The organism is Stenotrophomonas sp. yr243, assembly GCF_900184195.1.
In the GTDB taxonomy this organism is placed as follows: domain Bacteria; phylum Pseudomonadota; class Gammaproteobacteria; order Xanthomonadales; family Xanthomonadaceae; genus Stenotrophomonas; species Stenotrophomonas lactitubi.
In genome coordinates, this window is sequence record NZ_FXWT01000004.1 from 340,240 (window position 1) to 452,372 (window position 112,133).

Sequence of the window (112,133 nt, forward strand, 5' to 3'; positions counted from 1 at the left end):
TCCGTGGCTGCGGGTGAAGCTGGCGGCCAGCCTGGATGGCCGTACCGCGATGGCCGACGGCAGCTCGAAGTGGATCACCGGCCCCGCCGCGCGCGAGGACGTGCAGCACTGGCGCGCTCGTGCCGGCGCGATCCTCACCGGTGCCGACACGGTGATCGCCGACGACCCGATGCTGACCGTACGCCTGTCTGACACCGAGGTGATGCCACCGCTGCGCGTGGTGCTGGATTCGCGCCTGCGCTCGCTGGAATGCAGCCGCGTGCGCGAAGGTGGAGCGCCGACGCTGTACCTGCACGATGCGATGGTCAGCCCGCCCGACGCAGCTGACGCGGCATTCGCCAGCGTCGCTGTCCGCCACGGTCGCCTTGATCTGGGCGCGGTGCTGGCACTGCTGGCCGAACGCGGCATCAACGAAGTGCATACCGAAGCCGGGGCGACGCTGGCCGGTGCGCTGCTGCGCGGTGGTTGGGTAGATGAGCTGCTGCTGTACCAGGCGCCGACGCTGCTGGGTGACAGCGGTCGCCCGCTGCTGGCCGGCCTTGGAATCGATGCGATGGACCAGCAGCGACGGCTGCGCGTGGTCGACCAGCGGCAGGTGGGCGAGGACCTGCGTCTGCTGCTGCGCCCCTGAAAAAGGGACGGAGGGGATCAAGTCGTTTATGCCACAAACGACTTGATCCCCTCCGTCCCTTTTTCAATTCGGCAGGTGCTCGTTCCACTCGAAGAACGGCAGGAACGCATCCGCCAGTCCGCTCATCAGCGGTGTTGGGTTCTGTACGTGCCAGGGGCCACCATCATGGTCGCGCTTGAACGACACCGTGATGATCCTTTCCCGGTCCGGTGCCACGGCCATCATCTGCGTATATGCCGTCGCCAGTTCCCTCGCCATCTGCGGTGGGTGTGGCCCGTTGAACGGCACGCTATGCTGCCGATATACGGGCAGCAGTGCCGACAGGTCGGGCAGGTAGCAGCGATAGTCGACGTAGGCGCTGTCGGCCTGCGCATGGCGCACGCTATCGATAGTGCAATGCACCGAGGTCTGCCGCTTGCGCAGCGCCGCAGCGGCCTTTGGCCAATCAGCCAGTTCGGGCGCCTCGTCCAGATGACTTGCACCCGCCAGCGCCGCCGCGAGGGCGGGGCCGTTGTCGGTATCGAGATAGCCGGCCAGCGTTGCCTGTGCCGCTGCATCGCCGTGCACGATCACCTGCGCGTACAGATCGAATGCCTGCACTGGCGTCAGTTCTGCTGCCGACGCCACTGCAGTGACAGGGGCCAGCAGCAGCGCTGCCAACCCCAATCGTTTCAGCGCGGTGACCTCACGCGCACTCATCAGTCCACATCATCTCGGCCATCGGACGCAGTGCCTTGCACTCCTGCGTCATCTCCTCGGCCGACATCACCTGCGTCTTGGCCTTCAGCTCTTCGGCCATCGCATCAACCCCGCTGATCTGGTCCGGCGCGATCTTCGCCACGCAGCTGCGGTGCTGTTGCAGCAGCAGGTCGCAGGCCGGTACGCCGGTCACCTTCGGTGCCTTGGCCGCTTCAACGTCCTGGATCCACTCTTCGAACGGCGCCAGTGCACCCAGCACTGGGCCCACCAGATCGTCGAAGTTGCTGCTGTACCAGTAGCCCTTGTCCTTGGCGGTGTACAGGGTGAGGGTGCCGGTCACTGCCTTGCGCGGGCCACTCTGCAGGGCCTTGGTATAGGCCTCGGTGAAGCGCGTGCGGGTAGCCTGCACATCACTGGTCAAGCTGGCGGTGAACAACGGATGCACGCTGGCCAGGTCGGCCAGCTGGCAGCTGAAATCGACCTTGGCGATCTTCTGGTCGTCCACGTACTCGTTGTCTTCCACCGTGCTGCGCGTGGCACGGCACTGCGAGGTGTTCAGCGCCTTGGCATACATCGCTTCCGCCGCTGCAGGATCACCTTTCACGCCGGCCACGGCCAACACCGTCTGCCACGGTTCGGCCAGGGCCTGGGCCATCATGCCCGGCATCGGCGTTACCGAGTCCTGGCCGTCGAAGGCGGGCTTCAGCGCGTCGTTGAGCGTGCGCGTGGCAGCGGCATCGTCTTCCAGCAATGCGCGTGCGTAGAGGTCGAAGGTCTGCTCCGGCGTCAGCTGCGCCGGTGCAGCGACGGCGAACAACGGGGCGCACAGCAGTGCGGTGGCCAGCAGGCCGCGGATCGGGGTCTTCATGACGGTGTTCCTGTTCCAGAGGGCGGCAAGCCTAGCGTAGTTGCCATGGTATTCGATGGCGTGCGACAGCCAAGCGTGTTGCGCGCGGTGGCCAACAAAAAACGGGCCCCTTGCGGGACCCGTTCGATCACCCGACGAGGATCGGGCAATCAGAAGCTGGCGCGCACGCCGGCCGAGTACTGGGTGACGTCGCGGTAGCCGGAGATCTCACCGACCAGACCCCAGGTACGGGTGAAGTTGATCTGGCCACCGAGGGTGCCGACCCAGGTGCCCTTGAACTCGTTGCCGCCGTCCATGTAACCGGCCTTGATCCAGGCTTCGGTCATGCGCGAAGGCTTGCCACGCAGGCCCATGGTGGCACGCACCAGGTTGGTGTGGTCCTTGCTGCTGAAGCGGCCGTAGTCCACATCCTTGACGGTGAGTTCGGCCTGCTGGCGGACCCAGGCGATGTCAGCGGTGTAGTCGACGCGGTCGCTGAAGGGCATGTGGTAACCGATGCCCAGCTCCGGCTGGTTCAACTTCAGCTTCATCGAGCCGTAGGTGTAGTCGTAGCTCTTGCTGGCGTAGTTCCAGCCGCCGAACACATGCACCTGCTCGGCCAGCGCGATCGAACCGCGCACATAGCCACCATCGACCTTCGGATCGTTGAATGCTTCGTCGTCGGTCTTGACCTGGGTCCAGCCGCCTTCGACATAGGTGTAGCTCAGGGCGTCGGCCGAGGCCGAGAACGGGGCGGCGGCCAGCAGGGCGGCCACGATCAGGATCTTGCGCATAGGAATTCCTGTGAATTTCAGTCCATTGGCGGTCCACCTGTGCGGCAGTCCGTGGCGACCTCATGTCGTCCGAGCGCCGATTTTAATGAAAGTTTTACGAAATGCGAGCGACGGCCGTCACAGCTGGGGTGCGGCGGGGTCGGATCCATTTCCCCACGGGAAACGGCTCTGACCCCAGTAGTAGGACAGGCGGGGTCAGAGCCCTTTCCTGCAGAAAGGGATCCGACCCCGGGGCATCCGACCCCGTTCAGCCCGGGCTGTTACACTGGGCGGGCCGGTTCGCCGGTACACAAACGTCTTCAGGGCGGGGTGCAATTCCCCACCGGCGGTAGGTGCGCAAGCACGAGCCCGCGAGCGCCCCGGCCTTACCGTCGGGGGTCAGCAGATCCGGTCCAATGCCGGAGCCGACGGTCATAGTCCGGATGAAAGAAGACGGTGCCACAGGGCCTATGCGGCCCTGCGCCCGCCTGTTTGCCTTGCGGCGTTTTTCGCTCACTTTTCGCGGAGAACGTTACTTGTTTACTGGAATCATCGAAGGCGTCGGCCGTCTGGCCGCTCGCGAATCCATCGGCGGCGATGTCCGCTTCACCTTCAATGTCGGCAACCTGCCGTTCGACAACGTGCAGATGGGCGAGAGCATCGCCATCAACGGTGTCTGCCTCACGGTCATCGCGTTCGACGCCAGCAGCTTCCAGGCCGATGCGTCCACCGAGACCCTGGGCCTGACCACGCTGGGCCAGCTGGCCGACGGTGCTGTGATCAACCTCGAACGTGCCATGCGCCCGACCGACCGCCTTGGCGGCCATCTGGTCAGCGGCCACGTCGACGGCCTCGGCCAGGTGCTGTCCATCCATGAAGACGCACGTGCCCAGCGCTGGCGCTTCGCCGCGCCGGCCGCGCTGCGCCGCTACATCGCCAAGAAGGGCTCGATCTGCGTGGACGGCGTCAGCCTCACCGTCAACGAAGTGGACGGCGAAGGCTTTGAAGTGGCGCTGATCCCGCACACCGTGGCCAATACCGCGTTCTCCGCCACCGGCGTGGGCAGCGCGATCAATCTTGAAATCGATCTGGTCGCCCGTTACGTCGAACGCCTGTTGGGCGAAGGAGCACGCGCATGAATTTCGCCCCGATTCCGGAAATCCTGGAAGACATCCGCCTCGGCCGCATGGTCGTCATCGTCGATGACGAAGACCGCGAGAACGAAGGCGACCTGATCATGGCCGCCGAGCTGGTCAAGGCCAGCGACATCAATTTCATGGTCACCCACGGCCGTGGCCTGGTGTGCCTGCCGCTGACCCGCACCCGCGCCGCCGACCTCGGCCTGGCGCCGATGGTGCAGGCCAATACCGCGCAGTTCCAGACCAACTTCACCGTCAGCATCGAAGCGGCCGAGGGCGTGACCACCGGCATTTCCGCCCACGACCGCGCGCACACCATCCGCACCGCGGTGAAGCCCAACGCCAAGCCGGCCGACCTGCACCAGCCGGGCCACATCTTCCCGCTGATCGCCCAGCCCGGTGGCGTGTTGACCCGCGCCGGGCATACCGAAGCCGGCGTGGACCTGGCCATGCTGGCCGGGCTGGAACCGGCCGGCGTGCTGGTGGAGATTCTCAACCCCGACGGCAGCATGGCGCGTCGCCCGGAGCTGGAGGTGTTCGCCCGCGAGCACGGCCTGAAGATGGGCTCGATTGCCGATCTGATCGCCTACCGCCTGGCCACCGAAAAGACCGTCGAGCGCGTCGATGAGCGCGAGATCGAGACCGAATTCGGTCCGTTCAAGCTGGTCACCTACCGCGACCGCATCGCCCACGACCTGCATTTCGCCCTGGTCCGTGGCACCCCGGATGCCGACACCCCGACCCTGGTGCGCGTGCAGGTGGAAAATCCGCTGGCCGACCTGCTGCACTGGCGGCGTGATGACTTCGGCGTGGCGGCGACCGATGCGCTGCGTGCCATCGATGCCGAAGGCAGTGGCGTGATGGTGGTGCTGCAGGCGCCGCGCGACGGCGAAGGCCTGCTGGCCCGCCTGCGCCAGCAGCCGGCGCCGGTGGTGCCGGGCAAGGACAAGGACGTGAGCCAGTGGCGCCGCAACGGTGCCGGTGCGCAGATCCTGTCCGACCTGGGCCTGGGCAAGCTGCGCGTGCTGGGTACCCCGCGCCGCCAGATCGGCCTGGCCGGGTACGGCCTGGAAGTGGTGGAGACGGTCACCCCGTAACGCGCCCGCTGCGCTCGCCGGGCATGGCCCGGCGCTACCCCGGCGCCCCGTAATCCGGTAGCGCCGGGCCATGCCCGGCGGGTTCCCCAGGCCCCCGCCAGCCACGGCCGGGGCCCATCCACGGTAGAATTACCCCTTAATCGAATCCCAAGCCGCATATGAGCCACTACGAAGGCGATCTTCGCACTCCCGAATCGGCGCGCTTCGCCATCCTGGCCAGCCGCTGGAATGCCCGCATCACCGACGTGCTGGTCGCTGGCGCCCGCCAGAGCCTGGCCGGCAACGGCATTGCCGAAGCCAGCATCGATGTGATCCGCGTGCCGGGTGCCTGGGAGCTGCCGCTGGTTGCCGCGCGCCTGGCCGCCGCCCACGAACACGCCGCCATCCTCACCCTGGGCTGCGTGATCCGCGGCGACACCCGCCACTACGAACACGTGGCCGACCGTTGTGCCGAAGGCCTGATGCGCGTGCAGCTGGACTTCGGCGTGCCGGTGCTGAACGGCGTGCTGGCAGTGGAACGTGTGGAAGATGCCGAGGCCCGCGCAGGCGGCAGCCACGGCAACAAGGGCGAGGAAGTCGCACTCGCCGCATTGGAAATGGTCAACCTTCTGGAGCAGCTGCCATGAACAAGAACACCCAGGGCAAGCCCTCCGGTAAACCCGTCCGCCGCGATGGCATCGATCCGGTGCTGCGCTCGCGCGCGCGCCGTCGTGCCGTGCAGGCCATCTACGCCTGGCAGATCTCCGGCGGCAACGGCCAGTCGCTGATCGCCCAGTTCGCCCACGAGCAGGCCCGCGAAATCGCCGACCTGGCGTACTTCGAAGCGCTGGTGCATGGCGTGCTCGACAATCGTCGTGACATCGACGAAGCCTTCGGCCCGTACCTGGACCGCAGCATCGACGAGGTGGACGCGATCGAACGTGCCGTGCTGCGCCTGGCCGGTTACGAGCTGCGTTACCGCCTGGACGTGCCGTACCGCGTGGTCATCAACGAAGCCATCGAATCGGCCAAGCGCTTCGGTTCCGAACATGGCCACACCTACGTCAACGGCGTGCTGGATCGTGCCGCCGTGGAATGGCGCAAGGTCGAATCGGGTCACTGACCCACCTTCTGTAGAGCCGAGCCATGCTCGGCTCACCGTGCAGCGCACGGTTGCGTCCGGCAGTGCGGCGCGTGATCGAACTGCAGCCGAGCATGGCTCGGCTCTACAGGAAAGCAGAACGCCCCATGTCCCTGGCCGAATTCACCCTCATCGACCGCATCCGCGCCCGCACCGTCGAGCGCGACGACATCGTGCTCGGCATCGGCGATGACGCTGCACTGCTGCAGCCGCGCCCGAACGAACAGTTGGTGGTCACCGCCGACACGCTCAACAGCGGCGTGCATTTCCCGGCAGAAACCCCGGCGTTCGACATCGGCTGGAAGACGCTGGCCGTCAACCTGTCCGACCTCGCCGCGATGGGCGCACGCCCGGCGTGGTGCACGCTGGCGCTGTCACTGCCCGAGGCCAGCGAGGACTGGATCGAGGCGTTCGCCGATGGTTTCTTCGCACTGGCCGACCAGCACGACATCGCGCTGATTGGTGGTGATACCACGCGTGGCCCGTTGTCGCTGTCGGTCACCGCAATGGGCCAGGTCTCACGTGGCCAGGCGCTGCGTCGTGATCGCGCACAGATTGGCGATGACATCTGGGTCAGCGGCACCCTCGGTGATGCTGCCGGAGCGCTGAGGCTGTGGCAGCAGGGTGCATTGAACGTGACCGCCGCCACGCTGCTGGCCGACTACGAAACCCTGCGCCTGCGCCTGCTGCGTCCCAGTCCGCGCGTCACCCTCGGCCTGCGCCTGCGTGCATTCGCGCATGCGGCCGTGGATGTCTCCGATGGGTTGCTGGCCGACCTTGGCCACATCGCTGCACGCAGCGGCGTGCGCGCCGAGGTCGATGCCGATGCGTTGCCGATGTCAGCGGAGCTGCGCGAGCTGCTGGGCCGCGATGCTGCCCGTGAGTGCGCGCTGCACGGTGGCGACGATTACGAACTGTGCTTCACCGCCGCCGCCGACCAGCGCGACGCGCTGCACTTCGTTGCCGAATCGCTGGATCTGCCGATCACCCGCATCGGCCGCATCATGGAAGGGCAGGGCGTGCATACCGAAGGCCATGACGGCCCGAGCGGCTACGAGCACTTCGCCTGAGCGATGACGCCGGGCATGGCCCGGCGCTACAACGGCGGCGCGCGCCTATCGCCCAACGCGCGCTTCGGCTTCGCGCGGCGTGCCGTAATCATCCAGCCACTTGAACGCCACCGTAGCTGGCATTGCGGCACCCTCCGGCAGCGCATAACGCACCTGTGTACCCGGCGCGATCATGTCCACGTCCACGCTGCGGCCATCGGCCAGGGTCAGCGCACTCAAGGTCACGTGGTACGCGCTCGGGTTGCGTACCTGCAGCGCATCGCCATCGGCAGACCACTGCAGCGTGGCTGCTGCGTCACGTGCACTGCCCGGCAGCCCGGCGGGTCGATGAAACAGTTTCACCCGCGTACGCACCGCGAACTGCAGCAGGTTCTTGCCGCTGGCATCGCTGGGCTTGGGCGGAATGTCCAGCAGATTGAAATAGAACACCGATTCGCGATCGGTCGGCAGCGGCGCCTCCGATGGGCGCGGTGCGTAGGTGACGCGATATGCCTGGCCCTGCTTCGGCTGCAGCAGGCGTGGCTCGGCCGGTGTCAGCCTGAAGGGAGTGCGCACGTTCTCCGGGCGCGACTGGCTGTCGCCGTCGTCGATCCACACCTGCGTCATCGCCGGCAACTCGCCCACGTTGCTGGCCTTGACCGTCACGTCGCGGCCCTTGCTGGCGTCGTGCACGATGCGCGTGCCCTGCAGTGTCACCGCAGCCGATGCCGGCAGCGCCACCGACACGGCCAGCAGCGCGCATATCCACGTCCTGGCGCGGAGTTTCATGGTCAACCTCATTGAAAGGTGCAGGCCAGCACAGCGTGGTGCTGGCCTGCCGGAAGCGGATTACTTGTAGAGCACCACGAAGTCGCCCGAAGCATTGGCGGTGCCAGCGGTAGCGTTGGTTGCCGGCGAGGCGTACCACGCGCTGTAGTCCAGCTGGCCGCTGCCACCGGCGGCGATGGTCACCCACACGGCCGGGTCCTCACCGATCTTCTGCTGGTTGCCGACGGCGTCGTACAACGCCACACCCACGTTGGTGGCGGTCGAGGCTGCGGTCAGTGCCAGGTTGCCGGTGCTGCCATCGGGCGTGCCGCCGAAGCGCACACCCACATCCTGCGATGCACCCGAGCCGGAGCAATCCAGCGCAATGGTGAAGTTCTTCTGGCCGGCACGGGCGCTGGCGTTTACCGAGGCCAGATCGACCTTGCCCATCGGCACGGTGATGGTGCCGCCGGTGGAGCCCACCGAGCAGGTGGAGGTCATCAGTTCGCCAGTGATTTCCAGCGTTTCGGCAGATACCGACGGCGCGACGACGGCGAGGGCGGAAAGCGACAGGAGGCGGAGTGTGAGTGGCATGACAGTTCTCTGTAGTGGAATGGAGGCACGCGGTGACCGCCCAAGGCAGTCAGCGCGGGTAGTTTCGATGCGCACGTCAGGCTGCGGTATGCAACAAGTTGTAAAAGCGCGTTGACGTTCGCGAACTGCAATTAATCCGATAGGAAGTGGCGGTGCCGCTGCCTAGACTGCGCGGCCTCGATTGGTTGCCGGAGGAATCGCCGTGCGGTTTCCATTGCAGTTCCGCGCTCTTCTGTCTGTCTGCACGCATGTGCCGCGTGGCGTGGCGCGTGCGCGGGTAGGTGCGATGGTCATCGCTTTCCTGTGCATTCTGGAGGCCGGGGCCAGCTGCGTGCGGCTTAGTCCGGGAGATCAAGATCTGAGCCTCACCCTGCGGGGGTTCAATCTGGATCGGCCGGATCAACGGCTGGGAACCAGCGCGGCGGGAGCAGTCGCCCTGGGGTTCGAGTGCGCTGCCGGGCAAACAGCCTTCGTCGTGGATGCGCCACTGACCGGTCTCACCTACGAGCGCGATGTCACCAACGGTGGCGTCACCTACAAGGCCTATAGCTTCAGTTCGCGCTCACCACTCATCGGCTTTGGCTACAGTGTGAGAGAGGGGGCTCCCTCGAATTATGGTGGTCCAGCCTTGGCTGTAGGAGCGATCAATCGACACCCCGGCATACCGATTGCAACTGCTGGACCGGTTACCGTCGCGGTTTATGTGATTGTGTTCTTCCGTGGGGGAGCCATGGAGCCGGTGCCGATGAGCTACTTGGGTACCATCACATCTTGGCCCGAGGGTGATCCGAGCCAGAGGATGCAGCACCACCTGTCGGTGGAGATCTCCATGCCCCCCGTCACCTGCACGCTCGCCAACGCCTCCCACACCCTCGACGACGTTCTCGCCAACGAACTCGCCGCCAGCGGCAGCAACGCGAAGGAATCCAGCTTCGACGTCGCGATGAACTGCCCGATGGACAACATCGACGTGCAGCTGTCGCTGGCAGACGCCAATGGCCCGGGCAGCAGCAATGGCCAACTGGCACCGGCTCCAGGTACCACAGCCGGTGGCGTACAAGTGCAGCTGCTGCGCGGAGGCCAGCCAGTGCAGTTCGGCCAGACGTGGTCGCACGGCTGGTCCAGCAAGGGCCAGCAGGCCATTCCGTTCAGTGCACGCTATCTGCGTACACCCGATGCGCTGTTACCCGGCGACGTCAAAGGCGAGGCGGTGCTGACCGCCGATTATCGATGATGGCCGTCAATCGTACCCGTGCCACCACGCGATCGCTCTGCGCCGCCATCGGTGCGGTGTTGTCGACGGGGCTGGCGTTCGATGCTGCCGCTGCGCCGGTCGAGTTCAGCGAAGGCTTCCTGATCGGCGGCGAAGCCATCGACATGGCGCGATACGCCAACGGCAATCCGTTGCCGGCTGGCGATTACGCGGTGGACGTGCATGTGAACGGCCAGTTCCTGCACAGCCAGGACATCCGCTTCGTCATCCAGGACGACCCGCAGATCGCGGTGCCATGCCTTTCTCCGATGCTGGTACGCGGGTTGCCATTGAAGCCTGCGTTTCTTGAGGCCCTGCCGTCCGAAGAGAACACCTGTGTGGATCTGCCCGCGCTGGTGGAGGGCGCCAGTACCACCTTTGACAGCGGCGAGTTGCAGTTGTCCCTGAGTATTCCGCAAGCGGCCCAGGCCATCGCCGCGCGTGGCTTCGTGGCACCGGAACTGCGCGACGACGGCATCACCGCCGCCTTCATCGACTACAGCGCCAACCACTACCGCAGCCAGGGCAGCGACAGCAGCTACCTCGGCCTTCAGGCGGGCCTGAACCTGGGCGCATGGCGCCTGCGCCACCGCGCGTCGTTCACCCATGGCAGCCAGGGTACCCGTCACCAGGTCATCAGCAGCCACCTGCAGCGCGACATTCCACGCTGGAACAGCCAGCTGCTGCTGGGCCAGGGCAACACCGGCGGTGAGCTGTTCGAAAGCGTGCCGTTCACCGGCGTGCGCGTGGCCAGCGACGAGCGCATGCTGCCCGACTCGCTGCGCGGTTATGCACCGGTGGTGCAGGGCATTGCCGAAGGCAATGCGGTGGTCACCATCCGCCAGAACGGCAGCATCATCCACGAAAGCAATGTGGCGCCCGGTCCATTCACCATCGAGGATCTTTATCCCACCAACTTCGGCGGTGACCTGGACGTCAGCGTCACCGAAGCCGATGGCCGCGTGCAGCGCTTCAGTGTCAATTTCTCCGCCGTGCCGCAGGCGTTGCGTGCCGGGTCGTCGCGCTTTGCGGTCACCGCGGGCGAGCTGCGCGACACCGGCAACACGCTGCAGGCGCTGCGCTTCACCGAGGGCACCTACGCGCGCGGCCTGAACAACCGGCTTACCGTGCTGGGTGGCGCGCAGCTGGGTGAGGATTATCGCGCGCTGCTCGCCGGTGCTGCGGTCAACACGGCCATCGGTGCATTCGGCGCCGATGTCACCCATTCGCGCGCCCGCCTGCGCGACAGCGAAACCGTCACCGGCAACAGCTTCCGCCTGAACTATCAGCGCTACGTGGCGCGCACTGGCACCAACTTCGGCCTGGCCGCGTACCGCTACAGCACGCGTGGCTTCCTCAGCCTCAACGATGTGGCACGTGCGCAGAACGACGACTGGGGCTACGGCCAACGTGCCAGACAGCGCTACCAGGTGAACTTCTCGCAGAAGGTGGGGCAACGCAGCAACCTCTATCTCAGCGGCGGCCACGTGGCGTACTGGGACAGTGCCCGACGCCGCAACGATTTCCAGGTGGGCTTCCAGAGCACGCTGGGGCGGGTCAACTATGGTGTGTCCGCGCTGCGCTTCCGCTTGGGCGATGGCCGCCAGGACACGCGCTATGCGTTCACCCTCAGCGTGCCGCTGGGCCGCAGTGCCAACGCACCGCGTGCCAGCACCCAGCTCAGCCAGGCCGACAGTGGACGGCAATCGCAGCTGGGCATCAGCGGCAGCCTGGGTGAGTCACGTGCGCTCAGCTACAGCCTGTCCGGCGCGCAGGGCAGTGGACAGAACAGCCACAGTGCCTATGCCGCGTGGCAGGGCAGCCGTGGCAACCTCAATGCCGGCTACAGCCGCAGTGGCGACTACCGCAGCCTGTCGCTGGGCGCATCGGGCAGCGTGGCGCTGCACAGCGGTGGCCTGAACCTCGGCGCTCCCGTGGGCGACGGCTTCGCGCTGGTGCAGGCGCCAGGTGCGCAGGGCGCACGCATCGGCAGCAGTACCGACCTGCGCGTGGCGCGCAATGGCTACGCGCTGCTGCCGCACATCAGCCCCTATCGCTGGAACACCATCGACCTGGACCCCTCCGGCCTGCCGATCGAGGTGGAGCTGCTGCAGACCTCGCAGCGTGTGGCGCCCACCGCCGGTGGCATCGTGCGCGTGCCGTTCCAGGTGCGCCGCGAGCGCACGCTGTTCATTGATGCCACCGATGCCCTGGGCCAGCCGCTGCCGTTTGCGGCCGTGGTGCAGAGCGAAGACGGCACGCCGGCCGGAGCAGTGGGGCAGGGCGGGGTGCTCCAGCTGCGCGGTGCACAGGACAGTGGCAGTTTGATCGTCGACCCCGATGGCAAGCGACGCTGCCGCATCGACTACCGCATGCCCGACGCGCCGGATGCCTACGGGCTGTCGTGGAGCCAGGCGGTGTGCGTGCCGCAGCCGCTACCACCGGAGAGCCTGCAGGTGGGCACACCGGAGCAGGAAGAGGGCACCGCCCCATGAGTTTCGTCTTTCCTTTCATCGTTCACAGGAGTTCAACCATGTCCCGTTCCCTTCTTCAGGTGATCGCGGTGCCGATGCTGTGCCTGATCACGTCGACCGCAGGCGCCCAGGCCACCCTCACCATCAGCGGCCGCGTGCTGCCGGGCACCTGCACGCTGGCAGCGCCCACCATCGCACTGGATCCGGTGAAGGCCGATGAGATGACGCCAGGTGCCGCCAACAGCGTGAAGGCCGGTGCACTGAACTTCACCGGCTGCGTGGGCGTCAGCCGCGCGCGCCTGTCCTTCGATGGCACGGCCGCCGACGGTGATCCGGAGCGCTGGAAGAACACCGCCGCCACCACGCCAGCAACCGGCGTGACGGTCGCGCTGCTGGCCGGCGCGAGCGGCAACACGTACCTGAAGAAAGGCGACGCCGACATTCCGGTGGCGGTTTCTGGTGCGACGGCGTCCTATCCGTTACGCGCGGGTTACTTCATTCCCAACACCAGTGGCATCAACGCCGGCAACATCTCCACCGAGATCGTGGTGACTGCTGCCTACGACTGATCGCCGATCCGGTCCTGTAGAGCCGAGCCATGCTCGGCTGCTCTTCGATCAGGCTCCAGGCAAGCCGAGCATGGGCTCGGCTCTACAAGTGCCGCTAGGCAGCCCGCAACTGCACATCCACATACTCGGCCAGCCCACGGCAGGCCAGCAGCAAACCCTCCCGCACGTCATCGCCCACCTGCTGCCCTTCGTCGCCATCCACGCGCACACGCTCGATGGCGTGCAGCAGTTCCAGCAGCAGTGTCAGCCCGGCGTTGGCGCGGTCGATGCGTGCCATCGCGATGCCATGGCCCTGATTGCGGCCTTTCCAGGGCCAAGGTCGCCCGTCGGCGGCCTCCACGTGGCGAATGCGCTGCAGACTGCCAAGCAGGGTGATGCCCTCGTCGGCATGGGCGCCCATCGTGCTGCCCAGGGTGGTTTCCAGTGCCTTTGCCAGGTCGTCCGGCAGGCGTTCGACGGCATCGCCCAGGGTGGCGAAGAGGTAGGGATAGAGCGAAGAAGTCATGGCGGCGTCCTTGAGTGCGAAGCAAGGGGCCGCCCTCGCGTTGGGCGAGGGCGGCGGACGGTGCGTGGTTGCAATACCGGTGGCAAAAGCGCGAAAACGCCGGCGGGCACGAGGCCCCCACGCACCGCCCGCCATAGGGCACGGACGGATTGCCTGCCGACGCCGCCCAACAAGGAGAGAGCGACGCCGACAGGCAAGCGTAAACAACGCCTTTGCCAAACGGGATTGCAAGCCCGTGCCACCCGTTGTCGGTGGCGCCACATGATTTGCATGGACAACCCGCGATTCCAATGAGAATGATTTCAAACTTCGAAGAAGTTGCATTCGCGGAACTTTCGCCGCATTCGCATCGGAATGCGCGGTAGTGAGCCAATGGCGTCACTTGGCGCGGTGCTGGACCCGCATTCGGCGCGACCGCACAGCAACGGATGGAGTGGATCTGAACGAGGCCCGCATCTGTCGTGATTGTCCGTTGAACGCGGGCGCCGACGGTGGCGATGCTGCGGGGTCGCTTGCCACCCGTCGTCCGCATGTCCACTTCCGAACGTTCCCACAACGCCGCCATCGATGGCCTGCGCGCGTTGGCAGTGCTTGTCGTCATCGTCTTTCATGCCAATGCCCGCTGGCTTCCCGGCGGCTTCACCGGCGTTGATCTGTTTTTCGTCGTCTCCGGCTTCGTGATCAGCCAGTCGCTGGCTTCACGTGCAGGCATGCCACTGGGCACGCTGCTGCTCGACTTCTACCGACGTCGCGTGCTGCGGTTGTTGCCGGCGCTGCTGGCGATGCTGATGGTCACCTTCGTGCTGTCGGCGCTGTTCATTCCCCGCGCGTGGCGCAATGAGCAGTTCGACCAGACCGGCTGGGCCGCGCTGGTCGGCTTCAGCAACGTCGTGCTGGCAGGCCAGCAGGACGATTACTTCTCGCCCGGCGCGGAACTCAATCCGTTCCTGCATACGTGGACGCTGGGCGTGGAAGAGCAGTTCTACCTGGTCTTCCCGCTGCTGTTCTTCGTGTGGCTGCGCGGGCAGGAGCGTTGGCCGTGGTCGCGTTGGCTGTTGCCGGTGCTCACCGTGCTGTCGCTGGCGTGGGCGGGTTGGCAGGCACAAACGGCACCGGCGGCAGCGTTCTATCTGCTGCCGGCGCGGTTCTGGGAGCTGGCCGCAGGCGCGCTGCTGTACCAGTGGATGCGTAGGCGTACGCCGGGCCAGAACGGTGACACGGTTGCAGCGGCCGGCTTGGCGCTGCTGGCCGCAGGTGTGCTGATCGCACCGCGGCTGGCGATGCCGGTTCCCGGCGTGCTGGCTACGGTGGCCGGTACCCTGCTGCTGTTGGCAAGCGTGTCGACGCCGGGTGCATCGCGTATCACCCGCGCGCTGGGCTGCGCACCGCTCGCCTACCTGGGGCGCCTGTCTTACTCGCTGTACCTGTGGCATTGGCCGCTGCTGGTGCTGCTGCGCTGGACCTACGGCCTGCACGGTGCCGCGCTATGGCTGTATCCGGTACTGCTGCTGGTGGTATCCGCTGCGTCGTATCAGTTCATCGAGCGTCCGCTGCGCAGTGCGGTGCCGCTGCTGCGCCTGGCACCGGCCAAGGTGCTGGCGATGGCGTTGCCGCTGGTGGCGCTGTGTGGCGCGGGTGCCTGGGCCACGGTGGAGTACCACGAGCAGGTCTCGCTGAGCGTAACCCGCGATGGCTATGCATGGCAGGCGCGCCGCTATCCGGCGTGGCGTCCGCTGGAGCCGGTGAGCGCGCCTGCCCTTGAAGGGCGCCGCCTGTTTGTTGTTGGCGACTCGCATGCGGCGGCCTACCGCACGATGACCAGCATGGTCGCGCGGCAGACCGGGATGGAGATCCGCCAGGAAGATCGTGGCGGCTGCAGCTTCGTCAATCTGCTGCAGGCCAGCCCGGCCGATTGCCAGGGCTTCATTCAGGGCAGCCTGTCGAACATCGAACGCGAGGCGCGCCCGGGTGACATCGTGTTGCTGGCGGCACTGCGTATGCCGGAGCTGCGTGGGTTCGATTGGCAGCGGGAGGACGAGCAGCAGATCTATCAGCGCTTGCTGGATGAGCGCACGCCGGCCAACGCACGGGCCGCGCGGGATGAGGCTGATCGCATTCTGGCGCGCCTGCAGGCGCTGGGCGTGCACGTGGTCATCGATGCACCGCTGCCATTGTTCAAGGCCGGGGCCTATCGCTGCTCGGACTGGTTCAATCGCCACAATCCGGCTTGTGCTGGTGGCCTGAGCATGCCGCGTGCGGATCTGGAAATGCTGCGCGTGCCGCAGATGGCACTGTTGGCTGACCTGGCGGCACGTTACCCGTCACTGACCTTGTGGGATCCGCTGCCGTTGCTGTGTGGGCCGCAGACCTGTTCGGCGGTGGAAGACGGCGAGCCGTTGTTCTTCGACAATGATCACCTGAGCGGGCATGGCAACCGCGTGCTGCTGCCCAGCTTCCGGCAGACCCTGATCAATATCGCGGGCGACACGCCGGTGTAGAACCGAGCCCGCGCTCGGCTTGCGCGCGCAGCGCGGGCTTCATCGTGATCGGGTCGAGGAGCAGCCGAGCATGGCTCGGCTCTACACGTGGGGGCGCGGTCTATGCCGGCGGCAGCACCTTGCCCGGGTTGAGAATGCCGTCCGGGTCAAGCGCGGCTTTGATCGCGCGCATCGTCGCCAGCGTAGCCGGTGTAAACGCCTGCGGCATGAAATCGCGCTTGGCCAGGCCGATGCCGTGTTCGCCCGACAACGTGCCGCCCAGTGCCAGTGTCAGCTCGAAGATCTTCGGCAGCGCGGCATGCGCGCGCGCGTTTTCGTCGGCATCCTCCGGGTGATAGAGGATGTTGACGTGCAGGTTGCCGTTGCCGGCGTGGCCGAAGGTGACGATGGTGAGCGCGTAGTCACGTGCCAGGGCCTGCACGCCGGCCACCAGTTCCGGAATGCGCGACACCGGAACCACCACGTCTTCATTGATCTTGCCCGGCGCGACGCTGCGCAGCGCAGGCGACAGCGCCTTGCGCGCCGCCCACAGCTGGTCGCGTGCACGGCCTTCCATCGCCACGTCCAGCTCGATCATGCCGTCGCCTTCGGCGGCGCTGGCCAATGCCTGCAACAGATAGGGCAGCGTGTCGTGGTCGCCATCGGCCTCGACCAGCAGCATCGCGCCTGCCTCCGGCACATCGGCACCATTCAACCGCAGCAGCTCCAGGCTGCGCGCATCCATGAATTCCAGGCGGGTGGGCACCACCGGCTGCGACATCAAACGCGACACGCCGGCCGCAGCAGCATCGGCATCGCGGTACAGCACGCGCAGGCCGGCCTGGCTGACCGGCAGCGGGGTCAGTTTCAGCGTGGCTTCCACGATCAGTGCCAGCGTGCCTTCGCTGCCCACCAGCAGATGGGTGAGGTCGTAGCCGGTGGCGTCCTTGGTGTAGGCGCCGCCGCAGCGGATCACCTCACCGGTGCCGGTCACCGCCACCAGGCCCAGCACGTTGTCGCGGCTGGTGCCGTACTTCACCGCGCGCGGGCCGCCGGCATTGCACGCGAGGTTGCCGCCGATGCTGCAGATCTCCGCGCTGGAAGGATCGGGCGCCCAGAACAGGCCGTGCGGCGCCAGCGCCTGCTGCAGCGTTCCATTGAGTACGCCTGGCTGCACCACCGCGCAGCGGTCACCGGCGCGGATCTCGAGGATGCGGTCCATGCGGGTGAACGACAGCACGATGCTGCCGGGCAATGGCACCGCCGCACCGGTGGTGCCGGTGCCGGCGCCACGTGCGACCAGTGCCACGCCATGCGTACGGCAGGCGCGCACCAGCGCCTGCACCTGTTCGACATCTGCCGGCAGTGCCACGGCTGCCGGGCGCTGGTGGCGCCAGGAGTTGTCCTGCGCGTTCGCTTCCAGTGCGCCGTCATCCATGCGCCAGCCACCGGCACCCAGCAGGGCGGACAGTTCGGCAACCAATGCGGCGGGCAGGGCAGTACTCATGACGGATCTCGTGGGGCAGCAGGGGCGGGTTGAATCAGTTTCCAGGCAACAACGGCGCCGGCCAGCGGCAGCCATACCCAGCGCAGTTCCGACAGCAACGTGGCCAGGCCGCGCGCGCTGAAGAACTGCGGGGCAAACGGGGAAACGCGGATCGGGCGCCAGGGCGCGAAGAAGCGGTGTTCGCTCCAGGGCCATGCCAGGGCGACGCCGAGGCCGCCGGAGGTCAGTGCATCCAGCAGTGGGTGGCTGGCGGCGCAGACGAAGACGAACACAGCGGCTTGTACGGTGGACGCCAACGTTGCGGCCTGTGTGGTGGGTGCCCACCTTGGTTGGCACGAAAGCGCCGACCACGGTCGGCGACTACCGGAGCTGTGCGGCGCCGACCAAGGTCGGCCTCTACCAAAGCTGTGCAACAACGCCGCCACCATGGCCAGCACGCAGGCGAACAACAACGAATGGCTGGCGCCGCGATGGCCGAACGCATCGGCATAGGGAATGTGCAGGGCGAAGGCCAATACATCGGCGTCCGGCAGCATCGCCGCGATCACGCCCGCGCCCAGCAGACGTGACGGAATGCGGCCGCGATTCGCGGCACACCACAGCGCCAGCGGCACAGCGGCATGGGTGATGATCGATGGCATCAGTCACGCACCGTGGTAGTGCCGGCCAGGCTGCGCGCTGGTAGGTGCCAACCTTGGTTGGCACAGAAGCGCCGACCAAGGTCGGTCTCTACCAAAGCGGACGGTACACATCAGCAATCATCCAAGCGGAACGCATCGCGCAGCCAGTTCAACTGTGGCGGTTCACCCGTGGCTTCCACCACATCGAAACGGCAGGGCGCATCGGCCAGCGCGGGATGGTCCTGCAGGTACAGCAACGCGGCATGCGCCAGACGTCGACACTTGCGCACATCCACCGAGGCAGCGCCGCCACCGAAATCGGATCGCGCGCGATAGCGCACTTCCACGAAGACCACGGTGCCAGCGTCATCCATCACCAGATCCAGCTCACCGCCGCGATAACGCACGTTGCGTGCACGCAGCTGCAAGCCGGCCTGCTGCAGATGCTGCTCGGCGGCGGTTTCCACCGCCGAGCCACGTTGCAGGTGCTCAGCGACCACCGGCGATCGGCATCGGCCGGCCACCGCTGAAGGTCGACCATGCCGGCTGGCGCAGGATGTTGCCGTTGCTGTCCAGGTACAGCGTGCCGGTGGCGCCGTCCAGGCCGCCTTCGGTGGCCAGCTTGTCCAGGTAGGAACTGATCTTCCACGCATCGGCGCCGAAGGCGAACAGTCGGCTGGCCGCGCCGCGCGCGCTGGGCAGGGTCTGGGCGACCTGGGCAGCGGACGGCACGCCGGACACGCTGCGCACGTTCCAGGCTTCGTTCGGGTAGATGATGCCGTCCAGCGCCACGTCTTCTTCGACCTTGCCGCTGCCGGTGGTCAGCTGCGAAGTGCCCACGCGGGTGGCACCACCGACACCGGCCAGCGCCAGCTGCGGCGCCAGCAGGCGGGCCTGCGGTGCACGTACGGCCAGGAACACGGCATCGACCGCGCCGGCGTTGCGCACCTGCGCGCTGACATCCCCCACCGTTTCGCTGACAGCGATGGTGGCGGCGACGCTGCCGCCGCGCTGGGCAAAGCGCTGTGCGAACGCTGCAGCGGCGCGGCGGCCGGTGTCGTCGCTGCTGTTGATCACCAGCGCCTTGCTGCGCTCGCGGCCACGCATGTATTCGGCGGCGACGATGCCGTCGTCTTCCGGCGCCAGCGAGAAACCGGCACTGCCGGCCGGCGGCGCATCCTTGCCGCGGTTCAGGCCCAGCACCGGCACCGGCAGCTGCTGGCGGCCATACACGGCATCCACTTCGTCGCGGCCGAGCGGGCCGACCACGAAGTCGGCGCCGGAGGCCACGGCCTTGTCATAGGCGGCCAGTGCACCGGCCGGGGTGCCGGCGGTGTCGAAGAAGTTGATCTCTGGACGACGGCGGGTTTCACCGTAGTACGCGCTGAGCAGACCATCGCGTACCGGCTGTGCGGCGGTGGCCAGGCGGCCGCTGAGCGGCAGCAGCACCGCCAGCTTGGCCGGCGGGCGGTAGCCATCGCTCATGGCCGGCGGGCGCTTGCTGGTGTCGAACTGGGCGGCGCCATCGCGATCGAACGGGCGCGGCAGCGGCAGGCCACGGGCGATCAGCGCGCGGCCGGCGAAGTTGTACAGCGGGTCATTGGCCGGCAATGCAGCTGCGCGGCTGCGCAGGGTGGCATCGTCGAGGGTGCCGAGCAGCCCGGAGATGGCAGCCTGGTTCTCGCTGCGCGCAGCGCCGGTCAGGCCGGCATGCGCACGGGCGCGTTCGGTGGCGGCGCCGAACGCATCGCCGGTGGCCTGCAGCGCATTGGCGCGGGCCAGGTACCAGCGCGTGCGCAGGCTCGGGTGCACGCTGTCGCCATGATCCTTCAGCAGGGCCAGTGCCTGCGCCGGCTGCTTGTCGGCCAGCGCCAGTTCGGCACTGGCCAGCTGGTAGCGCTGCAGGCTGGCGCCGTTCACCTGGCGGGCGGTCACCTGGCCCAGCAGGCTGCGCGCGCGGGCGCTGTCGCCGGCCAGATGCCAGGCCCAGGCCGCATCGGCCAGGGCGTTGCTGCGGGCACCACCACGCAGGGTGGCGGCCAGCGCTTCCAGTTGCAGGGCGGCGTCGCGCGGCTTGCCTTGTTCGATCAGCGCCAACGCCTGGCTCTGGGCCGGCGATTCGGGCGCGCTGACGAGGCTGGTGGTGGCACAACCGGCCAGCAGCATCAACGACAGCGACAGGGCAGAGATGCGTGCGGCGGGCTTGTTCATGATCGGGTCCATGCGATGAGGGCAGCGGCCTTGGCCAGGTACACGCTAGGATTCTACCCTTGCCCCGTGAGTACCGCTGAAATGAGTGTCCCAACCCTGTATGTCGTCGCCACGCCGATCGGCAACTTGGCCGATCTGAGCCCGCGCGCGCAGGAAGTGCTGCGTTCGGTGGCGGCCATCTGCGCCGAGGACACCCGCCGCAGCGGCCAGCTGCTGTCCCATTTCGGCATCCAGCAGCCGCTGGTGGCCCTGCACGAGCACAACGAAGAGGCGCTGGCCCAGCGCCTGGTGGCGCGCCTGCAGGCCGGCGAGTCGCTGGCGCTGGTCAGCGATGCCGGCACCCCGCTGGTCAGCGATCCGGGCTTCCGCCTGGTGCGCGCTGCGCGCGCGGCCGGCATCAAGGTCAGCCCGATTCCCGGCGCCTGCGCCGCCATTGCCGCGTTGAGCGTGGCCGGCCTGCCCAGTGATCGCTTCACCTTCGAGGGCTTCCTGCCGGCCAAGGCCAGCGGCCGCCGCGACCGCCTGCAGGGGCTGGCCGGCGAAGTGCGCACGATGGTGTTCTACGAATCCTCGCACCGCATCACCGAATCCCTGGCCGACATGGCGGCGATCTTTGGTGGCGAGCGCCCGGCCGTGCTGGCGCGTGAACTGACCAAGCTGTTCGAGACCGTGCTGGATGGCGACTTGGCCGGGCTGCTGGCGCAGGTGGAAGCGGATGACAACCAGCGCAAGGGCGAGTTCGTGGTGATGGTGCAAGGCGCTGGTGATGATGCCGAGGCGCAGCTGGCGCACGGCCGCCAGGTCTACGCCAAGCTGAGCGAGCACCTGCCGCCGTCGACCGCCGCCAAGCTGGCGGCCGAAATGACCGGTGCGCCGCGCAAGGCGTTGTACGGCAGTTGAGCGGCGTTGGGTGAATCGCAGCCACGCATGGCGTGGCTCTACTGCGGTGCGGATGGATCCATGCTATTGCGTGTGCACGGTAGATCCACGCCATGCGTGGATGGATGAACCGCGCGCCGTAATCAACCCGGCAGGGCAGGTCCACGTGCGGTAGAATGCGCGCGGCGGAGTCGGCCAGACAGTCGCGTCATCCCTTCGGGGGTGCCGAGGAAAGTCCGGGCTCCATAGGGCAAGGTGCCAGGTAACGCCTGGGCGGCGCAAGCCGACGGAAAGTGCAACAGAAAGATACCGCCTACGTCTTCTTCGGAAGGCCGGTAAGGGTGAAATGGTGCGGTAAGAGCGCACCGCGAGTCTGGCAACAGACCGGTACGGCAAACCCCACCTGGAGCAAGACCAAATAGGGATCCTTTGGCGCGGCCCGCGTTGGATCCGGGTAGGTTGCTTGAGCGTTGCGGCGACGTAACGCCTAGAGGAATGACTGTCCACGACAGAACCCGGCTTATCGGCCGGCTCCGCCCCTTCATTCCATCCACGCATGGCGTGGATCTACCAGGTAGTGCCGGCCGCTGGCCGGCACCCGGAATCCCCTGCAGGCCTCAGCCCGACTTTCGGTACTGCCCGGCGGAAATGAACTGCGAGAAGCGCTCGCACCACACCACCACGGTGGTGAACTCATCCACGTCCACATCGGCCGGCACATCCACCAGGAAGCGGTTGAAGGTCTTGACCTCGCCGATGCGCTGGGCCTTGTCCTTGATCTTCAGGAAGTCGGCTTTGTTGTCGACGAAGTCGCGGACCAGGTAGACCTTGTAGTCTGGACCCGGGCCCATCTTGCCGTCGAAGGCGACCTGGCGGGCGCTGACGCTGACCTTGCCTTCAGCCCAATGCACCGCGTCACTGCCTTTGAGGTCGCGACGGAAGGTGGTGCGGTAAGTAGCGTCGGCCATCGCGGTCTGTACCTGCTCGACCGGCGGATCGTCGGGGGCGATCAGGATGGGCAGGAAATACACGCCCAGGCCGAAGCCGAGGCCGAGGGTGAGTACGTGGGTGGCGACAAGAATGAGAAGGCGGCGCATCGATGACTCCCTATGGATCGAAAGCGCGCGGGGGACCGCGCAAGGTCATCGTGTTGCGGTAGCCGCGAGATTTATAGAGACAGGCGCGACAGAAAAAGGGCACAGAAGCAAACGGTGCGGCAGCAAACGGCTGCGGCGAGTGGTGTGCTGCGGCCGCTCGACAACGTTCAATTGTCGCAATCTACTCTCCAGGGTTCGCCTCATCGTCCTTCCTCAGGGCGCGTTCACAGTTGCGGCGATCGCAGTGAATGCCTGTGGTGCAAGCATCTGCAACGTGTGCCTGCCAATGGCGATGGCTTTCTCATGGAAAAAAACACCCGGTGCGCTTTACGGGTATGGCTGGCGAAGTAAAGGTGTGGTTGCTTTATCAGCTGTGTCTGATTGCTACGGGAGTAACACACCATGTCACTTGCCAATGTTCGCCTGCTTGTGGGTTACGCCGTGGCCATATGGTTCGGCTTTGCACTCGCCTTGTACCTGCTTCCCCTTATTGAGACGGGCAGCGACTTCTGCCGCCGCGGTGTGCACTGCGATCTCCCTCAGCTTCACTTGCACTCAACGGCATCCTTGGGCGAGGAGTCCAGCGCTGGAAGTGATGTTCCCGACCCGTTGGACCATGGCGCGCGCGGGCGTCTGCCTCTACTGCGCGCTTCAACTATCAGGGGATCCAGCCCGTTCCATCCATGCCGGATTCTGTATTGATGCAGTGCGGGTACCTGCGGAGCCGCGGCAGGATGTACCAAGCATGTTCTCTCGGTTTCAGCAGAGCAGTCAGAATGCGACGCTGCCATCGCCGACGGATACGCCTTGCGGTCCAAAGCGACGCTCATGGATTTCGCCGTGGCCGTTCGCGTCAATCAGCAGCACGGTGCTGGCGCGGGTGCCGTAATCGTCGCCACGGATGAAGGCGGGGCTGAGCCAGCGTTCGCGCTCCATGCCGATGCCGGTATCGGGCAGGTCGCTGTCGGCCGGGCGATGTTCGTCGGCCAGGGCGTTCCACAGTGGGGTCAGATCCCTTTCCCCTTGGGACAGGGATCTGACCCCGTCCTGTTCCAGCCAGGCCGATAGTGCGTCCATCAACCGCCGGGTCTTCGGCCAGGGCGCGTCGATGGCGCCATTGGACATGCCATGTACGCCCGGGCCAAGCGTCTGCCGCTCGGCTGGGTGGTTGCCCAGGTATTCCAGGCTGTTGCCATCGGCCAGCAGAAGGTTGAACGGGGCGTAGGCCGCGGAGATTCCGGCCAGACGTTCTATATGCGTACCCGCCGGATCGCGGCCACGCAGGTAGTCGGCCACCAGGGCGCCACGTGAAGGCCCGGTCTGGGCAGCCTGCGGATCGCGGACGTTGGTCACCACCGCCATCCTGCCGCCGGCACCGACGCCGGCCCAGCCGCCGCCGGAGCGCAGGTCGCGCCCGCCAATGACGGACGTCTCATCCTGCCAGGGGGCCAGGGCCGCAGTCGGGCGGGCGTGGAACTCATCACGGTTGCCGGCCATGACCAACCGCCAGCGCGGGTGGTGCAGCCAGCCAAGAGCAAGCAGGCACATGGGGCCATTGTGCCCGGTTTGCGCAGAGCGGCGTCGCTTTCGGCCCGTTCTGGATGAATGCGCAGGCCATGTTTCACGCGCCCTCCACACCCCTGAACTTCCGTTCAATCTCAAAAATTGAGACGGATCAGCAACTTGTGGATAAACCTTGAACAACTCTCTAAACATTGGCGCAAGCCATTGATGCGGCTGGCGATTTCCCTGCTGAAAAGTTGTTGACAACCCTTGGGCCGCTGCTAAGGTGGGCATCAGAGGGAAATCCGGGTGTTTTGTGGATTTTCGTGGTTCAATGTTTCACCGGGCGAAGGATAAGGTGCAGGCGTCGTGTTCCAGGGCGAGACGGCCATCACAGTTGACGACAAAGGACGCATGGCGGTTCCCACCGCTCACCGCGACCTCGTTGCGCGCGTCAGCAACAACCGTCTCGTGTTGACCTACAACCCCTTCGAATCGGGCTGCCTGTGGCTGTATGCCGAGTCGGAATGGGAGCGGGTACGCGACGACGTCATGTCCAAACCCAACACACAGCGCGTCGTACGTCTGCTGCAGCAGAAGCTGGTCGGTTCAGCCGCCCACCTGGAGCTGGACGGCAACGGTCGCATCAGCATTCCCGCCAGCCACCGCGGTGCGGTGGGCATTGAGAAGAAGGCGGTATTGCTCGGTATGGGCGACAAATTCGAATTGTGGAGCGAGCAGGCGCATCGGGCCCTGATCCAGCAGACGTTGTCTGATGAGGATCTGGGTGATGGGTTGCTCGACCTGAAGTTGTGAGCCGGGGTGCCCGGATGCGCCCAGAAGCGCAGACCGGTCACCTTCCGGTGTCGCAGTCGCCGGCGGTGCATCTGCCGGTCCTGTACACCCAGGTCCTGGAAGGCCTGAGGGTGATCGAAAACGGACGTTATCTGGATGGCACGTTCGGTCGTGGCGGTCATGCACGTGGCGTGCTCACCCAGCTCGGTCCCGAGGGACGCCTGCTGGTCATGGACAAGGATCCGGAAGCCATTGCCGTTGCCGAGCGCGATTTCGCGCCGGACCCGCGCGTGTCGATCTTCCGCGGCAGCTTCGCCCAGCTGCTGCAGTGGAACGAGACCGCCGAAGGCCTGGACGGCGTGCTGTTCGACCTTGGCGTGTCCTCGCCGCAGCTGGATGTCGCCGAGCGTGGTTTCAGCTTCGGCAAGGACGGCCCGCTGGACATGCGCATGGACCCGGACAGTGGCGAAAGCGCTGCGCAGTGGATCAACCGCGTGGAAGATCGTGAGATCGCCGACGTGCTCTGGACCTACGGCGAAGAGCGGCAGAGCCGGCGCATCGCCCGCGCCATCGTGGCCCGCCGCGAGAAGCAGCCGTTCACCCGTACCGCCGAACTGGCCGAGCTGATCGCCTCGGTGATGCCGCGTGGCAAGGACAAGATCCACCCGGCCACGCGCAGCTTCCAGGCCATCCGCATCCACATCAACCGCGAACTGGCAGACCTCGAGGCGGGCCTGGACGCGGCGGTGGAGCGCCTGAAGCCGGGTGGCCGGCTGGCGGTGATCAGCTTCCACTCGCTGGAAGACCGCATCGTCAAGCAGTACATGAACCGCCTGGCCAAGGCACCGCCGGCCAACCGCCGGCTGCCCGAAGCGCAGGCGTTCGTGCCGACGCTGGACCTGATCGGCGGCGCCATCAAGGCCACCGACGAAGAGCTGGCGATGAACCCGCGCGCCCGCAGCGCCGTGCTGCGTGTCGCCCAGAAGCGGGAGGCCGATGCATGAGCCGGCTGCTGCTGATCATCCTGTTGGCCTGCACCGTGGCCTCGGCGATCGGCGTCGTGTTCGTGCGTCACCGTCACCGGCAGACGTTCATCGAGCTGTCGCGCGCCGAGCGTGCGCGTGATGACCTGAACATCGAATTCGGCCGCCTGCAGCTGGAGCAGGCGACCCTGGCCGAAGCCAACCGCGTGGACAGCATCGCCCGCGAAAAGCTCGGCATGAAGTTCCCCGAGGCCGCCGACGTCGTGGTGGTGCGCCCATGAGCAAGACCGGCCGCAACCGTCCCCGCAACGCCTTCAACCTGCGCCAGCGCCTGCGCTGGGTGGCCCTGGCACTTGGCCTGTGCTCGGTGTCGCTGGTCGGTCGTGCCGCCTACGTGCAGATCATCAACAGCGACTTCTACCAGCGCCAGGGTGAAGCACGTTACCTGCGCGAACTGCCGATCAAGACCTCGCGCGGCATGATCACCGATCGCAACGGCGAGCCGTTGGCCGTGTCCACGCCGGTCGCTTCGATCTGGGTGAACCCGCAGGACCTGCTGCGTTCGCCCGAGCGCATCCCCGAGCTGGCACAGGCGGTGGGCATGTCGGTGGACGAGCTGAGCAGCCGCCTGTCGCAGAAGTCGGACAAGGAATTCATGTACCTGCGTCGCCGGATCAATCCGGACGAGGCAGAGCGCGTGGTCGCACTGAAGATTCCGGGCGTGGCGGCACAGCGCGAGTTCCGCCGCTTCTACCCGCAGGGTGAGGCGATGGCGCACGTGCTGGGCTTCACCAACATCGACGACCGCGGCCAGGAAGGTCTGGAGCTGGCCTTCGACGAATGGCTGCGCGGCAAGCCCGGCGGCAAGCGGGTGATCCGCAACCGCAAGGGCGAGACGGTCGAGAGCGATCTGCTGCGCGCCGCCGAGCCGGGCAAGGACCTCACCCTCAGCATCGACCGCCGCATCCAGTACCTGGCCTTCAAGGAACTGCGCAACGCGCTGGTTGCCAACAAGGCGGCAGGCGGTTCGATGGTGATCATGGACGTGACCACCGGCGAGATCCTGGCCATGGTCAACCTGCCGACCTACAACCCGAATTCGCTCAACGGCGCGGTGCCGGACACGCGCCGCAACCGTGCGGTGACCGATCTGGTCGAGCCGGGTTCGACGATGAAGCCGTTGACCATCGCCACCGCGCTGCAGTCCGGCGCGGTGACCAAGGACACCGTGATCGACACCAACCCGGGTTACATGCAGGTAGCCCGCTTCACCATCCGCGACGTGCCACGCAACAACGGCGTGCTGAACGTCACCGGCGTGATCACCCGCAGTTCCAACATCGGTGCAGCAAAGGTCGCCGCGAAGATGCCGGACCAGGTGTTCTACGATGGCGTGCGCCGCTTCGGCTACGGCTCGGTGCCGCACAGTGGCTTCCCGGGTGAATCCGGCGGCGTAGTGCGACGCCCGGCCAACTGGGACGGTGCCACCAAGACGACCATGTCCTACGGCTATGGCCTGAATGTCACGCCGCTGCAGATCGCCACCGCGTATTCGGCGCTGGCCAACGGCGGCAAGTTGATCGCGCCGACCTTCGTCAAGGGCCAGCGCAACGAGGCACATCAGATCATCGACGAGAACGTCGCCAAGCAGGTGGTGGCGATGATGGAAACGGTGGTCACCCAGGGCGGCGCCAAGCAGGCGGCCGTGCTGGGCTATCGCGTGGCCGGCAAGACCGGTACCGCGCGCAAGACCGGCCCTGGCGGTTACGAGCGTGGCCACTACAACGCGCTGTTCGCCGGCGTGGTGCCGGCCACCAATCCGCGGTTCGCCACCGTCATCGTCATCAACGACCCGCAGGGCGGCAAGTTCTACGGCGGCCTGGTGTCGGCGCCGGTCTATCACAACGTGATGGAAGGCACCCTGCGCCTGATGGACGTGCCGCTGGACGACCTGCAGTCGTGGTTGGCTGCCCAGCAGTCCGGAAAGATCGGGCATTCGGCCTCGGTGCTGCCGGTGCCGCCGGCCGAAGCCGCGCTGCCGGTGGATGCCGCCGCTGAATTCGATGCCGCGCTGCCCAGCGCGCAATCCCATGTGCCACCCGCTACGGGAGGCACGCAATGAGTCCTTCGATGTTGCTTTCGCAGTTGCTTCCGGACGTGGCCCTGGCGGGCCATGATCCCGTTCTGACCGGCCTGGTGCTGGACAGCCGTGCCGTGCGCCCCGGCAATGCCTTCGTCGCCATCGCCGGTTTCGGCGCGCATGGCCTGGGCTTTGTCGAGCAGGCGCGCGAAGCCGGTGCCGGCGCGATCCTGTTCGAAGCGCCGGCGCCCGCCGAACTGCCTGCACCGGCCGATGCCATCGCCGTGCCGGACCTGCGTGCGCGCTTGGGTGCGATGGCCGACCAGTTCCATGGCGCGCCTTCGCGGGCGATGACCATGGTTGGCGTGACCGGCACCAACGGCAAGACCTCCACCGTGCAGCTGCTGGCCCAGGCCTGGCACGTGCTCGGTACGCCCAGTGGCAGTATCGGCACGTTGGGCGCCGGACTTTATGGTGCGGTCGAGCCGACCGGTTTCACCACCCCGCTGGTGTTGCAGATGCATGCACTGCTGGCACAGCTGCGCGACGACGGCGCGCGTGCGGTGGCGATGGAAGTCAGCTCGCATGCGCTGGACCAGGGCCGCGTGGATGCCGTGCACTACGACGTGGCAGTGTTCACCAATCTCACCCGCGATCACCTCGATTACCACGGCGACATGGCCAGCTACGGCGCGGCCAAGGCACGGTTGTTCCATCGTCCGGGCCTGAAGGCGGCGGTGATCAATCTTGACGATGCGTTCGGTCGCCAGCTGTTCGCCGGCCTGCCGGCGGGTGTGCAGGCGATTGGCCTGAGCTCGCGCGGTGCCGACGGCGCCAACGTGCGCGCCGACGCGCTGCAGCTGGATGGCCGCGGCATCGGTTTCGAGCTGATCATCGACGGCCAGCGCGCTGCGGTGCAGTCGCCGCTGCTGGGCCGCTTCAACGTGGACAACCTGCTGGCCGTGGCCGGCAGCCTGCATGCGCTGGGGCATCCGCTGCCGCGCATCGCCGAGGTGCTGTCGGCGCTGCAGCCGATCCGTGGCCGCATGAACCGCCTCGGCGGCGAAGACGGCCTGCCGACCGTGGTGGTCGACTACGCACACACCCCCGACGCGCTGGAACAGGCGCTGGACAGCCTGCACGGCCACCTGCAGGGCACGCTGTTCTGCGTGTTCGGCTGCGGTGGCGAGCGCGATACCGGCAAGCGCCCGCAGATGGCTGCGATTGCCGAACGCCTGGCCAACCAGGTTATCGTCACCGACGACAACCCGCGTGGCGAAGATGGCGACGTGATCGTGGCCGACATCCTGGCCGGCTTCGCTGATGCCTCGGTCGTGACCGTGCAGCGCAACCGCGCGCGCGCGATCGGCCTGGCGGTGAAGCGCGCTGGTGACGGCGACATCATCCTGATCGCCGGCAAGGGCCACGAGCCGTACCAGGAAGTGAATGGCGTGCGCCATGACTTCGACGACACCGAAGTAGCCGCTGCTGCACTGGCCGCCAAGGTCGGTGTGCTGGCGGCGCAGGCCGGGGAGGGCGCGGCATGAAGCGCACCCTGCTTTCGCTGATCGCGCACTGGGCCGGTGGCGAGATCCACGGCGACGACGTGGCCATCGATGCCATCAGCAACGATACCCGCAGCCTTGGCCCGGGCAGCCTGTACGTGGCGCTGCGTGGCGAACGCTTCGACGGCCATGACTTCGCCGCTGACGCGCAGGCACGTGGCGCCAGCGCGCTGCTGGTCGAGCGCCTGCTGCCGCTGGATCTGCCGCAGGTGCTGGTGGCCGACAGCGAGCGCGCGCTGGCGAAGATCGCCGCCGGCATGCAGCGCGACCGTGCGACCGAACTGTTCGCCATCACCGGCAGCAACGGCAAGACCAGCGTGAAGAGCCTGCTGCTGGCGATCCTGCAGCAGGTGGCCCAGCACGCGCAAAAGGTCGTCTACGCCAACCCGGGCAACCGCAACAACGAGATCGGCCTGCCGCTGGCAGTGATCGACGCACCGGAAGATGCCGACTACGCCGTCTACGAGATGGGCGCCGGCAAGCCGGGCGACATCGCCTACCTGACCGACATCGCGCGCCCGCGCTATGCCCTGGTCAACAACATCGCCCCGGCCCACCTGGAGCGGATGGGCAGCCTGCTCGGCGTGGCCGTGACCAAGGGCGCGATCTACGCCGCACTGCCGGCCGATGGCGTGGCCGTGATCAATGTCGACGACGCCTACGGGCGCTGGTTCGAACAGCATTTCATCGGTACCCCGGCACGTTGCCGGGTGCTGCGCTATGGCCTGGAACACACCGCCGACGTCACCGCGCGCGACATCCGCGCCGGTGCGCAGGGCAGCCGCTTCACCCTGGTCACGCCGATGGGCGAGGCGGGTGTGGTGCTGGGCCTGCCGGGCCGCCACAACATCAGCAATGCACTGGCCGCTGCCAGCCTGGCGCTTGCCGCCGGCATCGAACTGTCACTGGTTGCCACCGGCCTGGCCGAGGCACAGCCGGTGCCGGGCCGCCAGATTGCCCATCAGCTGCACAACGGTGCGGTGCTGGTGGACGACAGCTACAACGCCAACCCCGGTTCGCTGGCCGCCGCCATCGACGCACTGGCCGCCGCTCCGGAAGAGGGCTGGCTGGTGCTGGGCGACATGCGCGAGCTTGGCCCCGATGCCGAGGCACTGCATGCACAGGCGGGTCTCCGCGCGCGTGCTGCCGGCCTCAAGCGCCTGTATGCATTGGGTCCGCTCAGTGCCGCCGCTGCCGCCGCGTTTGGCGAGGGCGGACGTCATTTCACCACCCATGACGCGCTGTCGCAGGCGCTGAAGGACGAGCTGCACGCCGGCGTGCGCTGCCTGGTCAAGGGTTCCCGTGGCAGCGCCATGGACACGATTGTCAAAGCGCTGCTGGCGCAAGGAGAGGAATCCCCGCATGTTGTATGAACTGGCTCGATGGTTGCAGCAGTTGGAGAGCCTGTTCGGGCTGTTCAACTACCAGACGTTCCGCGCCATCCTTGCCGCGTTGACGGCGCTGTTCCTGTCGCTGTGGCTCGGCCCGGCGATGATCCGCAAGCTTGCCCAGTTCAAGGGTGGCCAGCCGATCCGCAAGGACGGTCCGCAGACCCATTTCTCCAAGGCCGGTACGCCGACCATGGGCGGTTCGCTGATCCTGCTCACCGTCACCCTGTCGGTGCTGATGTGGGCTGACCTGCGCAACCGCTACGTGTGGCTGGTGCTGGCGGTGATGCTGTGCTTCGGCGCCATCGGCTGGTACGACGACTGGATCAAGATCGTCCGTCGCGACCCGAACGGCCTGAAGTCGCGCTGGAAGTACCTGCTGCAGTCGATCTTCGGCCTGGCTGCGGGCATCTTCCTGTTCCAGACCGCTGACGTGCCGGCGGCGCTGACCTTCTATATCCCCATGTTCAAGTCGGTGGCGCTGCCGCTGGCCGGCATCGGCTTCGTGGCCATCGCCTATTTCTGGATCGTCGGCTTCTCCAACGCGGTCAACCTGACCGACGGCCTGGATGGGCTGGCGATCATGCCGACGGTGCTGGTGGCCTGTGCGCTGGGCGTGTTCGCCTATGCCTCGGGCAACGCCGTGTTCGCCAACTACCTGCAGATCCCGCAGATTCCGGGCGCCGGTGAGCTGGTCATCATCTGCGCCGCGATTGCTGGTGCAGGGCTGGGCTTCCTCTGGTTCAACACCTATCCGGCCATGGTGTTCATGGGCGATATCGGCGCGTTGTCACTGGGCGCGGTGCTGGGCACCATCGCGGTGATCACCCGCCAGGAACTGGTGCTGGTGATCATGGGCGGCGTGTTCGTGATCGAAACGTTGTCGGTGATGATCCAGGTCGCCTCGTTCAAGCTGACCGGCAAGCGCGTGTTCCGCATGGCGCCGATCCATCACCACTTCGAGCTGAAGGGCTGGCCGGAGCCGCGCGTGATCGTGCGCTTCTGGATCATCTCCGTCGTGCTGGTGCTGATCGGCCTGGCCACGTTGAAGGTACGCTGATGAATGACCTGTCGCACCAGGCAACACGCCTTGAGGCCATCGGTGGCAGCTACGACAAGTGGCTGCTCGGCGCGATGATCGCGCTCACCGGGCTGGGCGTGGTGATGGTCGCGTCCAGTTCGATCGCGTTGATGAGCAGCCCGTTCTACTACCTCAACCGCCACCTGATCTTCCTGGCGGTCGGCATCGTGCTGGCCATCATGGCCGCGCGTACCGAGCTCAAGACCATCGAGCAGTACAACCAGATGCTGCTGCTGGGCTGCTTCGCGCTGCTGGTGGTGGTGTTCGTTCCCGGCCTGGGCAGCAGCGTCAACGGTGCCCGCCGCTGGATCAACCTGGGCATCTCCAAGTTCCAGACGGTCGAAGCGGTGAAGGTGCTCTACATCGTCTGGCTGTCCAGCTACCTGGTGCGTTTCCGCGACGAGGTCAATGCCACCTGGCCGGCGATGCTCAAGCCGCTGGGCGTGGCCGGTGCGCTGGTGGTACTGCTGCTGCTGCAGCCCGACTTCGGTTCGTCCACCCTGTTGCTGGCGATCACCGCCGGCATGCTGGTGCTGGGCGGGGTGAACATGCCGCGCATGTCGATGCCGGTGGTGATCGGCCTGGTCGGCATGAGCGCGCTGGCGATCATCGAGCCGTACCGCATGCGCCGCATCACCTCCTTCCTCGACCCGTGGGCCGACCAGCAGGGCGACGGCTACCAGCTGTCCAACGCGCTGATGGCCGTGGGCCGCGGCGAGTGGACCGGCGTCGGCCTGGGTAATTCGGTACAGAAGCTGTACTACCTGCCCGAGGCGCACACCGACTTCATCTTCTCGGTTACCGCCGAGGAATTCGGCTTCCTGGGCACCTGCACGATCGTGGCCCTGTACGCGCTGCTGGTCGGCCGCACGTTCTGGCTGGGCATGCGCTGCGTGGAAATGAAGCGCCACTTCTCCGGCTACATCGCCTTCGGCATCGGCCTGTGGATCAGCATGCAGACCTTCGTTTCGATCGGCGTGAACCTGGGCATCCTGCCGACCAAGGGCCTGACCCTGCCGCTGATTTCGTCGGGTGGTTCGTCGGTGCTGATGACCTGCGTGGCGATGGGACTGCTGCTGCGGGTGTCCTATGAATTGAAGCGTGCCGAACGCCGCCAGGCCGTGCGCATGGGCGCTGCCGACGAAGTGGCTGGCCCGGCTCCGGCCGATGCGCCGGCCGCGCCGGTGGCAAAGAACGTGCCGATGGCCGCCGAACCGGCTGCGGCCGAGCCGGCCGCCGTGCGCGGCACCAGCCGTCTGCAGTCGCGCGTCGAACCTACCTTCGGGAGGCTCGGATGAGCGCCGTCCAGAACAATGCTCGGCCGGTGATGATCCTGGCCGGTGGTACCGGCGGCCACATCTTCCCGGGCCTGGCTGTGGCCCGCGTGCTGCGCGCGCGTGGCGTGCCGGTCACCTGGATGGGCGCCGCTGGTGCGATGGAAACCCGTCTGGTTCCGCAGCACGACATCCACATCGATACGCTGGCCATCACCGGTCTGCGCGGCAAGGGCAAGCTGGCCCTGCTGGCCGCGCCGTGGCGCCTGATGCGCGCGCTGCGTGCCGCCGGCCTGATCATCCGTGATCGCCAGCCGCGTGCGGTGGTCGCCTTTGGTGGCTTCGCGTCCGGTCCCGGTGGCATGGCCGCGCGCCTGCACGGCCTGCCGCTGATCGTGCACGAACAGAACCGCGCGCCAGGCCTGACCAACCGCATCCTGTCGCGCTACGCGCGCCGCCTGCTGACCGGGTTCCCGGGCACCTTCGCTGCACGCGAGGAATTCGTGGGCAACCCGGTGCGCGCCGAAATTGCCGCGGTCGCGCCGCCGCAACAGCGGCTGGCCGATCGCAGCGGTCCGCTGCGCCTGCTGGTGCTGGGCGGCAGCCAGGGTGCTCGCGCACTCAACAGTGGTGTGCCGCAGGCACTGGCCGCGCTCGGTGCGCAGGTGCCGGTGGTGGTGCGTCACCAGAGCGGCGAGAAGCTGCATGCCGAAGCGGTCGAGGCCTATGCCAAGGCGGGCGTGCAGGGCGACGTGACGCCGTTCATCGCCGACATGGCCGAAGCCTTTGCCTGGGCCGACCTGGTGGTGTGCCGTTCCGGCGCGTCCACGCTGGCCGAACTCTGTGCGGTCGGCATTGGTAGCGTGCTGGTGCCATTCCCCGCTGCTGTCGACGATCACCAGACCCGCAATGCGGAGTATCTGGTCGAGCGCGACGCGGCCGTATTGCTGAAGCAGGACGAAACGCTGGCAGACGGCATTGCCGCGCTGCTGCGTGATCTGTCCGAAAATCCCGCCCGCCGCATGCAGATGGCGCAAGCCGCGCGTGCCCTGGCCAAGGTCGATGCCGCCGAGCGCATCGCCGATATCATTCTCGAGGAAGCTGTATGAAGAAGGCACGCTCCAGCGCCTGCCCTGCGCGAGGCCGCGCATGATCCGCCGCCTGCATGACACCAACGATCTGGTGCGCGCGTTCCCGCGCGTGCATTTCGTCGGCATCGGTGGCACCGGCATGAGCGGCATCGCCGAAGTGATGCTGACGCTGGGCTATGAAGTGTCCGGTTCGGACAACGCCGACAACGCTGCCACCCGCCGTCTGGCCGGCCTGGGCGCGCGCATCATGCGCGGCCATTCCGCCGCCAACGTGCTGGGCACGGACTGCGTGGTGGTCTCCAGCGCGATCCGCGAGGACAACCCGGAGCTGATGGAGGCGCGCAGCCAGCGCATTCCGATCATGCCGCGCGCGGCGATGCTGGCCGAACTGATGCGCTTCCGCCGCGGCATCGCCGTGGCCGGTACCCATGGCAAGACCACCACCACCAGCCTGACCGCGGCGGTGCTGAGCGAAGGCGGGCTGGACCCGACCTTCGTGATCGGTGGCCAGCTGCTGGCGGCTGGCGCCAACGCCAAGCTCGGCGGTGGCCAGTGGCTGGTGGCCGAGGCCGACGAGAGCGATGGCAGCTTCCTGCGCCTGAATCCGTTGATGTCGATCATCACCAACATCGATTCCGATCATCTGGAGAACTACGGCAACGACTTTGCCCGCGTGCAGGCGGCGTTCGCCGAGTTCCTGCAGCGCCTGCCGTTTTATGGCCTGGCAGTGCTGTGCATCGACGACCCGGAAGTGGCCGCACTGGCCGCCAAGACCCCGCGCCACGTGATGAGCTACGGCATGAGCCCGCAGGCCGACGTGCGCGCTGAGAACGTGGTGCAGGAAGGCTCGCGGATGCGCTTCACCCTGCGCCTGCCGCAGGGCACCAGCCAGGAAGTGGTGCTGGCGCTGCCGGGCAAGCACAACGTGCTCAACGCGCTGGCCGCTGCGGCGGTGGGTTGGCAGCTGGGTGTGTCTCCGGACACGATCGCGCGTGCGCTGGCCAGCTTCGCTGGCGTCGGCCGCCGCTTCAACGATCTGGGCGAAGTGACCACTGCCACTGGTGCAAAGGTCCGCATCATCGACGACTACGGTCACCATCCGAGCGAGCTGGAAGCGGTGTTCGCCGCTGCCCGTGGCGGCTGGGCCGACAAGCGCCTGGTGGTGGCCTTCCAGCCGCACCGCTACAGCCGTACCCGCGATCAGTTCGACAAGTTCGCCGCGGTGCTGTCGAGCGTCGATGCGCTGGTGCTGAGCGAGGTCTATCCGGCCGGTGAAGAGCCGATCGCCGGTGCCGATTCGCACGCGCTGGCCCGCGCCATCCGTGCGCGTGGCCGCAGCGAGCCGGTGGTGGTCGGCAAGGCGTCCGAGCTGGCAACCGTGCTGCCGGACGTACTGCAGGACGGCGATCTGCTGCTGATGATGGGTGCGGGCGACATCGGCGCCGTCGCCAGCCACATTGCAGTGGAAGGTTTCAAGGCGGAGGGCGAGGCGTGAGCACGCTGACCTTCCCGCCGCTGCGCAGCACCGACCCGGCCGTGTTCGGCCGCGTCGCCGTGCTGCTCGGTGGCAGCTCCAGTGAACGCGAAGTGTCGCTGGATTCGGGCCGCAACGTACTCGAAGCACTGCAGTCGCGTGGCGTCGATGCGGTCGCCATCGATGGCATTCCGGCGCTGGCCAAAGCGCTGGCGGCCGGCGGCATCGATCGCGTGTTCAACATCCTGCACGGCCACAACGGTGGTGGTGAGGATGGCATCGTGCAGGGCCTGATGGACGCGTTCGGCGTGCCCTACACCGGTTCCAACGTGCTGGGCTCGGCCTTGAGCATGGACAAGATCCGCACCAAGCAGGTGTGGCTGTCGCTGGGCCTGCCGACCCCGCAGTACCGGAAGGTCGATGCCTCCACGGTGCATGCGCTGGCGGCCGAGCTCGGCCTGCCGGTGGTGGTCAAGCCGGCCAACGAAGGCTCCAGCGTGGGCATCAGCCGGGTCACCGACGACGCCGGCCTGGACGAAGCGGTGGCCCTGGCCGCGCGCTACGACGGCCAGCTGCTGATGGAACAGATGGTGGTCGGCGACGAACTGACCGTGGCCATCCTGGGTGATGTCGCGCTGCCGTCGATCCGCATCGTGCCCAAGGGCCAGTGGTACGACTACAACGCCAAGTACATCGCCGAAGACACCCAGTACCTGTGCCCGGGCCTGGATGGCGATGACGAAGCAGAGATCCGCCGCATCGCGCTGGCGGCCTTCCGCGCCGCCGGTTGCCGTGGCTGGGGTCGCGTGGATGTGATGCGTGACCGCGCCAGCGGCCGCTTCTTCCTGCTGGAAGTAAACACCGCGCCGGGCATGACCAGCCATTCGCTGGTGCCCAAGGCGGCCGGGCAGGCCGGCATCAGCTTCGAGGAGCTGGTGTGGCGCGTGCTGGAACAGACCCTGGAGGCATCGCACGCATGAACGCGGTGCTGCGCATCTTCGTCTGGCTGTTGGCACTGTCGGTGGTTGCACTGCCGGTGGTGGCCGTAGTCAATGGCTGGGTCGGCGCCGAGCGCTGGCCGCTGGCGAAGCTGCGCGTGCACGGTGAGTTCAAGCGGGTGCCGCCGGAACAGCTGCAGCAGGTGCTGCTGCCGTATGCACATGCCGGTTTCTTCGCGGTGAAGCTGCAGGACGCGCAGGACGCGCTGGAAAAACTGCCGTGGGTGGAAAGCGCGCAGGTGCGCAAGCAGTGGCCCGACGTGCTGGAAGTGACGCTGGTCGAGCACAAGCCGTTCGCGCGCTGGGGCGAAGGTCGCCTGCTGTCCGAGCAGGGCAAGTTGTTCCCCACGCCGAAGAAGCTGGCCGACCTGCAGCTGCCCGAGCTGGATGGCCCGGACAGCCAGACCGAAGAAGTGGTCAAGCTGTACAACGATTCGCGCGCGCTGTTCGCGCCGGCTGGCGTCGATGTGCGCCGGCTGACCATGGACGCGCGCGGCAGTTGGTCGCTGCTGCTGAGCAACGGCACTGAAGTGGTGGTCGGCCGCGATGACGCGCGTTCGCGCCTGCAGCGCTTCGTGCGCGTGCTGCCGCAGCTGGCCAACCAGGCCGCGCCGATCGAGCGCGCCGACCTCCGATATACCAATGGTTTCACGCTGAGCTGGGGCACTCCGGCCGCCCCCGCCAATGCACCGGGCACCCCGGCACGAAGGACGCAGGAAAGAACATGAATCGCAAGGGTGACAAATCGCTGATCGTCGGCCTGGATATCGGCACCTCCAAGGTGGTGGCGCTGGTGGGCGAGTATTCGCCGGGCAACCCGATCGAAGTGATCGGCATCGGCTCCCATGAGTCGCGCGGCCTCAAGCGCGGCGTGGTGGTGGATATCGAATCGACCGTGCAGTCGATCCAGCGTGCGGTCGAAGAAGCCGAGCTGATGGCCGGCTGCGAGATCCGCTCGGTGTATGCCTCCATCTCCGGCAACCACGTGCAGTGCAAGAACTCGCCCGGCATCGTGCCGATCCGTGACGGCGAAGTGACCTGGGGCGACCTGGATCGCGTGCTTGATGCGGCCAAGGCCGTGGCGATTCCGGCCGACCAGAAGATCCTGCATGCGATCCCGCGCGAGTACGTGCTGGATGATTCGCAGGAAGGCATCCGCAACCCCGTCGGCATGACCGGCGTGCGCCTGGAGGTGCATGCGCACCTGGTGGTGTGCGCGCAGTCGGCCGCCGCCAACATCAGCAAGTGCGTGCAGCGCTGCGGCCTGCAGGTGGACGACCTGGTGCTGTCCTCGCTGGCGTCCAGCGTGGCGGTGCTGACCGCCGACGAGCGCGAGCTGGGCGTGGTGCTGGTCGACATGGGCGCCGGCACCACCGATATCGCGGTGTTCGTGCAGGGCGCGATCTGCCACACCGCCTCGCTGCCGATCGCAGGCGACCACGTGACCAACGACATCGCGCACATGCTGCGTACACCGACCCCGGAAGCCGAGCAGATCAAGGTGCGCTACGCGTGTGCCCTGGCCCAGCTGGCCACCGCCGAGGAGAGCATCCAGGTGCCGTCGGTCGGTGATCGTCCGCCGCGCCGCATGCCGCGCCACGCGCTGGCGCAGGCCGTGCAGGGCCGCTACGAAGAGATCTTCGAAATGGTGCAGGCCGAACTGCGCCGCTCCGGCTTCGAGGAACTGGTGCGCGCCGGCATGGTGCTGACCGGTGGTGCCTCGAAGATGGAAGGCGTGGTCGAACTGGCCGAGGAAATGCTGCAGATGCCGGTGCGCGTGGGCATTCCGCAGCACGTCACCGGTCTGGGCGAAGTGGTGGGCAACCCGGTGCATGCCACCGGCGTGGGCCTGCTGCTGATGGGCAGCCAGATCGAGCATCCGCGCCGGCCGTCGCTGCCGACTGGCCGCGCCGGAAGCATGTTCAAGAAACTCAAGACCTGGTTCCGCGGCGAATTCTGACGCGGAGCCTGCACTACCCGGGCTCGCCCGGTTGCAACACCGGCAACACGACGCAACACCGGCAACACATAACCCACACAGCCGCAACGACGGCATGCAGCACGAAGGCAGGACGCCCGAATGCCCATGCAATCGAAAGCGGATACAACGAGGACACGGACATGGCGCATTTTGAACTGATCGAAAAGATGGCACCCAATGCGGTGATCAAGGTTGTTGGCGTGGGCGGCGGCGGCGGCAATGCCGTGGCGCACATGGTCAACTCGGCAGTGGATGGCGTGGAATTCATCACCGCCAACACCGACTCGCAGGCCATCAAGAATTGTGGTGCCAAGCTGCAGCTGCAGCTGGGTACCAATGTCACCAAGGGCCTGGGCGCAGGCGCGAATCCGGAAGTCGGCCGCCAGGCTGCGCTGGAAGACCGTGAGCGCATCATGGACGCGCTGCAGGGTGCGGACATGGTGTTCATCACCGCTGGCATGGGCGGTGGCACCGGTACCGGCGCTGCGCCGGTGGTGGCACAGCTGGCCAAGGAAATGGGCATCCTGACCGTGGCCGTGGTCACCAAGCCGTTCCCGTTCGAAGGCCGTCGCCGCATGCAGGTCGCGCTGAAGGGCATCGAAGAACTGAGCCAGCACTGCGACTCGCTGATCACCATCCCCAACGAGAAGCTGATCACGGTGCTGGGTCGCAACGCGACCATGATCCAGGCCTTCCGTGCCGCCAACGACGTGCTGCAGGGCGCCGTGCAGGGCATCGCCGACCTGATCGTGCGTCCGGGCCTGATCAACGTCGACTTCGCCGACGTGCGCACCGTCATGTCCGAAATGGGCCTGGCGATGATGGGTACCGGTACCGCCCGCGGTGATGACCGCGCGCAGGCCGCGGCCGAGTCGGCCATCCAGAACCCGCTGCTGGACGATGTGAACCTGGCCGGTGCCAACGGCATCCTGGTCAACATCACCGCCGGTGCCGACTTCACCATGGCCGAGTTCGACGAGATCGGCCGCACCATCGATGGCTTCGCTTCGGAAGACGCGACCGTGGTGGTGGGTACCGTGCTCGATCCGGACATGCAGGACGAAGTGCGCGTGACCGTGGTCGCCACGGGCCTGAACCGCGTTTCGGCCAGCAAGACCCAGCGTCCGGGCGAGCGTGCACCGATCAAGCTGGTCCGCAACGCCACCACCGGCCAGCCGGAGTTCGGCGAGTTCGACAACGGCGGCGATGCGGTGTCCAAGGCTGTCGGCGGCATGGGCCTGGGCCTGCGTCGGGCCAGCAGCGACAGCGTCGCAGCTTCCACCCCGTCGGCTCCGGCCTCCTCGGCCCCGGCCGCGGCGGAACTGCCGAACGATTACCTGGACATCCCGGCGTTCCTGCGCCGCCAGGCGGACTGATCGACGCTGCCCGGGGCTTGTCCCCCCCGGGTTGCGCCACCATGTCCTGAAAACGCGGGCGCCGGGCCAGGATGGGCCCGGCCGCCCTGCTTCACGCGCGTCCTACCGGCGCGCCGGTGTGTCCTGCCGGCGTTTCAGTCGGGGTAGGGGACCCTGCGTGTTAATCTAATGTGTCACTTCCGGTCGTCCCCCCATGATCCAGCAACGCACCCTCAAGAACACGATCCGCGCCACCGGCGTAGGCCTGCACAGCGGCGACAAGGTCTACATGACCCTGCGTCCGGCGCCGGTCAACCATGGCATCGTGTTCCGGCGCGTGGACCTGGACCCGGTGGTGGAAGTGCCTGCCAAAGCCGAACTGGTCACCGAAGTGACCCTGTGCACCGGCCTGACCTGCAACGACGCCAAGATCCAGACCGTCGAACACCTGATGTCGGCCCTGGCCGGCCTGGGTGTGGACAACATCATCGTCGAACTGTCCTCGGCCGAGCTGCCGATCATGGACGGTTCGTCCGGCCCGTTCGTGTTCCTGCTGCAGTCGGCAGGCATCGTGGAACAGGATGCGCCCAAGCGCTTCATCCGCGTGCTGAAGACCGTGGAAGTGACCGAGGGCGACAAGGTGGCCCGCTTCACCCCGTATGAGGGGTACAAGCTGGGCTTCACCATCCAGTTCGACCACCCGATGATCCCGGCCAAGCAGTCGCGCCAGGAAATCGAGTTCTCGACGATGGCCTACACCAAGGAAATTTCCCGCGCGCGCACCTTCGGCTTCATGCGCGACCTGGAATACATGCGCGAGCGCAACCTCGGCCTGGGCGGCTCGATGGACAACGCCATCGTGCTTGATGAGTTCCGCGTGCTCAACGAAGACGGCCTGCGCTACGCCGACGAATTCGTGCGCCACAAGATCCTCGATGCGATCGGCGACCTCTATCTGGCCGGCGGCCAGGTGCTGGGCGCCTACGAAGGCTTCAAGTCCGGCCACGCGCTCAACAACAAGCTGGTACGGGCGCTGATGGCCGATGCCACTGCCTGGGAATGGGTCACTTACGACTCGCCGGCGGTGCCGGACCCGGTGGTATACGCCACGCCGGCCTATGCCTGATTGCACAAGTCGTTGAATTTGAATGCAAAAACGCCGCCTTCCAGGGCGGCGTTTGCGTTTCCGGCGTTCCTTGAGGCACTGGCGCAGTGGGTGACGCGACGGCCGGGACGAAGTCACGGTTTTGTGAACCTGTTGGATCGGAAGCCTGAATTTAACGTTGTTTTAACAGCAATCTAACGACTGCCCCACCGGGGCCAGCTAGGATGCGACCCGGCCCCCGAAATGTTTCACGCTGCGGTGACACGCGCGACGGGGAGTGGAGCAGGACGCTCCGCTGCTTTCAGGTTTCCTGCTTCGGTTTCGAAGGAAGGTCCTGCAGAGCTGCCAAGGCGTCGCGTAGCCCTTTGTGCGTGGCGGCTGAAACTGCGTGGGGTCCATTCCGGTTGTCGAGCGCTGGGGAGCGCGTGGGAGTGGGAGACGCAGTCTTGACGGTCACCTTGGTGGCCTTCAGCCCGATGGACCGGGCCGCGTCGAGCAACTGGGCTTCGGCAAGCCGCAACTTGGCATGCCAGACCGGGGACTCGACGAGAAAAACGAGGTGTTCCCCGTCCACATTGGCCAGCCGGCAACGGCTGCGCAGAGGTGGCGGCAACTGGGGGCGCAACTGACGGTCCAGCGCGTCGAGCCATAGGGCACGCCGCAGCGGGTTCCCGCTTTTGTCCGCCATCACTACATCCAGGGCCGGTTTCGGTCTGGATGCGGGACGAACGCTGGATTTCGGCTCAGACATGAAAACTCACTGATGGCATTCAAAAAGATCGTAATCAAAACGCGTGAAGGACAGGCCAAATCGGCGCTCACGCGTTTGCGGTTCTACTTCGAGGACCGCCCCCGAGCCCTGCTGGGCAGCGTGCTCGGCGCAGGTTGCATTATCGGCCTTGCCGGCGGCATTGGCGCCAGTGCGCTCAATGATTCGCGCCTGCAGGCCAAGGTCGACCGCCAGGAGGCCGAGCTGGCCAAGGTCCAGCGCGATGCGCAGACCCAGGTCAACGCGCTGGCCGCCCGCCTCGGCGAGCTGCAGGCACAGGCCACCCGCCTGAACGCCCTGGGCGAGCGACTGACCCAGATGGGCAAGCTGGAAGACGGCGAATTCGACTTCAACGAGACCCCCGGCCTCGGTGACGGCGATGCCGGCGGCCCGACCGCCGACATCCCGGTGAAGGACGTCAACGCCGACTTACAGATGCTGGAGCAGCGCTTCGCTGCTTCAGGCCGCCAGTTGTCGGTGATGGAATCGCTGATGTTCGACCACCAGCTGCAGCAGAACGCCGTGCCCTCGCGCATGCCGATCCGCAACAGCTATGTCACTTCCGGCTTCGGTACCCGCGCCGACCCGTTCGGTCGCGGTGCCGCCACCCACAAGGGCATGGACTTCCACGCCCGCGTCGGTGACCCGGTGATGTCGGTGGCCGACGGCGTGGTCAGCTTCTCCGGGGTCAAGGGCGGCTACGGCAACGTGGTCGATGTCGACCACGGTAATGGCTACGTCACCCGCTACGCGCACAATTCGCGCCTGGTGGTGAAGGTCGGCGACCTCGTCCGCGCCGGCCAGGAAGTGGCCAAGGCCGGTTCCACCGGTCGTTCGACCGGCGCCCACGTGCACTTCGAGGTGTGGGAGAACGGCAACGTGGTCAACCCGCGCAAGTTCCTCGGCGATGGCGGCAATACCCCGGTCGGGCGCATCACCCGCGGTTGATGCCAACGCCGGGCATGGCCCGGCGCTACCGGGACGCCGTCGGATCCCGGCGGTAGCGCGGGGCCATGCCCCGCGAGCGCGAAGCGCGGCCGCCAGGACCCCGGTCCCGGCCGCCTAGACGACCGCAAAGGGTTGAAACCCCTGCCGCCCATCCCAAGCTACAATGGGTGTTGCCATCGACAGGGCGCCAGGCGCCCTGTTTCGTTTGCGGCGGACGGATCCTCCCGGAGCCGTGCGGCATTCCCATCCAACCCGGTTCCTTCAATGATCAACAGCCTGCTTACCCGCGTATTTGGCAGTCGTAATGAACGACAGCTGCGCCAGCTCAACCGCATCGTCGCCAAGATCAATGCGCTGGAGCCGGAGATCGAGAAGCTTTCCGACGAGCAGCTGCAGGCCAAGACGCCGGAGTTCAAGCAGCGCATCGCCGGTGGTGAAGCCCTGGACAAGGTGTTGCCGGAAGCGTTCGCGGTCTGCCGCGAGGCCGGTCGCCGCGTGCTGGGCATGCGCCACTACGACGTGCAGCTGATCGGCGGCATGGTGCTTCACCTGGGCAAGATCGCAGAAATGCGCACCGGTGAAGGCAAGACCCTGGTGGCGACCCTGCCGGTGTACCTCAACGCGCTGGAAGGCAAGGGCGTGCACGTGGTCACCGTGAACGACTACCTGGCCCGCCGCGATGCCGCGCAGATGGGCAAGCTGTACAACTGGCTGGGCCTGAGCGTGGGCGTGGTCTACCCGGGCATGCCGCACAGCGACAAGCGCGAAGCCTATGGTTCGGACATCACCTACGGCACCAACAACGAATTCGGTTTCGACTACCTGCGCGACAACATGGCGCTGTCCAAGGCTGACCGCTACCAGCGCGGCCTGCACTACGCCATCGTCGACGAAGTCGACTCCATCCTGATCGACGAAGCGCGTACCCCGCTGATCATCTCCGGCCCGGCCGACGATTCACCGGAGCTGTACATCCGCGTAAACCGCATCGTGCCGAACCTGGTCAAGCAGGAAGCGGAAGACGGCGAAGGTGACTTCTGGGTCGATGAGAAGGGCAAGCAGGTGCACCTGTCCGAAGCGGGCATGGAGCACGCCGAGCAGCTGCTGGTCGATGCCGGCATCCTCGATGCCGAGACCGAAGGCCTGTACGCGGCGCAGAACCTGACCGTGGTCCACCACCTCAACGCCGCGCTGCGCGCGCACGCCATCTACCAGCGTGATGTGGACTACATCGTGCGCGATGGCGAAGTGGTCATCGTCGACGAATTCACCGGCCGTACCCTGGCCGGCCGCCGCTGGTCCGATGGCCTGCACCAGGCGGTGGAAGCGAAGGAAGGCGTGCCGGTCCAGCGCGAGAACCAGACGCTGGCGAGCATCACCTTCCAGAACCTGTTCCGCATGTACAAGAAGCTGTCCGGCATGACCGGTACGGCCGATACCGAAGCGTTCGAGTTCCAGAGCATCTACGGCCTGGAAGTGGTGGTGATCCCGACCAACCGTCCGACCATCCGCAAGGACAGCCCGGACCAGGTGTTCCTCAACCGCAAGGGCAAGTTCAATGCGGTGCTGGCCGACATCGAAGAGTGCGCCAAGCGCGGCCAACCGGTGCTGGTGGGTACCACCTCGATCGAAACCTCGGAAATGCTGTCCGAGCACCTGCGCAAGGCGGGTGTGAAGCACGAAGTGCTCAACGCCAAGCAGCATGACCGCGAAGCGACCATCGTCGCCAACGCCGGTCGTCCGGCCGCCGTGACCATCGCCACCAACATGGCCGGTCGCGGTACCGACATCGTGCTGGGCGGTTCGCTGGAAGCGGAAATCCACGAGCTGGGCGAAGGCGCGACCGACGAACAGAAGGCCGCGATCAAGGCCGAATGGCAGAAGCGCCATGACGCGGTCAAGGCGGCGGGCGGCCTGCACATCGTCGGCACCGAGCGCCACGAATCGCGTCGTATCGACAACCAGCTGCGTGGCCGTTCGGGCCGCCAGGGTGACCCGGGTTCGTCCCGCTTCTACCTGTCGCTGGAAGACAACCTGATGCGCATCTTCGCCTCCGACTGGGTGCAGAAGGCCATGCGCATGATGGGCATGAAGGAAGACGACGTCATCGAGGATCGCCTTGTCAGCCGCCAGATTGAAAAGGCGCAGCGCAAGGTCGAGGCCCATAACTTCGACATCCGCAAGAACCTGCTGGATTTCGACGACGTCAACAACGACCAGCGCAAGGTGATCTACGCCCAGCGCGACGAACTGCTTGACGCCGAGTCGGTGAAGGACAACGTCGATGGCATCCGCGACGACGTGATCTTCGACATCGTCGCCCGCTTCGTGCCGCCGAACTCGGTGGACGAGCAGTGGGACCTGCGTGGCCTGGAAGCCACCCTGCAGTCGGACTTCGGCGTGGACATGTCGTTGACCGATCTGGTCAAGTCGCATGAAGAACTGGACGCCGAAGGCATCACCGCCAAGGTGCAGGAACGCATCAACCAGCACTTCGCCGAGAAGGAAGCGGGTGTGGGCGAAGAGACCATGCGCGCACTGGAGAAGCACGTGATGCTGACCGTGCTCGACCAGAGCTGGAAGGAGCACCTGGCCCGCATGGATTACCTGCGCCAGGGCATCTACCTGCGCGGTTATGCGCAGAAGCAGCCGAAGCAGGAATACAAGAAGGAAGCCTTCGAGCTGTTCTCGGACATGCTGGAGAACGTCAAGCGCGAAGTGGTGACCCTGCTGGCCCGCGTGCGCATCCGCAGCGACGAGGAAGTGCAGGCACTGGAAGCGGCAGAACGGCAGCAGGTGGAAGCCCGCCTGAAGCAGTCGCAGTTCCAGCACCAGGACGCAGGCAGCTACAGCGCCGACGAAGAAGCGGCAGAAGTCGAGGCCGCCCAGCTGCAGCGTGACGAGCCGAAGATCGGTCGCAACGATCCGTGCCCGTGCGGCAGCGGCAAGAAGTACAAGCACTGCCACGGCCAGCTGAGCTGACCCCCGGAGAGCCCCGCGAAAGCGGGGCTTTCCTGTTCTGGGCCTTGAAGCGTTCGGCGATTGCGCCGGTGCCCCGGTTTTCGGCATGCTCCCCCCATGCCTTCCCCGAAACGATCGATCCACGTCGTAGCCGCCGTCATCACTGACGCCCGCGGCCGCATCCTGCTCAACCGCCGTACCGAAAGCCGCGACATGGCCGGCCTCTGGGAATTCCCGGGCGGCAAGCGCGAGCCCGGTGAGACCTCCGAGGAGGCGCTGGCGCGTGAACTGCACGAGGAGCTGGGCATCGAGGCCGAGGTGGGCGAGTGGATCATGGACGTGCCGCAGCGCTACCCGGACAAGGACCTGACCCTGGAAGTGCGGCACGTACGCAGCTGGAAGGGCACCCCGCGCGGACGCGAGGGCCAGGCCATCGCCTGGGTGGCGCCGGACAAGCTGGCCCGCTATTCCATGCCGCCGGCCGACCTGCCGGTGGTGGCCGTACTGCGCCAGCCGGACTGCTACCTGATCACGCCTGCGCCCGGCACCGATGAGGGCGGCCTGCAGCGTTGGCACGGCCAGCTGCAGCAGGCGGTCGCTTCGGGGCAGCAACGCATCCAGCTGCGCCTGCCCGCCGAGCATCCGCAGCGGCAGGGCATGATCGAGCAGGCCGTGCGCGCGCATCGACGTGGCGTGCAGTGGCTGCTCAACCGCGATATCGAGCTGGCGCGCACGCTGGGCGTCGGCGTGCACCTGGGAAGCGAGCAGCTGCAGTCATTGCAGGAACGGCCGCTGCCGGCCGGGCAGCTGGTGGCGGCCTCCTGCCACGACCTTGAGCAGCTGTTCGCCGCACAGCGGTTGGGCTGTGATTTCGCCGTGCTGGGACCGGTGCAGGCCACCGCCAGCCATCCCGATGCCGTGCCGTTGGGATGGGAGGCCTTCGCCGCGATGCGTGCGCAGGTCTCGCTGCCGATCTACGCGCTCGGCGGCATGACGCCGCAGAATGTGGCCGAGGCCCGCCGTCATGGCGGGCAGGGCATCGCCGCCATCCGCGGCCTGTGGCCGGCATAGCGCCATACAGGGGGGCGGATTCCCGCGACGCAGGGCTCTGACCTCCTCGCTCGAATCCTGGGTCGGAGCCCTTTCCGCTGGAAAGGGATCCGACCCCTCGCCGCAGGCAGTAGATCCACGCCATGCGTGGATGAGCAGACCCACGCCACGCAGGGACCAGTAGATCCACGCCATGCGTGGATGGCGCTCAGCTCAACCCATTCACAACGTAATCCAGAAGCACCCATATTGCCGCCGCAGCCCAAGCACGGTCGCCGCGCGCGTGGCGCTGCCCGGCAAGGTCTGCTCCAACCGTAACCCGACCGGATGGCGCCGCGCCGTCGGTTCCGATTCCAATTCCGGTACCTGCGCAGCAGTTCTCGCGCCTTCATCCAGATCCTGCCGCGGATACACCGGCACCACATCCACCAGCGGCCGCCGCACCACCGATTCCAGCTGGCCAAGAATCCGCTGTGCGCCCGCATCGGACACCGCGCCCCACAGGTACAGCGAAGAGAGCCGGTTCACATCACCGATGGCGACCGCCGTGTGTAGCGCCTGCACCAGTTCACTCAGCCGACGTGGGCAGCTGCTGCCGAGGCTGTCGCGCTGCAGGGTGTTGCCGGAAGGCGCCGGCGGCGGACGCCGGGACTGCGCACCCAGGCTGTCGCAGGGGCGGTCGGTGTAGACACTTTGCCCCTGCGGATCGGTGCAGCGGTTCAAGCGCGTGGGTTGCGCCTGTGCGACGGCGCAGATGCCGGGCAGCAGCAGGAGCAGCAGCAGGGAGAGGACGACCTTCATCGACGCAGCGTAGCGCCGATTGCGATAACGCAGCGTACTTTTCAGCCGCGCAGCAACGTCAGTACCGAGACCGTCGGCTTGGCCAGGTTCAACGTGTAGAAATGCAGGCCCGGTGCGCCCCCTTCGATCAGGCGTTGGCACAGCTTGGCTACCACTTCGGCGCCGAAGGCGCGCACCGATTCGGCATCGTCACCGTAGGCCTGCATCTTGCGGCTGATCCAGCGCGGAATTTCCGCACCGCACTGTTCGGAGAAGCGGCGCAGCTGGCTGAAGTTGGAGATCGGCATGATGCCCGGGGTGATCGGCACCTGCACGCCGAGCCGCTGCACTTCGTCGACGAAGTGGAAGTAGGCATCGGGGTTGAAGAAGTACTGGGTGATGGCCGCATCGGCACCGGCGTCGATCTTGGCCTTGAAGTGCTTCAGGTCGAGCAGTGCGTCCTGTGCCTGCGGGTGCGTTTCCGGATACGCGCCCACTTCGATGCGGAAGGCATCACCGTGTTCGGCGCGGATGAAGGCGATCAGTTCGGAGGCGTAACGCATGTCGCCGGGGAAGCCCATGCCGGAGGGCAGGTCACCGCGCAGCGCGACCAGGCGCCGACAGCCGATGGCGCGGTACAGCTTGAGCAGCTCGCGGATCTCCTGGCGGGTGCCGCCCACGCAGGACAGATGCGGGGCCGCCTCGAAGCCGTGGTGCTGGTTGAGATGGCGCACGGTCTCGGAGGTGTAGCTGAGGGTCGAGCCACCGGCGCCGAAGGTGCAGGACACGTACTCGGGGGCATACGCCTTCAGCTTGGCCGCGGCACGGTCCAGCTGGGTGCGCTGTTCGTCGGTCTTGGGCGGATAGAACTCGAAGCTGATGGCGGTCATGGCACGGGCGGCGGCGGCGGGTGCGGATCAGTATATCGCTTCATCAAGATGGATGTGCAATTGGCGCGTGAGATCGGCCGCGCAGGATCGCCCGCACGCCAAGGGCGTGTCGTTCGATCCGCAGCTGCAGGCCATGGTGATCGCACAGGCGACGCATGATCTCCAGGCCGAGACCGTTGCCCAGGCTGTCTTCGCCTTTTTCAAAAGGGCGTGGATCGGGCCAGTGGCCAAGGGATGCGTCGCTGCCGGTGCTGTTGTACACCGACAGTTCGTCTGCATCCATGCTGATGCGTACATGTCCCAGCGGTGTATGGGCGAAGGCATTGCCGATCAGATTGGCCAGCACCACGCGCAGCGCCGGTTCCGGCGCGCAGAGCGCCGCATCGTCGGTCAACGTCATCTGTACCTCCACCGGCCGTGCGCCAAGCAGGGGTGCCTGCTCAACAATGACCCGCTCCAGCAGCGGCACCAGACGCACCTGCGTGGCGGGTGCCGCCTCGTCCTCGCGGGCCAGGGCCAGCAGTGCCGCCACCGCCTGCTGCAGCTGCAGCGCGGACAGGCGGATATGCTGCAGGTGCTGCTGCCCGCGCTCGGACAGCCCGGGTTCGTGCAGCAACTGGCCGGCAGCGCTGGAAATCACCGCCAATGGTGTGCGCAGTTCGTGGCTGGCATCGCGGGTGAAGGCGTGTTCGCGGGCAACAAAGGCGGCTACCCGGGCAGACAGCCGGTCCACGGCACGCGCCAGCACACCGATCTCATCATCGTCGAAGTGAGCAGCCAGCACGGTGTCTTCCCGTGGTAGCAGTGGCAACGCTTCCACGTGCGCTACGAGCGTGTACAGAGGGCGAGTACCACGCCGTGCAAGCCATACGCCCAGCAGGATCGCCAGCAGCACCATCACCAGCGCGGTGCCGGCCAGCAGGGCCACCACGCCATCGCGGATCGGGCGTACTGCCAGTTGAGAGCTGACCTCGGCGATCAGCCAGGCAGGCCGTGACGGCGGTGGCGGATCCATGCGTCGAACGTGGTAGTGCCGGCCCTCGTTGCCGCTGAATTCAGAACGCCACGGCTCCTCGGTGAATGCGGTCTGCAGGTCGGCTGGGAACGTGCTGGTGTCCTGATAAAGGTGGATGGCTGCATCACCCGGCTCACGCCACCGTCCCGTAGCTGCATGGACGGCAAGCTGCGCCTTCGCTTCACGGGCCAGCTGTGCATTGAAAACGCTGTCTTCCACGGCGTACATGAAGACCAGCGAATACAACCCGAACACCGCAGCAATGAGCAGGGTGAAGGACGTAAACGCGACGACCAGGCGGCGGCGCAGGCGCTGGATCGGCCGCCACTTCATGGCGAAGCCTCCAGCCGGAAGCCGACGCCGTGCACGGTGCGTAGCATCTCGCCGTCGAATGGCCGGTCCAGTACCTGGCGCAGCAGATACAGATGCGAGCGCAGCGGATCGGAGGGGGGCGCTTCATCTCCCCACAGGCGTTGCACCAGTTCGCTGCGGGTAACGGTGCGCGGCCAGGCTTCGGCCAGCGCCAGCAGGATGCGCTGTGGAACCTGCTGCAGCTCCAGCGCCGTGCCCGCGCGCCAGGCCTGGCCACTGCGCCGGTCGATGCTCAACGCACCGATCTGCAGCAGGTTCGGTTGGCCCACGCGATGGCGCCGGGCGAGGGCAAGGCAACGGGCCAGCAGCTCTGCATCGTCGAACGGCTTGACCAGGTAGTCGTCCACGCCGGCAGCGAACCCCTGCAGCTTGTCGTCGATCGCATCGCGTGCAGTCAGCATCAACACCGGTACATGGCGGTCGCTGCATTCACGCAACCGCCGGCACAGGGTGATGCCGTCGATGCCTGGCAGTCCCACATCGAGCAGCAGCACGTCCGGCGGTGTTGCCAGTGCCAGCCGCAGGCCGACCTGGCCGTCGGCGGCGAAGTCGACCTGATGGCCCTGGGCCTGCAGCAGGTCGACGATGGCCGAGGCCAGCGGCAGGTTGTCTTCGATCAACAGCAGGCGCAGGCGCTCGGCGTCCATGATCAGGGCTGCATGCGGGCCAGGAGAGCCTTAGCTTCGTCCAGCTGCGGCTGCTTTTCCAGCAGTGCCAGCAACTGCTCGCGTGCCTGGATCGTCCTGCCGAGGCGCCAGTGCGCATCGGCGATGGCCACGTCCAGTCGCGGTTCCTGCATGTGCGGGCGGGCCAGTTGCATGATGGCCAGTGCATCGGACACCTGTGTGCCGTCGGCTGCGCCCTGCAGTTGCACGTACCCCAGCATGCCGATCAGCTCCACATGGAAATCGGTGCTGCGCTCTGCCAGCTGCCGCGCTGCGCTGTCATCGCGCCGCTGCAGGTGCTGCTCGACCAGGGCCATACTGCGTTCGTCACGCCAGGGCTCGCGCGCTGCAGGAGTGCGACCGCTGGCACGCACGAAGGCATCGGCGAGGGCCGCGGTCGAGAACGGGTTCTGCCCGGTCAGCAGCCGGCCATCGACCACCACCTTGGGCATCATCAGCGGTGCCTCCCGCCAGTGCGCCCCAAGTTCGCGCATGCGCGGCTCCAGCTGGAAGCTGAACTCCTTCGCCCAGCGCTTGCCGAACTGGGTTTCCTCTTCCTCGGTGAAACCGGTCATCGCCCGGCCCTGCACAAGCGGGCGTCCATTGCCCAGGCGTACTTCCGCCAATGCGGCGGGGCCGTGGCAGACGGCCGCAACGACGCCGCCCTGTTCCCAGATGCTGGCGATGGTCTTCTGCAGGGCGATATCGCCTGGCAGGTCGAACATCGCGCCCTTGCCGCCGATCACCAGCACGCCCTGATAGTCGGCGGCACGAAGCTGTTCTGTGGGAAGCGTGGCAGCCAGCTTGGCAACGGCCTGTTGATCGGCAAGCAGCGCGGCATTGAATGCGTCGGCGGGGTTGTACTTGTCTGCTTCCACGGCGCCGCCGCGGGGGCTTGCCACGTCGATGGCAAAGCCGTTGCGCTTGAGGATCAACCAGGCTTGGGCGAACTCGTCCATCTCGAAACCGGGACGGCTCTTGCCCTGGTCGCGGCCCTCGCTGCTGACCACCAGCAGCACGCGCGGCGGCTCTGGGGGAGCGGGGGCCGCAACAACGGCCAACGGCATCAGGACCAGCGCCAGCAGGTGGCTCGGGTTGAATCGGAACATGCTCGTCTCTCCTTGGGTGTGCGGCGCAGTCTGCGCGGCAGATGTGAAGCAGACTTCAAGCACGTCGGCGGTTAACCTGAGCCCCTGTTTCCGCATCACATCGCCATGTCCATCGTCCTCACCGATTTCGCCCGCCCCCGCCTGTTCCCCCGCGTGCCGCGCGGCAACACCATCCAGGACTGCAGCGCCGAGCAGTTCCAGGCGCATCTCAACGCGCATCCGCCGCTGAAGGTGCTCGATGGCTATGCACCGTTCTGCAAACTGTTCGTGTACGAGAACTGGACCAGCACGCGCTGCCTGACGGTGCCGATCACCGAGGCCAACCGCCACCAGCTGCGCAGCGGCTACGAAGCACGCAACCGCGAGGAACTGCCGGTGCTGGTGCGCTGGTTCGAGGGCGTGGAATCGCCGCGTGCCAACTACCTGGTGGTGATCCTGTACAGCGCCGAGCAGGTGGCCAAGGAGGGCTCGCCCATTGATGCGGAGTGGGGCATCGTCGGCTGCATCTACACCGCCGAACCGGAAGAAGTGCCGATGGCGCCGATCACCATGATGCGCAATGCGCTGGGTGTGGAGGAGGGTGGTTCGGGCGTGCCGCTGGATCGCGAGGCGTACCAGCGCGCGGTGGCATTCTGGGAGAGCAACGCCAACTGGCGTCCGTAACCGGTCGCTGTCATCCACGCATGGCGTGGATCTACAGACGGATCCAAGCCTGACATGCCGGTTCGCGCGGATGCCCTATGATCGGGCAGGCAAACGCACGGAGGGCGTGGCATGGGTATCGGGGCAAGGATTATTCCGCTGCTGCTGGCAGGCATGCTGCCGGCTACCGGGGTGCTGGCGGCAACGCCTTACACGCAGGCCGCGTGTTCGCCACTGCCCCCCACGTCCTGGCTGCGCGATGCGGGGGTGACCGCGTTGTCGATGCAGGTCCGCGAAGGCCGTTGCTTGGTGGAGGTGACGGCGGTCGATGGCAAGGCGCTGTTTCGCCAGCAGCAGATGCTGATGGTGCTTGCGCAGAAGGCCTGTGCCGCACCGGCGGAAGCAACCGTGGATGACACGCAGGTGTCACTGCAGCTGCGCCTGCCGAAGCGCTGCGCGGCGCGCAGCAGCCAGGATCTGTTCGCGGGCGACGAGACGGCCTGGATGCCACCCCGCGGTGTGTCACCGCGCTACCCGAGGGAGGCCATGCAGGAAGGGCTTTCCGGTCGCAGCCTGCTCAAGGCCGTGGTGGATGCGCAGGGAGCCGTCGCTGCAGTGGTTGTCGAAAGATCCAGTGGCCACGCGGTGCTGGATGAAGCGGCGGTTGAGGAACTGCGCGGCTGGCGCTTCACCCGCACCGACGCGAAGAGCGCAGTGCCGGAATTGAGCATCGTGCGCGTACCGATGCGCTATGAACTCTTGGAATAACGGCCATGCCGCCCGCGCATGGTATTGACCTGCGCGCTACCGCAGTAGAGCCACGCCATGCGTGGCTTCAATCATCGGTCACAACGATCCACTCCCACCACGGGTAGTGGTACTCGCGGTCAGTGGCGTCCCACTGCTGGCTGCAGCTGGTGCAGGCCACTCGACGCCGGTCACCCCAGCCGTCCTCGGCCACGCCCAGTTGCAGCAGCTGTACATGCCCCTGTTCAATCAGTCGGCGTGGGTCGAAGAACAGATAATCCGGATACAGCGCGCACAGGCAGCCGCTGCGTTCACGCCAATAGCGCAGGCGGCGCAGCGCGGCTTTCAGGTGCACATCGTTGCTGACCAGTGCACCGCCCAGCTGCACGCCATTGCAGGCGTGTTCGATGCGCTCGGCATGTGGCGCCAATGCGTCAAGCGTAGTGGTGCTGAACAACCGTGCCAGGCGGCTGCTGGCCGCATGGATGCGACTGGCATCGCGCGACAGCAGATCCTGCAGCAGCACGTCAGCCTGCGGATCATCCAGCCGCGGTGGCGGCGATGCGGACCATGGCCAGCGCATCAACGGGGCCTGCCGATCGCGGCATAATGGCCGCCGGTCAGGCGCAGCAGGTCGGCCGGTGCCAGCTCCACTTCCAGGCCGCGTCGCCCCGCGCTGACGTGCAGGGTTGGCAGCGACCGCGCGCTGTCATCAAGGAAACTGCGCAGGCGCTTCTTCTGCCCCAGCGGACTGATGCCGCCAACCAGATAGCCGGTTGCGCGCTGCGCGGCATCGACGGCGGCCATCTCGCATTTCTTGCAGCCGACGGCTTCGGCCAGTGCTTTCAGGTCGAGCTGGCCGGCCACCGGCACGATCGCTACCAGCAGTTCATGCGTTTCGGTGCTGGCCAGCAGCGTCTTGAATACCTGCGCCGGGTCCAGGCCCAGCTTTTCGACGGCTTCGCCGCCGTAGGATTCGGCATGGGCATCGTGCACGTAGCTGTGCACGGTATGGGCGATCTTCTCGCGCTTGAGCAGGTTGATGGCCGGGGTCATGGGGGAATCGTAGCGCGGCCTTTCACTGCTGACTTGACCGAGGCTACTGCTGCATCCGCTGGCGACACGCATCGGCTTCCCGGCATCCCGGGGCGGGAAGCTCATCACTTCCACGATGCCCTGCGGTAGATGGATCCACGCCATGCGTGGATCCACCCGATCCATCGCAGATCAGCGCGACATCGGCTGCTGCGCTTGTGCCTGTTCCTGCGCCTGCCGTTGTGTCTGTTCGGCGTTCAACGCTTCGCTCTGGCGTGTGCTGGACGGCAGGTCCTGGCCGACCGCCTGCGCAAGGTCGATGTAGGTGCGGTGCGCTGCAGGATCACCCAGCTGGCCCTGCACCGCGAACACGCCCTGTCCATCCGGGCGCGCCACCACGGTGTCCACCTGTGACATGCCGACGACCTTGGACTCGTAGGCGACCTGTCCAGCGGCATTTTCCAGCTGGCCGCGGTCATGGAACAGCGGCGAGAGCCCACCCTGGCTGCGCTGCTGTTCAAGCGCCTCCAGTTTCTCCACCACCTGCTGGTAGCGCGGATTGTCGGGGTGCCCGGGCGTGGCCATGCTCGGTGCTGCTGCGGGCGCCGCAGGTTCGGCCTGCTGCTGGCGCTGCTGGCTTGCCGCGTCCAGCGCACCCAGGGTGCCGTTGCCGGCTTTGCCGTCCACCGTCAGCTGATGATCGCGCTGGAACTGCTGGACTGCCTGCAGCGTGCCCGGGCCAAAGTGACCGTCGGCCACCAGCGGTGCACCGTCCTTGCCCGTGTAGCCGAGGTCGGCCAGCTTCTGCTGCATGGCCTGCACCTCATCACCCTTAGCGCCGTTTACCAGCACGCCACTACCAGCCTGCGCACCGGGTGTGGTGGGCGAGCCGTGCGAGGGGGCATGGGTCTGGGCGATGCCCAGCTGGCTCATGGCCGTGTCGAAACGTTCATCACGGCTGGTCACGGCCGCAGGCGATTGGATGCCGTACTTGGTTGCATCGACGAAGGTCTGTACGTCGGCCCGGGTGGGTGGATCGCCGGCCTGGATGGTACCGCCCTGCAGCTTTTCCGCATTGCCGGACAGATAGTTGATGAACTGCGGGCCCATGCTGCCGAACTGGTTGTCATAGTCGGCCATGGCCAGCTGCAGTTCCGGGTTTGCCACGATGGCATCGGCGGCGGCCGGGTTGGTCGCACGCACCTTGGCGATGGCTTCGTCGACGCGCCCGATGGCGCTGTCCAGCTTGGCGTTGGTGAGCTGATCGATGTTGGCCTGCGGAATGGCCTGCAGCTTGGCGTCGAGCGCGGCCAGCTGCTGCGTGCTCAGCCCCCCCTGCTGGGACAGCAGTTCGATGTCACCGTTGGTGAAGCCGTTGTCGCGCAGGAAGCGCCTGGCCTGGGGGTTGCCGCCGACGTCGAACTGCACCAGGCCGAACGAGTAGGTGCTGGTGCCTTCCTTGGCGTACGCGAAATGGTCCAGATGGCGGGTGTTGCCGCCCAGCTCGGTGTTGAGGAACAGCGTGGACAGCTGCTCGCGGGTGAGGGTGGAATCCGTTGCCATGATGATCGTCCTTCAATGAGGAAAAAGGAGCCGGGCCTGGCCGGCGGATATCAGCCGGCGCAGTGCTGCTGGGTGAAGCCGAGCAGCTGGCGGGTGGCCTCGGTGCCGTAGGCGGCCGGCGCCGGTTCGATGGCGAACTGGCCGACCATCTGGTTGCTGCACAGCTGCACGTTGCGCTTGCCGCTGGCTGTTTCCTGGGTGCAGTTGGCCGCAAGCTGGGCGTTCTGGCCGCCGCCGATGTTGGTAGCCGCCGTGCAGCCCAGCAGGCGGCCTTCCTGGCCGTTTTCACCCAGCAGGGTGTTGAAGGTCGCGAGCTGGCTGTTGGCGTCGCGCAGCACCAGCATGTCCACGCACTGCTGCTGGCCGTCGGGCACTTCGCAGGCGTCCTGGTCGACCAGGCCGTCGCGCGTGGCCGACAGCACCTTGAGGCGGTCGGCGAATACCTGTTGCAGGCAGTGCGCGTCGCTGCACAGATCGCGCGTGTGCTGGATCCAGCGCTGCTGCTCGGCCTGCAGCTTTGCCTTGCCGGCGGCATCGAGGGTCTGGCTTGCGGTGGCTTCGGCCTTGGCCAGCTCGCCTTCCTGCTTCAACAGGGCGGGGTCGTTGCAGATCAGGGTCTGCACCGGCGATGCCGAATCGGAGCAGGCGGTGCTGCTGCCGGCGGCCGCTGCCGCGGCGCTGGCCGCCTTGCCGTCGGTGTTGGCCTGTCCGCTGGCTGCTGCAGGCGCCGTGGTCTGGGCTTCACCGGAGGGCGGTGTGCAGGCGGCCAGCAGGGCCACGCAGCACAGGGTCATCAGGGGCTTGATGGTTCGGGTCATACGTTCACTGCTGCGCTGCATGTCTGTCCTTTGATGTCTGCGTCCTGGCGCATGGCCTGCGGGCGGCGGGGGCATGGGGCCGAAATCGTAGCAAGCGGCTTCTTAGGGCTCTGTGACAGGGCGCGCGGATCGGGCTGGCGGGTGCCGGAATGCAGAACGGGCGCCCGAAGGCGCCCGTTCCGTGTGCATCCGTTACTGGGGTCAGAGCCCTTTCCTGGGGAAAGGGATCCGACCCGCGCACGGCATCAGTAGCGGTAATGATCCGGCTTGAACGGACCTTCCACCGGCACGCCGATGTAGTCGGCCTGTTCCTGGCTCAGGGTGGTCAGCTTCACGCCGATCTTCTCCAGGTGCAGGCGGGCCACTTCTTCGTCCAGCTTCTTGGGCAGCAGGTACACCTTGTTCTCGTAGCTGCCCTTGTTGGCCCACAGGTCGATCTGGGCCAGGGTCTGGTTGGCGAACGAGTTGGACATCACGAAGCTCGGGTGGCCGGTGGCGCAGCCCAGGTTGACCAGGCGGCCTTCGGCCAGCAGGAAGATCGCGTTGCCGTTCGGGAAGATGTACTTGTCCACCTGCGGCTTGATGTTGACGTGCTTCACGCCCGGGAAGGCGACCAGCGCATCGACCTGGATCTCGTTGTCGAAGTGGCCGATGTTGCAGACGATGGCCTGGTCCTTCATCGCGCTCAGGTGCTCGATGCGGATGATGTCCTTGTTGCCGGTGGTGGTGACATACAGGTCGGCACGGCCCAGGGTCGACTCGATGGTGTTGACCTCGAAGCCTTCCATCGCCGCCTGCAGGGCGCAGATCGGGTCGATCTCGGTAACCACCACGCGCGCACCGTAGGCACGCAGCGAGGCGGCGCAGCCCTTGCCCACGTCACCGTAGCCGCAGACCACGGCGACCTTGCCGGCCAGCATCACGTCCATCGCGCGCTTGAGGCCATCGGCCAGCGACTCGCGGCAGCCGTACAGGTTGTCGAACTTGCTTTTGGTGACCGAGTCGTTGACGTTGATCGCCGGGATCAGCAGGGTGCCTGCCTGTGCCAGCTGGTACAGGCGGTGCACGCCGGTGGTGGTTTCTTCCGAAACGCCCTTCCAGTCCTTGACCACGCGGCCCCAGTAACCCGGGCGCTCCTTGGCCACGCGCTTGAGCAGGTTCTTGATGACCTGCTCTTCGTGCGAGGCGGCCTTTTCGTCCACCCAGGTGCTGCCGTTTTCCAGCTCGTAACCCTTGTGGATCAGCAGGGTCACGTCACCGCCGTCGTCGACCACCAGTTCCGGGCCGGTCAGGGTGCCGTCGGCCAGGGTGAAGGTCAGCGCGTCCAGGGTGCAGTCCCAGTACTCTTCCAGCGACTCGCCCTTCCAGGCGAACACGGGGGTGCCGGTGGCGGCGATCGCCGCAGCGGCGTGGTCCTGGGTCGAGAAGATGTTGCACGAGGCCCAGCGCACGTCGGCGCCGATGTCCTTCAGGGTCTCGATCAGCACCGCGGTCTGGATGGTCATGTGCAGCGAACCGGTCACGCGCACGCCCTTCAGCGGCAGGGTGGCGGCGTGCTTGCGACGGATCGACATCAGGCCCGGCATCTCGTGCTCGGCGATGTCCAGTTCCTTGCGGCCCCAGTCGGCCAGGGTGATGTCGCGGATCTTGTAATCACCTTCGGTGGAGAAGGTCTTGGCAACAGCATTCATGCAGTAGCTCCGGTTGTGGGCGAGCGGATGCTCGCATCTAGCCGGGCGCCGTTGTTGCAAAGCCACCTGGCCGAGCCTGGCCGGTCTCAGAGGATCCGGTCGCAGCGCCCCTCGGCAGGGGAGGATGCCCATTATATCGCGCCTCCGCTGTGACACAGCGATGACCCAACCATCGGCAGATGGGCGGATGTGCATGGCCTGTTAAGGTCGGGGGCTTCACGCAGCGAACAGGTGGAACAATGATGAGCATGCACGCACGCCGCAACCGGCGCTTGACTGGTCTGGTCCTGTCGATGGCCCTGCTGGCAGTGGTCCCGCAGGCCTGGGCTGCGGCCTCGCAGGCGGCACAGACCCAAGCGCAGGGTGTGACCGGCTACGAGCTGCCCTCGGCCGCACTGCAGGCGGTGGTCGACGCGCCGCGGGCGCCGTCGCTGTACCTGTCGCCACGCCGCGATGTGGCCGCGCTGATGCAGATGCCGTCGCTGCCGTCGATCCAGGTGGTGGCGCAGCCGGAGCTGAAGCTGGCCGGCCTGCGCATCAATCCGCGCACCTTCTCCGACAGCCGCTTCAGCTTCGGCCAGAAGCTGTGGCTGATGAACGTGGCCGACGGCAAGGAGCGGCAGATCAGCGGGCTGCCGGGCTCGTTGTCGATTGCCAGCCTGACGTGGTCGCCGGACCAGAAGTGGCTGGCCTTCAACCAGGTCGATGCCGCTACCGGCGCCAATGAGCTGTGGCTGGTGGACGTTGCCGGCGGCAGCGCCCGTCGTCTGGTCGCCGGCCTGAACACTGTCCTGGGCAGTGGCTACCAGTGGTTGCCGGACAGCCGTGGGCTGGTGGTGTTCACCCGCCCGGCCAACCTGGGCGCCGCGCCGGCCGCGGATGGCATTCCGACCGGCCCGGCCGTGCAGCAGACCAGCCAGGGCGGCGGCGTGGTCTCCATCCGCACCTACCAGGATCTGCTGAAGAACGAGGCCGACGCGCGCCAGTTCGATTACTACGCCACCACCCAGCCGGTGGAGGTCAGTCTGGACGGGCAGAGCCGTGCCATCGGTGCGGCCGGCATCTTCATGGGCTTTGCGGTGTCGCCCGATGGCCGCTTCGTGCTCAGCCAGCCGGTGCAGCGCCCGTACTCCTACGTGGTGCCGCTGGGCAGCTTCCCGCGCCGCATCGAAGTGCTCGACCGCAGCACCGGCAAGCTGGTTCACACCGTGGCGGTACGGCCGTTGGTGGAAGGTCTACCGACCGGCAATGACGCCGAAGTGACCGGCGTACGTGACATCAGCTGGCGCGGCGATGCCGATGCCACCCTGGTCTGGGCCGAAGCGCAGGACGGCGGCGACCCGAACAGGGAGGCCAAGGTGCGCGATGCGGTGTTCATGCAGGCCGCACCATTCGACACGCCGCCGGTGACCCTGGCACAGCTCGGCAGCCGTTACGCCGGCATCAGCTGGGGCCGCGGCGACCTGGCCCTGCTCAACGAATCGTGGTGGAAGACCCGCCGCAGCAAGACCTGGCTGATCGCACCGGACAACGCCAGCGCCGATGCCAGGCTGCTGTGGGACCGCGATGCGCAGGACCGTTATGCCGATCCGGGTCGTCCGCTGATGGCCAGCGATGACCGCGGCCGCTCGCTGCTGCAGACCACCGCCGATGGTGGCAGCCTGTATCTGGCCGGTGCCGGTGCATCGCCGGAAGGCGACCGTCCGTTCGTCGATCGCTTCGAGGTGGCCAGCGGCAAGGCGACCCGCCTGTTCCATTCGCAGGCACCGACCTACGCCGCGCCGGTGACGTTGCTGGATGCGCAGGCCAGTTCGCTGCTGATCAGCCGCGAAAGCCCGGATGAACCGACCAACTTCTACGTGCAGTCGCTGGCCGACACCCATGCCGCGCCGCGTGCGCTGACCCACTTCGCCCATCCGCTGCCGCAGTTGAAGGGTGTGCAGAAAGAGCAGATCCGCTACAAGCGCAAGGACGGCGTGGACCTGACCGCGACCCTGCTGCTGCCGCCGGGCTACGACCCCAAGCGCCATGGTCCGCGGCCGCTGCTGATGTGGGCCTACCCGGGTGAGTTCAAGAGCGCGGCGGCCGCCAGCCAGGTGACCGATTCGCCATACCGCTTCAACGCGATCAGCTACTGGGGCCCGCAGGCGTTCCTGGCCAAGGGCTACGTGGTGCTGGCCAGTCCGTCGATGCCGATCATCGGCGAAGGCGACAAGGAACCCAACGACACCTACATCGAACAGCTGGTGGCCAATGCGCAGGCTGCGGTGGACGAGGTGGTGCGTCGTGGCGTGACCGATCGCGAGCACATCGCCATCGGTGGCCATTCCTACGGTGCGTTCATGACCGCCAACCTGCTCGCGCACACCCGCCTGTTCAAGGCCGGCATCGCCCGCAGCGGCGCCTACAACCGCACGCTGACCCCGTTTGGTTTCCAGGCGGAAGAGCGCAACTACTGGCAGGCGCAGGACGTGTACCAGAAGATGGCACCGTTCAATTACGCCGACCGGATCAAGGATCCGATCCTCTTCATCCATGGCGTGGACGACAACAACTCGGGCACCTTCCCGCTGCAGAGCGAGCGCATGTTCGCTGCGGTGAAGGGCCTGGGCGGCACTGCCCGCCTGGTGATGCTGCCGAACGAATCGCATGGCTACCGTGCACGCGAATCGATCATGACCATGCTGGCCGAAAGCGAGCGCTGGCTGGAGCAGACGCTGGGTCCGGTGCAGCAGGGCAAGGCCAGGAAGAAGCGCTGACGCGCATGAGGGCGGTCCCCGCAACGGGGGCCGCCTGTGTGGCTGCGCGGCCACCCGAGCACGGGCTCGGGCGCTACAGGGTATGGCGCGTGATGACGTCTGTAGAGCCGAGCCCACGCTCGGCTGCTTCTGCTGCGGATACGTGCAGATGAAACCATTTCCGCATCGCAGCATCGTGCGTAATCTGGTTTAGGCTTGGGGTCTGGATCCGTTGACCGAGGCCTGTGCGTCGCCGATGAACGAGTACCGCAGCAGTATCGAATTCGCGTCCCCCGATCTTCCCCTGCGTGACGATGTGCGCCGTCTCGGTGCACTGGTCGGCGACCTGCTGGTCGAGCAGGTGTCGGCCGCTTTTCTCGATGACGTCGAGGACGTGCGTACGCGTGCGATCGCCCGCCGTGAGAACCAGGCGCCGCTGTCCGAACTGGCCGATGGCCTGGCCGGGCGTGCGCCGCAGCAGGCCGAGACCATGGTGCGTGCGTTCAGCACCTACTTCCAGGTGGTCAACATCGCCGAGCGCGTGCATCGCATCCGCCGACGCCGCGATTACCAGCGCGCCGTTGCCGCCGCACCGCAACCCGATGGCCTGCAGGACGCCCTGCAGCACCTTAAGGCGCAGGGCGTCGGCCTGGATGAACTGGCGCAGTGGCTGCCGCGCATCGATATCGAGCCGGTGTTCACCGCGCACCCGACCGAGGCCGTGCGCCGCGCGCTGCTGGAAAAAGAGCAGTTGATGGTGGCCAGCCTGGTCGACAACCTCGATGGCCAACGCACCCCCGGCGAAGCCGCCGCCGACGCCGCGCGCTTCCGCATGGCGTTGACCGCATCGTGGCAGACCACCGATTCCTCGCCGGTGCGTCCGACCGTGGACGACGAGCGCGAGCACGTCGGCTTCTATCTGGTGCAGGTGCTGTACCGGGTGATTCCGGTGCTGTACGAATCGCTGCAGCAGGCGTTGCGCGATACCTATGGCGAGGAACTGCCGCTGCCCCGCCTGCTGCGTTTCGGCACGTGGGTGGGCGGCGACATGGACGGCAATCCCAATGTGGATGCGCACACCATCCGCAACACGCTGGATGCACAGCGCGTTGCCGTGCTGGGCCAGTACCAGAAGGAACTGCTGCAGCTGGCCAGCCTGCTCAGCCAGTCCACCGAACGGGTGGGGGTGAGCGATGCACTGCAGGCGCGTGTCGTGCATTACCAGCAGTTGCTGCCGCAGGTGCAGTCGCGGCCACGCCATGCCGACATGCCGTACCGGTTGCTCAACGACCGCATGCGCGCGCGCCTGCAGGCCACGCTGGATGATGCCGACGGCGCTTATGCCGGCCCCGACGAGCTGATCGATGACCTGCAGCTGATCCTCGACAGCCTGCGCGCCAACCGTGGCGAGCATGCCGGCGGCTTCGCCGTGCAGCGCCTGCTGTGGCGGGTGAAGACCTTCGGCTTCCATCTGGCGCGGCTGGATGTGCGCCAGGAATCGAGCGTGCATGCGCGCGCGCTGGCGGCGGTGCTGGGCGGCGACGCAGCATGGGATGCGTTGGATGCAGCCGGTCGCGCACGCCTGCTGGCGCCCCATGCCAGTGGTGAAACACCCTTGCCCGTTGGCGATGATGAGGGCAACCAGCGCTTGGATGCGGTGTTCGCTTCATTGGCCGATGCGCGTGCGCGGCATGGTGGCGACGCGCTGGGCAGCTACATCATCTCGATGGCGCACGACCGTGGCGATGTGCTGGCGGTGCTGGCGCTGGCGCGTCGTGGTGGCCTGGTCGATGACGCCGGCGGCGTGCCGCTGGATATCGCGCCGCTGTTCGAAACCGTGGACGATCTCAAGCGCGGCACTGCAACGCTGCGCGACCTGCTGGCCGATCCGGTGTACCGCGCGCATCTGCGTGCCCGCGACGACGTGCAGATGGTGATGCTCGGTTATTCGGACAGCAGCAAGGACGGTGGCATTGCCGCCTCGCGCTGGGGCCTGCAACGCGCGCAGGTTGAGCTGCTGGAGGTGGCCGCCGAAGCGGGCCTGCGCCTGACCTTCTTCCATGGCCGCGGCGGTTCGATCAGCCGCGGTGGCGGCAAGACCACGCACGCGGTCGATGCTTCGCCCCGCGGCAGCATCGATGGCCGCCTGCGGGTGACCGAACAGGGCGAGGTGATCCACCGCAAGTACGGCATCCGCGCGCTGGCGCTGCGTTCGCTGGAGCAGGCCACCGGTGCGGTACTGCGCGCCAGCCTGCGCCCGCGCGCCGCCGAGCCGCGCGAGGAGGACTGGCGGCCGGTGATGGACGTGGTCGCCGGTTCCAGCAGCGAGGTCTATCGGGCGTTCGTCGGCCAGTCGCGTTTCATGGACTACTTCCGTACCGCTACGCCGATCGATGTGATCGAACGGATGACACTGGGGTCGCGGCCTTCGCGCCGGCTCGGCCAGGATGCGGCGTTGACCAACCTGCGTGCGATTCCGTGGGTGTTTGCCTGGAGCCAGGCGCGCGCGGTGATTCCGGGCTGGTATGGCGTCGGCAGCGGCCTGCAGGCGGCGGTGGACGCCGGCCATGAGGCCACGCTGCGCGAGATGGCGCGGGATTGGCCGTTCTTCCGCACCTTCCTGGATGACATCGCGATGGTGCTGTCCAAGGGCGATATCACCATCGCCGAACAGTTCTCGCGCCTGTCAGGCGAGCTGCACGATGCGTTCTTCCCGCAGGTTGAACGCGAACTGGAACTGACCCGGCACTGGCTGCTGGCGCTGATGGAGCAGCAGACCCTGTTGGACCACGACGCGCGGCTGGCGCTGTCGATCCGCCTGCGCAATCCCTATGTGGACCCGATCAGCGTGCTGCAGGTGGACCTGCTGCAGCGCTGGCGCGAAAGCGGGCGCGAGGACGATGACCTGCTGCGTGCGCTGGTGGCCTGCGTGAATGGTGTTTCGCAGGGCGTGCAGAACACCGGGTGAGCCGTATCCGCCGGGCATGGCCCGGCGCTACCGGCCTCGGTAGGTGCGGGGCTTGCCCCGCACGCTTTCATTCTTCCGGCGACGGCGGATTCGACGCCAGCAGTTCCAGGTGTCGCTGCTCCATTTCCTGCCGCAGCTGGCGGCGGATCAACGCGGCGGCCTGGCGGCGCTTCTCGTCCGAACTGGCCGGCTGCAATGACGGAACCGGCGTTGGCCGGCCTTCCTCGTCCACCGCCACCATGGTGAAGAAGCAGCTGTTGGCGTGGCGCACGCTGCGCTTGAGGATGTCCTCGGCCACCACCTTGACGCCGATTTCCATCGACGAGGTGCCGGTGTAGTTCACCGAGGCCAGGAAGGTGACCAGTTCACCCACCGCGATCGGCTGGCGGAACACCACCTGGTCCACCGACAGGGTGACCACGTAGCGGCCGGCATAGCGGCTGGCGCAGGCATAGGCGACCTGGTCGAGCAGGCGCAGGATGGCGCCGCCGTGGACCTTGCCGGAGAAATTGGCCATCTCCGGCGACATCAGCACGGTCATGGACAGCTGGTGGGATTTGAGTTCGGTCGACATGCAGCGATTGTATCGACGTGGCGTGGCTCGTGTAGAGCCGAGCCCATTGCTCGGCTGCTCGTGGCGCAGACAAAAAGAAAGCCGAGCATGGGCTCGGCTCTACAGGAAGCAGAAGGGCCGCTTTCGCGGCCCTTCGTCTGTCTTACTTCAGCTTCGCATCGGCGCGCAGGGCGGCGGCGCGATCGGTCTTCTCCCAGGAGAAGGCCGTGGCGTTGACGGTCTCGCCTTCGCCGTTGATGTAGCTGAACTCCTTCGGCTTGCGGCCGAAGTGGCCGTAGGCCGCGGTCTGCTGGTACATCGGGTGGATCAGGTCCAGCATCTTGATGATGCCGTACGGGCGCAGGTCGAAGTGCTTGCGGATCAGCTTCTCGATCTTGTCGTCGCTGATCTTGCCGGTGCCGAAGGTGGTGACCGAGATCGAGGTCGGCTCAGCCACGCCGATGGCGTAGGAGACCTGCACTTCGCAACGGTCGGCCAGGCCGGCGGCAACCACGTTCTTGGCGACGTAGCGGGCAGCGTAGGCAGCCGAACGGTCGACCTTGGACGGATCCTTGCCGGAGAACGCGCCACCACCGTGACGGGCCCAGCCGCCGTAGGTGTCGACGATGATCTTGCGACCGGTCAGACCGCAGTCGCCCACCGGGCCGCCGATCTCGAACTTGCCGGTCGGGTTGATGTGGAACTTGGTGCCCTTGTGCAGCCACTTGGCCGGCAGCACCGGCTTGATGATCTCTTCGCGGACGGCCTCGATGAGGTCCTTCTGCTTGATGCCCGGGGCGTGCTGGGTCGACAGGACCACCGCGTCGATGGCCGAGACCACGCCGTTTTCATAGCGCAGGGTGACCTGGCTCTTGGCATCCGGACGCAGCCAGGACAGCGGCGAGTTGCGCTTCTTGCGGATCTTGGCCTGCTGCTCGACCAGGCGGTGCGACAGGTGGATCGCCGCCGGCATGTAGCTGTCGGTTTCGTTGGTGGCATAGCCGAACATCAGGCCCTGGTCGCCAGCGCCCATTTCTTCCGGCTTCTTGCGGTCAACGCCCTGGGCGATGTGCGGGGACTGCTTGCCGATCAGGTTCAGCACGCCGCAGGTGGCGCCGTCGAAGCCGACTTCGGAGCTGTCATAGCCGATGTCCACGATGACCTTGCGGGTCAGCGCTTCCAGGTCGATCCAGGCGCTGGTGGTGATCTCGCCGGCAACGATGGCAACGCCGGTCTTGACCATGGTCTCGCAGGCCACACGGGCGCGCTGGTCCTGGGTCAGGATCGCGTCCAGCACCGCATCGGAGATCTGGTCGGCAACCTTGTCCGGATGGCCTTCAGAGACCGACTCGGAGGTGAAGAGGTAGCTGGACATCAGGCTTAATATCCTTTGATTCGGATGGAAAGATGGGCGCGAATGATACACGGGGTGCGCCGCCTGTGCATTGTGAACCCGTATGGGTTGCCGGTGGTTAAGGTGTTGTGCCCGGCAGGGCAAGGCCTGGCGGGCATTGCGGGGGCATCGTGCACAGGCAGTGTTCCACTGGCGTGACCATTGCCGCCCCCGCCGGGCCCGGATGGGCCGGTGCAGGCGCCGTCATCATTCTGCCGCCAAACCGCCATCTGGCTGCCGCGTCCTGGGCGCAGGCTCTCGGCCAACCCGGCCGCCGGGCAGGAGTGGACCCGCCATGCAGGAACTCGAACAGCGTCTGCAGCAACGCTATCCCGACTGGTTCCATGGCCGTCGCGGCCAACTGGCCCGGCCCCTGCTGCGCAGCGTCGGACGCTGGTCCCGGCTGGACCGGATCGAGGAGTTCCTGCGCCGCAATGCCAACGTGCGCGGTTTCGACTTTGTCGCCGCCGGATTGGATTTCATCGAGGGCCGCTACCACGTGGACTCCGCCGCACTGGCGCGGATTCCGGCCACCGGCCGCCTGTTGATCGTGGCCAACCATCCTTCCGGCGCGCTGGATGCCTTGGCCCTGCTGGATGCAGTCGGCCGCATCCGCCGCGACGTACGCATCGTGGCCAACGATCTGCTGGGCGCGATCGGGCCACTGCAGGACCTGCTGCTGCCGGTGCGCATCCTCGGTGGCAAGGTCCAGCGCACCAGCCTGCAGGCGGTGGAGCAGGCGCTGGCGGCCGAGCAGTGCGTGATCGTGTTCCCGGCCGGCGAGGTCTCGCGGTTGTCGCTGCTCGGCATCCGCGATGGTCGCTGGCAGCGGGGTTTTGTCCGCTTTGCCCGTGCCGCCGCCGCACCGGTGCTGCCGGTGCGGGTGGAAGCGCGCAACTCTGCGCTGTTCTACGGCGCCTCGACGCTGTTCAAGCCGGCCGGCACGGCACTGCTGGCACGCGAGATGTTCGCCCGCCGTGGCCGGCCGCTGCGGCTGCGCATCGGCGAACCGATGCAGTTGGGGCAGGGTGACCCCGGCGCACAGCTGCTGGCGGTGCGCCGCGCGGTGTACGCGCTGGGGCGCACTACGCCGGTTGCCGAAGGCTGCCCTGCAGGGCCCGAGCCGCTGGCCGCGCCGGTGCCGCCTGCACAGGTCGCCGCTGGCATTGCCGCTGCCACCGTGCTGGGGCAGACCGCCGATGGCAAACAGATCCTGCTGGCCAGCTGCGCTGCTGATTCTCCGTTGCTGCACGAGCTGGGGCGGCTGCGCGAACTGACCTTCCGCCAGGTGGGCGAGGGCACGGGGCGCAGTCGCGACCTGGACGACTTCGACCTGCACTACCAGCACATCGTGATCTGGGACGGCACCGCCCAGCGCATCGCCGGTGCCTACCGGATCATGCGTGGCGCGCAGGCGTTGGCGCGTCGGGGCCTGGCCGGACTCTACAGTGCCTCCCTGTTCCGCTATTCCGACGATGCCATTCCACGCATTGCCGAAGGCCTGGAACTGGGCCGCAGCTTCGTGGTGCCCGATTACTGGGGCAGCCGCAGCCTGGATTACCTGTGGCAGGGCATTGGCGCTTATCTGCAATGCCAGCCCGGCATCCGCTATCTGTTCGGTGCGGTGTCGATCAGCGCCGCCTTGCCGCGCGATGCACGCGAGCAGCTGGTGGCCTATTACCAGCGCTACTACGGCGCGGCCGATGGCCGGGTGCAATCGAACCGGCCGTTCCAGTACTTCGCCGCGCCTCCGTGCTTCGGCGAACTGGATGCGGCGGCCGCCTTCGACGTGCTCAAAGCCAACCTCGCCGCGCTCGGCACCGGCGTGCCCACCTTGTACCGGCAGTACACCGACCTGTGCGAACCCGGCGGTGCACGGTTCCTGGCGTTCGGCGTCGACCCGGATTTCAGCGACTCGATCGATGGCCTGATCGAAGTCGACCTGCACGCGATCCGGCCACACAAGCGCAAACGCTACCTGCGCGATGCGGGGATGCCGGCATGAGCACGCTGGCGAACCTGGCACCGCATCGTCGCGCCGTGTTCGTCTCCGATGTGCATCTCGGGTCGCGGCATTGCCACGCCACCGAGTTGGCGCGTTTTCTCGGCACGCTGCGCTGCGAGCGCCTGTACCTGGTCGGCGACATCATCGACCTGTGGTGGATGGCACACCGGCGCGCCAACTGGCGGCAGTCGCACAGCGACGTCATTCTGGCCCTGCACGCGCTGCGGCGCGCCGGTACCGAGATCATCTACATCCCCGGCAACCACGACGCTTCGCTGCGCCAGGTGTGCGGCCTGATGCTGCCGGCGATGCAGGTGCGCCGCCGCGCGATCCACACCACGGCCGATGGCCGCCGGCTGCTGGTGGCGCATGGCGACGACTATGACGGTGTCACCCACTTCGGTGGACTGCAGGAGCGGTTTGGTGACTGGCTGTACTACCGCATCCTCACCGGCAACCATCTGTTGAACGCGGTGCGGCGCCGGCTCGGAATGCGCTACTGGTCGCTGTCCGAATTCCTGAAACGGCAGAGCAGTGCGGCCGAACGCTACATCGAGCGCTTCGTGCAGGCCGGTCTGGATGATGTGCGCCGGCGTGGCCTGGATGGCATCGTCTGCGGACACATCCACCGCGCCGCGCTGATCGAGCGTGACGGTCTGGTCTATGCCAATGACGGTGACTGGGTGGAGAGCCTGACCGCCCTGGCCGAGGACCACGACGGCGCGTTGCGGCTGCTGGACCACAACGGGCAGACACTGGTCGAGCTGCCCGGGGCGCGGTTGTCCCAAGCAGCGTAAACCGCTCCTGTAGCGTCGAGCCATGCTCGATGGGCGTGCAAGGTGGTCCCCCCTGTAGAGCCGAGCCCATGCTCGGCTGTCGTGGCGCCGAACGAAGAGCAGCCGAGCATGGGCTCGGCTCTACATACACCGCGCGCAACCCGCTAGCATCGGCCGATGGACTCATTGACCCAGATCGTTCTCGGCGGCGCTGTCGCTGCCGCCATCGCCCCGCCCGGACACCGCCGTGCCGCTCTGCTGGCCGGTGCCGCGCTCGGTACCCTGCCGGACCTGGACGCCCTGTGGCTGGGCTTTGCCGCCGCCGACCCGGTGGCGAACATGACCGACCACCGCAGTTTCAGCCATTCGCTGCTGGTGCTGCCGTGGGTAGCCGCGTTGATCTGGTGGTTGTTCAAGCGCTTCGGCAAGGGCAGGGTGGCGCAATCACCGGTGCGCTGGTTCTGGGCGATCCAGCTGGCCTTGGTCACCCACCCCGTGCTGGATGCGTTCACCGTCTACGGCACGCAGTTGTGGTGGCCGTTGCAGCCACATCCCGCGATGGGCTCGAGTGTCTTCATCATCGATCCCGGCTACACGGTGTGGCTGCTGCTGGGCTGCGTGCTGGCCTGGTTCGGTCGGGCGCGGCCATGGGCGGGCAAGGTGCTTGGTGTTGCGCTGCTGCTCAGCAGTGCGTACCTGGGCTGGGGGTTGATCGCCAAGGCACAGGTCGACCGTGCCGCGCAGCAGAGCCTGGCCGCGATGGGCCTGGGCGACGCGCCGCGGTTCTCGGTGCCGATGCCGTTCAATACCCTGCTGTGGCGGGTGGTGGCGATGACCCCGAACGGCTACGTGGTCGGTGACCGCTCGCTGGTGGCCGACCACGCGCCGATGCGTTTTGACGGGCATCCGTCCAACGTGCAGGCATTGCGTGAAGCCGCGGGAATTCCGGCGGTACAGCGCCTGCAGTGGTTCAACCGTGGTTTCATGCGCGCACAGGTGGTGGAGGGCAGGCTGGTGCTGAGCGACCTGCGCATGGGCCTGGAGCCGGACTACACCTTCAACTTCGCGGTGGCCGAGCAGGTTGACGGCCAGTGGCGCGCGATCGTGCCCGAGCAGCTGCGGGTGGACTACAGCAGTCCGGCCGCGCGTGCCGATGCCGGTCGCCGGTTGTCGGCCATGTGGCAGCGTATCTGGCACGAACCCGAACAGTAGATCCACGCCACGCGTGGATGGGGTGTGCCTCGGCGGCGGCAGCCACGCATGGCGTGGCTCTACTGCCTCAATCGTTAGTGCCGGGGCCGCTCAATACACCGTTGCGCGGCCCTGCACGAACGAATAGAAGAACACCGCGTTCGGATCGTTCTGCACAAGCCGGAACTCGCGACGCATGCCCTCCACCGTCTCTTCGTCCACCGTGCCGGCCTGCAGCAGCTGGTCGGCCGCCGACAGCAGCAGCTGTTCCCAGAACGCGATCATCGTCTTGCGACGTGCCGGTTCCCGGTTGTCCAGGTGGATGGTCTTGATCTCGGTGTGCACATCGCGGAAGCCGCCGGCCAGCAGCAGATTGCCCAGCTTGGCGCCGACGAACGGGTCACCGCCATGGTCGTACTGGAAATCGTTGAAGGCCATCCAGTAGCGCCAGATGTGCGGCGAATACGGATCAAGCAGGAACGAGGCATTCATCACCTCGGTGATGTACACCGGCGAGCCCGGGGCCAGAACGCGACGGACCTCACTCAGCACGCGCGCGGGCGAGGGCACGTGTTCCAGCACCCAGCACAGGAAGGCCGCATCGAAGGTACGCGCCTCGAATGGCAGTTCGCCGGCATCGGCCTGCTGCAGCGTGTAACGGTCGCTGCACCACGGCGTGCGCGCCAGATTTTCGCGTGCGGTTTCCAGCTGGGTCTCGCTCAGGTCCACGCCGGTCACGTGCAGCTCGGGGAAGCGGCGCAGCAGGATCTCGGTCTGTGCACCCACGCCGCTGCCGACTTCCAGCAGACGCTTTGCGCCGCTGTAATCGATCTGGCCGAAGATGCTCGATTCCAGCAGGCGCGCCTGGGTCATCAGGCGCTGCTGCTCGGTGCCGGAGAACCCGTGCAGGTAGGTCGGGGAAGAAATCGGCGGGGTCATGATGGCGGGCTCAGGCAGCAGAAGACATCGCCGGTTCCCCGGCGATCAGGCGGTCGAAATAGTCGGTGGTCAGCGCGATCTGGCTGGCCGGATCCTCGGCGCGGTTGACCACCGCGCGGAACGCGGCATTCTCCGGCCGGTCCTTGGCGTACCAGCCCAGGTGCTTGCGTGCGATGCGCACGCCCTGCGGTTCACCATAGAAATCGTGCAGTGCGTGCAGGTGGCCGAGCAGGATGTCGCGCACTTCGGCCAGCGACGGCGGCGGCAGTTCCTCGCCGGTGGCCAGGTAATGCGCCACCTCGCGGAAGATCCACGGCCGGCCCTGTGCGGAGCGGCCGATCATCACCGCGTCCACGCCGGTCTGCTGCAGTACGAAGGCGGCCTTCTGCGGCGAATCGATATCGCCGTTGGCGATCACCGGGATGCGCAACGCGGCCTTGATCTCGCCGATCGTGGCGTACTCGGCCTGGCCGGTGTAGTGCTGGTCGCGGGTACGGCCGTGCACGGCCAGGGCGGCGATGCCACTGGCCTCGGCGATGCGGGCGATGATCGGGCCGTTGCGGTGGTCGCAGTCCCAGCCGGTGCGGATCTTCAGCGTCACCGGTACGTCCACCGCGTTGACCACGGCTTCCAGGATGCGCGCGACCAGCTGCTCGTCGCGCATCAGCGCAGAGCCCGCCCAGGCGTTGCACACCTTCTTGGCCGGGCAGCCCATGTTGATGTCGATGATCTGCGCGCCATGGTCGACGTTGTAACGCGCCGCCTCGGCCAGCTGCTGCGGCTCGGTACCGGCGATCTGCACGCTGATCGGCGCCGGTTCACCGGCATGGTCCATGCGGTGGATCGACTTGCGCGTGTTCCAGAAGCGCGGGTCGCTGATGGTCATTTCCGAGGCGGCCAGACCCGCGCCCAGCCGTTTGCACAGCAGGCGGAAGGGCTTGTCGGTGACGCCGGCCATGGGCGCAAGCACGACGTTGGGGGCAATGGAGTACGGGCCGATCTGCATGCGCCCATTGTAGGGCGCGGCCGGCGCCCCGGCGGGGTTGCCGGCCTGCCGGTTCAGGCCCATCCGGACCGACCTCATGCCGCACGGGCATCAACAGATGCTTGACGGTTGCTTCCGTCGCCCCCAAGGGCAGGCGATGGTGGTCGGCTGGGTGAACCGGCAACGCGCATCCACGCATGGCGTGGATCTACTACGGGCCCGACCCGCGCGGATGGGGCCTTCGCGCCCCGCGTCCCGGTAGATCCACGCCATGCGTGGATGGGGCCTTGCCCACGAATGTGAAAAGGCCCGGGCATCTGCATGCCCGGGCCCGATCATCATCCCCGCGGGGATGTGGCGTTATTTCACTTCGGCGTCGGCCGGGGTGAAGCGCGGCATTGCCGCGGCCGCGCCTTCCTTCTCGGTCGAACGACCGGCGAACTGGTTGGCGAAGCGCACGTGGCGGGCGAACGGAGCGTCCGGCACCTGGGCGATCGAGGCCACCAGCGCACCGTTGAAGGCGTCGCCGGCACCGGTGGTGTCGATCGCCTGCACCTGTTCGGCACCCACGCGGTAATACGGCTGGGTGTCACCACGCAGGTGCTCGTCGGCATGCGACACAAACACGCCCACCGAACCCAGGGTCACCACCACCGTGCCGTTGCCGACCAGCTTGCGGCACAGCGCATGCAGGCTGGCGCCGTCCAGCGCGGCAACGTCGTTGGCATCCACGCGCTCGCCGACATGACGGCCGAGCAGGGCGGCGAACTCGGTTTCGTTCGGGGTGATCACATCGGCCAGCTTGAGCAGGCCGATGCTCGACGGGGCATCAGCCGGGGCGGCGTTGAGAACGGTGGTGACACCCGCCTCACGGGCCACGGCCAGTGCCGCTTCGATGGTCTGCACCGGCGATTCCAGCTGCACCAGCACCACCTTGGCGCTGGTCAGCAGGGCCTGCTGTTGCTGCACGAAGTCGGTGCTCAGCGCCGCGTTGGCACCCGGGCCGATGACGATGGTGTTGCGGCCACGGGCATCGACATAGATGCCGGCGGTGCCGGTCGGCTCGCTGCTGGCTTCGGCGATCAGTGCGAAACCATCCTGCGCGGCCAGGTCACGGGCGGTGGCACCACCCGCATCGTCGCCCAGCGCACACAGGAAGCTGGTGTCAGCGCCGGCACGGCAGGCGGCAACGGCCTGGTTGAAGCCCTTGCCACCCGGACCGGTGCTGTAGCGGCCGGCAATGGTCGCACCCGGTGCCGGCAGCGACTCGCACCGCCACACGTGATCGACATTGAAGGAACCGACGACAACGACACTGCTGCTCATAGGGAATCTTTTCTCAAACAAGGGTTCAGCTGAAATGCGTCAGCACGCCGGCGATGGTAGCCGTCATGAAGGTTGCGATGGTACCGCCCAGCACCGCGCGCAGGCCGAACTTGGCCAGGTCGTGGCGACGTTCCGGTGCCAACCCGCCGATGCCGCCGATCTGGATCGCGATCGAACTGAAATTGGCGAAGCCGCACAGGGCGTAGGTGGCGATCAGGCGACCTTCTTCGGACAGGCTCATGCCCGGCACCTGGCCATTCACGATCTTCGACAGTTCGGTGTAGGCGACGAACTCGTTGATCACGACCTTCTGGCCGATCAGCGAACCCACGGTAGTGGCATCGGCCCACGGAGTGCCGATCACCCAGGCGATCGGTGCCAGCACGTAGCCGAAGATGGTCGACAGGTCGGTCGGCTTGCCGATCGCAGCCGCCAGGCCGGTAACTTCACCGAGCCAGGTCAGCGGCGCATTGAGCAGCGCGATCAGGGCGATGAAGGCCAGCAGCATCGCACCGATGTTCAGTGCCAGCTTCAGGCCGTCACCGGCGCCGGCCGCAGCCGCGTCGATGATGTTGCTGGAGGTCTTCTCCACTTCCATCTTGACCGTGCCGCGGGTCAGCGGGGTGCCGGTTTCCGGAATCAGCAGCTTGGCCACGACCAGGGTGGCCGGGGCCGCCATGATGCTGGCCGCCAGCAGATGCTTGGCGTAGAACGCCTGCTGCACCGGATCGCCACCGCCCAGCATGCCCACGTACGCGGCAAGCACGCCGCCGGCGATATGGGCCATGCCGCCGATCATCATCGTCAGCAGCTCGGACTGGGTCATCTTGGCGATGTACGGACGCACCGTCAGCGGGGCCTCGGTCTGGCCGATGAACACGCTGGCGCAGACGCTGGTGGTTTCCGCACCGGACACGCGCATCACCTTGGTGATCGACCAGGCCATCACCCGCACGATCGCCTGCATGACATTGAGGTGGTACATGACCCCCATCAGCGCCGAGAAGAAGATGATCGTCGGCAGCACCTGGAAGGCGAAGATGAAACCGTAGTTCTTGACGTCCATCAACGAGCCGAAGATGAACTTCGAACCTTCGTTGACGAAGCTCAGCACTTTCACGAAGCCCTGGCCCAGCGCATCGAATACGTCGCGCCCGCCCGGTACCAGGATCACCAGTGCCGCAAATGCGATCTGCAGGGAGATGCCGGTGGCGACCAGCTTCCAGTCCACCGCGCGCTTGTTGTTGGAAAACAGCCAGGTGATGCCGATCAGCACCGCCAAACCGAACAGGCCGAAGCCGATCCTGCCCAAACCTTCGACCATCTGAGTGACTCCCCTGGGGCGTCGCGAAAAACGGGAAGCCTAGTGCAGGGCAGGGGCCGGAGCAAGGAAAAGCGGTCTGCGCGCGGCCATCGGCTCCGATCAGGCCAGCAACAGCAAGGGGTTGCGCCTGCCGGGACAGGTAGAATGGTGGCTTGATCCCGGCCCGTATGCGGGCCCGCAGCAGGAGAATCGCATGCTCTACCGTCGCCTTGGCTCCACCGGCCTGCCGATTTCCGCCCTGTCCTTCGGCGCCTGGGTGACCTTCGGTGACCAGGTGCCGCGCGATGAGGCACGCAACCTGGTGGCGGCGGCCTGGGACCATGGCATCAACTTCTTCGACAACGCCGAGGGCTATGCCAACGGCCGCGCCGAGCAGGTGATGGGCGATGTGATGGCCGACCTGCGCCTGCCGCGCGATGGTTTCTGCGTCTCCAGCAAGGTGTTCTTCGGCAGTGCCCAGGACCCGCGGCCGACCCAGCGCGGCCTGTCGCGCAAGCATGTGACCGACGCCTGCCATGCTGCGCTCAAGCGCCTGCGGGTGGAGTACCTGGACCTTTATTACTGTCATCGTCCGGATCCGGACGCCCCGATCGCTGAAACGGTGCATGCCATGGACACCCTGGTCCGACAGGGCAAGGTGCTGTACTGGGGCACGTCGGAATGGTCGGCCAACCAGATCCAGGAAGCAGTGGACATCGCCGCGCGCCACAACCTGCAGGCACCGTCGATGGAGCAGCCGCAGTACAACCTGCTGCATCGTGAGCGGGTGGAAGTGGAGTACGCGCCGCTGTATGCCACTGCCGGGCTGGGCACCACGATCTTCTCGCCGCTGGCCTCGGGCCTGCTGAGCGGCAAGTACGACGACGGCGTCCCGGCCGATGCGCGTCTGGGCCGCGAAGGCATGGGCTGGCTGCAGGACCTGGTGCTGGGCGACAACGCCGATGCGCGCCTGGCCCGGGTGCGTCGCTTCAGTGCAGTGGCGCGCGACCTGGGCCACGCCCCGGCCAGCCTGGCGATCGCCTGGTGCCTGCGCAATCCGAACGTCTCCAGTGTGATCCTCGGCGCCAGCCGGGTCAGCCAGCTGCTGCAGAACCTGCAGGCACTGGACGTGCTGGCGCAGGTGGACGACGCCGGCTGGGCACAGGTGGAAGCCGTATTCGCCTGAGGGCCGAGGACAGGTTGTAGGGCCGAGCCCACGCTCGGGCGACCTTACCGCGCCCAATTGCGCTTATTGCAATAGACAAAGACTATCGAAATTCAAATTTCGATCATTAATTCCATCAATTAAGTTGAGAATGATTGTTGATTGTCAACTGAGAATCATTATCATTTAACTCGTCCCTCGCACGAGTCCAGATGCTCATGAATGCTCAACCTGTACTGCTGCGCCCCGAAACGCTGACCCTCCGCGACCGCCCGGTTCGTGTCGTGCCGCCGGAAGAGGTCATCGACAGCGAAGCCCTGCTCAAGGGCCGTCGTGAAATCCTGATCCAGCACGGTGACCGTTTCTACCGTCTGCGTCATACCAGCAACGACAAGCTGATCCTGACCAAGTAACGCGGTCTGGTCGCCCGCCTCCCTCCCTCCTGCCGGCAGCGCCGACAGGGTGGGCGACCCGTCCGCTCCTGCTCTCTCCCCCTCGGTCTACCGTTCATGCCTGCTTGGTGTGGCGGTGGCCGGGGGTTCCCCTGCCTGACCGAATGATGCCGATGACCCGCCCGACCGCCCTTTCCATTGCCCTGTGGATGGCCCTGCCGCTGTCCGCCCATGCTGCTGCCGATGCCGCGCCCGACGCGCGCGAGTTCGATCGGGTGCAGGTCACCGCCACCCGCACCGAGCGGGCAGTGAGCGATGTCGCGGCCACCGTCGATGTGATCGACCGCGAGCAGATGGACCGGCAGCTGGTGCAGGACATCAAGGATCTGGTGCGCTACGAGCCGGGCTTGTCGGTCACCCGCAATGCCACCCGCTTTGGCCTCGACGGTTTCCGCATCCGTGGCCTGGACGGCAACCGCGTGCGCATCCAGACCGACGGCATCGTGATGCCGACCCGCTTCGACATCGGCGCGTTCTCCAGCGCCAATCGCAACTTCACCGACCTCGACACGCTCAAGCGCGTGGAGATCGTGCGCGGACCGGCCAGCTCGCTGTACGGCTCGGACGCGCTCGGTGGCGTGGTCGCGTTCGTCACCAAGGATCCGGCCGATTACCTGAAGGACGGCAAGGACAGCTACTTCGGCTTGAAATTCGGCTACGACGGTGAGTGGAAGGGCCTGCTTGGCGGTGCCACTGCTGCCTTTGGTGGCGAGCACTGGAGCGGCCTGGTCAACGTCAACCACCACCAAGGCCAGGAAACGGACAACAAGGGCACGGTGCGCAGCGACGACCGCACCCGCACTGCCGCCAACCCGCAGGACCGCGACGGTCGCAGTCTGCTCAGCAAGCTGGTCTACGCGCCGAGCGCGGACCAGCGCTTCCGCTTGACGGTGGAAGGCAACGAAGACACCACCGACACCAACGTACTGTCATCGGTCGGCCTCAACTCGGCCACCGGCATGAAGGCGCACGACACGCAGAAGCGGGGTCGTGTGTCGTTCGCCCACGAGATGGATGCGCTGGACCAGCCGTTCGCCGACAGCATGCACTGGCAGGTGTACGCGCAGAACAGCGAAACCCGGCAGCAGACCGACGAGACCCGCACCGACGGCAGCCGCCGCCACCGCGTTTTCTCCTTCGACCAGCATGCCTATGGCCTGCAGGCGCAGTTCAACAAGGCCTTCAGCACCGGCGCGGTCGAGCACGCGCTGACGTACGGCCTCGAAGGCACCCGTACCGAAATCCGCCAGAAGCGCGACGGCTACCAGGTCAGCAAGGCCGGCGTGGTCAGCAAGGCCATCGTCCCCGATGTGTTCCCGGTGCGTGACTTCCCGATCAGCAAGACCACCGAACTGGGTCTGTACGCCCAGGACGAGATGCGCTTTGCCGATGGCCGGCTGTCGCTGGTGCCGGGCGTGCGCGTCGATCGCTACGAGCTGAAGCCGGAAGTGGACAGCATCTTTGCCGAGGACAATCCAACCACGGCCGTGGCGCAGCTGAAGAAGACCAGCGTGTCGCCAAAGCTGGGCATGGTCTGGCGCTTCGACGACCAGTGGTCGCTGTTTGCCGGCTACGCACGTGGCTTCCGCTCGCCGCCGTACAACGACGTCAACATCGGCCTGACCAACGTCGCCTTCGGTTACACCGCCATCGCCAACCCGGACCTCAAGCCGGAAACCAGCGATGGCTACGAACTGGGCCTGCGCTTCATCGCACCGGCGGCCTACGTCAGCGTCAGCGGCTACTACAACGACTACAAGAACTTCATCGAATCCAACATCAACACCGGCCGCAATGCACAGGGTCTGATGGTGTTCCAGTCGCAGAACATCGCCGACGCCCGCATCTACGGTGCCGAAATGAAGGCCGGCATCGAGTTCGGCGAACTCAGCCCGGCGCTGAAGGGCTGGGCACTGCGCAGCGCGCTGGCGTGGTCGCGAGGTGACAACAAGACCGACGACGAACCACTGGCCTCGGTCGACCCGCTGCGCGGCACGCTGGGCCTGATGTACGACACCGACAGCTGGGGCGTCGAACTGGCTGGTACCTTCGTGCAGCGCAAGAAGCGCCTGCCGCCGCCCGCCGCGCAGACCAACCCGAACGCACCAGCGCCGTTCGTCTACCAGCCGGCAGGTTATGGCGTGCTGGACCTGATGGCGCACTGGAACTTCGCACCGGGCGCGACCTTCAACGTCGGCGTGTTCAACCTGGCCGACAAGCGCTACATCGAATGGTCCTCGATCACCCCGAGCCTGATCACCGACCGCGCGCTGAGCGATCGCTTCAGCAGCCCCGGCCGCACCTTCTCCGCCAGCCTCGCCGTTTCCTGGTGACCTCATGAGCCGAGCACTGTCCGCACGCAGGAATGACTCCACCGCCGCGCCACACAGCGCGGCCTGGCCGACCCCGGCACAGCTGGCCACGCTCGGCACCGTGTTGTGCCTGTACCACGCCGACGGCAACGAGCTGGGCGGCTGGCGCCAGGCAGTGCGCGTGCATGCCTGCCAGGGCGTGGACAGCGAGGGCCTGCGCGAAAGCCTGTGCTTCCTCGATGCACGTGGCCGCTGCGTGTGGCGCCTGTACCTGTTGCCGGACAGTGATTTCCTGGCCTGGGACCGGCTGGTGGCGACGCTGCCGCCAGGCCCGGAACACGACAGCGACGCCAGCGTCGGCGAGCGACTGTGGCGGCGCCTGGCCGGCCACCTCGGCGGCCAGCGCTGGCGCCTGTGCACGCTGCGCCTGCACGCTGCCGACGAGGGCCGGACCCTGGCCGCCAGCCTGTCCACGTTGTCGTCGCTCGGCGCGGCCACCGCGCGACGCATCGCCCGCCTGGAAGGCGCCGAAGGCGAACTGGCGATCGACGACTGTTGTTGTGCCGATGCCGCACGCCGCCCTGCCGCGCGCGCTCCCGGCGACCTGCCGCTGGTTCGCCTGTGACCTGATTGCGATGGATCGACTGCTGGCCAGGATGGCCTTTCCACGAAACCTGCAACCCCGAAGGAAGACCCGATGAAGTTCCAGACAGCCAGCGTGATGGTGCTGCTCGCCGCCAGTGGCGCCGCCAGCGCGCAGCCCTCCGACATCGCCCGCGACCATGACAGCATCCTGGCCATGCAGGGTGAGTACACGGTGGATTTCGCCTTCGATGAGACCGTGCTGCTGAAGCCGGGTTACGAGCGCGCACCGGCCATGCGCAGCGGCGGCAACGAAGTGGTGATCGTGGTCGAGGACAGCCCGAAGCGCATCGTTCTGCAGCACCTGCTGGTGGACAGCAAGAGCGGCCACGTGACCAAGCACTGGCGCCAGGACTGGGTGTACGAGGCGCCGAACCGCTTCGAGTTCAGCGCCGACCAGACCTGGCAGGTACGCACAATCGCGGCCGCGACCAACAAGGGGGCCTGGACCCAGTGTGTGTACGAAGTCAGCGATGCACCGCGCTACTGCGGCACCGGCACGTGGTCCTATGGCAACAACGTGCCGACCTGGACCAGCGACATCAGCTGGCGGCCGCTGCCACGCCGCGAATACACCAAGCGCAGCGATTACAACGCGCTGGCCGTGGTCAACCGCCACACCCTGACCCCGAACGGCTGGACCCACGAGCAGTTCAACACCAAGGTGCAGCGCAACGCGGATGGCAGCCAGATCGAAATCGCCCGCGAATTCGGCTTCAACGATTACATCAGGACCACCGAGGTCGACTTCACTCCGGCGCGCGATTACTGGAAGGCCACTGCCGGTTACTGGAGCAAGGTGCGCCAGCGTTGGGACGGCTTCCTGGCCCAGGCCCCGGGCGTGCACCTGAAGACCAAGCTCGACGGCATGGCGATGATCATCCCGTTGTTCACCCAGGCCGAGGACGTGCAGGCCGGCAAGAAGGTGAAGGACAAGCAGATCGACGAAGTCTTCGCCAAGTACGTGGAAAAGGCGCCGAAGGAAGGTTGATCACTGCGGCCGGTGTCGGACGTGCACTGCTCTGGTGGGTGCCGAGCTTGCTCGGCACGCTCTCCGGTGGTGATTGCACCCGGCATCCGCGCATGGCGTGGATCTACCGGGATCATCGGCACTGCATCCACGCATGGCGTGGATCTACTTGAGCTGTCGGCACTGCATCCACGCTTGGCGTGGATCTACTGGAGCTGTCGGCACTGCATCCACGCATGGCGTGGATCTACTGGCATGCGCAGCGTGGATCTACTGGGGCTATCGCTGGTAGATCCACGCCATGCGTGGATGCCTTTGCTTTCACAACGGCGTCAGGCCTCGCGCAATGCCAATGCCGGCGGCGTGTGCAGGATCCGCCGGGTGCCCAACCAGCCGGCCAGCAGGCTCAGCGCGATGCCGAGCAGGCCGCCCAACACCAGACCCGGCCACGGCGGCAGCAGCGGCAGTTCGAACACCTTCTGCGACACCGCCACGCCGATCACCGCTGCCGCGCCCACCGCCAGCAGCGCAGCCAACGCGCCCAGCGCACCGAACTCGACCAGCACCGCGCCACGCAGCTGGCGCCGCGTTGCACCCAGCGTACGCAGCACCGCGCTGTCATAGCGGCGCTCGCCAGCCGTCGCCTGCAGTGCCGCCAGCAGCACCAGCACGCCAGCCAGCAGGCTGAACACCATCACCAGCTGCACCGCCTGCGCTACCCGTTCCATCACATCGCGCACCTGCGAGATCACTGCATCCACGTCCAGCAGCGACAGGTTCGGCTGCGCACGCACCAGTGCCCCGAGACCCGCGGCCTGTCCCGCCGGCAGATGGAACGCCGACAGCAGGTTGTGCGGTGTATCGCCCACTGCGTTCGGGTTCAGCAGCACGAAGAAGTTCGGCCGGAAGGTGTTCCAGTCGGCCTTGCGCACGCTGGTGACGTTGAACTCGCGCTCCTGCTCGCCCACCGCAATGGTGATGCGATCACCCGGGTACACGCCGTAGCGCTTGGCCCAGCCGATCTCCACGGAGGCCTCGGCAGCGGTGCTGTCCGGCTTCCAGAACGTGCCGTTGACCAGCGTATTGGCCGGCGGGAACGTGCTGCGCCAGCTGAAGTTCAACGGACGGTTCTCGTCATCGTCGTCGCGCTGTCCTTCGCCCTGCGGCTGACTGTCGTCGGCCGGCGTGCGGTCCACCCGCAGCGGTGGTTTGCCGTTGATTGCGATCAGGCGGCCGGTGGCCATCGGTTCGATGCTGGCATCATCCGCACCCAGGCCTTGCAATGCGGCCAGCACGCTGTCGCGCTGCTCGGGCTGGATGTTGATCAGGAAGTAGTTCGGCGTGTCCGCGGGCAGGCGCTCGCGCCACTGCTGCAGCAGGCCGGGGCCGATCACCGCCAGCAGCAGCAGGGCGCACAGCGACAGTGACAGCCCCACCAGCTGCATCACTGCCAGCATCCGCCGCCGCGTCAGCGCGGCCAGGCCCAATCGCCAGTTGCCGTGCAGACGATGCTGCAGGCCACGCAGCAGCTGCAGCAGCAGGAACCCAACCACGCCTGCGGCGACCGCCAGCCCGGCCAGGCCACCCAGCACCCACAGGGCCAGCTTCAGGTCGCCGGTGACCTGCACCGCCAGTACCAGGCTGGCCGCCAGTGCGGCCACATAGGCCAGCAGCGAAGCCGGCGGCAAGGCGGCGAACGAGCGGTTGAGCACACGCATGGGCGGCACGCCACGCAGGCGCAGCAGCGGCGGCAGTCCGAAGCCGAACAGCAGCAACAGGCCGATCCCCGCGCCGGTCAGCGCAGGCATCGCTTCGGGCAACGGCAGGCGTTGCGGCACCAGGCTGCCCAGTACCTGCACCAGTCCTTCCTGCGCCGCCATGCCCAGGCCGATGCCGATCGCACAGGCCGGCACGGCCAGCATCAGCAGCTGCAGGGCCAGGCCAGCGAGGATGTCGCGCTGGCGTGCGCCCAGGCAGCGCAGGATCGCCACCTGGTCGATGCGACGCAGGGCGAACCGGTTGGCCGCCAGTGCGGTGGCCACGCCGGCCAGCAGTACCGCCAGCAGTGCGCTCAGGCCGAGGAAACGACCGGCCAGGTCGAAGGCCTGGCGCACCCCGCGCTGGGTATCGTTCACGCTGAGCAGGCGCATGCCTTTTACCTGCGGCAGCAACCATTGCCGGAAGGCCGCGATATCGGTGGCGGTGCCCGCGAACATCAGCCGGTAGTTGATGCGGCTGCCGGGGCCGAGCAGGCCGGTGCCTTCCACATCGGCGCGGTTGACCAGCAGGGTCGGCGACAGCGTCAGCAGGTCGCCACCGGCATCCGGTTCCGATTCGATGATGCCGGCGATGCGCAGCGTGCCCGCACCGAATTCCAGATCGTCGCCGGCCTTCAGGCCCAGCGCCTGCAGCAGGCGTGGATCGGCATAGGCCTGGCCCTTGGCCGGCATGCCGGCATCGGCGATCAGCGTGCCGCCCGGCGTGGCGCGCACGCGCAGCGCGCCACGCAGCGGGTAGCCTGCTTCCACCGCCTTGATGCTGGCCATCTGGCTGGCGTCGCCCTGGAACAGCACGCTGCCGAAGCTGGCCAGCCGCGTGTGCGCCAGGCCGCGTCGCTGCGCCTCGTCGGCGAACGCGGCAGGCGGGTCGTCGCGCCCGGCCACGCCGAGGTCGCCGCCGAGCATTTCCGCCGCGCTGCCGGTCAGTGCCAGGTTGACCCGGTTGACCAGCGTGCCCACCGCCGTCATCACCGCCACGCCCAGTACCAGGGCGGCGAAGACGGTCAGCAGGTCACCGGCCAGGGCTTCGCGGCGCAGCGCGCGCCACGCATGCCGCAGCAGGTTCATGCGTCCACTCCATGTTCCACCGGCTGCAGGCGGCCGTTGTCGATGCGATGGATGTACTGGCAGCGCTGCGCCAGGCGCAGGTCGTGGGTGACCAGCACCAGGGTGGTACCGCTGCCGGCATTGAGTTCGAACAGCAGATCGCTGATGTGCTGGCCGGTAGCCTGGTCCAGCGAGCCGGTGGGCTCATCGGCGAACAGGATGCGCGGGCGGCTGACGAAGGCACGGGCGAGGGCGACACGCTGCTGCTCGCCGCCGGACAACTGCCGCGGATAGTGGCGGGCGCGATGCGAGAGTCCGACCGCAGCCAGCACCTCATCCACCCGCGTGCGGTCCTCGCGACCCGCCAGTTCCAGTGGCAGCGCGATGTTCTCGGCCGCCGTCAGCGCCGGCAGCAGGTGAAAGCTCTGGAACACGAAGCCGACGTCGCGGGCGCGCAGCTGTGCCCGCGCTTCTTCATCCAACGCCGTCAGATCCTGGCCCGCCAGCGCGATGCGGCCGCGGCTGGGCAGGTCCAGCCCGGCCAGCAGGCCGAGCAGGGTGGTCTTGCCGGAACCGGAGGCGCCGACGATGGCCACGCTGGTGCCTTCATGGACGGTCAGGGTGATGTTGTCCAGTATGTGGACTTCACCCTCCGGGCCATGCACGGATTTGCCGACCTGGTCGACGGCGATGGCGACGGGCGCGCTGCGGGGGGACAGGCTGTCGATGAGGAGACTCCAATGCACAAGACGGGATGGAGCCGGCAAGCCGGCGCAATGATGGTGCTGTTGCTAGGGTTGCTGCTGTTGCCGGCACTGGCGTGTGCCAAAGGTCCGGCCACCGGTACCGTGCTGGTGCTCGGTGACAGCCTCAGTGCCGCCCACAATATCCCGGCCGATGCAGGCTGGGTCAGCCTGCTGCAGCAGCGGGTCAGGCAGCAGTCGAAAACCCCGCCGCGCATCGTCAACGCCAGCATGAGCGGGGAAACCACTGCCGGCGCGCTGACCCGCCTGCCAGGCCTGCTCGGCCGCGAGAAGCCTACGGTGGTGGTGATCGCCCTCGGGGGCAACGATGCGCTGCGCGGCCTGACTCCGGCGCAGGTGCAGGGCAACCTGGAAAAAATGGTGCAGGCCAGCCAGAAGGCCGGTGCCAAGGTGCTGCTGCTGGGCATCGACGTACCGCCCAACTATGGGCCGGGCTACCGCCAGCGCTTGGCGGCGGCGTACCGGACACTGGCTACACAGTACAAGGTGCCGTTGCTGCCGTTCCTGCTGGAAGGCGTGGCCCTGCAGCCGGGCTTGATGCAGGCCGATGGCCTGCACCCCACCGCGCAGGCGCAGCCGAAAGTGCTGGACAACGTATGGCCGCTGCTGAAACCACTGCTGTGAGCACGCCATCTTCTTTTCATTGACGCAACTTCACATCGCGTGCACCGTCGATCGGGCATGTTTCACAAAGCTGAAGAAAGAGGGATTCTCATGCGTCAGACGAAGGAGACTTCCGGCTTGGTGCTGGTGGTCGAAGACAACCGCAATATCTCCGAGATGATCGGTGAATACCTGGAAGGCCGTGGCTTCGAGGTGGACTATGCGCAGGATGGCCTGGACGGCTACCGTCTGGCTGCCGAGAACAGCTACGACGTGGTCGTGCTGGACCTGATGCTGCCGCGGCTGGATGGCATCGAAGTGTGCCGCCGGCTGCGCAACGATGCGCGCAAGTCGACCCCGGTGCTGATGCTGACCGCGCGCGACACGCTGGATGACAAGCTCACCGGCCTCGGTTTCGGTGCCGACGATTACCTGACCAAGCCGTTCGCGATCCAGGAACTGGAAGCCCGCCTGCGCGCGCTGATCCGCCGTGAACGTCGCCAGGTCGGTTCGGAAGTGCTCAAGGTCGCAGACCTGGTGCTCGATCCGGTCAGCATGCGTGCCACGCGTGCCGGCACCGAGCTGCAGCTGTCGCCGATCGGCCTGCGCCTGTTGACCATCCTGATGCGCGAATCGCCGCGTGTGGTCACCCGCCAGGAAATCGAGCGCGAAATCTGGGGCAACGGCCTGCCTGATTCGGACACGTTGCGCAGCCACCTGTACAACCTGCGCAAGATCATCGACAAGCCGTTCGACCGGCCGCTGCTGCACACCGTGCAGAGCGCGGGCTATCGCATTGCCGATATCGCCCAGCCGATGGCCTGATCGACGTCGTGCCGGTGGTGCAGCAGAACCGGCACGGCCGTGGTCGGCAGGGAAAAGGTGAACGTTCCGGATGCCCGGTCGTCATCGTCCATGCACGATCACGGCACAGCGCGCTGCCTATAATCGCAGCGCTCTGACCGGGACACCGCAATGCCGCACGGCCTGCCGCGCAAGATCCGTATCGCCTTCATCCTGCAAGCCGTGCTGGCCAGCCTGGGTATCCTGCTGGGTGCCTGGCTGGTTTCGCTGGTGATCAAGCACAGCCTGGTCGGTGCAGCCCTGCGCGAAGAAGCGGCGTACTACTGGACGCTGCACGAGGCGTCGCCCGTGCAGCCGCCGCCCAATACCCAGAACATCCGTGGCTACCTGCTGGAACGCGGGCAGTCCAGCCTGTCACTGCCCGCCAACCTGCGCACGTTGGAACCGGGTTTCCACGAACTGCCCGACGATGATCAGCTGGTGCTGGTCGACGCCCGCGAAGAGGGCCGCCTGTACCTGGTGTTCCTGCGCTCGCGCGCGGAGATGCTGGCGTTCTGGTTCGGCATCGTGCCGGTGCTGCTGACCCTGCTGGCGGTGTATGGCGCCTCCTGGATCACCTACCGTGCCTCCAAACGCCTGGTATCACCGGTGAACTGGCTGGCGCGCCGCGTCTCGCGCTGGGATCCGGGTCATCCGGAAGCGGCCGATCTGGAGCCGAACAAGCTGCCCGCGGACATGCAGGGCGAGACCCGGCAACTGGCAGCGGCGCTGCATTCGCTGGCCAACCGGGTCACTGCGCACGTGGCCCGCGAGCGCAACTTCACCCGTGATGCCAGCCATGAACTGCGCACGCCGCTGACCGTCATCCGGGTGGCCAGCGACATGGCGCTGGGCGATGAAAGCCTGGAGCCGCGCCTGCGCCGCAGCCTGCAGCGCATCCAGCGTGCCGGGCGGGACATGGAAGCGGTGATCGATGCGTTCCTGATCCTGGCCCGCGAGGCCGACGTCGAGCCGCAGGTGGAACTGTTCGACGTCAACGACATCGTCCGCTACGAAGTGGACAACGCCAATGAGCTGCTGGTGGGCCGGCCGCTCGCGGTGCACCTGCACAGCGATGCGGCCGTGCAGCTGCACGCACCGCCGAGGGTGCTGCAGGTAGTGGTCAGCAACCTGGTGCGCAATGCCTGCAGTTATACCGACGAAGGTCGCATCGACGTGCACGTGCACAACGACCGGGTGGTGGTAAGCGATACCGGCATCGGCATGTCGGCAGACGCGCTGTCGCGTGCGTTCGAGCCGTTCTATCGCGCTGATCCCAGCCGACCGCAGGGTACGGGCCTGGGGTTGTCGATCGTGCGTCGCCTGTGTGACCGCTTTGGCTGGAAGGTCACCTTGGCCAGCGAGCTGGGCAAGGGCACCGAGGCGACGGTGGTTTTCCGCTGAGGGCCGGGCGGCGCCCGGCACCCGCGGTAGTGCCGGCCGCTGGCCGGCAACCTCAACAGCAACAGCGACAGCGGGCGTTCCGTGGGATGGCGGGGCGCTGTGGGTGTGCGGGGCCGCCGTGAACCCCCAGGCCGGCCCAGCCGCTGGCGGCTGGGCGTTCGGGCGCTTGCGAAGCAGTGCTTCGCAAGCAAAGCGCCCTCACCCATGGGGGCTTGGTCGCCGCATCCATGCGGCTCACACCCCGCAAACCCACAGCGCCCCGCCTTCGACAGGTTCCCGCTGCTGTTGGTAGGTGTCGACCTTGGTCGACACGTAGATCCTCGCCATGCGTGGATGAAGCGTCCCCGGTAGTGCCGGCCGCTGGCGGGCAACCCCAGCATCACTCAGTTGCAGTTGACCTTCGGCGCCAGCGCCTTGGTCCAGATCGCATAGCCGGCCGGGGTCATGTGCAGCATGTCCTCGCGGAACAACGCGGCATCGGGCTGCCCATCGGCCCCGAGCATCGGTGTGTAGATGTCGGTGTAGCCGGTGTTGGGCAGCTTCGCCAGCGCAGCCTTGATCTTCGCGTTGGCGTCGTTGATCGCCGGCAGCAGGTGCGCCCGCGACGGGCTGGGCTTGATGGAGACGTATTCCACCTTCGTCTTCGGCAGGTCGCGATGCACGCGCTGCACGAAGGCCACCACATCGTCGCGTACCTGGGTCGCGCTGCGGCCGCTGTTGAGGTCGTTGTCGCCGGCGTAGAAGAACACCTTGCACGGCGCGTACGGCACGATGGCCTGGCCGGCATACCAGGTGCTGTCGCGTACTTCCGAACCACCGAAGCCGCGGTTGAACACCGGCTGCCCCGGGAAGTCCTGGGCCAGGCTGTCCCACATGCGGAAGGATGAGCTGCCAATGAATTCGATGCCGCCGCGCGGCGGCGGATTGGTCCGGTCGGCACTGGCGAAGGACGCCATGTCGGCGGCCCAGGCCACGTTGGAGACCTGCGCGGGTACCTGCGGCGGCGCCGGCGGGCTCAGGGCCTGGGCCAGCGGCACGGCCAGCAGGCCAAGCAGGATCAGGCAGGTGCGGGGACGGGTCATCAGGCACTCCGGCAGGGCAGGGGGCATCCATCATAGAAGCTGGTCGGGCCCCGCGCTTGGCCGCGCAGGGCCGTTCGCGGGGCCTCGCGGCGGCGCGTCCGGAGTGCCCTTGCCGCCCTTGTGGCAAAATGGGGGCTGTCTGCCTATCCCTGTGCACCCATGATTCCCTGCCGTGCGTCTGAGCGGTCGCTGCGCCGCGCCCCTGTTGCTGGATCCTTCACCCGTGGCTGATCAGTTCGGCCACATGCCCCGCGGCCCGCGCCGTATCTTCCAGGCCGCCCGCTGGTCCTGGCAGGGTCTGCGAGCCGCCTGGCTGCATGAGTCCTCGTTCCGGCTGGAGGTCTACCTGCTGGTGCTGCTGACGCCGCTGGCGATCTGGTTGGGCCAGACACCGGTGGAGCGCGCGCTGATGATCGGCTCGATGCTGCTGGTGCTGGCGATGGAGCTGGCCAACTCGGCCATCGAGGCGGTGATCGAGCGCTATGGCGCGGAAATCCACGAACTGGCCGGCCGCGCCAAGGACATGGGCTCGGCGGCAGTGTTCGTGCTGATGATGAACGTGCTGCTGTGCTGGGCCCTGGTGCTGGTGCCGCGATTGTTCCCGGCCAGCGTCGGCTGATCCTTCTTCCTCCCCCCTTGTTGAAGACTTCCCATGTCCCTTGAGCTTCTCGCCGATCCGAATGTCTGGTTGACCCTGTTCACCTTGAGCGCGCTGGAAATCGTGCTCGGCATCGACAACCTGGTGTTCATCTCCATCGCCGTCAGCAAGCTGCCCGAAGAGCGCCGTCCGTTCGCGCGCCGCCTCGGCATCGCCGTGGCGTGCATCACCCGTATCGGCCTGCTGGTATCGCTGGCGTACCTGGCGCACATGCAGGCGAACCTGTTCACCGTGGCCGGCATGGGTATCTCCATCCGCGACCTGGTGCTGATCGTCGGTGGCCTGTTCCTGATCATCAAGGGCTGGATGGAGATCAAGGAAATGATCTCCGGTGGCGAGGACGAGGATCCGAGCACCACCAAGACCTCGGCCGTGTTCGGCTACGTGATCGCGCAGATCGCGATCATCGACATCGTGTTCTCGCTGGACTCGGTGATCACCGCTGTCGGCATCGCCGACCATGTGCCGGTGATGGTCGCTGCGATCCTGCTGTCGGTGGCGGTGATGCTGCTGGCGGCCAACCCGCTGGGCCGTTTCATCGATGCCAACCCGACCGTGAAGATGCTGGCCCTGGCCTTCATCCTGCTGATCGGTGCAGTGCTGATCCTGGATGGCCTGGACGTGCACGTGCCCAAGCCCTACATCTACGCCGCGATGGGCTTCTCGGTGCTGGTGGAGTGGCTGAACCTGCTGATGCGCCGCCGCGCACGCGAACACCACGTGCCGGGCGCCGGCGACTGGTAAGCACGACCCCGAACCCCCGGCCAGCGCCGGGGGTTCTTCGTTCTGCCTTGTAGAGCCGAGCCCATGCTCGGCTTCGCTTGCCGCCGCCAGCCGAGCGTGGGCTCGGCTCTACAGAAGCGGCAATTGCACTACTTGTGAACCTGGATCAACACTGTTTTCCCGGGGCGAGGCTTAATCCCGCGTTGCAATGCGCGCAGGCTACGCACTCCCGATTTCCTCCCCCGGATCCCATGAATTCCAGAGCCGCCCTGCTGGCACTCGCCGTCGGCGCCTTCGCCATTGGCACCACCGAGTTCACCCCGATGGGCTTGCTGCCGGTCATCGCCAGCGGCGTCGGGGTCAGCATCCCCACCGCCGGCATGCTGATCACCGCCTACGCGGTGGGGGTGATGCTGGGCGCACCGGTGATGACCCTGCTGATGGGACGCTTCGGCAAGCGCACCGCGCTGATGCTGCTGATGTCGATCTTCGTGGTCGGCAACGTGCTGTCGGCGCTGGCCCCGAACTACGGCCTGCTGTTGCTGTCGCGGCTGGTGGCCAGCCTCAATCACGGCGCGTTCTTCGGCATTGGCGCGGTGGTCGCCGCCAGCCTGGTGCCCAAGGAGAAGCAGGCGGCGGCGGTGGCAACGATGTTCATGGGCCTGACCATCGCCAACATCGGTGGCGTGCCGCTGGCGACCTGGGTCGGCCAGCAGCTGGGATGGCGCCTGGCCTTTGCCGGCACTGCCGTACTCGGCGTGGTGGCGATCACCGCCTTGGCCATGGCACTGCCGGCTTCCGCAGCGGGTGCACGCCCGGATGTCCGACGTGAACTGAAATCGATCATGCAGCCGCAGGTACTGCTGGCGATGGCGACCACGGTGCTGGGCGCAGGTGCGATGTTCACCCTCTACACCTACGTGGCGCCGGTGTTGACCGAGCTGACCGGCGCGTCGAACGCTTTCATCGCGTTGTCGCTGGCGCTGATCGGTATTGGTTTCACCGTTGGCAACGGCATCGGCGGACGCATGGCCGACTGGTCGCTGGACGGTTCGACCCGCATCCTGCTGGCGGTACTGGCGGCGCTGATGTTCGTGCTGCCACTGGCCTTCATGAGCCACGCGACCGCAGCGCTTGGCATGTTGCTGTTCGGCGCGGCGACCTTCGCCATCGTGCCGCCGCTGCAGATCCGGGTGATGCAGGCGGCGAGCGAGGCGCCTGGACTGGCGTCGTCGATCAACGTCGGTGCGTTCAACCTCGGCAATGCACTGGGCGCGGCGCTGGGTGGTGCGGTGATCAGCCTTGGGCTGGGCTACGCGGCGATTCCGGTGGCCGGTGGCCTGCTGGCGGCATCGGCACTGCTGCTGGCGTGGCTGGGGCGTGCGCGCGTGCCGGCGGCTGAGGCTTGCTGAGAGATGTGTTCCGGCAGGGCTGCGCCCTGCACCCGCAGGCCGGAGCAACAGCCAGAGCAACGTCAAAAGCGGGTTTGCTGTGGGACGGCGGGGTGGGTCAGCTTGCGGGGGACGCTGCAAGTGCGTCCCTGTAAGCTCGGTCGCGCCATCCATGGCGCTCACGCCCCCGCAAGCTGACCCACCCCGCCTTCGACAGATTTCCGCGACCTGTCGGGACGGCGTTCTGTGCTGTTGGTAGGTGTCGACCTTGGTCGACACAAATGTCTGAAGAATCGGTTTTCGCTTTTGATTTTTTTCTTTTGATCTTCCCGCGGTGCGCAGGAAATTGTCCGTGGCCGGGAGGGTGGGTTGGCTGGGGGCGTAAGCGCCAAGGATGGCGCGCCCGAGCCTACAAGGACGTATTCACGGCGTCCCCCAGCCAACCCACCCTCCCGGCCGCCACCCGATAGCCAGCCACGAACCACCGCGGAGGGGGCGGCGCCCGATGGCCGACGATGGTCGACACTCTCCACACGCCCGTTAACACCGACCATGGCATGCTCGGCGCTCAGTCCACCCGGAGCCTTGGCCATGCGCCTGCTGACCCGCCTCATTCCCCTGTTGCTGCTGGCCTCCCTGCTGTCCGGCTGCGGCTACAACGCCATCCAGCAGAAGGACGAAGCGGTCAAGGCCAGCTGGTCCGAAGTGCTCAACCAGTACAAGCGCCGCGCCGACCTGGTGCCGAACCTGGTGCAGACCGTGAAGGGTTTCGCCAGCCAGGAAGAGCGCGTGCTGACCGAAGTCACCAACGCCCGCTCGCGCGTTGGCCAGATCAACGTCAACGCCGACGATGAAGCCTCGCTCAAGCAGTTCCAGCAGGCCCAGGGTGAACTCGGCAGCGCGCTGTCACGCCTGCTGGTGGTCACCGAGAACTACCCGGTGCTGAAGTCCGACCAGAACTTCCGCGATCTGCAGGCGCAGCTGGAAGGTACCGAGAACCGCATCACCGTCGCCCGTGGCCGCTACATCCAGCAGGTGCAGGATTACAACACCTACATCCGCTCGTTCCCGCAGCTGATCACCGCCAAGATCTTCGGCTATCAGCCCAAGCCGAACTTCACCGTGGAAAACGAAGCGCAGATCTCCAACGCGCCGGCGGTTGATTTCGGCAACGCGCCGCAGCAGCAGCCCGCCCCGGCCCCGGGCCACTGACCGATGCGCCTGGCTGCCACACTGCTGGCCCTGCTGTTGTGGCTGCCGTTGGGCGTGCAGGCGCAGACGCTGGCGCCGATCCCGGCACTGGATTCGCCGGTGGTCGATACCACCGGCACCCTGGACGCCGCGCAGAAGCAGGCGCTGGTGCAGCAGGCGTTGGACCTGCAGCAGCGCAAGGGCAGCCAGATGCAGGTGCTGGTGGTGCCGACCACGCAGCCGGAAGATATCGCCCAGTACACCACCCGCGTGTTCGACCAGTGGCAGATCGGTCGCAAGGGCGTGGATGACGGCGTGCTGCTGGTGGTGGCCAAGGAGGATCGGCGGGTGCGCATCGAACCGGGCTATGGCCTGGAGGGCGCGATTCCCGATGCGATCGCCAACCGGGTGATCCAGGAGTACCTGGTGCCACGCTTCCGCGCCAATGACTATGCCGGTGGCATCACCGACGCGACGGCGATGCTGGTGAAGATCATCGACGGCGAGCCGCTGCCGGCGCCGGTCAGCAGCCAGCAGGGACGCGCCCCCAACGGCGGCGGCGATACCTGGTTCCTGGCGTTGTTCATCGGCGTGTTCGCCGGCAGCATCCTGCGTGGCGTGTTCTCACGCGTGCCGCGCCCGCTGCGCGGCCTGCTGGGTGGTGCTGGTGCGGCCGTTGCTGCCTTCCTGTTCACCTCCACACTGCTGGCCAGTGGCCTGGCCGGCGTGGTTGGCCTGGTGGTGGCGATGCTGTCCGGCCATCCGGGGCGTTTCGCTGGCGGTGGCGGCTGGGGTGGAGGCAGCTGGGGCGGTGGCGGCTTCGGCGGCGGTGGTGGATTTGGCGGTGGCGGCGGCTGGGGCGGTGGTGGTGGCCGTTCCGGCGGCGGCGGCGCGTCGGGGGGCTGGTGATGATCCAGCGTCTCTGCAGGCATCTGTTTTCGCCATCGGTACGCCGCGCGTTCCCGCCGGCCACGCTGCAGGCGATCACCGAGGCAATCGCCGCAGGCGAGCAGCGCCATGGCGGCCAGGTGATGTTCGCCGTCGAGGCCGATCTGCCGCTGCACGCGCTGTGGCACAAGGTGACCCCGCGGCAGGCGGCCGAGCATGCCTTCGCTCGCCTGCGCACCTGGGATACCGCCCACAATAACGGCGTGCTGATCTACCTGCTGCTGGCCGATCATGCCATCGAGATCGTCGCCGACCGCGGCCTGCAGGGGCGGGTCGCGCCCGAGCAATGGCAGCGGGTCTGCACCCACCTGCGTGAGGGCCTGCGCGCCTCCCAGCCGGTGGCGGCGCTGCGCGATGCCATCGATGAGGTTTCCACCCTGCTGGAAGGGCACTTTCCGGCCTCGGCGCGGTCCGATCAGGACGGCCTGCCGGACACGCCGCAGATCCTGGGCTGAAGCCCGGCAATCGCGTGAGCGGGGCCGCCGCGAGGCCGCTCCCGGGCGGCGCTAGAATATCGGCATCCCTGCAAGGCGCCCTTCATGATCTATTTCCACGACATCGACCCCATCGCCCTCTCGCTGGGACCGATCAAGGTGCATTGGTACGGCATCATGTACCTGCTCGGCTTCACCGCCGCCTGGCTGCTGGGGCGCAAGCGGATCGCCGACGGGCGCCTGCCGGGCGTCGATGCCAACGGCTTCTCCGACCTGCTGTTCTACGCCATGCTCGGCGTGGTGCTGGGCGGCCGCATCGGCTACATGCTGTTCTACGCGCTGGGCGATTTCCTGCACAACCCGCTGCTGCTGTTCAAGGTGTGGGACGGCGGCATGAGCTTCCACGGTGGCCTGCTGGGCGTGATCGCCGCCTGCTGGTGGTGGTCGCGCAAGCATGCGCTGCACTTCTTCGACACCATGGATTTCATGGCGCCGCTGGTGCCGCTGGGCCTGGGCTTTGGCCGCGTCGGCAACTTCATCGGTGCCGAACTGTGGGGCAAGTACACCGACGGCAGCTGGGGCGTGGTCTTCCCGTCCGGCCTGCCGGCGCCGCTGAACCAGCTCGACCACGCCACCCTGCAGTCGCAGTTCGCCAGCGGTGCGCTGAATCAGTTCGCCCGCCATCCGTCGCAGTTGTATGAAGCACTGCTGGAAGGGCTGGTGATGTTCGTGGTGTTGTGGACGGTGTCGGCCAAGCCGCGCCATCGCTATCTCATCGGCGGCCTGTTCGCGCTGCTGTATGGCATCTTCCGCTTCGCCGTGGAGTTCGTGCGCATGCCCGACAACGGCGTCTACGTGGCCTTCGGCTGGCTGACCAAGGGCCAGATCCTGTGTGTGCCGCTGATCGCCTTCGGCCTGGTGCTGCTGGTGATGTCGCGCCGCGCGCCGGTGCTGCAGCCGCAGCCGCTGGTAGTGGCGGAGGGCAAGGCATGAAGGCCTACCTGGACCTGCTCTCGCACGTGCTCGAACACGGCGCGGAGAAGAGCGACCGCACCGGCACCGGCACCCGCAGCGTGTTCGGCTGGCAGATGCGCTTCAACCTCAACGACGGCTTTCCGCTGGTCACCACCAAGAAGCTGCACCTGCGCTCGATCATCCACGAGCTGCTGTGGTTCCTGAAGGGTGATACCAACATCGGTTACCTCAAGGACAACCAGGTGCGCATCTGGGACGAGTGGGCCGATGACAACGGCGACCTCGGCCCGGTGTACGGCAAGCAGTGGCGCAGCTGGGCCACTGCCGACGGCGGCAGCATCGACCAGATGCAGTGGCTGGTGGACGAGATCAAGCGCAACCCGGATTCGCGTCGGCTGGTGGTCAGTGCCTGGAACGTGGGCGAGCTCTCGCAGATGGCGCTGATGCCGTGCCACAACCTGTTCCAGTTCTACGTGGTCGACGGCAAGCTCAGCTGCCAGTTGTACCAGCGCAGTGGTGACATCTTCCTCGGCGTGCCGTTCAACATCGCCAGCTACGCGCTGCTGACCCACATGGTGGCGCAGGCCACCGGCCTGGGTGTCGGCGATTTCGTGCATACGCTGGGCGATGCGCACCTGTATTCGAACCACTTCGAGCAGGCCCGCGAGCAGCTGTCGCGTGCGCCGCGCGCGCTGCCGACGCTGTGGTTGAACCCGGAGGTGACCGATCTGTTCGGCTTCCAGTTCGACGACATCCGCATCGACGGCTACGATCCGCATCCGACGATCAAGGCGCCGGTGGCGGTGTGAGTGCGCGCCCACGCGTTGCGGCGCTGCTGGCGTTGGCTGGCCTGGCGCCGCTGAGCCTGGTGCAGGCGGCGCCTGCAGACACCCTCGCATTGGCCCGGCAGGTCAACGAGCAGATCGTGCACAAGCACATGCGCGAGGAATTGCAGTCCTTCGTCCGTACGCTCGATAGCAGCGCCCTACTGCCCAGCGACATGCCGGCTGGCTGCCAGGCGCAGGTGCGCGAGGCGGTGACCGGCATGTACGCGGCGATGGCCGAGCACCTGAAGGCTGGCATCGAAGAGCCCGCCTACCAGCATGAGCTCGAGCAGCGCCTGGCGGTGGTCTATTCCAGCAAGGATCTGCAGGGATTCCTGGCGCGCAGCGGCAGCACGGACGTTGCCACGCTGTCCAGCGACATCCTGTCGGGACCGGGGCTGAAGGAGATCGAGGACGCGCAGATGAAGAGGATCCTCGAAGGCCTGGACGAGAATTCCACGTCGAACCCCGCGCTGGCTGCGGCGCTGCGCGCGGCCAGTACCGCCAACGAGGCCTGTACACGCCTGCAGATCGACGCCGGCTGAGGAGGCCGCACCATGAAACTTTCGATGATCGTTGCACTGGATCGCAATCGTGGCATCGGCCAGGGCAATGCCATGCCCTGGCACCTGCCGGACGACTTCAAGCACTTCAAGGCATTGACCCTGGGCAAACCGATCCTGATGGGGCGCAAGACCGCCGAATCGATCGGCCGCGTGCTGCCGGGCCGGACCAACCTGGTGCTGACCCGAAGCGGCCAGGTGCCGTTCGAGGGGATGCGTGCGGTGGCTTCGCTGGACGAGGCCAAAGCGATTGCAGAAGGCGAGGGCGCCAGCGAGCTGTGCATCATTGGTGGTGGCGAGATCTTCCGCCAGCTGCTGGACCAGGCCAGTGATCTGTACCTGACCTGGGTGGATGCCGAAGTACCGGCCGATACCCATTTCCCCGAAGTGGACGCGCAGGACTGGCAGGAAGTGAGCAGCGAGCCGCATGCGGCGGACGAACGCCATGCCTACGCCTTCCGCTTCGTGCACTACGTGCGTCGCTGAGCACGGAGTCCTGTAGAGCCGAGCCATGCTCGGCTGCTTTTGGCGGACACAAATCGCAGCCGAGCATGGCTCGGCTCTACAGCACCGCCTCACTCACGGCATCCGGTAGTGGCCGATGATCGCGTGCTGGAACAGCAGGTTCTCTTCCCGCGTGCCACGCGCGATGTTGTGCAGCACCAGCGGCGTGCCGTCGGCCAGGCGCCGGTCGGAGACGATGCCCACGTGCAGCAGGCCGTTGCCGTTGAGCTTCCAGGCAACGATGTCGCCGGCAGCGAAGTCGCTGGCGCGCGCACCGATCGGCTGCTGCCAGCCCTGGCGATCAAACCAGCGCATCAGGTTGGGCACGCGCCGATGGTCGATGTTCCGATCCGGTCGCGACAGGCCCCAGAGCGCTGGATAGGCGCCGAAATCAGCGCGCATGTCTTCGTTCACCCGGACCTGCAGGTCCAGCCCCTGCGTACGCAGGGCGCGGACCACCACGTCGGTGCATACGCCGCGATCGGCGGGCACGTCGCCACCGGGGTAGGCCAGCACCTGATAGGCAGGGTCGTAGCGGGTGGTGACGCCGATCTGCGTGCGGGCGGCAGCGACCAGCGGTGGTGAGGGTGCCGTTGTTGAAGCAGGGACGGCGGCCTTGTCGGCGCCGGCGGTCGCTGGCGACGACGAGGGCTGGCAGCCGCTGGCCAGGGCCAGCGTCAGCAGCAGCACCGTCCATGGTGCGCGGTTGCCTGGCTTCATGCCGAAGGAGGCGTGCCGTTGTTGTTGCCGCCACCACCACCACCACCGCCACCGCCACCGCCACCACGGCGGCGGCGCCGACGCGGACCACGGTTGCCGGGCGCACCAGCCGTTGCAGCGTTGCCGTTGCCCTGGCTGTTGTCCTTGCCTTGCCCTGCCGCGCGCTCATGTGCAGGCCGTGCAGGCGGCCGCGCGTTGGCGACCGGTGCCGGCACGTCACGTCCCGGGACCTGCACCACGCGCAGCTCGTCGGTGTCGAGCTGGATTGCGGTGAGCTTGCCACCCCACACCGCGCCGGTATCGATCGCGTGGATGCCCTGGGTGATGGTCAGGCCCAGCGCGGACCAGTGGCCGCAGACCACCTTCAGGTCGCGCTCGACCCGGCCCGGTACCTCGAACCAGGGATACAGCCCCTGCTCCTGGGTGCCCGGCGTGCCCTTATCCTCGATGCCGATGCGGCCACGCGAGGTGCAGTAGCGCATGCGCGTCAGCACGTTGATGATCGCCCGCGAGCGCTCGTAGCCGGTCAGGTTCGGCGCCCAGCTGGGCTTGTCGCCGTACATGTTGCGGAACAGCTTGCGGTAGCCGGCGCCGTGCAGCTGCACTTCCACTTCGGCCGCATGCTTCTCTGCCATCTGCGTGGTCCACTTCGGCGCCAGGCCGGCATGCACCATCATCCAGCCCAGTTCGCGGTCCACGTGCACCAGTTTCTGCAGGCGCAGCCAGTCCAGCAGCACATCACGGTCTTCGGCCTGGACGATGCGCAGCAGATCCGGGTTGACCTTGCGCTGTTCCTCTTCGGTGCGCGCACCGACGGCCAGCAGGGAAAGGTCGTGGTTGCCGAGCACCACCACGCTGTGTTCGCGTAGCGAATGCACCAGCCGCAGCGTTTCCAGCGACTGTCCGCCGCGGTTGACCAGGTCGCCACAGAACCACAGGGTGTCCTGCGCCGGATCGAAGCGGATCTTTTCCAGCAGGCGCTGGGTTACGTCATAGCAGCCTTGCAGGTCGCCGATCGCCCATACACTCATCGTTCGGCCTCCGTGTCAGTGCAGGGTGCGCGGGATGGCCAGCACGAAGGGTGCGACCGGCGCGGCGAATTCGGTGCCATCGTCGGCCACCATGTCGTAATGGCCCTGCATCGTGCCGTGCTCGGTGCCGAGCATGACACCTGAGGTGTAATGGAAGTCTTCACCCGGACGCAGTCGCGGCTGTTCGCCGATCACGCCATCGCCATCGACATGCTCGACGCGGCCGTTGGCATCGGTGATGCGCCAATGGCGTGCGACCAGGCGCGCGGCAACGCGGCCCTGGTTGTGGATGCGGATCGTATAGGCGAACGCATAGCGACCGTCTTCCGGTGCGGATTGGTCGTCGAGGAAGCGCGGCGCGACTTCGACGGAGATGGCGTAAACGTCAGCGTCTTCCATACCAGCAGTGTAATCAGGAGGCATTGGCCAAAGCGATGAATTCAGCCACGTCCAGCTGTTCGGCGCGGGCATCGGGACGCACGCCGGCGGCCACGAACTGCTCGGCGCTGACCACGTTGTTCAGGGCATTGCGCAGGGTCTTGCGGCGTTGGCCGAAGGCGGCCCTGACCACGTCGGCGAAGCGCTTGTGGTCCTTGATGTTGATGGTGGCCGGGTCGCGCGGTATCAGACGCACCACGGCCGAATCGACCTTCGGCGGCGGCCTGAACGCACCCGGCGGCACCACGAACAGCGAGGTCACCTCGCAGTAGGCCTGCAGCATCACGCTGAGGCGGCCGAACACCTTGCTGCCGGGACCGGCGGCCATGCGATCGACCACTTCCTTCTGCAGCATGAAGTGCATGTCGGAAATCACCGCAGCGTGTTCCAGCGCATGGAACAGGATCGGCGAGGAAATGTTGTAAGGCAGGTTGCCGACCAGGCGGATCGGCTGGCCATCGGCAAGCTCGGTGAAGTCTACCCGCAGCACGTCGCGGTTGACGATGGTCAGTTCACCCAGCGGTTCGGCGGCGGCGGTCAACGGCGCGATCAGGTCGCGGTCGAACTCGATCACCGTCATCTTCGGGTGCACGCGCAGCAGCGGCAGGGTGATCGCACCCTGGCCCGGGCCGATCTCGACCAGGCGGTCGCCGTCCCTGGGATTGACCGCCATCACGATCTTGTCGATGTAGTAGCGGTCGGCAAGGAAGTGCTGGCCGAGCTGCTTCTTGGCCGGGGCGGAAAACACCGGGCCGGAGGGGGAATGCGGGGAAGTCATGTGCTCAGTGTACGTTGCCGCGCCAGCCGCGCACACAGCGTCGTGGCGGCCTGCAGGCTGGAAGGATCGGCAATGCCGCGGCCGGCAAGATCCAGCGCGGTGCCGTGGTCCACCGCCACGCGCGGGTAGGGCAGGCCAAGGGTCAGGTTCACCGCCTGCTCGAAGCCGGAGTACTTCAGCACCGGCAGGCCCTGGTCGTGGTACATGGCCAGCACGGTGTCGAAGCCGGCCAGCTTGGCCGGCAGGAACGCGGTATCCGCCGGCAGCGGACCGATCAGGTCCATGCCCTCGCTGCGCAGGCGCTGCAGCAAGGGGATGACCAGATCCAGTTCCTCGCGACCGAGGTGGCCGTCTTCGCCGGCATGCGGATTCAGGCCAAGCACGGCGATGCGCGGTGCGGCCAGGCCGAACTCGCGGCGCAGCGCGGCATGCACGGTGCGCAGCGTGTGTTCCAGACCGGGGGCGGTGATCGCATCGGCGACCTCGCGCAGCGGCAGATGGGTCGTGGCCAGGGCAACGCGGACGATGTCGTTGGCCAGCATCATCACCACCTTCACCCCGGCCTGGTCGGCCAGCAGTTCGGTGGTGCCGCTGTAGGCGATACCGCCCTGGTTGATCACCGCCTTGTGCACCGGGCCGGTCACCACGCCGTGCAGTTCGCCGGACAGGCAGGCCTGGCCGGCACCCAGCAGGGCCGCAATCACTGCGCCTGCGTTGGCAGGGTCGGCATGGCCGAAACGGCTGGGGGTGCTGTTGGCGACGGCGCGCAGGCGCAGATCGCCGGGGACGCGGGCATGCGCGTCCTCGGGCAGCAGTTGCAGGGGCAGGTTCAGCGCGGCAGCGGCCGCGCGCAGGGCGTCCGGATCGGCGAATGCGAGCAGCCGGCAATCATCGCGCGGCTGCTGGACCAGTCGGACACACAGCTCCGGGCCGATCCCGGCGGGCTCGCCCGGTACCAGAGCGAGCTCGGGGAGCATGGCTCAGGACTGCGGCGGCGTGGCGGTATTTTCCGCCCGGTCACCGCTGCGGAAGCTGACGAAGGCTTCGCCACGCAGCTCCTGCAGGAAGCGGTTGTACTCGTCTTCCAGCTTGCGGCGACCGATGGTCTCGCGGACCTGGGCGCGCTGGTTGTCACTGCCGACGTCGGTCTGGCGGGTGCCCACGCGCTGCACGATGTGCCAGCCCGCATCGGTGCGGAACGGCTGGCTGACGCCGCCGTCCTGGATGCCTGCCACCTGCTGGCCGAAGGCCGGGCCGAATGCGTCGGCCGGGAACCAGCCCAGATCGCCGCCCTGGCCCTTGCTGTTGGTGTCCTCGGACGATTCCTTGGCTACCTGCTGGAAGTCGGCACCGCCGGCAATGCGAGCGCGCAGGGTATCGATCTTGGCCTTGGCGGCCGCGTCGGACTGTGCGTCGTCCACGCGCACCAGGATGTGGCGGCCGTGGTACTCGGTGACGGTGTGGGTGCCTGCCGCCGCGCTGGCGTCACGCACTTCCACCAGCTTCAGCAGCTGGAAGCCGCTCGGGCCGCGGATCGGACCGACCACTTCGCCAGCCTTCATCTGCTGCATCGTCTGTGCGAACGCCGCCGGGATTTCGTCCAGGGTGCGCCAGCCGAGGTCGCCGCCTTCCAGTGCATTGGGGCTGTCGGAATAGCGCACGGCCGCCGCATTGAAGTCCAGTTCGCCCTTGTCCAGCAGCGCCTTCACGCCGTCGGCCTTCTTCTGGCCGGTGGCGATCTGCTCGGCGGTGGCGCCGTCGGGCAGGGCGACCAGGATGTGCGCCAGATGGAACTGATTGCCGGCATCGGCCTGCTGCTTCAGGGCAGCATCGACCTCGCCTTCGCTGACGCTGATGCGGCTCTGCGCAAAGCTCTGGCGCAGGCGCTGCACGGTGATCTCGTCACGCACCGAGGCGCGGAAATCGTTGAAATCGATGCCGTCATGGGCCAGGCGCTGACGCAGGGCGTCCAGGGTCGAACCGTTCTGCTGGGCGATGGCATTCATCGCCTGCGTCAGTTCCTGGTCACCGACATGGATACCGCTGCCCTGCGCACGGGCCACCTGCAGCTTGACCAGCACCAGGCGCTCGAGCACCTGACGGCTGAGCACGTCATCAGGGGGCAGCTGGGCCTCGCGGCCGGCGTACTGCGCCTTGATGTTGGCGATCGCACGCTGGAGCTCGCTCTGCAGGATCACGTCCTCATCGACGACAGCAGCGATGCGATCCAACGGCTGGGCCTCCTGCGCAAGAACCTGCAGGGGGGCGGACACGCTGGACACCGCCAGAAGCGATGCGAGGAGAACGGGGAAGCTCTTGGTCATGGGATCAGATTCGGATCGTAGTCATCGCGGGCCGCTCCGGTGTTGCTGGGCGGCACGAGATAGAGGTCATCACGGTTGTAGCCGAGGATAGCACGGCGCAAAGTGCGGTCCGTGTCCTGGCCAAGAGAGCTCAAGCCCTTGAGCACGAACTCAAGCTGGATGGAGTTGTTCATTTCGCCTTCGCGGTTGCGCACGTAGCGGCGGGCCACGGCGCGCACGGCCAGGCAGCAGCTGTCCCACTGTACGCCACCGATGATCTCCAGCGGTTCCTTGTCCTGGATCGAGTAGTAGTAGCGGCCCACCAGGCTCCAGCGCTCGTTCAGCGGGTACAGGAACGACAGGTCGGCCTGTTCCAGCAGGGTACGGTCGTGCTTGTTGGCATTGGCCGGGGCGCCGGAATTGATGCGGTAACGGTAGGTCAGGTTGACCACACCGTCGTTGGACATCAGGTAGCGGGCACGCACGCTGGCCAGGTCTTCACGCTTGTACTTGGGATCCCACTGGTAGGTGGCGCCCAGCGTCCAGCGGTCGTTGATCATGTAGTTGCCGTCGGCGATCCAGGCCGACTTGCCCTTTTCCACCGGCGCGCCGCCGGGGGTCACGGTCACCCGCGATTCGTCGAAGTACTGGATCTGGCCGATGGAGGCCGAGAAGCGTTCCTTGCCGGTGGTCTGGTCGATGAAGCGGGTGCTCAGCGCCATGGTCAGCTGGTTGGCATCGTTCTGGCGATCGGCGCCGGTGTAGCGCGAATCGCGGAACAGCTGGCCCCAGCTGAAGGTGAAGTCGCGGGTATCGAAGATCGGCAGCTCGTCCTGATCGCGGTAGGGCGTGCGCAGGTAGAACAGGCGCGGCTCCAGGGTCTGCAGGAACGACTTGCCACCGATCTTCGTCTCACGATCGAAGAACAGACCGGCATCAAGGCTGGCGATCGGCAGGCTGCGGCTGGGCGAGGTATTGCCGCGCAGCTGTTCGGGGGTGGCGGTGGCCGGGTCGATTCCCTGCGAGCGCAGGATCTGGCCGCGGATGCCGTTCACGCCATCAACCAGGCCACGGTCCAGCTGGTAACCGGTATAGCGGTAGGCCAGCGTCGGCGTGACATACCAGGCCGCGCCGCTGATCGGGAACGACACGTAGGGTTTCAGGTCCAGTCGCGAGCCGCCGCTGACACCGATGCCGTCGGTCTGCCGGCTGCCATTGCGGGTGTACTGCAGGTCGGGCCCCGCATCGGCGCCGTACTTGAAATTGATGTCGTCGTGGGTGAAGCGCACGGCCTCGGCGTAGACACCAGTCTCCAGCCACGGCAGCAGCGGTTTGTCCCAGTTGAAGTACAGGCGCGGCTGGCGGTTGTAGGCCAGCGCACTCTCGTTGAGGGTGTAGTCGGTCAGCTGCCAGCGATCGGCCATGATGCCGGCCGTCCAGTTCTTGCCGGTGCCATACAGGCCGACGGTGCTCTGCAGGTTCGACGCGGTGACGCCCACCAGGCGGTTGGCGAAGTCTTCCACGTAGCGCTCGTCGCTGACCCAGGCCAGGTTGGCGCGCGCCTGCCAATGATCGTCGAGGTTGTGGTAGCCGCCGAACATCACCCGGCCGCGGTCGCGGTCGCGCAGCTTGTCGTTGGGCATGAACGCGGTCAGCAGTTCGCCGCGGCCGCCTTCGTAGAGGTAGCGGAACTCGTTGTCGAGCATCAGGCCGCGCTGGCTCATGTAGCGCGGGGTCAACGTGTCGTCGTAGTTCGGCGCCAGGTTGAAGTAGATCGGCTGTGCATAATCGAAACCGTTGCGCCCGGACATGCCCAGCTGCGGGAACAGCAGGCCGGTCTTGCGCCGGTCATCGATCGGGAACTTGAAGTAGGGTGCCCACAGGATCGGCACCTTGCCGATCCGCAGCACCGCGTTGCGGGCGGTACCGAAGCCTTCGTCGTTGTCGACTTCGATCTCCGGCGCCGTCAGCCGCCACACCGGCTGCGACGGGTCGCAGGTGGTGTAGGTGGAGCGGTGCATCTGCCCGACCGCGCCCTGCAGGTCGACCGATTCGGCTTCGCCATTGCCGCGGCGGGACACCAGCTGGTACTGGATGTCGGTGATCTTGTGGGTGTCGCTTTCCTGGTTGCCCTCGGCGCGCTTGGCGACCATCCGGATCGAGGCATCTTGGTAACGGACGTTGCCATCGGCGACGTAGTTGCCGCTTTCGGTATCGAAGCTGAGCTTGTCGGTGCCGACGAACTGGTCACCCCGGCGCAGCGCCACATTGCCCTGGTACTGCGGCACGGTGGTGGTGCCCAGCAGCTGGTCGCCCTCGATGTCGGTGGGCTGCTGCTCGCGCGCAGCGCTGGCGGCAGCCTTGTCCTGGCCGGGCACCGGCGTCGGTGCGTCGGTGAACGCAGGGATCACGTCCGTGGCCGGGCAAAGGCCCCAGTTGAGCGGCTTGTCATCAGCCCATGCCGGAAGGCAAACGGCGATGCTCAGGGGCAGGGGAAGCAGGCGGAGGGCTCGGCGCACGCGGTTCGGATTCGGGCGAAAACGGACGGTAGCTTGCCCCATCCCTTGCATAGGGGCAATGAAGGCCTCCCCGGATTGCCGGTTCGGGTTCATCCAGGCCCGCTGCCGGAAGGCGTCGTCGTCAGTGCCTGCAGGTGGGCCACGCTGCACTCGGCCAGGGCCTGCAGGTCGTATCCCCCCTCCAGCATCGACACCACCCGACCGGCGGCATGGCGGCGTGCCAGCGCGTGCAGTTCGCGGGTGATCCAGGCGAAATCGTCGGTCTCCAGCATCAGGTCGGCCTGCGGATCACGCAGGTGGGCATCGAAGCCCGCCGAGATCAGCAGCAGCTGGGGGCGGAAGTCGTCGATCGCCGGCAGCATCTCGTCGGCCCATACATTGCGGAAGCGGAAGCCACCACTGCCCGGTGGCAGCAGGATGTTCATCAGGTTGCCGGCGCCGCGGTCACGGCGCAGGCCGGACTCGGGGAACAGGCCTGCCTGGTGGGTGCTGTAGTAGGACACCCGGGCGTCGTGCTGGAAGATGTCCTGGGTGCCGTTGCCATGGTGGACATCGAAGTCGACCACCGCGATCCGCTCCAGACCGTGGCGGTCGCGGGCGTAGGCGGCGGCGATGGCGATGTTGTTGAGCAGGCAGAAGCCCATCGCGGTACTGCTGGTGGCGTGGTGACCGGGCGGGCGTACCGCGCAGAAGGCCAGCGGGTCTTCACCCAGCATCACCGCATCGACGGCGGCGACACCTGCGCCGGCGGCATGCACCGCGGCGCTGGCCGAGCCCGGCGAGGTCCAGGTGTCCATGTCCAGCTGCCGCAGCGGTGCGGTCTGCGGTTGCAGTACCAGATCCAGCAGCGCGCTGTCGTGGACCCGGGTCAGTTCACCGAACTTGGCTGGCGGCGCTTCGCGCCACTCCAGTTGGCCAGGGAAGGCCTCATGCAGCGCGTCGAGCACCACCTGCAGGCGTTGCGGGCATTCAGGATGGCCAGGGCCGGGATCGTGCAGCAGGCAGGCGGGATGGGTGAAGACCAGCATGGCGGCTCAGCGCTGGCGATGCTGTGGTTGCCACAGCGCTTCGCCGTGGCCATCGGCCCGTGCCAGCACCCGGGCCAGCACGAACAGCAGGTCTGACAGCCGGTTGAGGTACTGCAGCGCTTCGCTGCGTACCGGTTCCACCCGGGCCAGGGCCACCGTGTCGCGCTCGGCACGGCGGACCACGGTACGGGCCAGGTGGCAGCGCGCAGCGGCCTCGCCACCGGCCGGCAGGATGAACTCCTTCAGCATCGGCAGGTCGGCGTTGTAGTGGTCCAGCTGCTGTTCCAGGGCGGATACGTCGGCGGCGTGGATCGCGGCATGACCGGGAACGCACAGTTCGGCGCCCAGATCGAACAGCTGGTGCTGCAGGTGCACGACCAGCGCGCGGACGTCCTCCGGCAGCGGCACGGCCAGCAACAGGCCGAGCGTGGCGTTGGCTTCGTCGACGGTGCCATAGGAGGCAACACGCAGATCATCCTTGCCGACCCGGCTGCCGTCACCCAGACCGGTGCTGCCGTCGTCGCCGGTGCGGGTGTAGATGCGCGAGAGGCGATGACCCATGGCGCGGCTCAGTGATGAATGTCGCGGCGGGCCTGCAGGAGCTTGAGCACCTGTTCCACGGCCAGCTGCAGTGCGGCGGCCAGGGCCACGTAGATCGCGGTGGTGCGCAGATAGGGGCCGAACCACTGTGCGTAGTTCTGCGCCCAGCCGGCCACGGTCGGCTCGGCCACGTTCTGGCTGGTCCAGTAGAAACCACCCTGTGCCAGCAGGTGGCACAGCGCCACCGACGCCACCAGCAGCAACGCACCCTTGCCCAGCACCGACCACTGCGCACCGCGGTAGTTGCGGCCCAGCAGCATGCCGCCGGCCCACATGGCGAAGTACGCAGGCAACAGCAGCCAGTAGCCCGGCGACACGCAGTAGTGCTGCCAGAAATCGAGGCCGCTGCTGCGGATCACGATCCAGTCGACCAGCACCGCGAACACCATCAGCAGCGGGAACGCCCAGCGGGTCCAGCGGGTGAGGTAGAAGCCGCCGATGAAGAACACGGCCCAGGAGGCGTCCGGGATTGCCGCGAAGTGATTGACGCGGGTCGCCGCCATCAACAGCACGAGCACTGACAGGACGAAGGCGCGGGGTGCGGAGTCGGACATGGCGGTGGGGGCCGGAGCGGATTCAGGTTTCATTCTAGCCCGGCGCGACGCTGGGCGCAGGCGGGGCCGTGCCGGGCATGCAGGCGCGGCGAGCGCGTATCATGCGCCCATGAGTGAACGACATGACGTGCTGATCGTCGGTGGTGGTCTGGTGGGTGCCAGCCTGGCCATCGCCCTGGACCGGCTGGGCCGCGACGTGGGCCTGCTCGAGGCCAGCCCGGCTGGCGAACTGCCAGCGGTGTTCGACCAGCGCAACCTCAGTTTTGCCGCAGCCACCATCAACGCGCTGACCGCGCTGGGGGTCATGCAGAAGCTGTCGATGGCACCAGGCCCGATCCGCCGCATCCATGTCAGCCGCGCCGGTGATTTCGGCCGCGTGCAGCTCGATGCAACGGACTACGACCGGCCGTGGTTCGGCCAGGTGGTGGTCGCGCGCGATTTCGGTCAGGCGCTGGAAAGCCGGCTGCAGGAGCTGCCACGACTGCGCCGCTACCGGCCGATGCGTTTCCTCGGTCTGGGTGATGTAATTGATGGTTACCGCCAGGTGCGGGTGGCCGATGACAGCGGCGAGCGCGTGCTGCTGGCGAGGCTGGTGGTCGGTGCCGACGGCACCAGCAGCGGCGTGCGCGATGCGCTGGGCATCGAGGTTGATCGCCACGATTTCCAGCAGACGCTGTTCGTGGCCCGCGTGCGCAGCCAGCGTGCGCCCGATGGCACCGCCTGGGAGCGCTTCACCGATACCGGCCCGACGGCGTTGCTGCCGCGTGGCGACCGCCATTTCGGCACCGTGCATGGCGTTGCCCGAGACCAGGCCGAGGCGGTGATGGCACTGGACGACACCGCGTGGCTGCAGCGCCTGCAGCAGGCCATCGGCTGGCGTGCGGGTCGCCTGCTCGACTCCGGTCCGCGCAGCGCCTATCCGCTGATCCAGGTACTGGCGCGCGCGCTGGTGGGGGAGCGCACGGTGCTGCTTGGCAATGCCGCGCAGACCATCCACCCGCTGGGTGCACAGGGCTTCAACCTCGGCCTGCGCGATGCGTTGACGTTGGCCGAGCTGCTGGAAGTGGAGGGCGACGCCGGCAGTGATGCACTGCTGCGGTCCTACGTAGCCCGCCGCGAGGAGGATCGACGACAGACGGTGGCGTTCTCCGGCGGTCTTGCCCGCCTGACCAGCAATCCGGCGCCGCTGCTGCGCCCCCTGCGCAGCCTGGGCCTGGTGGCTGCACAGCGCGCCTCGGTGCAGTCGATGCTGGTCGGTGGTGCGATGGGCTTCCGTGGCGAGGTGCCGCGTCTGTGCCGTGGAGAAGCCGCATGAACCGGCGCGCACGCCTGGACGTGACCATTGTGGGCGGCGGCGTGGTCGGTGCTGCCTGTGCGCTGGCCCTGGCCGAAGCTGGTCTTGCAGTGGCATTGGTGGAAGGTCGTGAACCTGCGCCGTGGCAGGCCGCACAGCCGGATCTGCGGGTGTTCGCCTTCGCCGCCGACAACGTGCAGTTGCTGCAGCGACTCGGCGTGTGGCCGACGATCGCGCAGGCGCGCGCCTGGCCGTACCGGCGCATGCAGGTGTGGGACGCCGCCGGTGGAGACGACCTGCTGTTCGACGCGGACCGCTTCGGCCGTCGCGAGCTGGGTTTCATCGTCGAGAACGGCTTGCTGCAGGATCGCCTGTGGGCGGCGCTGCCGGCCGCCGGCGTGGAGCTGCATTGCCCGGCGCGCGTGGAAGCGCTCGAACAGGACGAGCACGGTGTGCGCCTGCGCCTGGATGATGGCCGTCGCATCGAAGCCGCGCTGGCCGTGGCCGCCGACGGTGCGGAATCGACCCTGCGCGGACTGGCCGGCATCGAGGTCGAGCGCCACGACTACCAGCAGCGCGGGGTGGTCGCCTATGTGGACAGCGAGCTGCCCAACCAGGCGACGGCCTGGCAGCGCTTCCTGCCGACCGGTCCACTGGCGCTGTTGCCGGTGGCCGAGCGCCGCAGCTCCATCGTCTGGACGTTGCCCGACGACGAGGCGGCACGCGTACTGGCGCTGGACGAAGACGCATTCAATCGTGAACTGACCCGTGCCTTCGCCGCGCGCCTGGGTGAGCTGCAGCTGGCCTCGCCGCGCGCGGCGTTCCCGCTGCGCCGGCAGTTGGCCCGCCACTACGTGGCCGGTCGCGTGCTGGCGCTGGGCGATGCCGCGCACGTGGTGCACCCGCTGGCCGGGCAGGGCGTCAACCTCGGCCTGCGCGACGTCGCCGCCCTGCAGCACTGGCTGGCGCCATCGGCCGAACGGCGTGGGCAACCCCGGTTGTCGCCGCAGCGCGTGCAGCGCTGGGCGCGCGAGCGTCGCAGCGACAACCAGATCGCCGCCTACAGCTTCGACGCGATCAACGGACTGTTCTCCAACGATGAAATGCACCTGACCCTGGCGCGTGGCCGCGCGCTGGGTTGCGTGGGCAAGTGGCCGCCGCTGGTGCAGGCCTTCTGGAAGCGCGCCGCAGGGGTGTGACGGCTGGGTGCCAACCAGGGTTGGCAACTACCAACCACGGGTGATGCGGGCCCGCGCCGAATCGCTTCTGGTAGACGCCAACCTTGGTTGGCGCGCGTGCCCCGGATCATCCGCCGGTAGCGCCGGGCCATGCCCGGCGAGCGCGCAGCGCGGTTCATGGATTCCGCCGGGCATGGCCCGGCGCTACCGCCGTCGGTAGATCCACGCCTTGCGTGGATGAGGAGCGCGAGGGTGGATCAATCCACCAGCCAACCGGCCAGATCGGCGCGGTCCAGCTTGCCGCGGCGCTTCACGTCCAATGCGTTGAACTCGTCGGCAAGCGCCGGGTTCACCTGCGCCTCCTCACGGCTGATGAAGCCATCGCCGTTGACGTCCAGCTCGGCGAAATGGATGCGGTACTGGCCGACCACGCTGGCCGGCGCCACCGAACGCACCGTTACCGGGGTTTCGCCCAGCGGCACCACGATGTCGACGCTGCCGGTCACGCGGCCGGCCGACAGTGACTGCTGGCGGACCACGCCACTGTCATCGCGCAGGGGAGCGCTCTGTGCTGGCTGCGGGCGCGCCGATTGTGCCAGTGCCGGCGACGCCAGCAACGCGGTACACAGCAACAGGAAAATGCGCGGGGTGTTCATCAGCGCAGCGGCGACGCCAGCACCGTGATTTCCTCACGGTCGTGGTACAGCTGCTTGGCACGCACCACCAGCGGCTTGCCGGCCTGGTCCTGGAACAGGTCCAGGCATAGGCGCGTCTCGTCCCAGCGCTTCTTCATCGGCAGCTTCAGGTTGAAGATCGCGTGCCTGCACCAGCCTTCGCGGAACCAGGTGGCCATGCGTTCGGCGACGCGACGCGGCTGCTCGACCATGTCGCAGACCATCCAGTCCAGCGACTGCTCTGGATGCCAATGGAAGCCATCGGCACGCAGGTGCTCGACCAGGCCGGTGTCCAGTACGTGCTGGCGCAGCGGGCCGTTGTCGATGCTCAGCACATGCACGTGCTGGCGGGTCAGCACCCAGGTCCAGCCGCCCGGTGCCGCGCCGAGGTCGGCCGCGCGCATGCCCGGACGAACCAGCGCTTCGCGTTCTTCCGGGGCGAGCAGGGTCAGCAATGCCTCGTCCAGCTTCAATGCCGAGCGCGAGGGTGCGTCGGGCAACAGCTTCAGGCGCGGAATGCCCAATGCCCAGGGGGCACTGTCGTCCGGGTTGGCCACGCAGATGAAAGCGTGCGTGCCATCGACGAACACCACGTGCAGGCGCGGCAGGCGTGCGTTCGGTTTGTCGCTGAGTTTGCCGGCCTTGCGCAGCGCCGGGCGCAGGGCATTGCCGAACGCACGCGCCAGTCCGGACAGCGGTTTGCCAGCGTCCGAATCGGGATGCTCCACCCACAGATCACCAAAGCGCGGCGCATCGGCCAGCACTTCCAGCATCGGGGTGATGCGGTCGGCCGGGTCCAGCTGCGGCAGCTCAGCCAGCACCACCAGTTTCTGGCGGGCGAAGATCAGCTCGCGCCACGGCAGTCGCGGTGCAAGCGCTGCGGCTTCGTCGCACATGAAGAGCACGTAGCCATCATTGCGCTGGGTACGGGCGTAACCGGCAAAGCCGGCGGCACCTGCGCGGAACTGCAGTTCGCCGGCCAGCTCGGGCTCGAAGCCCTGCCGGCACAGGCACAGCAGGCCGATGCCGGCCTCAGTAACGGGCGCCATCGCTTTCCCCATAGGCACGCAGCACGCTGCGCGCCGCATCGCGGTTCAGGCCCTGCACCACTTCGATGCCGCGCTTGTTGAGTTCGCCCACCCAGTCGGCCGGCAGCGGGCCTTCATCGAACGGGGTCAGTTCTTCCACGTCGGCCGAACTGGCGCCGATCAGCAGGCGGTCGATGCCGGCCCACACGGTAGCGCCGTAGCACTGGCAGCAGGGCTGCGAGCTGGTGGCCAGGGTGATCGGCGACAGCACCGCGTTCAGGCGCGGGGTCTGCAGGCGCTGCTGGGCCAGCATGTAGGCCATGTTCTCGGCGTGCGCCAGCGAGGTCGAGTGCGGCATCACCCGGTTCACGCCGGCGGCGATCACCTTGTCATCCGGCCCGAACACCACGGCGCCGAACGGGCCGCCACTGGCGTGGTCGACGTTCAGCCGCGACAGCTCGATCGCCAGCGCGACCTTGGCCTCGTCGCCCGGATATCGACGATCCAGGTCGATCTGGTCGTGGATCCAGGCGGGAAGGGTCAGGTGGACTTGCGCGTACAGCATCGCGGGGGTGCCTCGTTGGGAGTGAAAGGAACAGGTGCAACAGATGTCGGCGCGCAGTGTAGCGGCAGTGGCATGTACCGGGCGTGCGCGCTGGATTCAGGCCGGCGACGGTGAGCCGGTGCGGATCACCACGTACTGCTTGCGGAACTCCAGTCCCGCCTGCGGCCAGCGTGCGGCATAGGCCCGCAGCAGCGGCAGGGCAGGGGCGAAGTCATGGCCGTTGACCCGGCAATCGGCTTCGCACTGGCCCTGCTCGTCGCGCGAAGCGAACAGGCGGATGGCCAGGAAGTGGTGGGCCTTCAGCAGGTCGTCGAAGGCATCGATGCTCCTGGTGAACAGGCAGCAGGGGCAGGAACCGTGATCGTCCTCGCTGCACACGGCAGCATCGTCCAGTTCGCGGGCGCGGTAATGGGCCAGCGGCCCCAGCACCACGGTGCGCTCGTGTTCTTCGCCTTCGCCGCCGCTCGGGTAGGTCAGCCCCATCATCGGCAGATCCGGCGCGTCTTCGGCACCGACGGCCGCCTGCAGGGTCGCCAGATCCACCCGCACCCAGGTGTCGAAGCCGGACAGCAACGACTCCTGTTCGGTCGCGCCATTGGCGTGCTGGTATTCGAACAGGCCATCGGCGAACAGGCCGGCGTGGCGAGTCTCGATGACGGTGGAGGTCTGCCAGCCGCCGTTGTCGCGTTCGTTGCTGGAGACGCTGTGCGGCGTCAGCTGCAGGCCGCTGTCGAGCAGCAGGTCGTCACCCTTGACGGTGCAGGCGATGTCACGGCCCAGCAGGACCTGTTGCAGCAGCGGCAGAAGTGCACTCGGGACAGCGGACATGACAGGGCCTGACAGGGGCTGGAGAAGGGGATGATGACGCAGGCAGCGGCTGCGCGATGGCATTGCGTGCCTGCGCTCGCGCAGCGAAGCCTGCCGTTACCGAGGGTTGGCTACGCAGGCTTCAGCAGAGGATGAGGCAGGTGCAGGATGACGCGGGCGCCTTTGCGGCGCCCGCGCAGATTATCAGGCCGACCAGGTGTCGCGCAGGGTCACGCTGCGGTTGAACACCGGCTTGGCTTCGGTGTGGTCGCGGCGGTCGGCAACGAAGTAGCCGGTGCGCTCGAACTGGAACGACTGTTCCGGCGCCGCGGTGGCAGCCGCCGGCTCGACATAGCCGATGACGGTGCGACGCGATTCCGGATTGAGGTAGTCGCGGTAGGTCTTGCCTTCAGATTCGTCGTCCGGGTTCGGCACCGAGAACAGGCGGTCGTACAGGCGGATCTCGGCCGGCACGCCATGCACGGCGCTGACCCAGTGGATGGTGCCCTTGACCTTGCGGTTGGCGCCTTCCATGCCCGGGCGCGATTCCGGATCCAGCCAGCCGCGCAGCTCGGTGATGGTGCCGTCGGCATCCTTGATCACGTCGTCGCAGCGGATGATGCCGGCGCCGCGCAGGCGCACTTCACCACCAGGAACCAGGCGCTTCCAGCCCTTCGGCGGCACTTCGGCGAAGTCCTCGCGGTCGATCCACACCTCACGTGCGAACGGCACTTCGCGGGTACCGAAGCTTTCGTCCTTCGGGTGGTTGCTGAAGGTCAGCTGCTCTTCGTGGCCTTCGGCCAGGTTGGTCAGCACCAGCTTGACCGGGTCGACCACGGCCATGCGGCGCGGTGCGGCGCTGTCCAGGTCTTCGCGCAGCGCGCCTTCAAGCACGCTGAAATCGATCATCGAATTCTGCTTGCTGATGCCCACGCGCTCGGCGAACAGGCGCATCGCCGCCGGCGTGTAGCCACGGCGACGCAGGCCCTGCAGGGTCGGCATGCGCGGGTCTTCCCAGCCGTCCACCAGCTGTTCGGTGACCAGCGCCATCAGCTTGCGCTTGCTCATCACCGTGTAGTTGATGTTCAAGCGCGAGAACTCGATCTGGCGCGGCTTGGCCGCTTCGCGCG

102 protein-coding genes, 1 other RNA gene, 1 pseudogene and 2 riboswitches (2 of these 106 only partly in view) are annotated in these 112,133 nt (G+C 66.9%); of the genes and pseudogenes, 57 read left to right on the forward strand and 47 right to left on the reverse strand.

The features are described 5' to 3' along the window. On the forward strand, positions 1-631 hold the 3' portion of the coding sequence (gene ribD, locus QOL57_RS18500) for a bifunctional diaminohydroxyphosphoribosylaminopyrimidine deaminase/5-amino-6-(5-phosphoribosylamino)uracil reductase RibD (RefSeq protein ID WP_089238723.1). Its footprint begins 455 nt before the window's first position; 631 of the gene's 1,086 nt are visible here — the last part of the coding sequence; its start codon lies off the left edge, out of view; the stop codon is at positions 629-631. 63 nt (positions 632-694) lie between these two features. Here the strand turns inward: ribD and QOL57_RS18505 are convergent, their stop codons facing one another. The 3 genes from QOL57_RS18505 to QOL57_RS18515 all read right to left on the reverse strand — a co-directional run bounded on the left by QOL57_RS18505 (position 695) and on the right by QOL57_RS18515 (position 2,971). Continuing rightward, the gene (locus tag QOL57_RS18505) at positions 695-1,330 is read right to left on the reverse strand and encodes a hypothetical protein (RefSeq protein ID WP_089238725.1); all 636 of its coding nucleotides are present in this window, start codon (positions 1,328-1,330) and stop codon (positions 695-697) included. Beyond that, complete coding sequence (locus QOL57_RS18510; protein WP_089238727.1) at positions 1,317-2,198, reverse strand: hypothetical protein; 882 nt, start codon at positions 2,196-2,198, stop codon at positions 1,317-1,319. Before QOL57_RS18510 ends, QOL57_RS18505 begins: the two co-directional genes overlap by 14 nt. A 149-nt stretch (positions 2,199-2,347) precedes the next feature. Next, on the reverse strand, positions 2,348-2,971 hold the full coding sequence (locus QOL57_RS18515) for an outer membrane beta-barrel protein (protein ID WP_089238729.1): 624 nt from the start codon (positions 2,969-2,971) through the stop codon (positions 2,348-2,350). Between the two features lie 291 nt (positions 2,972-3,262). Further along, positions 3,263-3,409, forward strand: a riboswitch (FMN riboswitch). Positions 3,410-3,486: 77 nt separating this feature from the next. Between QOL57_RS18515 and QOL57_RS18520 the strand changes: the two genes are divergently transcribed. The 5 genes from QOL57_RS18520 to thiL all read left to right on the forward strand — a co-directional run bounded on the left by QOL57_RS18520 (position 3,487) and on the right by thiL (position 7,376). Beyond that, entirely contained in the window at positions 3,487-4,089 is a 603-nt protein-coding gene (locus QOL57_RS18520; protein ID WP_089238731.1) for a riboflavin synthase, read from the forward strand. Next, positions 4,086-5,186, forward strand: a complete 1,101-nt coding sequence (ribB, locus tag QOL57_RS18525) for a 3,4-dihydroxy-2-butanone-4-phosphate synthase (RefSeq protein WP_089238733.1) — start codon at positions 4,086-4,088, stop codon at positions 5,184-5,186. Before QOL57_RS18520 ends, ribB begins: the two co-directional genes overlap by 4 nt. 158 nt (positions 5,187-5,344) lie before the next feature. Beyond that, on the forward strand, positions 5,345-5,812 hold the full coding sequence (gene ribH, locus QOL57_RS18530; RefSeq protein WP_089238735.1) for a 6,7-dimethyl-8-ribityllumazine synthase: 468 nt from the start codon (positions 5,345-5,347) through the stop codon (positions 5,810-5,812). Next, positions 5,809-6,288: a transcription antitermination factor NusB gene (gene nusB / locus QOL57_RS18535; RefSeq protein WP_049469504.1), complete on the forward strand. Its 480-nt coding sequence runs from the start codon at positions 5,809-5,811 to the stop codon at positions 6,286-6,288. The genes ribH and nusB overlap by 4 nt, the downstream gene beginning before the upstream one ends. Before the next feature lie 125 nt (positions 6,289-6,413). Then, complete coding sequence (gene thiL, locus QOL57_RS18540; protein ID WP_089238737.1) at positions 6,414-7,376, forward strand: thiamine-phosphate kinase; 963 nt, start codon at positions 6,414-6,416, stop codon at positions 7,374-7,376. Between the two features lie 45 nt (positions 7,377-7,421). On the opposite strand, the gene QOL57_RS18545 is transcribed toward thiL, so the two are convergent. Together QOL57_RS18545 and QOL57_RS18550 are read right to left on the reverse strand one after the other, a co-directional pair. After that, positions 7,422-8,144 carry a fimbria/pilus periplasmic chaperone gene (locus tag QOL57_RS18545; RefSeq protein WP_089238739.1) on the reverse strand — a complete coding sequence of 241 codons (723 nt, stop codon included), beginning with the start codon at positions 8,142-8,144 and terminating at the stop codon, positions 7,422-7,424. A gap of 60 nt (positions 8,145-8,204) precedes the next feature. Further along, a complete protein-coding gene (locus QOL57_RS18550) occupies positions 8,205-8,717 on the reverse strand; it encodes a fimbrial protein (RefSeq protein WP_089238741.1) in 513 nt (170 codons plus the stop codon). Positions 8,718-9,003: 286 nt separating this feature from the next. Between QOL57_RS18550 and QOL57_RS18555 the strand changes: the two genes are divergently transcribed. From QOL57_RS18555 to QOL57_RS18565, 3 genes are read left to right on the forward strand one after another with little or no spacing between them, the layout of a single operon-like run. Beyond that, positions 9,004-9,951: a fimbrial protein gene (locus QOL57_RS18555; protein ID WP_244900744.1), complete on the forward strand. Its 948-nt coding sequence runs from the start codon at positions 9,004-9,006 to the stop codon at positions 9,949-9,951. Then, entirely contained in the window at positions 9,948-12,464 is a 2,517-nt protein-coding gene (locus tag QOL57_RS18560; protein ID WP_089238745.1) for a fimbria/pilus outer membrane usher protein, read from the forward strand. The genes QOL57_RS18555 and QOL57_RS18560 overlap by 4 nt, the downstream gene beginning before the upstream one ends. Before the next feature lie 38 nt (positions 12,465-12,502). Then, entirely contained in the window at positions 12,503-13,012 is a 510-nt protein-coding gene (locus tag QOL57_RS18565; protein WP_244900746.1) for a fimbrial protein, read from the forward strand. Between the two features lie 94 nt (positions 13,013-13,106). On the opposite strand, the gene QOL57_RS18570 is transcribed toward QOL57_RS18565, so the two are convergent. Continuing rightward, a complete protein-coding gene (locus QOL57_RS18570; RefSeq protein WP_089238747.1) occupies positions 13,107-13,517 on the reverse strand; it encodes a hypothetical protein in 411 nt (136 codons plus the stop codon). A gap of 530 nt (positions 13,518-14,047) precedes the next feature. On the opposite strand from QOL57_RS18570, the gene QOL57_RS18575 reads away from it, so the two are divergent. Next, entirely contained in the window at positions 14,048-16,015 is a 1,968-nt protein-coding gene (locus tag QOL57_RS18575) for an acyltransferase family protein (protein ID WP_244900748.1), read from the forward strand. A 100-nt stretch (positions 16,016-16,115) separates the two neighbouring features. On the opposite strand, the gene QOL57_RS18580 is transcribed toward QOL57_RS18575, so the two are convergent. The 4 genes from QOL57_RS18580 to QOL57_RS18595 form a co-directional block, all read right to left on the reverse strand. Beyond that, positions 16,116-17,501 carry an FAD-linked oxidase C-terminal domain-containing protein gene (locus QOL57_RS18580; RefSeq protein ID WP_089238751.1) on the reverse strand — a complete coding sequence of 462 codons (1,386 nt, stop codon included), beginning with the start codon at positions 17,499-17,501 and terminating at the stop codon, positions 16,116-16,118. Further along, a complete protein-coding gene (locus tag QOL57_RS18585; RefSeq protein WP_089238753.1) occupies positions 17,498-18,142 on the reverse strand; it encodes a metal-dependent hydrolase in 645 nt (214 codons plus the stop codon). Before QOL57_RS18585 ends, QOL57_RS18580 begins: the two co-directional genes overlap by 4 nt. 110 nt (positions 18,143-18,252) lie before the next feature. Continuing rightward, a complete protein-coding gene (locus tag QOL57_RS18590; protein WP_176429857.1) occupies positions 18,253-18,621 on the reverse strand; it encodes a YraN family protein in 369 nt (122 codons plus the stop codon). Next, positions 18,611-20,332 carry a penicillin-binding protein activator gene (locus QOL57_RS18595; protein WP_089238757.1) on the reverse strand — a complete coding sequence of 574 codons (1,722 nt, stop codon included), beginning with the start codon at positions 20,330-20,332 and terminating at the stop codon, positions 18,611-18,613. The genes QOL57_RS18590 and QOL57_RS18595 overlap by 11 nt, the downstream gene beginning before the upstream one ends. A gap of 81 nt (positions 20,333-20,413) precedes the next feature. Between QOL57_RS18595 and rsmI the strand changes: the two genes are divergently transcribed. After that, complete coding sequence (rsmI, locus tag QOL57_RS18600; RefSeq protein ID WP_089238759.1) at positions 20,414-21,232, forward strand: 16S rRNA (cytidine(1402)-2'-O)-methyltransferase; 819 nt, start codon at positions 20,414-20,416, stop codon at positions 21,230-21,232. 166 nt (positions 21,233-21,398) lie between these two features. Next, positions 21,399-21,750, forward strand: an RNA gene (gene rnpB, locus QOL57_RS18605) — RNase P RNA component class A. 78 nt (positions 21,751-21,828) lie between these two features. Here the strand turns inward: rnpB and QOL57_RS18610 are convergent. Both QOL57_RS18610 and QOL57_RS18615 read right to left on the reverse strand, forming a co-directional pair. Next, complete coding sequence (locus QOL57_RS18610; protein WP_089238761.1) at positions 21,829-22,308, reverse strand: DM13 domain-containing protein; 480 nt, start codon at positions 22,306-22,308, stop codon at positions 21,829-21,831. Positions 22,309-23,079: 771 nt separating this feature from the next. Then, positions 23,080-23,856, reverse strand: coding sequence for an NRDE family protein (locus QOL57_RS18615; RefSeq protein ID WP_089238763.1), 777 nt, complete (start codon positions 23,854-23,856; stop codon positions 23,080-23,082). A gap of 324 nt (positions 23,857-24,180) precedes the next feature. Here QOL57_RS18615 and mraZ point away from each other — a divergent pair, with 324 nt between their 5' ends. From mraZ to lpxC, 15 genes and pseudogenes are all read left to right on the forward strand, one after another. Further along, the gene (gene mraZ / locus QOL57_RS18620) at positions 24,181-24,627 is read left to right on the forward strand and encodes a division/cell wall cluster transcriptional repressor MraZ (protein ID WP_025876601.1); all 447 of its coding nucleotides are present in this window, start codon (positions 24,181-24,183) and stop codon (positions 24,625-24,627) included. Between the two features lie 14 nt (positions 24,628-24,641). Then, positions 24,642-25,610 (forward strand): 16S rRNA (cytosine(1402)-N(4))-methyltransferase RsmH, encoded by a 969-nt coding sequence (gene rsmH / locus QOL57_RS18625; RefSeq protein ID WP_025876600.1) that lies wholly within the window; start codon positions 24,642-24,644, stop codon positions 25,608-25,610. After that, on the forward strand, positions 25,607-25,870 hold the full coding sequence (gene ftsL / locus QOL57_RS18630) for a cell division protein FtsL (protein ID WP_025876599.1): 264 nt from the start codon (positions 25,607-25,609) through the stop codon (positions 25,868-25,870). Before rsmH ends, ftsL begins: the two co-directional genes overlap by 4 nt. Next, a complete protein-coding gene (locus QOL57_RS18635) occupies positions 25,867-27,711 on the forward strand; it encodes a penicillin-binding protein 2 (RefSeq protein WP_089238765.1) in 1,845 nt (614 codons plus the stop codon). Before ftsL ends, QOL57_RS18635 begins: the two co-directional genes overlap by 4 nt. Next, complete coding sequence (locus tag QOL57_RS18640) at positions 27,708-29,216, forward strand: UDP-N-acetylmuramoyl-L-alanyl-D-glutamate--2,6-diaminopimelate ligase (protein WP_089238767.1); 1,509 nt, start codon at positions 27,708-27,710, stop codon at positions 29,214-29,216. Before QOL57_RS18635 ends, QOL57_RS18640 begins: the two co-directional genes overlap by 4 nt. Continuing rightward, a complete protein-coding gene (murF, locus tag QOL57_RS18645) occupies positions 29,213-30,607 on the forward strand; it encodes a UDP-N-acetylmuramoyl-tripeptide--D-alanyl-D-alanine ligase (RefSeq protein ID WP_089238769.1) in 1,395 nt (464 codons plus the stop codon). The genes QOL57_RS18640 and murF overlap by 4 nt, the downstream gene beginning before the upstream one ends. Further along, complete coding sequence (gene mraY, locus QOL57_RS18650; RefSeq protein ID WP_089238771.1) at positions 30,597-31,682, forward strand: phospho-N-acetylmuramoyl-pentapeptide-transferase; 1,086 nt, start codon at positions 30,597-30,599, stop codon at positions 31,680-31,682. Before murF ends, mraY begins: the two co-directional genes overlap by 11 nt. Continuing rightward, positions 31,682-33,001 (forward strand): putative lipid II flippase FtsW, encoded by a 1,320-nt coding sequence (gene ftsW / locus QOL57_RS18655; protein ID WP_089238773.1) that lies wholly within the window; start codon positions 31,682-31,684, stop codon positions 32,999-33,001. The genes mraY and ftsW overlap by 1 nt, the downstream gene beginning before the upstream one ends. Next, the gene (gene murG / locus QOL57_RS18660) at positions 32,998-34,086 is read left to right on the forward strand and encodes an undecaprenyldiphospho-muramoylpentapeptide beta-N-acetylglucosaminyltransferase (RefSeq protein ID WP_089238775.1); all 1,089 of its coding nucleotides are present in this window, start codon (positions 32,998-33,000) and stop codon (positions 34,084-34,086) included. Before ftsW ends, murG begins: the two co-directional genes overlap by 4 nt. Positions 34,087-34,126: 40 nt before the next feature. Then, positions 34,127-35,563, forward strand: a complete 1,437-nt coding sequence (gene murC, locus QOL57_RS18665; RefSeq protein WP_089238777.1) for a UDP-N-acetylmuramate--L-alanine ligase — start codon at positions 34,127-34,129, stop codon at positions 35,561-35,563. Then, positions 35,560-36,522 (forward strand): D-alanine--D-alanine ligase, encoded by a 963-nt coding sequence (locus QOL57_RS18670; protein WP_089238779.1) that lies wholly within the window; start codon positions 35,560-35,562, stop codon positions 36,520-36,522. The genes murC and QOL57_RS18670 overlap by 4 nt, the downstream gene beginning before the upstream one ends. Beyond that, positions 36,519-37,196: pseudogene (locus tag QOL57_RS18675) on the forward strand (cell division protein FtsQ/DivIB); the annotation flags it as partial. The gene QOL57_RS18670 and the pseudogene QOL57_RS18675, both read left to right, overlap by 4 nt. A 68-nt stretch (positions 37,197-37,264) precedes the next feature. Next, a complete protein-coding gene (gene ftsA, locus QOL57_RS18680) occupies positions 37,265-38,500 on the forward strand; it encodes a cell division protein FtsA (protein WP_025876580.1) in 1,236 nt (411 codons plus the stop codon). 161 nt (positions 38,501-38,661) lie between these two features. Continuing rightward, complete coding sequence (gene ftsZ / locus QOL57_RS18685; RefSeq protein WP_025876577.1) at positions 38,662-39,897, forward strand: cell division protein FtsZ; 1,236 nt, start codon at positions 38,662-38,664, stop codon at positions 39,895-39,897. Positions 39,898-40,090: 193 nt separating this feature from the next. After that, the gene (lpxC, locus tag QOL57_RS18690) at positions 40,091-41,002 is read left to right on the forward strand and encodes a UDP-3-O-acyl-N-acetylglucosamine deacetylase (protein WP_089238783.1); all 912 of its coding nucleotides are present in this window, start codon (positions 40,091-40,093) and stop codon (positions 41,000-41,002) included. Positions 41,003-41,282: 280 nt separating this feature from the next. Here lpxC and QOL57_RS18695 read toward each other — a convergent pair whose 3' ends face one another. Then, positions 41,283-41,732: a DUF721 domain-containing protein gene (locus QOL57_RS18695; protein WP_176429858.1), complete on the reverse strand. Its 450-nt coding sequence runs from the start codon at positions 41,730-41,732 to the stop codon at positions 41,283-41,285. A gap of 12 nt (positions 41,733-41,744) precedes the next feature. On the opposite strand from QOL57_RS18695, the gene QOL57_RS18700 reads away from it, so the two are divergent. The 3 genes from QOL57_RS18700 to QOL57_RS18710 all read left to right on the forward strand — a co-directional run bounded on the left by QOL57_RS18700 (position 41,745) and on the right by QOL57_RS18710 (position 46,730). Further along, a complete protein-coding gene (locus tag QOL57_RS18700; RefSeq protein WP_089238787.1) occupies positions 41,745-42,698 on the forward strand; it encodes a M23 family metallopeptidase in 954 nt (317 codons plus the stop codon). A gap of 264 nt (positions 42,699-42,962) precedes the next feature. Then, complete coding sequence (gene secA / locus QOL57_RS18705) at positions 42,963-45,680, forward strand: preprotein translocase subunit SecA (protein ID WP_089238789.1); 2,718 nt, start codon at positions 42,963-42,965, stop codon at positions 45,678-45,680. A gap of 96 nt (positions 45,681-45,776) precedes the next feature. Beyond that, entirely contained in the window at positions 45,777-46,730 is a 954-nt protein-coding gene (locus tag QOL57_RS18710) for a Nudix family hydrolase (protein WP_089238791.1), read from the forward strand. Positions 46,731-46,931: 201 nt separating this feature from the next. On the opposite strand, the gene QOL57_RS18715 is transcribed toward QOL57_RS18710, so the two are convergent. The 5 genes from QOL57_RS18715 to QOL57_RS18735 are packed head-to-tail and all read right to left on the reverse strand — an operon-like array spanning position 46,932 to position 51,540. After that, on the reverse strand, positions 46,932-47,510 hold the full coding sequence (locus QOL57_RS18715) for a DUF4124 domain-containing protein (RefSeq protein ID WP_089238793.1): 579 nt from the start codon (positions 47,508-47,510) through the stop codon (positions 46,932-46,934). Between the two features lie 41 nt (positions 47,511-47,551). Next, entirely contained in the window at positions 47,552-48,379 is an 828-nt protein-coding gene (gene metF / locus QOL57_RS18720) for a methylenetetrahydrofolate reductase [NAD(P)H] (protein ID WP_089238795.1), read from the reverse strand. Between the two features lie 43 nt (positions 48,380-48,422). Continuing rightward, complete coding sequence (locus QOL57_RS18725; protein WP_089238797.1) at positions 48,423-49,727, reverse strand: HAMP domain-containing sensor histidine kinase; 1,305 nt, start codon at positions 49,725-49,727, stop codon at positions 48,423-48,425. Further along, complete coding sequence (locus QOL57_RS18730) at positions 49,724-50,398, reverse strand: response regulator transcription factor (RefSeq protein ID WP_198512185.1); 675 nt, start codon at positions 50,396-50,398, stop codon at positions 49,724-49,726. Before QOL57_RS18730 ends, QOL57_RS18725 begins: the two co-directional genes overlap by 4 nt. 17 nt (positions 50,399-50,415) lie before the next feature. Beyond that, on the reverse strand, positions 50,416-51,540 hold the full coding sequence (locus QOL57_RS18735) for a type 1 glutamine amidotransferase domain-containing protein (protein WP_089238801.1): 1,125 nt from the start codon (positions 51,538-51,540) through the stop codon (positions 50,416-50,418). A 105-nt stretch (positions 51,541-51,645) separates the two neighbouring features. Between QOL57_RS18735 and QOL57_RS18740 the strand changes: the two genes are divergently transcribed. Continuing rightward, a complete protein-coding gene (locus tag QOL57_RS18740) occupies positions 51,646-52,203 on the forward strand; it encodes a DUF3228 family protein (RefSeq protein WP_089238803.1) in 558 nt (185 codons plus the stop codon). Positions 52,204-52,314: 111 nt separating this feature from the next. After that, positions 52,315-52,950, forward strand: coding sequence for a TonB family protein (locus QOL57_RS18745; RefSeq protein WP_089238805.1), 636 nt, complete (start codon positions 52,315-52,317; stop codon positions 52,948-52,950). Positions 52,951-53,017: 67 nt separating this feature from the next. On the opposite strand, the gene QOL57_RS18750 is transcribed toward QOL57_RS18745, so the two are convergent. The 5 genes from QOL57_RS18750 to ahcY all read right to left on the reverse strand — a co-directional run bounded on the left by QOL57_RS18750 (position 53,018) and on the right by ahcY (position 58,036). Then, positions 53,018-53,512, reverse strand: a complete 495-nt coding sequence (locus QOL57_RS18750; RefSeq protein ID WP_089238807.1) for a hypothetical protein — start codon at positions 53,510-53,512, stop codon at positions 53,018-53,020. Next, on the reverse strand, positions 53,512-53,985 hold the full coding sequence (ybaK, locus tag QOL57_RS18755; protein WP_089238809.1) for a Cys-tRNA(Pro) deacylase: 474 nt from the start codon (positions 53,983-53,985) through the stop codon (positions 53,512-53,514). Before ybaK ends, QOL57_RS18750 begins: the two co-directional genes overlap by 1 nt. A 171-nt stretch (positions 53,986-54,156) precedes the next feature. After that, complete coding sequence (locus QOL57_RS18760) at positions 54,157-55,527, reverse strand: peptidoglycan-binding domain-containing protein (RefSeq protein ID WP_089238811.1); 1,371 nt, start codon at positions 55,525-55,527, stop codon at positions 54,157-54,159. A gap of 50 nt (positions 55,528-55,577) precedes the next feature. Continuing rightward, positions 55,578-56,345, reverse strand: a complete 768-nt coding sequence (locus tag QOL57_RS18765; RefSeq protein ID WP_244900750.1) for a lysozyme inhibitor LprI family protein — start codon at positions 56,343-56,345, stop codon at positions 55,578-55,580. Positions 56,346-56,590: 245 nt separating this feature from the next. Continuing rightward, positions 56,591-58,036, reverse strand: coding sequence for an adenosylhomocysteinase (gene ahcY / locus QOL57_RS18770; RefSeq protein ID WP_089238815.1), 1,446 nt, complete (start codon positions 58,034-58,036; stop codon positions 56,591-56,593). Between the two features lie 36 nt (positions 58,037-58,072). Then, positions 58,073-58,155: riboswitch (S-adenosyl-L-homocysteine riboswitch) on the reverse strand. Between the two features lie 123 nt (positions 58,156-58,278). Between ahcY and QOL57_RS18775 the strand changes: the two genes are divergently transcribed. Then, positions 58,279-60,795 (forward strand): prolyl oligopeptidase family serine peptidase, encoded by a 2,517-nt coding sequence (locus tag QOL57_RS18775; protein WP_089238817.1) that lies wholly within the window; start codon positions 58,279-58,281, stop codon positions 60,793-60,795. A 235-nt stretch (positions 60,796-61,030) separates the two neighbouring features. Beyond that, positions 61,031-63,742, forward strand: a complete 2,712-nt coding sequence (ppc, locus tag QOL57_RS18780) for a phosphoenolpyruvate carboxylase (RefSeq protein ID WP_089238819.1) — start codon at positions 61,031-61,033, stop codon at positions 63,740-63,742. Between the two features lie 67 nt (positions 63,743-63,809). On the opposite strand, the gene QOL57_RS18785 is transcribed toward ppc, so the two are convergent. Together QOL57_RS18785 and metK are read right to left on the reverse strand one after the other, a co-directional pair. Beyond that, positions 63,810-64,316 carry an acyl-CoA thioesterase gene (locus tag QOL57_RS18785; RefSeq protein ID WP_089238821.1) on the reverse strand — a complete coding sequence of 169 codons (507 nt, stop codon included), beginning with the start codon at positions 64,314-64,316 and terminating at the stop codon, positions 63,810-63,812. Positions 64,317-64,458: 142 nt separating this feature from the next. After that, positions 64,459-65,670, reverse strand: coding sequence for a methionine adenosyltransferase (gene metK / locus QOL57_RS18790; protein ID WP_089238823.1), 1,212 nt, complete (start codon positions 65,668-65,670; stop codon positions 64,459-64,461). A gap of 313 nt (positions 65,671-65,983) precedes the next feature. On the opposite strand from metK, the gene QOL57_RS18795 reads away from it, so the two are divergent. The 3 genes from QOL57_RS18795 (at position 65,984) to QOL57_RS18805 (ending at position 69,681) form a co-directional block, all read left to right on the forward strand. Then, positions 65,984-67,693, forward strand: coding sequence for a lysophospholipid acyltransferase family protein (locus tag QOL57_RS18795; RefSeq protein ID WP_089238825.1), 1,710 nt, complete (start codon positions 65,984-65,986; stop codon positions 67,691-67,693). Next, positions 67,690-68,490, forward strand: coding sequence for a UDP-2,3-diacylglucosamine diphosphatase (locus tag QOL57_RS18800; protein ID WP_089238827.1), 801 nt, complete (start codon positions 67,690-67,692; stop codon positions 68,488-68,490). The genes QOL57_RS18795 and QOL57_RS18800 overlap by 4 nt, the downstream gene beginning before the upstream one ends. A 156-nt stretch (positions 68,491-68,646) precedes the next feature. Next, positions 68,647-69,681 (forward strand): metal-dependent hydrolase, encoded by a 1,035-nt coding sequence (locus QOL57_RS18805; RefSeq protein ID WP_089238829.1) that lies wholly within the window; start codon positions 68,647-68,649, stop codon positions 69,679-69,681. 90 nt (positions 69,682-69,771) lie between these two features. On the opposite strand, the gene QOL57_RS18810 is transcribed toward QOL57_RS18805, so the two are convergent. From QOL57_RS18810 to QOL57_RS18825, 4 genes are all read right to left on the reverse strand, one after another. After that, positions 69,772-70,599 carry a class I SAM-dependent methyltransferase gene (locus QOL57_RS18810; protein ID WP_089238831.1) on the reverse strand — a complete coding sequence of 276 codons (828 nt, stop codon included), beginning with the start codon at positions 70,597-70,599 and terminating at the stop codon, positions 69,772-69,774. A gap of 10 nt (positions 70,600-70,609) precedes the next feature. Continuing rightward, complete coding sequence (gene dusB, locus QOL57_RS18815) at positions 70,610-71,605, reverse strand: tRNA dihydrouridine synthase DusB (protein WP_089241176.1); 996 nt, start codon at positions 71,603-71,605, stop codon at positions 70,610-70,612. A 339-nt stretch (positions 71,606-71,944) separates the two neighbouring features. Further along, positions 71,945-72,910 carry a ribokinase gene (locus QOL57_RS18820; RefSeq protein WP_089238833.1) on the reverse strand — a complete coding sequence of 322 codons (966 nt, stop codon included), beginning with the start codon at positions 72,908-72,910 and terminating at the stop codon, positions 71,945-71,947. A 25-nt stretch (positions 72,911-72,935) separates the two neighbouring features. After that, positions 72,936-74,234, reverse strand: a complete 1,299-nt coding sequence (locus QOL57_RS18825; RefSeq protein WP_089238835.1) for a nucleoside transporter C-terminal domain-containing protein — start codon at positions 74,232-74,234, stop codon at positions 72,936-72,938. Between the two features lie 193 nt (positions 74,235-74,427). On the opposite strand from QOL57_RS18825, the gene QOL57_RS18830 reads away from it, so the two are divergent. The 5 genes from QOL57_RS18830 to QOL57_RS18850 all read left to right on the forward strand — a co-directional run bounded on the left by QOL57_RS18830 (position 74,428) and on the right by QOL57_RS18850 (position 79,775). Then, on the forward strand, positions 74,428-75,399 hold the full coding sequence (locus QOL57_RS18830; RefSeq protein WP_089238837.1) for an aldo/keto reductase: 972 nt from the start codon (positions 74,428-74,430) through the stop codon (positions 75,397-75,399). Between the two features lie 197 nt (positions 75,400-75,596). Next, complete coding sequence (locus QOL57_RS18835) at positions 75,597-75,791, forward strand: hemin uptake protein HemP (protein WP_005412278.1); 195 nt, start codon at positions 75,597-75,599, stop codon at positions 75,789-75,791. A 152-nt stretch (positions 75,792-75,943) separates the two neighbouring features. Continuing rightward, the gene (locus QOL57_RS18840) at positions 75,944-78,163 is read left to right on the forward strand and encodes a TonB-dependent hemoglobin/transferrin/lactoferrin family receptor (protein WP_280521849.1); all 2,220 of its coding nucleotides are present in this window, start codon (positions 75,944-75,946) and stop codon (positions 78,161-78,163) included. Positions 78,164-78,167: 4 nt separating this feature from the next. Beyond that, positions 78,168-78,767: a Hemin transport protein gene (locus QOL57_RS18845; protein WP_089238839.1), complete on the forward strand. Its 600-nt coding sequence runs from the start codon at positions 78,168-78,170 to the stop codon at positions 78,765-78,767. Positions 78,768-78,839: 72 nt separating this feature from the next. Then, the gene (locus QOL57_RS18850; protein WP_089238841.1) at positions 78,840-79,775 is read left to right on the forward strand and encodes a DUF6607 family protein; all 936 of its coding nucleotides are present in this window, start codon (positions 78,840-78,842) and stop codon (positions 79,773-79,775) included. Positions 79,776-80,086: 311 nt separating this feature from the next. On the opposite strand, the gene QOL57_RS18855 is transcribed toward QOL57_RS18850, so the two are convergent. Next, complete coding sequence (locus tag QOL57_RS18855; protein WP_089238843.1) at positions 80,087-82,600, reverse strand: FtsX-like permease family protein; 2,514 nt, start codon at positions 82,598-82,600, stop codon at positions 80,087-80,089. Next, positions 82,597-83,244, reverse strand: a complete 648-nt coding sequence (locus QOL57_RS18860) for an ATP-binding cassette domain-containing protein (protein ID WP_059066070.1) — start codon at positions 83,242-83,244, stop codon at positions 82,597-82,599. Before QOL57_RS18860 ends, QOL57_RS18855 begins: the two co-directional genes overlap by 4 nt. Positions 83,245-83,319: 75 nt before the next feature. On the opposite strand from QOL57_RS18860, the gene QOL57_RS18865 reads away from it, so the two are divergent. The 3 genes from QOL57_RS18865 (at position 83,320) to QOL57_RS18875 (ending at position 86,193) form a co-directional block, all read left to right on the forward strand. Further along, on the forward strand, positions 83,320-83,967 hold the full coding sequence (locus tag QOL57_RS18865) for an arylesterase (RefSeq protein WP_089238845.1): 648 nt from the start codon (positions 83,320-83,322) through the stop codon (positions 83,965-83,967). Positions 83,968-84,057: 90 nt separating this feature from the next. Then, positions 84,058-84,771: a response regulator transcription factor gene (locus QOL57_RS18870; protein ID WP_002811889.1), complete on the forward strand. Its 714-nt coding sequence runs from the start codon at positions 84,058-84,060 to the stop codon at positions 84,769-84,771. Positions 84,772-84,921: 150 nt separating this feature from the next. Continuing rightward, positions 84,922-86,193 (forward strand): HAMP domain-containing sensor histidine kinase, encoded by a 1,272-nt coding sequence (locus tag QOL57_RS18875; RefSeq protein WP_089238847.1) that lies wholly within the window; start codon positions 84,922-84,924, stop codon positions 86,191-86,193. 383 nt (positions 86,194-86,576) lie between these two features. On the opposite strand, the gene QOL57_RS18880 is transcribed toward QOL57_RS18875, so the two are convergent. Beyond that, the gene (locus QOL57_RS18880) at positions 86,577-87,275 is read right to left on the reverse strand and encodes an SGNH/GDSL hydrolase family protein (RefSeq protein WP_089238849.1); all 699 of its coding nucleotides are present in this window, start codon (positions 87,273-87,275) and stop codon (positions 86,577-86,579) included. 223 nt (positions 87,276-87,498) lie between these two features. Here QOL57_RS18880 and QOL57_RS18885 point away from each other — a divergent pair, with 223 nt between their 5' ends. From QOL57_RS18885 to QOL57_RS18930, 10 genes are all read left to right on the forward strand, one after another. Beyond that, positions 87,499-87,894, forward strand: a complete 396-nt coding sequence (locus QOL57_RS18885) for a diacylglycerol kinase (protein WP_025877898.1) — start codon at positions 87,499-87,501, stop codon at positions 87,892-87,894. 33 nt (positions 87,895-87,927) lie between these two features. Then, a complete protein-coding gene (locus QOL57_RS18890) occupies positions 87,928-88,677 on the forward strand; it encodes a TerC family protein (RefSeq protein WP_089238853.1) in 750 nt (249 codons plus the stop codon). Positions 88,678-88,907: 230 nt separating this feature from the next. Beyond that, a complete protein-coding gene (locus QOL57_RS18895; RefSeq protein WP_089238855.1) occupies positions 88,908-90,068 on the forward strand; it encodes an MFS transporter in 1,161 nt (386 codons plus the stop codon). Between the two features lie 570 nt (positions 90,069-90,638). Next, on the forward strand, positions 90,639-91,259 hold the full coding sequence (locus QOL57_RS18900) for a LemA family protein (protein WP_025877902.1): 621 nt from the start codon (positions 90,639-90,641) through the stop codon (positions 91,257-91,259). Between the two features lie 3 nt (positions 91,260-91,262). After that, entirely contained in the window at positions 91,263-92,147 is an 885-nt protein-coding gene (locus tag QOL57_RS18905) for a TPM domain-containing protein (protein ID WP_089238857.1), read from the forward strand. Then, on the forward strand, positions 92,147-92,641 hold the full coding sequence (locus QOL57_RS18910) for a TPM domain-containing protein (protein WP_089238859.1): 495 nt from the start codon (positions 92,147-92,149) through the stop codon (positions 92,639-92,641). The genes QOL57_RS18905 and QOL57_RS18910 overlap by 1 nt, the downstream gene beginning before the upstream one ends. A gap of 84 nt (positions 92,642-92,725) precedes the next feature. After that, on the forward strand, positions 92,726-93,613 hold the full coding sequence (gene lgt, locus QOL57_RS18915; protein ID WP_089238861.1) for a prolipoprotein diacylglyceryl transferase: 888 nt from the start codon (positions 92,726-92,728) through the stop codon (positions 93,611-93,613). After that, positions 93,610-94,404, forward strand: a complete 795-nt coding sequence (locus QOL57_RS18920; protein WP_089238863.1) for a thymidylate synthase — start codon at positions 93,610-93,612, stop codon at positions 94,402-94,404. Before lgt ends, QOL57_RS18920 begins: the two co-directional genes overlap by 4 nt. Further along, entirely contained in the window at positions 94,401-94,964 is a 564-nt protein-coding gene (locus QOL57_RS18925; protein WP_089238865.1) for a hypothetical protein, read from the forward strand. Before QOL57_RS18920 ends, QOL57_RS18925 begins: the two co-directional genes overlap by 4 nt. Positions 94,965-94,976: 12 nt before the next feature. After that, positions 94,977-95,468 (forward strand): dihydrofolate reductase, encoded by a 492-nt coding sequence (locus QOL57_RS18930; protein WP_089238867.1) that lies wholly within the window; start codon positions 94,977-94,979, stop codon positions 95,466-95,468. A gap of 93 nt (positions 95,469-95,561) precedes the next feature. On the opposite strand, the gene QOL57_RS18935 is transcribed toward QOL57_RS18930, so the two are convergent. From QOL57_RS18935 to QOL57_RS18980, 10 genes are read right to left on the reverse strand one after another with little or no spacing between them, the layout of a single operon-like run. Next, entirely contained in the window at positions 95,562-96,206 is a 645-nt protein-coding gene (locus QOL57_RS18935) for a DUF1287 domain-containing protein (protein WP_089238869.1), read from the reverse strand. After that, complete coding sequence (locus QOL57_RS18940; RefSeq protein ID WP_089238871.1) at positions 96,203-97,237, reverse strand: symmetrical bis(5'-nucleosyl)-tetraphosphatase; 1,035 nt, start codon at positions 97,235-97,237, stop codon at positions 96,203-96,205. Before QOL57_RS18940 ends, QOL57_RS18935 begins: the two co-directional genes overlap by 4 nt. A gap of 15 nt (positions 97,238-97,252) precedes the next feature. After that, on the reverse strand, positions 97,253-97,636 hold the full coding sequence (apaG, locus tag QOL57_RS18945) for a Co2+/Mg2+ efflux protein ApaG (protein WP_025877914.1): 384 nt from the start codon (positions 97,634-97,636) through the stop codon (positions 97,253-97,255). A 13-nt stretch (positions 97,637-97,649) separates the two neighbouring features. Beyond that, complete coding sequence (gene rsmA, locus QOL57_RS18950; protein WP_089238873.1) at positions 97,650-98,453, reverse strand: 16S rRNA (adenine(1518)-N(6)/adenine(1519)-N(6))-dimethyltransferase RsmA; 804 nt, start codon at positions 98,451-98,453, stop codon at positions 97,650-97,652. After that, positions 98,450-99,430, reverse strand: a complete 981-nt coding sequence (gene pdxA, locus QOL57_RS18955) for a 4-hydroxythreonine-4-phosphate dehydrogenase PdxA (protein WP_089238875.1) — start codon at positions 99,428-99,430, stop codon at positions 98,450-98,452. Before pdxA ends, rsmA begins: the two co-directional genes overlap by 4 nt. 3 nt (positions 99,431-99,433) lie before the next feature. Continuing rightward, complete coding sequence (locus QOL57_RS18960) at positions 99,434-100,777, reverse strand: peptidylprolyl isomerase (protein ID WP_089238877.1); 1,344 nt, start codon at positions 100,775-100,777, stop codon at positions 99,434-99,436. Continuing rightward, complete coding sequence (lptD, locus tag QOL57_RS18965) at positions 100,774-103,317, reverse strand: LPS-assembly protein LptD (protein WP_176429859.1); 2,544 nt, start codon at positions 103,315-103,317, stop codon at positions 100,774-100,776. Before lptD ends, QOL57_RS18960 begins: the two co-directional genes overlap by 4 nt. Positions 103,318-103,364: 47 nt before the next feature. Further along, the gene (locus QOL57_RS18970) at positions 103,365-104,303 is read right to left on the reverse strand and encodes a histone deacetylase family protein (RefSeq protein WP_089238881.1); all 939 of its coding nucleotides are present in this window, start codon (positions 104,301-104,303) and stop codon (positions 103,365-103,367) included. A 6-nt stretch (positions 104,304-104,309) separates the two neighbouring features. Continuing rightward, a complete protein-coding gene (locus QOL57_RS18975) occupies positions 104,310-104,864 on the reverse strand; it encodes a cob(I)yrinic acid a,c-diamide adenosyltransferase (RefSeq protein WP_089238883.1) in 555 nt (184 codons plus the stop codon). 8 nt (positions 104,865-104,872) lie between these two features. Further along, the gene (locus QOL57_RS18980; protein WP_089238885.1) at positions 104,873-105,457 is read right to left on the reverse strand and encodes a hypothetical protein; all 585 of its coding nucleotides are present in this window, start codon (positions 105,455-105,457) and stop codon (positions 104,873-104,875) included. Between the two features lie 109 nt (positions 105,458-105,566). Between QOL57_RS18980 and ubiH the strand changes: the two genes are divergently transcribed. Beyond that, entirely contained in the window at positions 105,567-106,772 is a 1,206-nt protein-coding gene (gene ubiH, locus QOL57_RS18985) for a 2-octaprenyl-6-methoxyphenyl hydroxylase (RefSeq protein ID WP_089238887.1), read from the forward strand. Next, on the forward strand, positions 106,769-107,950 hold the full coding sequence (locus QOL57_RS18990; protein WP_089238889.1) for a UbiH/UbiF family hydroxylase: 1,182 nt from the start codon (positions 106,769-106,771) through the stop codon (positions 107,948-107,950). The genes ubiH and QOL57_RS18990 overlap by 4 nt, the downstream gene beginning before the upstream one ends. A 236-nt stretch (positions 107,951-108,186) precedes the next feature. Here QOL57_RS18990 and QOL57_RS18995 read toward each other — a convergent pair whose 3' ends face one another. From QOL57_RS18995 to QOL57_RS19015, 5 genes are all read right to left on the reverse strand, one after another. After that, positions 108,187-108,585, reverse strand: a complete 399-nt coding sequence (locus tag QOL57_RS18995) for a hypothetical protein (protein WP_089238891.1) — start codon at positions 108,583-108,585, stop codon at positions 108,187-108,189. Continuing rightward, complete coding sequence (gene rlmM, locus QOL57_RS19000; protein ID WP_089238893.1) at positions 108,585-109,652, reverse strand: 23S rRNA (cytidine(2498)-2'-O)-methyltransferase RlmM; 1,068 nt, start codon at positions 109,650-109,652, stop codon at positions 108,585-108,587. Before rlmM ends, QOL57_RS18995 begins: the two co-directional genes overlap by 1 nt. After that, positions 109,636-110,196, reverse strand: coding sequence for a nucleoside deaminase (locus tag QOL57_RS19005; protein ID WP_033830398.1), 561 nt, complete (start codon positions 110,194-110,196; stop codon positions 109,636-109,638). The genes rlmM and QOL57_RS19005 overlap by 17 nt, the downstream gene beginning before the upstream one ends. Before the next feature lie 96 nt (positions 110,197-110,292). Continuing rightward, on the reverse strand, positions 110,293-111,024 hold the full coding sequence (locus QOL57_RS19010; protein WP_089238895.1) for a DUF6348 family protein: 732 nt from the start codon (positions 111,022-111,024) through the stop codon (positions 110,293-110,295). Between the two features lie 183 nt (positions 111,025-111,207). Then, on the reverse strand, positions 111,208-112,133 hold the 3' portion of the coding sequence (locus QOL57_RS19015; protein WP_089238897.1) for a glutamine--tRNA ligase/YqeY domain fusion protein. 823 nt of this gene lie beyond the right edge of the window; only the last 926 of its 1,749 coding nucleotides appear in the window; the start codon falls outside the window, past its right edge; it ends in the stop codon at positions 111,208-111,210.

What these genes read in the sequence shown, in the direction of transcription:
- metK (WP_089238823.1), bottom strand. Translation starts at nt 65,670, where the DNA reads ATGTCCAGCTACCTCTTCACCTCCGAGTCGGTCTCTGAAGGCCATCCG.
- rsmH (WP_025876600.1), top strand. Translation starts at nt 24,642, where the DNA reads ATGCGCCCAGAAGCGCAGACCGGTCACCTTCCGGTGTCGCAGTCGCCG.
- ftsZ (WP_025876577.1), top strand. Translation starts at nt 38,662, where the DNA reads ATGGCGCATTTTGAACTGATCGAAAAGATGGCACCCAATGCGGTGATC.
- QOL57_RS18980 (WP_089238885.1), bottom strand. Translation starts at nt 105,457, where the DNA reads ATGTCCGACTCCGCACCCCGCGCCTTCGTCCTGTCAGTGCTCGTGCTG.
- QOL57_RS18875 (WP_089238847.1), top strand. Translation starts at nt 84,922, where the DNA reads ATGCCGCACGGCCTGCCGCGCAAGATCCGTATCGCCTTCATCCTGCAA.
- lptD (WP_176429859.1), bottom strand. Translation starts at nt 103,317, where the DNA reads ATGGGGCAAGCTACCGTCCGTTTTCGCCCGAATCCGAACCGCGTGCGC.
- murC (WP_089238777.1), top strand. Translation starts at nt 34,127, where the DNA reads ATGATCCGCCGCCTGCATGACACCAACGATCTGGTGCGCGCGTTCCCG.
- rsmI (WP_089238759.1), top strand. Translation starts at nt 20,414, where the DNA reads ATGAGTGTCCCAACCCTGTATGTCGTCGCCACGCCGATCGGCAACTTG.
- QOL57_RS18825 (WP_089238835.1), bottom strand. Translation starts at nt 74,234, where the DNA reads ATGGTCGAAGGTTTGGGCAGGATCGGCTTCGGCCTGTTCGGTTTGGCG.
- QOL57_RS18765 (WP_244900750.1), bottom strand. Translation starts at nt 56,345, where the DNA reads ATGACCCGAACCATCAAGCCCCTGATGACCCTGTGCTGCGTGGCCCTG.
- QOL57_RS18865 (WP_089238845.1), top strand. Translation starts at nt 83,320, where the DNA reads ATGCACAAGACGGGATGGAGCCGGCAAGCCGGCGCAATGATGGTGCTG.
- ybaK (WP_089238809.1), bottom strand. Translation starts at nt 53,985, where the DNA reads ATGACCCCGGCCATCAACCTGCTCAAGCGCGAGAAGATCGCCCATACC.
- QOL57_RS19010 (WP_089238895.1), bottom strand. Translation starts at nt 111,024, where the DNA reads ATGTCCGCTGTCCCGAGTGCACTTCTGCCGCTGCTGCAACAGGTCCTG.
- QOL57_RS18800 (WP_089238827.1), top strand. Translation starts at nt 67,690, where the DNA reads ATGAGCACGCTGGCGAACCTGGCACCGCATCGTCGCGCCGTGTTCGTC.
- thiL (WP_089238737.1), top strand. Translation starts at nt 6,414, where the DNA reads ATGTCCCTGGCCGAATTCACCCTCATCGACCGCATCCGCGCCCGCACC.
- QOL57_RS18995 (WP_089238891.1), bottom strand. Translation starts at nt 108,585, where the DNA reads ATGAACACCCCGCGCATTTTCCTGTTGCTGTGTACCGCGTTGCTGGCG.
- QOL57_RS18585 (WP_089238753.1), bottom strand. Translation starts at nt 18,142, where the DNA reads ATGCCATCGATCATCACCCATGCCGCTGTGCCGCTGGCGCTGTGGTGT.
- QOL57_RS18510 (WP_089238727.1), bottom strand. Translation starts at nt 2,198, where the DNA reads ATGAAGACCCCGATCCGCGGCCTGCTGGCCACCGCACTGCTGTGCGCC.
- QOL57_RS18570 (WP_089238747.1), bottom strand. Translation starts at nt 13,517, where the DNA reads ATGACTTCTTCGCTCTATCCCTACCTCTTCGCCACCCTGGGCGATGCC.
- ftsL (WP_025876599.1), top strand. Translation starts at nt 25,607, where the DNA reads ATGAGCCGGCTGCTGCTGATCATCCTGTTGGCCTGCACCGTGGCCTCG.
- QOL57_RS18595 (WP_089238757.1), bottom strand. Translation starts at nt 20,332, where the DNA reads ATGAACAAGCCCGCCGCACGCATCTCTGCCCTGTCGCTGTCGTTGATG.
- QOL57_RS18845 (WP_089238839.1), top strand. Translation starts at nt 78,168, where the DNA reads ATGAGCCGAGCACTGTCCGCACGCAGGAATGACTCCACCGCCGCGCCA.
- QOL57_RS18710 (WP_089238791.1), top strand. Translation starts at nt 45,777, where the DNA reads ATGCCTTCCCCGAAACGATCGATCCACGTCGTAGCCGCCGTCATCACT.
- QOL57_RS18785 (WP_089238821.1), bottom strand. Translation starts at nt 64,316, where the DNA reads ATGTCGACCGAACTCAAATCCCACCAGCTGTCCATGACCGTGCTGATG.
- apaG (WP_025877914.1), bottom strand. Translation starts at nt 97,636, where the DNA reads ATGGAAGACGCTGACGTTTACGCCATCTCCGTCGAAGTCGCGCCGCGC.
- QOL57_RS18635 (WP_089238765.1), top strand. Translation starts at nt 25,867, where the DNA reads ATGAGCAAGACCGGCCGCAACCGTCCCCGCAACGCCTTCAACCTGCGC.
- QOL57_RS18805 (WP_089238829.1), top strand. Translation starts at nt 68,647, where the DNA reads ATGGACTCATTGACCCAGATCGTTCTCGGCGGCGCTGTCGCTGCCGCC.
- mraY (WP_089238771.1), top strand. Translation starts at nt 30,597, where the DNA reads ATGTTGTATGAACTGGCTCGATGGTTGCAGCAGTTGGAGAGCCTGTTC.
- lpxC (WP_089238783.1), top strand. Translation starts at nt 40,091, where the DNA reads ATGATCCAGCAACGCACCCTCAAGAACACGATCCGCGCCACCGGCGTA.
- QOL57_RS18725 (WP_089238797.1), bottom strand. Translation starts at nt 49,727, where the DNA reads ATGAAGTGGCGGCCGATCCAGCGCCTGCGCCGCCGCCTGGTCGTCGCG.
- QOL57_RS18840 (WP_280521849.1), top strand. Translation starts at nt 75,944, where the DNA reads ATGACCCGCCCGACCGCCCTTTCCATTGCCCTGTGGATGGCCCTGCCG.
- murF (WP_089238769.1), top strand. Translation starts at nt 29,213, where the DNA reads ATGAAGCGCACCCTGCTTTCGCTGATCGCGCACTGGGCCGGTGGCGAG.
- secA (WP_089238789.1), top strand. Translation starts at nt 42,963, where the DNA reads ATGATCAACAGCCTGCTTACCCGCGTATTTGGCAGTCGTAATGAACGA.
- QOL57_RS18745 (WP_089238805.1), top strand. Translation starts at nt 52,315, where the DNA reads ATGGGTATCGGGGCAAGGATTATTCCGCTGCTGCTGGCAGGCATGCTG.
- QOL57_RS18505 (WP_089238725.1), bottom strand. Translation starts at nt 1,330, where the DNA reads ATGAGTGCGCGTGAGGTCACCGCGCTGAAACGATTGGGGTTGGCAGCG.
- QOL57_RS18610 (WP_089238761.1), bottom strand. Translation starts at nt 22,308, where the DNA reads ATGCGCCGCCTTCTCATTCTTGTCGCCACCCACGTACTCACCCTCGGC.
- QOL57_RS18760 (WP_089238811.1), bottom strand. Translation starts at nt 55,527, where the DNA reads ATGGCAACGGATTCCACCCTCACCCGCGAGCAGCTGTCCACGCTGTTC.
- QOL57_RS18515 (WP_089238729.1), bottom strand. Translation starts at nt 2,971, where the DNA reads ATGCGCAAGATCCTGATCGTGGCCGCCCTGCTGGCCGCCGCCCCGTTC.
- murG (WP_089238775.1), top strand. Translation starts at nt 32,998, where the DNA reads ATGAGCGCCGTCCAGAACAATGCTCGGCCGGTGATGATCCTGGCCGGT.
- ribH (WP_089238735.1), top strand. Translation starts at nt 5,345, where the DNA reads ATGAGCCACTACGAAGGCGATCTTCGCACTCCCGAATCGGCGCGCTTC.
- QOL57_RS18750 (WP_089238807.1), bottom strand. Translation starts at nt 53,512, where the DNA reads ATGCGCTGGCCATGGTCCGCATCGCCGCCACCGCGGCTGGATGATCCG.
- QOL57_RS18880 (WP_089238849.1), bottom strand. Translation starts at nt 87,275, where the DNA reads ATGACCCGTCCCCGCACCTGCCTGATCCTGCTTGGCCTGCTGGCCGTG.
- QOL57_RS18700 (WP_089238787.1), top strand. Translation starts at nt 41,745, where the DNA reads ATGGCATTCAAAAAGATCGTAATCAAAACGCGTGAAGGACAGGCCAAA.
- pdxA (WP_089238875.1), bottom strand. Translation starts at nt 99,430, where the DNA reads ATGCTCCCCGAGCTCGCTCTGGTACCGGGCGAGCCCGCCGGGATCGGC.
- QOL57_RS18775 (WP_089238817.1), top strand. Translation starts at nt 58,279, where the DNA reads ATGAGCATGCACGCACGCCGCAACCGGCGCTTGACTGGTCTGGTCCTG.
- QOL57_RS18555 (WP_244900744.1), top strand. Translation starts at nt 9,004, where the DNA reads ATGGTCATCGCTTTCCTGTGCATTCTGGAGGCCGGGGCCAGCTGCGTG.
- QOL57_RS18930 (WP_089238867.1), top strand. Translation starts at nt 94,977, where the DNA reads ATGAAACTTTCGATGATCGTTGCACTGGATCGCAATCGTGGCATCGGC.
- rlmM (WP_089238893.1), bottom strand. Translation starts at nt 109,652, where the DNA reads ATGGCGCCCGTTACTGAGGCCGGCATCGGCCTGCTGTGCCTGTGCCGG.
- QOL57_RS18695 (WP_176429858.1), bottom strand. Translation starts at nt 41,732, where the DNA reads ATGTCTGAGCCGAAATCCAGCGTTCGTCCCGCATCCAGACCGAAACCG.
- QOL57_RS18905 (WP_089238857.1), top strand. Translation starts at nt 91,263, where the DNA reads ATGCGCCTGGCTGCCACACTGCTGGCCCTGCTGTTGTGGCTGCCGTTG.
- QOL57_RS18940 (WP_089238871.1), bottom strand. Translation starts at nt 97,237, where the DNA reads ATGAGTGTATGGGCGATCGGCGACCTGCAAGGCTGCTATGACGTAACC.
- QOL57_RS18870 (WP_002811889.1), top strand. Translation starts at nt 84,058, where the DNA reads ATGCGTCAGACGAAGGAGACTTCCGGCTTGGTGCTGGTGGTCGAAGAC.
- QOL57_RS18545 (WP_089238739.1), bottom strand. Translation starts at nt 8,144, where the DNA reads ATGAAACTCCGCGCCAGGACGTGGATATGCGCGCTGCTGGCCGTGTCG.
- QOL57_RS18615 (WP_089238763.1), bottom strand. Translation starts at nt 23,856, where the DNA reads ATGTGCCTGCTTGCTCTTGGCTGGCTGCACCACCCGCGCTGGCGGTTG.
- QOL57_RS18895 (WP_089238855.1), top strand. Translation starts at nt 88,908, where the DNA reads ATGAATTCCAGAGCCGCCCTGCTGGCACTCGCCGTCGGCGCCTTCGCC.
- QOL57_RS18550 (WP_089238741.1), bottom strand. Translation starts at nt 8,717, where the DNA reads ATGCCACTCACACTCCGCCTCCTGTCGCTTTCCGCCCTCGCCGTCGTC.
- QOL57_RS19005 (WP_033830398.1), bottom strand. Translation starts at nt 110,196, where the DNA reads ATGCTGTACGCGCAAGTCCACCTGACCCTTCCCGCCTGGATCCACGAC.
- QOL57_RS18900 (WP_025877902.1), top strand. Translation starts at nt 90,639, where the DNA reads ATGCGCCTGCTGACCCGCCTCATTCCCCTGTTGCTGCTGGCCTCCCTG.
- rsmA (WP_089238873.1), bottom strand. Translation starts at nt 98,453, where the DNA reads ATGACTTCCCCGCATTCCCCCTCCGGCCCGGTGTTTTCCGCCCCGGCC.
- QOL57_RS18960 (WP_089238877.1), bottom strand. Translation starts at nt 100,777, where the DNA reads ATGACCAAGAGCTTCCCCGTTCTCCTCGCATCGCTTCTGGCGGTGTCC.
- QOL57_RS18835 (WP_005412278.1), top strand. Translation starts at nt 75,597, where the DNA reads ATGAATGCTCAACCTGTACTGCTGCGCCCCGAAACGCTGACCCTCCGC.
- ubiH (WP_089238887.1), top strand. Translation starts at nt 105,567, where the DNA reads ATGAGTGAACGACATGACGTGCTGATCGTCGGTGGTGGTCTGGTGGGT.
- ftsW (WP_089238773.1), top strand. Translation starts at nt 31,682, where the DNA reads ATGAATGACCTGTCGCACCAGGCAACACGCCTTGAGGCCATCGGTGGC.
- QOL57_RS18560 (WP_089238745.1), top strand. Translation starts at nt 9,948, where the DNA reads ATGATGGCCGTCAATCGTACCCGTGCCACCACGCGATCGCTCTGCGCC.
- QOL57_RS18565 (WP_244900746.1), top strand. Translation starts at nt 12,503, where the DNA reads ATGTCCCGTTCCCTTCTTCAGGTGATCGCGGTGCCGATGCTGTGCCTG.
- QOL57_RS18935 (WP_089238869.1), bottom strand. Translation starts at nt 96,206, where the DNA reads ATGAAGCCAGGCAACCGCGCACCATGGACGGTGCTGCTGCTGACGCTG.
- QOL57_RS18830 (WP_089238837.1), top strand. Translation starts at nt 74,428, where the DNA reads ATGCTCTACCGTCGCCTTGGCTCCACCGGCCTGCCGATTTCCGCCCTG.
- QOL57_RS18820 (WP_089238833.1), bottom strand. Translation starts at nt 72,910, where the DNA reads ATGAGCAGCAGTGTCGTTGTCGTCGGTTCCTTCAATGTCGATCACGTG.
- ppc (WP_089238819.1), top strand. Translation starts at nt 61,031, where the DNA reads ATGAACGAGTACCGCAGCAGTATCGAATTCGCGTCCCCCGATCTTCCC.
- QOL57_RS18920 (WP_089238863.1), top strand. Translation starts at nt 93,610, where the DNA reads ATGAAGGCCTACCTGGACCTGCTCTCGCACGTGCTCGAACACGGCGCG.
- QOL57_RS18810 (WP_089238831.1), bottom strand. Translation starts at nt 70,599, where the DNA reads ATGACCCCGCCGATTTCTTCCCCGACCTACCTGCACGGGTTCTCCGGC.
- QOL57_RS18580 (WP_089238751.1), bottom strand. Translation starts at nt 17,501, where the DNA reads ATGAGTACTGCCCTGCCCGCCGCATTGGTTGCCGAACTGTCCGCCCTG.
- lgt (WP_089238861.1), top strand. Translation starts at nt 92,726, where the DNA reads ATGATCTATTTCCACGACATCGACCCCATCGCCCTCTCGCTGGGACCG.
- QOL57_RS18740 (WP_089238803.1), top strand. Translation starts at nt 51,646, where the DNA reads ATGTCCATCGTCCTCACCGATTTCGCCCGCCCCCGCCTGTTCCCCCGC.
- QOL57_RS18910 (WP_089238859.1), top strand. Translation starts at nt 92,147, where the DNA reads ATGATCCAGCGTCTCTGCAGGCATCTGTTTTCGCCATCGGTACGCCGC.
- QOL57_RS18975 (WP_089238883.1), bottom strand. Translation starts at nt 104,864, where the DNA reads ATGGGTCATCGCCTCTCGCGCATCTACACCCGCACCGGCGACGACGGC.
- metF (WP_089238795.1), bottom strand. Translation starts at nt 48,379, where the DNA reads ATGACCGCCATCAGCTTCGAGTTCTATCCGCCCAAGACCGACGAACAG.
- QOL57_RS18575 (WP_244900748.1), top strand. Translation starts at nt 14,048, where the DNA reads ATGTCCACTTCCGAACGTTCCCACAACGCCGCCATCGATGGCCTGCGC.
- QOL57_RS18640 (WP_089238767.1), top strand. Translation starts at nt 27,708, where the DNA reads ATGAGTCCTTCGATGTTGCTTTCGCAGTTGCTTCCGGACGTGGCCCTG.
- QOL57_RS18970 (WP_089238881.1), bottom strand. Translation starts at nt 104,303, where the DNA reads ATGCTGGTCTTCACCCATCCCGCCTGCCTGCTGCACGATCCCGGCCCT.
- nusB (WP_049469504.1), top strand. Translation starts at nt 5,809, where the DNA reads ATGAACAAGAACACCCAGGGCAAGCCCTCCGGTAAACCCGTCCGCCGC.
- ahcY (WP_089238815.1), bottom strand. Translation starts at nt 58,036, where the DNA reads ATGAATGCTGTTGCCAAGACCTTCTCCACCGAAGGTGATTACAAGATC.
- QOL57_RS18890 (WP_089238853.1), top strand. Translation starts at nt 87,928, where the DNA reads ATGTCCCTTGAGCTTCTCGCCGATCCGAATGTCTGGTTGACCCTGTTC.
- ribB (WP_089238733.1), top strand. Translation starts at nt 4,086, where the DNA reads ATGAATTTCGCCCCGATTCCGGAAATCCTGGAAGACATCCGCCTCGGC.
- QOL57_RS18855 (WP_089238843.1), bottom strand. Translation starts at nt 82,600, where the DNA reads ATGAACCTGCTGCGGCATGCGTGGCGCGCGCTGCGCCGCGAAGCCCTG.
- QOL57_RS18850 (WP_089238841.1), top strand. Translation starts at nt 78,840, where the DNA reads ATGAAGTTCCAGACAGCCAGCGTGATGGTGCTGCTCGCCGCCAGTGGC.
- QOL57_RS18715 (WP_089238793.1), bottom strand. Translation starts at nt 47,510, where the DNA reads ATGAAGGTCGTCCTCTCCCTGCTGCTGCTCCTGCTGCTGCCCGGCATC.
- dusB (WP_089241176.1), bottom strand. Translation starts at nt 71,605, where the DNA reads ATGCAGATCGGCCCGTACTCCATTGCCCCCAACGTCGTGCTTGCGCCC.
- QOL57_RS18990 (WP_089238889.1), top strand. Translation starts at nt 106,769, where the DNA reads ATGAACCGGCGCGCACGCCTGGACGTGACCATTGTGGGCGGCGGCGTG.
- QOL57_RS18735 (WP_089238801.1), bottom strand. Translation starts at nt 51,540, where the DNA reads ATGTTCCGATTCAACCCGAGCCACCTGCTGGCGCTGGTCCTGATGCCG.
- ftsA (WP_025876580.1), top strand. Translation starts at nt 37,265, where the DNA reads ATGAATCGCAAGGGTGACAAATCGCTGATCGTCGGCCTGGATATCGGC.
- QOL57_RS18795 (WP_089238825.1), top strand. Translation starts at nt 65,984, where the DNA reads ATGCAGGAACTCGAACAGCGTCTGCAGCAACGCTATCCCGACTGGTTC.